The sequence below is a fragment of the Pseudomonas sp. Lz4W genome, assembly GCF_000346225.2.
Classification (GTDB): Bacteria; Pseudomonadota; Gammaproteobacteria; order Pseudomonadales; family Pseudomonadaceae; genus Aquipseudomonas; species Aquipseudomonas paraversuta.
In genome coordinates, this window is record NZ_CP017432.1 from 3,507,672 (window position 1) to 3,623,014 (window position 115,343).

The window sequence follows — 115,343 nt, forward strand, 5'->3', positions numbered from 1 at the left end:
TTTATGGATACCCTCGCTAAATTGCGCGCCGGCCAACTGGCGGGCTGCAAACGCCTTGATCTGTCCTGTGGACTGACCGAGTTCCCGGCCGAGATTTTTCAGCTGGCGGACTCACTGGAAATTCTCAATCTGAGCGGTAACGCCCTGAGCAGCCTGCCCGAGGATTTACATCGCCTGACTCATTTGCGGATTCTGTTTTGCTCGGACAACAGGTTCACCGAACTGCCCGAATGCCTGGGGCAGTGCGCGCAGTTAAGCATGGTTGGCTTCAAAGCCAACCGCATCACCTCAGTGCCCGGCACTTCGCTGCCGCCCCTGCTGCGCTGGTTGATACTGACCGACAACAGCATCGAGCACATACCCGAAGAACTGGGTCAGCGACCGTTACTGCAAAAATTGATGCTGGCAGGTAACCGCCTGCAACAACTGCCCACCAGCCTGGTTAACTGCAAGCGTCTGGAGCTGATCCGCCTAGCGGCCAACCAATTGCACGAAGTGCCCGACTGGCTGCTGACATTGCCGGGACTGAGCTGGCTGGCCTATGCCGGTAATCCGCTGCACGAAGACGCCAGCGCGCAGCTTACAGCCGACAACACGCCGGACATTCACTGGTCACAGCTCGAGCTTGAACAAAAGCTGGGCGAAGGCGCGTCGGGCATCATCTCCAGAGCCCTTTGGAGCGCACCCGGCCAGGCAAGCAGATCCGTTGCCGTCAAACTCTACAAAGGCAGCATCACCAGCGACGGCTCACCGCTCAATGAAATGAACGCCTGCATTGCCGCCGGCCAGCATCCGAACCTGATCAAAGTCCTGGGCCGTGTCGCGGGTCACCCTGACAACACCGCGGGGCTGGTCATGGAATTGATCGATCCGTCCTTCGCCAATCTCGCCGCCCTGCCAAGCTTCGATACCTGCAGCCGTGACGTCTATCAAACACACACCCGCTTCAGCGCCGACTGCGCGCTACGCATTGCCCGCGGCGTGGCCTCGGCAGCCGGTCATCTGCACGCGCAGGGCATCTGTCATGGTGATCTGTACGGGCACAACATCATGTTCAATGCCCAGGGCGATTGCCTGCTCGGCGACTTTGGCGCAGCGTGCTTTCACGCCATTGACGACAGCCCGCACACCCGCGCCTTGCAGCGCATTGAAGTGCGTGCATTCGGGATTTTACTGGGGGAATTGCTGGAGCGGATCGACACGGGGTTGAGCGATCAACAGCAAGAACGGCTGCACGACCTGCAGCAGCGCTGCATACAACCCGATGTACTGGCACGCCCGGGTTTTGCCGAAATCACCCGGGCATTGGGCTAAAAGCCTGATGCAGTAGTCGCTGGCGCAGGCTGCGACAAGGAGCGCAGGGCTGCTGCCACAGGCAGCCTGTGGCAGCGACCGGGGTTATGCCAACGCCACAAACATCTCTTGTACGTCGTCCTGCTCTTCCAGCTTGGCCAGAAACTCTTGAACTTCAGCCATTTGCTCATCGGTCAAAGCGCTGACCGGGTTTTTCGGCTGATAGCCCAGCTTGGCCGACAATACGGTGAAGCCTTGCTCCGGCAGGGCTTTTTGCACGGCATCGAGGTCCGTCGGCTCGGTGATGAACAGCGTAGTGCCTTCTTCTTCACCTTCCTCAAAGTCCTGGGCGCCAGCTTCAATCGCGGCCATCTCAGGATCTGCATCCGGGGCGTCCGGCTTGGCTTCGATCATGCCGACATGGTTGAAGTCCCACGCTACCGAACCCGAAGCGCCCAATTGACCCTTGCGGAATGCCACGCGGATTTCAGCCACGGTACGGTTAATGTTGTCAGTCAGGCACTCGATGATCAGTGGTACCTGATGCGGAGCAAAACCTTCGTACGTGACGCGGTGATATTGCACCGCCTCAGTACCGATACCGGCGCCTTTGTTGATCGCGCGCTTGATGGTGTCCGCCGGCATCGACGCCTTTTTGGCCTGTTCATATACCAAACGCAGATGCGAATTCATGTCCGGGTCTGCGCCATTACGAGCAGCGACCGTCAGCTCCTTGGCCAGCTTGCCAAAAATCTTGCCGCGGCTGTTGGCGGCGTCCGCTTTGTGTTTAACCTTCCACTGTGCGCCCATTACTCACTCTCTCAATCTGGTGTGTCGCGGCGGGTTGGCCGTCGAATGGGCGCAAGTTTATACGGCAAGAAGTCCTCAATCGACCAAAAAATCCAATCGATCGGTCCTCAACCTTTGTCAGCCTTGCCCGCAGCGGCGGCAAATTTGGCCAGACGCACGTCCAGATGCCTTGGCCGGCGCCCGTGGTCCTCCGCCCGTTCCTTGCGTCGAATGGCATTGCGCACCATCAACGAGCCCAGGTAGCGGATCGGTTCAGGCGGAAAATACCCCAGCGGACCATTGACCAGCGGCGAACGTGTCCAGTCGTTGGCCTGCCCCTGCACCAGCGAGGCCAGAATCTGCCCGCCCATGTGACAGGGCCCCACTCCGCTCCCTGAGTAGCCGAAACCATAAAACACATTGCCATGGCCGCTCATCTGGCCGAAGAACGGCAAGCCGGTCACTGAGCGGTCCGAGGGACCGTTCCAGGTGGCCTCGACACCCACCCCGGCAAATGCTGGAAAAAACTGCTGCAAACTTTTCTGCAACGACCCGGCGTAGGGCGAAGGCTGATCAAACACCGGCAACATGCGCCCGCCATAGGCAAAGGTATTGCCGCCCTTGCCGAGCATGATCCGGCCGTCCGGAGTGTTGTGGTAGTAGTGCACAAAAATTCGCGAATCGAGCACTGTCACGCCGCTGGTCAGGCCGATCTCTTGCAGTAAGTCCGGGCGCGGCTCGGTGATCAGCATGTCGCTGGAGACAATCGCCACACTGCGGGAAAACTGCGGGAATGCCCTGGCCATCCAGGCGTTCATCGCCAGCACCACGCGCTCGGCGCGAATGCTGCCGGTCGGGGTCCGGATCAGGGCCGTGGCACCTTCTTCCAGACCGACCATAGGGGTGTTTTCATGGATCCGTACCCCCAGCTGCAAAGCCACCCGGCGCAAACCGCGCACCAGTTTGCCCGGCTGTACACTGGCGGCGGCCGGAGAGAACCAGCCCTCCGCATGTTGAGCCGAACCCGCACGGCGCTGCACTTCGTCCACCGCCAGCTTGCTGAACGAGTTGATGGCCTGACGCTCCAGCGCTGCAATCACCCCGTCCGTCGAGCCGACCTGGGCCTGATTGGTCGCGGTGTACAGCGTGCCGTCCAGCCGGTAATCGGCATCTACCCCGTACTTTTCGCAGAACGCGCCAATGGCATAAATGCTTTGCTCGGAGGCCTTCACCAGGCGCACCGCCTCCTCTACCCCGAACAGACGCTCCAGGGTGAAATACTTGGCCGACCACGACAATGCGCAGCCGCCATTGCGCCCGCTGGCCCCTGCCCCGCAGATATCGGCCTCTATCAGCAGCACATCCAGCTGCGGGTTCTGCTCCTTGAGCATGATGGCCGTCCACAGCCCGGTATAACCGCCGCCCACAATGCAGACCTGGGCACGGGCCTCACCCGTCAATGCTTCACAAGGCTCGACATGTTCCAGGGCAAGCGCCTGCTCCAGCCAAAAAGGTCGCATGGATAGTTCTCCAACTCAGGTACGAAAAGGTTTGATCAACAACGGATGATTGGGCACGAAGGCACATTCGCGTTTGTACCCGTCAGGACGACTGTTCCAGTGCGGGATCAGTACCAGCGCGCTAAAGAGTGCGCAGACGGCAAAGACGATAAACACTGTGACCGTGTCGAAATAGCCCGGCAGCAGACCACCCAGCACCGCCCCGACCGAGCCGCAGCCGTTTACAAACCCCGCCGCCGTAGCACCGGCTTTGGCCGTACCAAAATCAATCGCCGCGGCGCCACAGATCATCGAATCCGGGCCGTACAGGGTCAGCCCCATCACAAACAGCAGGGCGACCACCAGCAGCACACTGCCGGACTGCAAGGCCCCCATAAAGAAAGCCAGGGAAACGGTTAGCGCCAGCAGGCTCAGAATGCAGGCGGGCATGCGCCGGGCACCGAAGATTTTGTCCGACGCCAGCCCAATCATGATCGGCCCCAGCAAACCGGCCAGCTCAAACGCCGTAGGAATAATCGCAGCGCCAACCTTGCCCACTTGTGGCATCTGTTCGAAGACAATTACCGGCCCCCACAACAGAATCGCGTAACGCGCCGGCTTGAGCATGAAGTACGCAAGCCCCAGGGTCAGCACCGTTCGATTGCGCATGATTTCGCGTAGTGGCGCCCAGATACTGAGGCGTTTTTCCGCAGCTTCTTCCTCGGCCGTCATCTGCGGCTCGGGTTCGACGGCTGGCAAACCGACATCTTCAGGCTTGTTGCGCTGAAAGATGAAAAACAGTACCGCGACCACCGCCACTACCGCCGCACTGGAAATAAATGCCGCGTGCCAGGTGCCCATCAGGGTGTATGCCCACCAACCGGCAAACGGCGAAGCCACCAGCCCGCCAAAGGCGTAACTCGAACTCCACAACCCCAGCACCCGACCACGCTGTTCTGCCGGAAAGAAGCTGCCAATGTTTTTGCACAACGCCGACCAGCCCGTGGATTGCGCCAGGCCCTGAATCAGCATGCATGTGGCGAAGATGGGCAAGGTGGCAAAAGTGCCCATCATCAGGGCAGCCAGGGCCGAGATGATCAGCCCGCCCATGACCACCACCCGCGGCCCATAGCGATCGGCGAGGATGCCCCAGGTAAATTGCCCGATGGCGTAAGCCGCAAGATAGACCGCATCGAGGTTGGCCATCGCCATCTTGTCCAGATGGAAGGTCGGATCTTCACCAATTCCCAGCTTTGCTACGGAAAATGCTTTGCGCGTGAAGTAAAAGGCCGCGTAGGCCAGCCAGGTGATGGCAAAAACCTGCATCCGCCAACGCTTGATGGTGCCAATGGACTTGTTCATGTCGGGTCTGACCTCTGATGTGGATGTGCCGGCAGAATCAGAAAAGATCGCCTGTTTTTTTATTGTGTTGAGCACTTCAATGCCGCTGTTCAGACCAGGGCGGCATCAATCAGACAAACCATGACGGTCCTGTTTTTATTGGATTTCAGGATCGCTCAGGGGCATGTCACAACCCGGCGCTATCGAGGACATAACGCCGGGCCGGAATCGATCAAAGCAATTACTGACTAATAGGTAAAATCGATTTATCGTATTTCACTAATAAGCTCAGCTTGTAAGAGGTTGTCCGATGCCGGTTTCCCATGCGCAGTTGAAAGCCTTTCATGCGGTTGCCGTCCACGGCAGTTTCACCCGCGCCGCCGAGCGGTTGTTTTTGAGTCAGCCGGCAATCTCCGATCAGGTACGAAAACTCGAAGAGCGCTTCGGTGTTTTGTTGTTCCATCGCAACAAACGTTCGGTGCGCCTGACCGATCTGGGGGATCGCTTGCTGAGCATCACCCAGCGCCTGTTTGTGGTGCAGGCCGAAGCCCAAGAGTTGTTACAGGACTCCCAGGCCCTGCAAACCGGCAGCCTGGTGCTGGCCGTAGATGCGCCTGTACACGTACTGCCGCAGATCGCCAGGTTCTGCGAACGCTACCCCGGCATCAGCGTCAAAATCGAAACCGGTAACACCGACGAATCTCTGGCCCGGCTGTTCAACTATCAGGCCGATCTAGCGTTGCTGGGGCGCGAGGTCAGTGATGACAGGCTGCTTAGTCTGCGATTGCGCAGTGATCCCATGGTGGCGTTTGTTGCCCGCACCCATCCGTGGGCCGGTCGCAGTTCGATATGCCTCTCCGACCTGGAGGACACCCCGCTGGTATTGCGTGAAATCGGCTCTGTAACCCGCCAGACCCTGGAAGAAGAAATGAGTCAGGCGGGTCTGCGGATGCGGGCCGCGATTCAGGTGGAAGGTCGCGAAGCCGCGCGGGAGGCAGTGGTGGTCGGGATTGGCGTAGGGGTGGTTTCAGCGGCAGAGTTCGGCTCGGACTCACGGGTGATCGCCTTGCCCATCACTGACTGTAAACGACGCCTGACCGAGACCCTGGTCTGCCTGCAGGAGCAGAGTTCCCGGCGGGTGGTGGCCACATTTCTGGATATTGTGCGCGAGAGTTTGTAAGCCCTTGCCAATCGCCCCCGGGAAAGAACCACCCCCTCTGTAGGAGCGAGCTTGTCTCGCGAGCTTTTCAACCACCGCAAAGAGCTCGCTCCTACGGGGTTTGTGCCGTGCAGAAATGCGGGAGACAAGGCAGATCGCAGCTCTCTCCGCCCAGGCCGGCAGGCACCCCATGCATGAGACTGCAATTGCACCTGTAGGAGCGAGCTTGTCTCGCGAGCTTTTCAACCAAACGCAAAGAGCTCGCGAGACAAGCTCGCTCCTACGGGATTTGTGCCGTGCAAAAATGCGGGAGATGAGGCAGATCGCAGACTTCACCGTCCAGGCCGGCAGGCACCCCATGCAGGAGGTTGCAATTGCATCTGTAGGAGCGAGCTTGTCTCGCGAGCTTTTCAGCAAAACCGCAAAGAGCTCGCGAGCAAGCTCGCTCCTACAAGGGATCTCCCACGAGGTGTCAGACCGTTTCAAATGCCGGGGGCCAGTTCCATAAACGCCTTGATCAGCCGCAATCCGGCGCGCCGCTCCATGCAGCCGAGCATGTGCCGGTTGAGCAATCCGGTCCCGTTGATCGGCACCGCTCGTACGCGAGGGTCATGGCTGACCTCCAGCGACGACACGATCCCTATACCCAACTGTGCCGCCACGGCTTCGGTCACCGCCTCGCGACTGTCCAGTTCCAGCAGTACCCGCGGTGTCACGCCGACGCCCTCGCATGCCTCATCAAAGGTGCGCCGGGTGATTGAGGTGGGCTCACGCAACACCATGATCACCTGGTCCAGCAGGGAAATGTCGATGCCATCCGCCAGCGCCAGCCATGGATGACTGGCCGGCACCAGGGCACAAATCCGGGACTCCCCGAGTGCCCGCAAAGTCAGCCCTTTACGCGGTTCAACCTCCGTCAGCACCGCCACATCGGCGTGTTCTGAAAGCAGGGCAGCCAGGGTTTCCTGAGCATTTCCCAGACGCAAGTTGACGGTGATCCCGGGGTAACGCGCCCGCAGGCTTGCCAGCATCGGCATGACCATGTGCGGACCGTCCGCCGCCACTTCAAGCCGCCCTGTGAGCAACTGGCGATTAGCCTCAAGCATAACCTGCGCTTCATCCACCAAACCGAACATGGCACGGGTGATGGCCGCCAGCTTTATCCCCTCCTCCGTCAGTTCCACACGCCGGGCAGTACGCCGCAGCAAGGTAATTTGATAGTGCTCCTCAAGGGTCTTGATATGCCCGGTCACCGCCGGCTGGCTGATAAACAATCGGGCCGCGGCGCGGGTAAAACTGCCCTCACGGGCCACAGCATCAAACGCACGGAGCTGGAACAAATTCATCGCATAAGTCTCGCTGATGACTGGCATAACAATAAACAATTTGATTGATATCAACTCAAACTGCAACTTATGCCGTGTATCCAGTAGCCATCCCAAAGTTTGTGAGGAAACCAGAATGAGTACTGTCGCGCCGATCCTGCTGACCCCTGGCCCACTGACCACTTCGGCGCGTACCCGCCAGGCGATGATGGTCGACTGGGGTTCATGGGATGACAGCTTCAACCAGCTGACCGCCAGCCTCTGTGAGCAACTGCTGGCCATTATCAATGGCGCCGGGAGTCATCACTGCGTGCCCTTGCAGGGCAGCGGCACCTTCGCCGTCGAAGCCGCAATCGGCACACTGGTGCCACGCAATGGCAACGTTCTGGTCCTGATCAACGGCGCCTACGGCAAACGCCTGGCAAAAATCTGTGAAGTCCTGGGCCGGCGTTTCAGCACCTTTGAAACAGCCGAAGACCAGCCCACTACTGCCGCTGACGTTGAACGCCTGCTGCAGGCCGATCCGGGCATCACCCATGTGGCATTGATTCATTGCGAAACCAGCACCGGGATTCTTAACCCGCTGCCGGAAATTGCTGCAGTTATTGCCCGACATGGCAAACGTCTGATTATCGATGCCATGAGTTCTTTCGGTGCCCTGCCCGTCGATGCACAAAAAGTACCCTTTGATGCGCTGATCGCGGCCTCGGGCAAATGCCTGGAAGGCGTACCGGGGATGGGCTTCGTATTCGCCCGCAAAGAATCACTGGCTGGCGCCACGGGTAACTCCCACTCACTGGCAATGGACCTGCAAGACCAGCATGCCTACATGGCCAGGACCGGACAATGGCGGTTCACCCCGCCGACCCACGTGGTCGCTGCCTTACATGAAGCCCTGCTGCAATACAACGAAGAAGGCGGCTTGCCGGCGCGTCACCGGCGCTACACCGACAACTGCCAGGTGCTGCTCGACGGCATGGCCGCACTGGGCATTCGCAGCTTCCTGCCAGAGTCAATCCAGGCTCCGATCATCGTTACGTTCCACGCGCCGAAAGACCCGCGGTATCAGTTCAAGGAGTTCTACGAGCGCGTCAAGGCCAAGGGTTTCATCCTGTACCCGGGTAAATTGACCCAGGTCGAAACCTTCCGTGTGGGCTGCATCGGCCATGTCAATCAGGCCGAAATGCAAGCCGCGGTGAACGCTGTGGCCCAGGTGCTGCAGGAAATGGAAGTGCAGGAAATCTGAAGTTCGCAACGCTCAAAACCAACCTAATTATTGCGTGCGGCCACGGCTGCTCATACAGGACTTACTGACATGAACTACACCAATCCAGGCAAACTTCAGGCCGCCATTCTCGACTGGGCTGGCACCGTGGTCGACTTCGGCTCGTTCGCTCCGACGCAGATCTTTGTCGAAGCCTTCGGCGAGTTCGACGTCCAGGTCTCCATCGAAGAAGCCCGCGGGCCGATGGGCATGGGCAAGTGGGATCACATCCGCACCCTGTGCGATCAGCCTCAGGTCGCCGAGCGTTACAAAAAAGTATTTGGCCGCACACCCACCGACGAAGATGTGACCGCGATTTATGAGCGTTTCATGCCACTGCAAATCGAAAAGATCGCTGACCACTCGGCACTGATTCCCGGCGCTCTGGAAACCATTGCCGAGCTGCGCCAGCAAGGGATCAAAATCGGTTCGTGCTCGGGCTATCCGGCGCAAGTGATGGCCAAGGTGGTCGAGCTGGCCGCAACCAACGGCTACATCGCCGACCACGTCGTTGCCACCGACGAAGTTCCCAACGGTCGCCCATGGCCGGCCCAGGCACTGGCCAACGTGATTGCCCTGGGTATCGACGATGTGGGTGCCTGCGTGAAGATCGATGACACCGTTCCGGGTATCCTCGAAGGTCGTCGGGCCGGGATGTGGACGGTGGCACTGGTGTGCTCCGGCAACGCCCTGGGCCTGACCTACGAGCAGTACAAGGCGCTCGACGCGCAAACCCTGGCCAGCGAACGCAAACGCATCCACACCTTGTTCGAAGGCTCACGCCCGCACTACATGATCGATACCATCAGTGATCTGCCGGACGTGATTGCCGATATCAACAAGCGCCTGGCCAATGGCGAGATGCCACAAAGCAGCTGAGTCTGCAGAAACAAAAACGCGGCAGCCTGTGACCAGGTCTGCCGCGTTTTTTATTTGCAGGTCGGCGCTTCTAAAGCTTCAGACCTTGTGCTGCTGTTCGACCCACTTGGCAAATTCGTCGATGAACTTCTGCAAAAATGGCCGGGTTTTCTCGGACAATTTGCCCGCCGCATCAAACGCATCACCTGCTCCGCTCAGATAGGCTTCTGGCTGTTGCATGCACGGCACATTGAGAAATACCAGCGACTGGCGCAAATGATGGTTGGCCCCGAAGCCACCGATCGCCCCCGGCGAGACGCTGATCACGGCTCCCGGCTTGGCGTTGAATACGCTTTGACCATAAGGCCGGGACCCGACGTCAATGGCGTTTTTTAATACCCCGGGGACCGAGCGGTTGTACTCAGGAGTGACAAACAGTACGGCATCGGCCGGACGGATCAGATCGCGAAAGGTCGTGTAAGACGCAGGTGGCGGCGTCACATCAATGTCTTCGCTGTACAGCGCCAGTTCGCCAATCTCTACAATCTTCAGTTTCAGCTGGGCCGGTGCCAGTTCTGCGAGCGCCAGGGCCACCTTTCGGTTAAGGGAATCCTTCCTCAAACTGCCGACCAACACTGCAACGTTGTAGACCTTGCTCATAAAAAACCTCGAGAGTCTGGCGATAGGAAGACTAGTTATAGATGATCGGAAGCCTTTCTTGCACCCCGGTTCACCTTATCGGCTTGCAAGCCTGTAAAGTAGACGGACTATTTTTTCCAAATCGTTAAACTTCCCCTACTGATCAACGGTCTACAGAACCGCAAATTGGGTGTTTATCTCCAGAGGTTCTCTACAAATGGCTGCAGTTCTCGTTGGGCAATTTCATGCAAGGGACGCGGAAGGTCGTGTCTATTCCGTGCATGAGTTTGAAAATTTAGAAGCAACAGGCGACCAGCCCGTAACAACGTACAAACTGGCTATTGGCGATCGCGTCAAAAAGACTGATGACGACAACTTCGAACTGGTGCAGTCGGGCGTCATTCTGATTCGCGAAACCGAGTATGTCGCACCTGTAGTCCCTGTAATCCCTGCATAACCTGCTGCACTCGGCATACCGCTGAAGTCACAGGATGAGACTTGGGTCAGGCTTCACAACGCTGAAACCTCATCCGCTGAACATGGACTTCACGCATGCGCTTACGCCATATCGAAGTGATTCAGGCCATCTTGCAGACCGGTAGCCTCGACCATGCTGGCGAGCTGCTGCAAATGCCAGTGGCCACCCTCAGTGCCACGCTGCATGAGGCCGAGCAACAGCTCGGCTTCATGTTGTTTGCCAGCGTACGCGGACGGCTGCAGGCCAGCCGCGAAACCCTTCTGCTGCAACCCCTCGCCAATCAGCTGTACCTGGACTTCGAGCCACTACGCCGGCTTGCCGACGCCTTGCGCCAGCATCAGGAGCCCGTATTGCGCGTGACCTGTAGCGAAACACTGGCCCAGACCCTGCTGCCCTACAGCATTGCACTGCTGCGACGGCGCATTGCCGATACGCCCAGCACCTTGAGCAGCGCGCCCTGCGGCGAAATCGCGCGCCGCTTGTTGATGGACGAATGCGATGTGGGCTTCAGCCTGCACCCGGCTGAACAACCGGGCATTGATTGCCTCAAGCTGACCCAGGGCAAGGTGCAGTTGTTGGCCCCCCACGGCTGGTTATCCCCCAAGCAAAAATACATAGGTCTGCAAGATCTGGCAGGCCAGGCAATGATTGGCCTGCAACACCAGGACCCGCTGAGCCGCGTGCTGGACAGCAAGCTGCAAGCCTTGCGCCCGGCACCCGTGGTGCAGATTCAGGTTCAGAATTATCAGATGTTGCGCAGCATGGTGGAGGCTGGCGAAGGGTTGGCCCTGGTCGACCCGTTTACCGCTGCGGGTGCCAAAGCCGGCGGGCTGGACGTGTGCCCGCTCTCGCCTGCGATCCCGGTGACCCTGTATGCACTGACTCCCAAGGGCTCGGAGCCAGCCCCGGCGTTGCAGGCATTGTTCGATATCGTGCGGCAGAAGGCCGAAGCCTTGCTGGCTGATCAGGGGTTGATGGCGCTGTAATCGAATCGTGCATATTGCTGGCGATCCCGTCGCCGGCAAATCAGTTCCTGCAACGTCAGCAGTGGTTTTCGAACAACAGATACCAAAAAATCGCGACCTCGCGGGTCAGCGGGTCAATGCCTCGATAACGCAGATGATCGATACCCCCCACCTGATACCCGCAGCGCTCATACAGCCGACAGGCGCCAATGTTGTTGTTCTGGGTTTCAAGCATGATGCCTGGCAGTTTTTTCTTCAGGCTCCAGAACCTGACCACGTCCAGTAATGACTTGGCCACACCATGGCGCCGGGCACAGGCGGCGACAGCCAGTTCATCGACATGGGCAAAACCGTTCCAGTTGGTGCTGACCACAACATGGCCGACCGGCTGGTTGTCCAGATAGGCCATGAAGATCGCACTGTCTGGCGCCCCGCGGTAGCTGGCGAATTCGTCAGGGTCAATCCCGTAGCATTTGCGGTAAGGCGTGATCGTATCCAATGGCCAGTGCTCGACCTTTTTATGTTGGTCGACACGGGCATAGGCACAGACGTCAAAACTGAAATCATTGCCCCACACGTAGGGAGCAAAGCCTTCATCGGCCAAACGCACAGAGACTTCCGGGTCCTTTGGATTCATAACCAGGTACATGAAAAATCCTTCTTCGTGCGCAATAGCCCCGGCGTCAAACGGGGTTATTGCAGTGTCTGTTCTTTGGCTTCGAGAAGCTGGGCCCACAGCGATGGCCCACCCGCAGACTTGGCAATAGCCTCAAGACGAGCCGCGTGCTCGGCCAGATCGCTTTCACTTGCACGGATAATCCGGCCAGGCTGGCGATCGGCTGACAAGCGGATGATTTCGCTGGCCTGGTTGCCTGAACCTTCGCCGGAACCATTGCCGTCAGATGCGTTACCGGCCAGCGACAGGCTGGTCTGGCCACCGGTCATGGTCAGGTAAACGTCCGCCAGAATCTCGGAGTCGAGCAGTGCGCCGTGCAGTTCACGCCCCGAGTTGTCGACGCCATAGCGTTTGCACAAGGCATCCAGGCTGTTGCGCTGACCCGGATGACGCGCTCGCGCCATCGCCAGGGTGTCGAGAATAGTGCAATGGCGGGTGATGTCGGCGCGGTCGGTCTGCCCGATCAGGGCAAATTCGTTATTCAGAAAGCCCACGTCGAACGCGGCGTTATGAATGATCAGTTGCGCGCCTTTGATGAAGTCAAAAAACTCGTCGGCGACTTCTGCGAAACGGGGCTTGCCCACCAGAAATTCGTTAGTAATGCCGTGAACGCCAATTGCGCCCTCGTCACTTTCACGATCGGGTTGCAGATACACGTGAAAATGCCGGCCGGTCAGACGGCGGCCCATCAACTCGACGCAACCGATCTCGATCACCCGGTGGCCATCGGTAACCGGCATACCGGTGGTTTCAGTATCGAGAACAACACTACGCATGCTTGATGCCCCTCATTTCGTCCACCCCGCGATTGGCCAACTGGTCGGCGCGCTCGTTGCCATAATGGCCGATATGCCCGCGTACCCACTGCCACTTCACGGTGTGACGATTGACTTGCTCATCGAGCAACTTCCACAGGTCGGCATTTTTAACCGGTTCTTTGGCCGCAGTTTTCCAGCCGCGTTTTTTCCAGTTGACCATCCACTCGGTAATGCCTTTCATCACGTACTGCGAGTCGGTCACCAGCAACACTTCACAGGGGCGCTTGAGCTCTTCAAGGCCACGAATGGCCGCCATCAGCTCCATGCGGTTGTTGGTGGTAGCGGGTTCGCCACCCCAGAGTTCTTTTTCGACACCCTGGCAGACCAGTAAAGCACCCCAGCCGCCCGGGCCAGGATTGCCCTTGCAGGCACCATCGGTGAACATCTCAACGCTATCGCTCATTACAAACTATCCAGAAAAGGCTGCCTTGGCCTGCCAATCGAGGATCAGCAGCACCTGAGGCCGGGCAAACCCGACCTGACATTAATTAAGGTTCAGTGTGACGCCGATTGACCTTGGCCATCTGCAAGGGGATCAGCTTGCCCATCGGCTCTCTGCGCATCGGATTGACGGGACGCAAGCCCACCACCATTTTACGCGCGACCAATACATAGAAGCCGCCACCGGCCAATTGCCAGCTACCGGCCTTGCGCTCCCAGCCTGAAAATCGGCTTTGCCACGCTTTCGATGCGAGCGGCGGACGATAGCACCCAAAGCGGCGTTTCTCCAGCGCAAAGCCCAGCAGGTTCAGCCAGTCGGCCACTCGCGAAGGTGAGATGCAACGAGCCTTGCCGAGGGCATCCTTGGCGAATACATGGCGCAATCCCCAGCCGCTCCAGGGGTTGATACCGACAATCAACAAATGGCCGCCGGGACGCACGCTACTGGCCGCTTCACGCAACAGGCCGTGGGGCGACAGACAGAAATCCAGGCCATGCTGCAACACCACGACATCGGCGGCGTGCTCACATAAAGGCCAGGCCTGTTCTTCACAAATGATTTCGACACCGGGCAGGGGTGCCCCCAGGCGTACATTGCGTTGCACTTGCGGCGCCTTGGGCGGGGTGTCGGCGCCAGGGCCGTAATGCACCAGATAACCGCCGAAATAGCGCCCGAGCTCCTCCTCGAGAACCCGCTGCTCATCGTTGAGCAGCACTTGTCCAAGGGGGCTGGACAACCACTCTCGGGCTGAACTGATCAGCTCCAGCCACTCAGGATCTGCCTGAGCCAATGCTTTATCGGTCATTGCTCCTCCAACTCGCCATATGCCTATTACCAAACCCGGGGCTGCTGTACATCGTGGCTCGCCATGAACCGGCAACAACCCCTAAGATGCGCCATTGTTTCGCACTTGGGAATTGCACCATGTTACAGATCGACGCCCTGCCCGCCTTCAGCGACAACTACATCTGGTTGTTACAGGACATGACCCGCAAATGTTGCGCCGTGGTCGATCCGGGTGACGCCGCGCCTGTTCTGGCCTGGCTGGCCCGACACCCGGACTGGGTGCTAAGCGACATTCTGGTGACCCATCACCACTTCGACCATGTGGGGGGTGTTGCCCAGCTTCACGAGCACACTAACGCGAAGGTCTGGGGACCTGCACTCGAGACCATCCCGTCCCGACAAGTGGCACTCAACGACAGCGATCAAATCGAAATCCTGGGCCTGACGTTCAAGGTTCTGCTCGTGCCCGGCCATACCCTGGGACACATTGCCTATTATCACGCTGACCAGGCGGCGCCGATATTGCTGTGTGGCGATACCCTGTTCGCCGCCGGTTGCGGCCGGCTGTTCGAGGGCACCCCCGAACAGATGCACCAGTCCCTGAGCCGGCTGGCCGCACTGCCCGCCAACACGGCGGTGTACTGCACCCACGAATATACTTTGAGCAATCTGCGCTTCGCCCAGGCGGTAGAGCCTGGCAACCCGGATATTGCCGCGCGAATCGCTCAAGTCACCGAATGGCGGGCAACAGGTCACATCAGTCTGCCATCAAGTATTGCCCTCGAATTGCTCACCAATCCGTTTCTGCGGGTCAATGAAACATCCGTTAAAGAAAAAGCTGACGAGTGGAATTCCCGTGACAATGACTCGCCCAGTGCGGTCTTTGCCAGCTTGCGCAGCTGGAAAGATAAGTTCTAAACAGGGTCGCGGTTGGCACAAAAATTCTGAACAGTTGACCGCGTCTCCCCTGCTTTCTAGAATCCCCCGACATTTTTGCCTGAACTATCTTCTAGCCAATGTCGTCATCTATAGGTAACTCCATCAATTCAGACGCATTGACGCGCTTGGTCAAAGCTATCGCGGTGGCTGTCTCTGCCATTCTCGCGGGCTGCCAATCCATGGACCATTCGGCTCAGCCAACCGAACGCGCCAGCCTGAAAATCACCAAACGTATTCCTCAGGAGCCTCTCTGGCTCAGTGAAAAACCTAGCCCCGTGGCCCCGCAAGATGTATGGGAACGGATGCGCCAGGGCTTCAAGTTGCAAGACGGTCAGAACGTTAACCCGCGCATTGAACAGCAGCGTTTGTGGTTTGCCAGCAACCCGTCCTTTCTCGAAAACGCCGGAGAGCGCGGCAGCCTCTATATCCACTACATCGTTGAACGCCTCGAAGAGCGCAACATGCCGCTGGAACTGGCGCTGCTGCCAGCCATCGAAAGCGCCTACAACCCGATGGCGTATTCCCACGCCAATGCAGTCGGGCTCTGGCAGTTCATTCCTTCGACAGGCCGTTACTTCAATTTGCGTCAAACCCGTGCCTACGACGGTCGCCGCGACATTACGGCCTCCACCATCGCAGCCCTGGACTACCTTAACCGCCTTCACGACATGTTCAACGGTGACTGGCTGCTGGCACTGGCCGCTTACAACTCCGGTGAAGGCACCGTAAGCCGGGCCATCGAGCGCAACCAGAAACTGGGGTTGCCTACTGACTACTGGAACCTGCCCCTGCCGCAGGAAACCAAAGACTATGTGCCCAAATTACTGGCACTGTCTCAGGTGGTCATGGCCCCTGAGGCCTATGGCATCAACCTGAACCCCATCGCCAACGAACCCTACTTCGAAATGGTCGAAATCAAACAGTCCATGGACTTGTCACGCGTGGCAGCGCTGGCCGAGATCGACGAAGACGAGATGTTCCAGCTGAACCCGGCCTATAAACAGCGCGCCACCATCGACGGCCCGCAGCACTTGTTGGTACCCACTTCCAAAGCGCAACTGCTGACCGCCAGCCTGTCCAACCTCAACCCTGAAGAGTTGATCAGCCTGCGCCCTAAAAAGCCGGTATTTGACAACGTTGCAAGCGTTTCACCAACCCGGCTTAACCGTAAGTACCGGGTCAAGAGTGGCGACAACCTGACGCTGATTGCCAAGGCCAACAAGGTCAATGCCAAAGACCTGCAGCACTGGAACAAATTGAGCGGCAACAACCTCAAGGTCGGCCAGATTCTGGTCATGCAAGACACACGCAAACCGGCAGGCAAAAAACCGACGCAATACAAGGTTAAAAAAGGCGACTCGCTGTACATCGTTGCCAAGCGTTTCAACGTTGAAATGCAGCACCTCAAGCACTGGAACCCGAGCAGCGCCAAAGCCCTGAAACCAGGGCAAATGCTGACGGTTTCCAAACCTCGCTAAGCTCCTGACTGGCAATATTGCGGGCAAGCTGTTTCCTACAGATATGTAAGAAGCAGCTTGCCCGCAGTGCTTTCCAGAGTGGCCTTTTTCCCACAGATACAAGCTGTTACTGTACGGAAACCCTAAGCCCAACGCCTGGATCGGATCTCTTGCCTTGATGCGACCCCTCCTCCCGTTATTAATCGGCCTGGCCTTGAGCTTCCCCGCAAGCGCAACCCTGAGTGAAAGCCACGGTTATGCGCAGTTCGGCACCCTCAGGTACCCGGCCACGTTTACCCATTTCGACTGGGTCAACCCTGACGCGCCTAAAGGCGGGACGCTGAAGGTCATGGCGTTTGGAACCTTCGACACGCTCAACCCCTACACTTTCAAGGGCACCAGCCCGGTATCGACCGCAAATTTCCTGCAGTACGGGGTCAACGAGCTCAACGAAACCCTGATGGCCGGGACTGGCCAATACGCCCCCTCCGGCGATGAGCCCACTTCCAGCTACGGGCTGATCGCGCAATCGGTGGAGTACAACGAAGGCCGCAGCTGGGTGGTGTTTAACCTGCGCCCGGAAGCCCGCTTTCACGATGGAACGCCCATCACCGCCTACGACGTAGCGTTTTCCTACAACCTGCTGCTCAAAGAAGGCCATCCGCAGTACCGGACCAACCTTCAGGAAGTCCAGCGCGTAGATATTCTGGGGCCCAAGCGCATTCGCTTCGTGTTCAAGCGCGCGGGCAACCCCTTGCTGATACTGCGCCTTGGTGAATTACCCGTCCTGCCACAGCACTACTGGGTAAACCGCAACTTTAAAGCCACCACCTTCGAACCGCCGCTGGGCAGTGGCCCCTATCGCATCACCAAGGTCACACCCGGCCGGCAACTGGTGTTTGAGCACGTCAAAAACTGGTGGGGGGCCAACCTGCCGGTCAATCGCGGCAAATACAATTTCGACCGGGTTGTAGTGGAGTTCTATCGCGACAGCGATGTGGCCTTCGAAGCATTCAAGGCGGGCGAGTTCGACATTTATATCGAACACCAGGCCAAGAACTGGGCCAATGGCTATAACTTCCCGGCCGTCCGCCGCGGCGAGGTGATCAAAGCCGAAATCCCCCACCAGATCCCGACGCAAACCCAGGGCTTGTTCATGAACAGCCGGCGTCCTGCCTTTGCCCAGGCAAAAGTCCGTGAGGCCCTGGGCCTCATGTTCGACTTTGAATGGACCAACCGCACGCTGTTCAACGGTGCCTACAAGCGCGCCACCAGTTACTACCCCAACAGCGAGTTCTCGGCCAGCGGCATTCCACAAGGGCATGAGTGGCTGATGCTCTCACCCTGGCGGAGTCAGCTGCCCCCAGAACTGTTCAGCCAGGCCTTTGGCCTGCCGCAGACCGGAGGCCGGGGCATTCCCCGGGACACCATGCGCCAGGCACTGGGTTTACTGGCCGAGGGTGGCTGGAAACTTTCCGGACAGCGCCTGCTCGATATAGATGGCAAACCGCTGCGCTTCGAAATACTGCTGGTAAACCCCAACCTTGAGCGCATCCTGCAACCCTACGTGGAGAACCTGGCCAGTATCGGGGTCGATGCCCGGCTGCGCACCGTGGACCGCGCTCAATACAAACAGCGCCTGGATCAATTCGACTTCGACATGATCCTGATGACCCTGGATCAGACCCTGAGCCCCGGACTTGAGCAGTGGCAGTACTTCCATTCCAGCCAGGCCAATGTCAAAGGCAGCAAGAACTATGCAGGCGTGGCGAACCCGGTGGTCGATCAATTGCTCGAGCGCCTGCTGGCAGCCCAGACCCGCGAAGAACAACTGGCCGCAGGCCGGGCGCTGGATCGCGTCCTGCTCTGGCAGCACTACAGCATTCCTAACTGGTATTTGAATTATCACCGCCTGGCGTACCGCAACCGGTTCGCCTTCGTGACTACGCCGCCCTACGCCCTGGGCCTTAGCGCGTGGTGGCTCAAGCCTACGGAGAAAACCCGATGATGCCTTTGCGTACGTTGCTCAAACCTCTCTGCGCCATGCTGCTGGCGAGTCTTGCCTGCGCGGCACTGGCGGCCCCGCAGCATGCTTTGACGCTCTACGATGAGCCGCCGAAATATCCGGCCAACTTCAAGCATGTGGATTACGTCAATCCGGATGCCCCCAAGGGCGGCATCTTCCGAAAATCGGCACTGGGTACTTTTGACAGCCTTAACCCCTTTATCAACAAAGGTGTGCCGGCCGATGACATTGACCTGACCTTTGACACGCTGGCCCGGCAAAGCCTGGACGAACCTTTCACCGCCTATGGCGTGATCGCCGAAAAGATCGAGAAAGCGCCGGACAACAGCTGGGTGCGCTTTTACCTGCGCCCCGAAGCCAAATTCAACGACGGTCATCCGATTCGCGCCGAAGACGTGGTGTTCAGCTTCGATACCCTGATGAAAAATGGCTCGCCGCTGTACAAGGGCTACTACAGCGATGTTGACCAGGCCATCGCGGAAAACCCGCTGCAGGTGAAGTTCACGTTCAAGCACAACAAGAACCGCGAGTTGCCACTGATCCTTGGTCAACTTCCCGTCCTTCCCAAACACTGGTGGGAAAACCGGGACTTCGGCAAGGGTAATCTTGAAATCCCGGTAGGCAGCGGCCCCTACACCATCAGCGAGATCAAGCCGGGGCGCTCAATTCGTTACGAAAGGAACAAAAACTACTGGGGCAAGGATCTGCCGATCAACAAAGGGCTGTACAACTTCGACACGATTACCGTCGATTACTTCCGTGACAACAGCGTGGCCTTTGAAGCGCTCAAGGCCGGGCAGTTCGATTACTGGTTCGAGATCAGCGCCAAGAACTGGGCCAGCGCCTACAACGCCCCGGCGTTCACTCAGGGACGCTTGAAAAAAGAAGAAATACGCAACCACAACCCCACAGGCATGCAGGGTTTTATCTTCAACCTGCGCAAGCCCATGTTTCAGGACGTTCGGGTACGCGAGGCGCTGAGCCTGCTGTTCGACTTTGAATGGGCCAACAAACAGTTGTTCAGTGGCGCTTACGCACGGACCAACAGTTTTTTTGAAAACTCGGACATGGCCGCAAAAGCACTGCCCACGGCCGAAGAACTGGCCATTCTGGAGCCCTTGCGCGGCCAGATCCCCGACCAGGTGTTTACCGACGTGTTCAACCCTGGGGTCACCGATGGCAGCGGCATGATTCGCGACCAGCAGCGCCGTGCCTATCAATTGCTGCAGGACGCCGGATGGCGGATTGTCGACGACAAGATGGTCGACGCCCAGGGCAAGCCGGTAAAAATCGAATTTTTGCTGGCGCAAACCGAGTTCGAACGAATTCTGCTGCCTTACAAACGTAACCTCAGCGACCTGGGCATCGATTTGCAAATTCGTCGGGTTGACACCTCCCAGTACCTCAACCGCCTGCGCTCCAGGGATTTCGACATGATCGTCGGCGGGTTCCCGCAGTCCAGCTCCCCTGGCAGCGAGCAGCGCGAGTACTGGGAATCGCAGAGCGCCGATAAACCCGGCAGCCGCAATTTCATAGGTCTCAAAGATCCGGCCATTGACCAACTGACCGAGGGGCTGATCAACGCTGAATCGCGTCAAAGCCTGATCAATCACGCCCGCGCTCTGGACCGCGTCTTGCAGTGGGGCTTCTACGTGATTCCCAACTGGCACATCAAAACCTGGCGCGTGGCCTATTCAAATCATATCGGCCATCCCGCGGTCACCCCCTTGTACGACATTGGAACCACTACGTGGTGGGCAAAGCCTGACACCAAACCCGCGACTCCAACCGAAACCAAAAGTGCAAACCTGGAGCCTTAAATGCTGGCGTATATATTCAGGCGACTGCTGCTGATCATTCCGACATTGCTCGGTATTTTGCTGATTAACTTCATCATCATCCAGGCCGCACCCGGGGGGCCGGTTGAACAGATGATCGCCAAACTTGAAGGCTTCGATGGCGCAACCAGCCGCATTGCGGGCGGTGGCTCCGAAGTCTCGGTGGCGGGCTCCAACTATCGCGGCGCCCAGGGGCTGGACCCGGCCCTGATCCAGGAAATCGAAAAGATGTACGGCTTCGACAAGCCCGCCCCCGAGCGCTTGTGGATCATGATCAAGAACTACGCGCGACTGGACTTCGGCGAGAGCTTTTTCCGGGATGCCAAGGTCATCGACCTGATCAAGGAAAAGATGCCTGTCTCCATCTCGCTGGGTCTATGGAGCACGCTGATCATGTACCTGGTGTCTATCCCGCTGGGCATTGCCAAGGCCACGCGACACGGCAGCCAGTTCGACGTCTGGACCAGTTCGGCCATCATTGTGGGCTACGCCATTCCGGCCTTTCTGTTTGCCATCCTGCTGATCGTGGTGTTTGCCGGCGGCAGCTATCTGGACTGGTTTCCGTTACGGGGCCTGACCTCCAACAACTTCGACGAGCTGAGTCTGGGGGGCAAGATTCTCGATTATTTCTGGCACCTGGCCTTGCCCGTCACAGCCCTGGTGATCGGCAACTTCGCCACCATGACCCTGCTGACCAAAAACAGCTTTCTGGATGAAATCAACAAACAGTACGTAGTCACCGCCAAGGCAAAAGGCCTGACCAACCACCGGGTGCTCTACGGTCACGTGTTTCGCAATGCCATGTTGCTGGTAATTGCCGGCTTCCCGTCGGCCTTTATCGGGATTTTCTTTACCGGCTCATTGCTGGTCGAAGTGATTTTCTCGCTGGACGGACTGGGACTCATGAGTTTCGAAGCGGCGATCAATCGCGATTACCCGGTGGTCTTCGGCACCCTGTTCATCTTCACCCTGGTCGGACTGCTGGTGAAACTGATCGGAGACCTCTCTTACACCCTGGTTGATCCGCGCATCGACTTCGAAAGCAGGGAGCATTGAGATGAAACTGTCCCCTCTCAATCGGCGACGTTTTGAACGTTTCAAGGCCAACAAGCGTGGTTGGTGGTCGCTGTGGATCTTTGTACTGCTGTTCGGACTCAGCCTGGGTGCGGAGCTGATTGCCAACGATAAACCGCTGGTAATCAATTACGACGGTGAATGGTATTTCCCGGCACTCAAGCGTTACCCGGAGACGGACTTTGGCGGCGAGTTCCCCCTCGAAGCCAACTACAAGAGCCCCTATATCCGTGAACTGCTGGCCAAGAAAGACGCCTGGGTCTTGTGGCCGCCCATCCCGTACAGCTATCAGAGTATTAACTACGACCTGAAAGTCCCGGCACCGGCCCCGCCTTCCGCCGAGAACTGGCTGGGCACCGATGACCAGGGCCGCGATGTATTGGCGCGGGTGATTTATGGTTTCCGGATCTCGGTGCTGTTCGCCCTGACACTGACCATTTTGAGTTCGATCATTGGCGTGATCGCGGGAGCCCTGCAGGGTTTTTATGGTGGCTGGATCGACCTCGCCGGTCAGCGCTTTCTTGAGATCTGGTCAGGTTTGCCGGTGCTGTATCTGCTGATCATTCTCGCCAGTTTCGTCCAGCCGAACTTCTGGTGGCTGCTGGGGATCATGCTGCTGTTCTCATGGATGAGCCTGGTAGATGTGGTACGCGCCGAATTCCTGCGCGGACGCAATCTGGAATATGTGCGCGCCGCACGGGCACTGGGCATGCAGGACATTGCGATCATGTACCGACATATCCTGCCCAATGCGATGGTTTCGACCATGACTTTCATGCCGTTTATTTTGACCGGCGCCATCGGTACCCTCACCGCGCTGGACTTTCTGGGCTTCGGCCTGCCCCCCGGCGCGCCGTCGCTGGGCGAACTGGTGGCGCAAGGCAAGTCCAACCTGCAAGCGCCATGGCTGGGCATCAGTGCTTTCGCCGTGCTGGCCATCATGCTCAGCCTGCTGGTGTTTATCGGCGAGTCCGCTCGCGATGCTTTCGACCCGAGGAAATGAGATGACGCAGGAAAATCTGATCGAAGTGCGTGATCTCTCCGTCGAGTTTGTCAGCGCTGAACAACCCCATCGCGTAGTGCAAGGCATCAGTTTCGATATCAGGCGCGGCGAAACCCTGGCGCTGGTTGGCGAAAGCGGCTCGGGCAAATCGGTGACCGCGCATTCGATTCTGCGCCTGTTGCCATACCCCCTAGCACGCCATCCCACGGGCAGCATCGTCTATGCCGGCGAGGATCTGCTGACGCTGCCGGAGAAAAAGCTCAGGCATATTCGTGGCAATCGCATTGCCATGATTTTCCAGGAGCCCATGACCTCGCTGAACCCGTTGCATTGCATTGAAAAACAAATCAATGAAGTGCTGGGCATTCACAAGGGATTAACCGGCAAGGCAGCCACCCTGCGCACCCTGGAGCTGCTGGAGCTGGTTGGCATACCCGAGCCCCACAAACGCCTCAAAGCGCTGCCACACGAGCTCTCAGGCGGCCAGCGCCAGCGCGTGATGATCGCCATGGCCCTGGCGAACGAACCCGAACTCCTGATCGCAGACGAACCCACCACGGCACTGGACGTTACAGTGCAGTTGAAAATTCTGGAATTGCTGAAGCAATTGCAGGCCCGCCTGGGGATGGCGCTGTTACTGATCAGTCACGATTTGAACCTGGTTCGACGAATTGCGCATCGGGTATGTGTCATGCAGCGCGGTTTAATCGTCGAACAGGCATCGTGCGAACAGTTGTTCCGTTCGCCACAGCATCCGTACACCCGGGAACTGCTTAGCGCAGAGCCCAGCGGAGGCCCGGCCGATACGGTTGCGGGGCCGCCATTGCTGGAAATCGAGGACCTGAAAGTCTGGTTCCCGATCAAAAAGGGACTCCTGCGCAAGACGGTGGATTACGTCAAAGCGGTCGACGGCATAAACTTCAGCCTGCCACAGGGACAGACCCTGGGCATTGTGGGAGAAAGCGGATCGGGCAAGTCGACCCTGGGCCTGGCGATTTTGCGTTTGATTGCCAGCAAGGGTTTGATCCGTTTCGAGAACAAACGGCTAGACTGTCTTTCCCGCCAGGAGGTCAGACCGCTGAGGCGGGAAATGCAGGTGGTGTTCCAGGATCCGTTTGGCAGCCTCAGCCCACGCATGAGCGTCAGCGAGATTGTCGGTGAAGGTTTGCGTATTCACCGCATGGGCACCGCTGAAGAACAGGAAGTGGCAATTATTGAAGCCTTGCGCGAAGTAGGTCTGGATCCGGAAACCCGGCACCGCTACCCTCACGAGTTTTCAGGCGGGCAGCGGCAACGAATCGCCATTGCCCGGGCACTGGTTTTAAAACCGGCGTTGATTCTGCTGGACGAGCCAACCTCCGCGTTGGACCGGACCGTACAACGCCAGGTGGTTGAGCTGTTGCGCTCGCTGCAAGCCAAGTACAACCTGACGTATTTGTTTATCAGCCATGACCTGGCTGTCGTCAAAGCGCTTAGCCACCAACTGATGGTGGTCAAGCATGGCCAAGTGGTCGAACAGGGTGATGCGCAAAATATCTTTGCCTCACCGCAACATCCATATACACAGCAGCTGCTGGAAGCCGCCTTTTTGGCGCCAGTGGCTGTCGATTAACCTGATAGAGGAACAACACATGGGTTTTCTCGCCGGTAAGCGCGTCCTGATCGTCGGTGTCGCTAGCAAATTGTCCATCGCTTCTGGCATTGCTGCCGCCATGCACCGTGAAGGCGCTGAACTTGCTTTCACTTATCAGAACGAAAAGCTTAAAGGCCGCGTTGAAGAGTTCGCTGCAGGCTGGGGTTCCAACCCTGAACTGTGCTTCCCTTGCGACGTAGCCAGCGATGAAGAAATCGCCAAGGTCTTCGAAGACCTGAGCAAGAAATGGGACGGCCTGGACTGCATCGTGCACTCCGTTGGCTTCGCACCTGGCGATCAGCTGGACGGCGACTTCACGGACGCAACTACCCGTGAAGGCTTCCGCATCGCTCACGACATCAGCGCCTACAGCTTCGTGGCCCTGGCCAAAGCCGGCCGTCCGATGATGAAAGGCCGTAATGGCAGCCTGCTGACCCTGTCCTACCTGGGCGCCGAGCGCACCATGCCTAACTACAACGTGATGGGCATGGCCAAGGCCAGCCTGGAAGCGGGTGTACGTTACCTGGCAGGCAGCCTGGGCCCGGAAGGTACGCGCGTTAACTGCGTATCGGCTGGCCCGATCCGCACCCTGGCAGCATCGGGGATCAAGAACTTCCGTAAAATGCTGGCGGCCAACGAAGCGCAGACCCCTCTGCGTCGTAACGTCACCATCGACGAAGTCGGCAATGCCGGCGCGTTCCTGTGCTCGGATCTGGCATCCGGCATCAGCGGTGAAATCATGTACGTAGACGGCGGCTTCAACACCACCGCAATGGGCAGCCTCGAAGAGTAACTCTTTGCTTGCAGCCTGTACCCGAAACGCCCGGTGCATTGACTGCATCGGGCGTTTTGCGTTGCGGCCTTTTATAAACTCATTGCCCGTGGGCAGCCACACTTGCCCCCCGCAGGTGCGGGAAGCAACATCCATACTTCGCTCCTGAGCGAATTATCGGTCAAAGGGATGGGAGAAAGTCACGGTTCTTCATGAAAAGGACGCTCTGAATGACACCCTTCGAGGCTGCAACCCACCCCGACCCCTATACCTTTTATGCGCAACTGAGACACAGGGCCGACCTGTACTTTGACTCCCGACTGGGATGTTGGGTCGCAAGCGGTGCAAGGGTCATACAGGCCATTGTGCAGCATCCTGATTTGCTGGTACGCCCCCCGCATGAGCCCGTTCCACCGGCCATAGCACAAAGGCCTTCAGGCCAGGTGTTCGGCAACTTGATGCGCATGAATGAAGGGCCGCGCCATCAGTGCCCCAGACACGGGATAGAACCGGCACTGGCGTCAGTGTCGGCAGCAGACATCGCAACACTGGTTGCACACCTCTTCCCCATCACAGACAGCTCTGCCGATAGCCTGAACTCACTCATGTTCAAATTGCCGGTTTCAGTGCTATGCCGCTTGCTAGGCTTCGATGACCACCAGCTTGATACCCTGAGCGCTTTGACCGGTAATCTCGTGGCCTGCCTTTCTCCTTTGGCCAGCGAGTTACAACTGCGCAGCGCTGACATTGCAGCAACCCGGCTGAGTCAGATGTTTGAGGTTCTGTTGAACGACGAAGCTGGACACAGCGCTTTTCTCAACGCTATTTGTCCAGCTTACCGATCTGGCACCCAGGCCGATCGTCCCGCGCTTATCGCCAATTTGATCGGTCTGCTATCTCAGACCTGCGAAGCCACTGCCGGCCTGATCGGCAATGCACTGGTGGCCCTGCAGCAACAGCCTGAGCTGCTTGAAGCGGTCAGCCGAACCCCGGCGCTTGTCCCCGAACTGGTTGCCGAGGCAGCACGTCACGACCCATCGGTACAGAACACCCGGCGCTTTGTCGCGAAACGCTGCGTCATCGGCAATTGCACTCTGCAAGCCGCAGATACGGTTCTGGTGTTGCTGGCATCTGCAAACAGAGATCCGGCCATCAATCATGACCCGGACTGTTTTCTGCTCAACCGGCCCCGGCGTCAAAATTTCAGCTTCGGCCATGGCCGGCATCAATGCCCGGGTCAACAAATAGCACTGGCGATCGCCGCACAAACCATCGCAGTACTACTACAACGCCATGGCACATCCTTTATCCGGACCTGCCACTGGAGCTATGTCCCATCACTCAATGGCCGAATTCCACGATTTCGCCAGCAGCCGGAGATTGCGCAATGATTGCCGTTATTTTCGAGGCGTGGCCACGCACCGACCAATACCAGCGTTACCTGGACCTTGCAGCCGAACTCAGGCCATTGCTCGCTGACCTTGAGGGCTTCATTTCCATCGAGCGCTTCCAGAGCCTCAGTGAACCCGGGAAGCTGCTGTCGCTGTCATTCTGGCGCGACGAAGACTCCATCCAGCGCTGGCGCCAACTGGAACAACACCGCATGGCCCAGGCCGCAGGACGTACTCAAGTCTTCGAGGACTATCGTTTGCGCATCGCCCATGTTTTGCGCGACTACTCCCTCACTGAGCGATCCGAGGCGCCGGCTGACAGCCGTAAAGTTCACTCGTGAGCGCAGGCTTGCTTGAATCCGCCCCATAAAAAAGGCCGCTCAATGAGCGGCCTTTTTCGTCGTGCGGATGATCCAGCGCTTAGTAGCGCTCGACCTTCGCCTCATTTTGCAACTGCTTGCGGTAGGCTTCGAAGTCTTGCTGGCCCACACGCGAAGCGAGGAAGCGACGGTACGACGCCTTCTCTTCTTCAGTCGGCTTCGCAGCATCGTTCACGCCATCCAGACGCAGTACAACAACGGTGCCATCGGCCAGGGTGACGCTACCAAAGGTCGGTTTGTCCTTGGATACTGGCTTGGCCAGGCGGAACACAGCTTGCAGCACGGCAGGGTCAATACCTTCCTGACCGCGGGCAACTGCCTCGTGAGCCTTCCACGACAGGCCATCAACCGGCTTATCCAACGGCAACTTGCCATCGCGTAGACCTTTGATGATTTCTTCAGCTTTGGTTTTAGCCGCTGCACTGGCGTGCTCTTTAACCAATTGCCCACGAATGCTTGCGGCAACGGCTTCCAGAGGCAACTGCTCAGGCTTGAGGTGTTCCTTGACGCGCAACACCACTACCGTCTCGGGATCGAGTTCGATGGCAGTACTGTTTGCCCCCTCATCCATCACTTCAGTGCTGAATGCTGCCTGGATCACGTCACGGTTGGCAGCAATCCCCTCCCCGCCCTGACGACCGAACGGTGCAGAGGTATGCACGGTCAGCTTCAGTTCCTGAGCAGGTTGAACCAGATCGGACGCCTCAAATGCGGAGTCTTCCAGCTGCTTGGTTGCATCAACAAAGCGACGCTCAACCTGTTGGGTTTTCAGGTCACGGGTCAGCTTGTCTTTCAGGCTGGCAAAGCTCGGCACTTCAGGTGCCTCGACGCCCATCAACTTGATCAGGTGGTAGCCAAAGCTGGTGCGAACCGGCTCAGAAACCTGATCTTTTTTCAGAGCGTAAAGCGCTGTTTCAAACACAGGATCGTAAACACCCGGACCTGCGAAACCCAGATCACCGCCATTGGCAGCCGAGCCTGGATCCTGAGAGAACTCTTTGGCCAAAGCCTCGAAGCTTTCACCCTTGGCCAGACGCTGCTCAATATCAGCAATCTTGGCTTTGGCCTGCTCGTCGCTGACCTTGTCGTTCACTTCAATCAGGATGTGTGCAGCACGGCGCTGCTCAGCAAGGTTGGCGGTTTCTTTCTGATAAAGGGCTTGCAGCTCTTCATCCTTCACAGCCACCTGATCAAAGAACGAAGACTTCTTCAACTCGATGTAGTCGATCACGACCTGATCGGGCGTCATGAATTCTTTGGCGTGCTCGTCGTAGTAAGCCTTGATTTCGTCGTCGCTGACTTTCACCGCAGCCGGGTCGGCCTTGATGTTCAGAGAAGAGAAATCACGGGTCTGTTTTTCGAGACGGGCAAAAGCGTTCACTTGCTCATCGGTCACGAAACCACTGCCCGCCAAACCGGCGCGCAGCTGACCAATCAGCATTTCCTGGCCCAGCATGTCGCGGAACTGCAGGCGACCGTAACCCAGCTGACGAATCACCTGGTCGAAACGTTCAGCGCTGAACTGGCCGTTTTCCTGAAACTCAGGTGTCTGCAGAATGACCTGATCCAGGGCCGCTTCAGAGAAGGAGAACTTCGCCTGATTAGCACCCTGCAGCAGCAACTTACGATCGATCAACCCTTTAAGGGCTGCTTCACGCAGCATTTTCTCGTCCAGCAAAGAAGCGTCGAAATCTTTGCCCAGCTGTTGCATCAGCTGACGACGTTGCATGTCGACAGCCTGGCTGAGCTCAACTTGAGTGATTTCGTCACCGTTGACCTTGGCCGCATCCTGGCTGGTCGAGGTGGCTTGAAAAATAGCATCGAAACCGGTCAACGCCATTAACGCGACGATGACACCGATGATGGTCTTGGCAATCCAGCCTTGTGAATTGTCCCTGATATTTTGCAGCATGCTTCCCCCAGAAACGGTCTTGCATAATGAGCAACCGTGGAGCGTGGGTAGAGTCCGGATAGAAGAAAGGCGCATCCGAGGATGCGCCTTCTCGTAACTGGCGGAGCGGACCGGGCTCGAACCCGCGACCCCCGGCGTACCACGTCGATATAACCATCGACTGCACTACCGCTCCGCTGCCAAGCCTGGCGTGCGCCTGACCCGGTTGGGTAAAAAGTGTTACAAAAACTTAGTTAACCGCTTCTTTCAGTGCTTTACCGGCTTTGAAGCCTGGTTTTTTAGCAGCAGCAATTTCCAGTGCTTGACCAGTCTGTGGGTTACGACCAGTGCGAGCAGGACGATCAGTCACAGAGAAAGTACCAAAACCAACCAGTACCACAGAGTCGCCAGCCTTAAGAGCGCCAGTGACGGATTCGATTACTGCGTCCAGCGCACGGCCAGCTGCAGCTTTCGGGATATCAGCAGATGCAGCGATAGCATCAATCAGTTCCGACTTGTTCACTCTAAGTCCCCTTATATCTATCTGAGTATGTTTCTAAAGTTTTTTGGTAAAAGCAAACGATTGCTGAAGCACTTACGGACACTTATAGAGCCGCTTTATAACAAGGGCTCTAAAAAGCGTCAAGAAAGCCCGTCAGGCAAATCCGTATTAATGCGTGCTAATTCTTTCCTTAGAGTCAGACTCTCGCTTGTCATCCTTGGCAACGATCTCGGGAGCCACATCCGGCAAGGGCTCCGGCGCGTATTGCAGCGCAATTTGCAGGACCTCGTCAATCCATTTAACCGGTTTAATCTGAAGATCCTGTTTGATGTTGTCAGGAATTTCCTTCAGATCGCGGACATTCTCTTCAGGAATAATTACAGTCTTGATCCCACCTCGGTGAGCAGCCAGTAACTTTTCCTTCAAGCCCCCAATCGCCAGCACCTGGCCACGCAGGGTAATTTCGCCGGTCATCGCAACATCCGCACGTACTGGAATCAAAGTCAGCGCAGAAACCAGAGCTGTACACATTCCTACACCAGCACTAGGACCATCTTTGGGCGTAGCCCCTTCCGGCATGTGAATGTGAACGTCACGTTTCTCGTGGAAATCCAACGGGATACCCAGGCTCTTGGCGCGACTGCGAACCACTGTCAACGCAGCAGTAATCGACTCCACCATCACGTCACCGAGAGAACCGGTCTTGATCAGCTGACCCTTGCCCGGCACTACCGCAGCTTCAATTGTCAGCAATTCGCCACCGACCTGAGTCCAGGCCAGACCGGTCACCTGACCAATCTGGTCCTGCACCTCGGCCAGTCCGTAGCTGTATTTTCGAACACCCAAAAAGTGCTCGAGAAGCTCGGGCGTCACAGTCACTGCAAAACGTTTTTCCATCGCGTGTTCTTTGACCGCCTTGCGGCAAATTTTCGCAATTTGGCGCTCAAGGCCCCGCACACCGGCTTCGCGGGTGTAATAGCGAATGATGTCGCGGATGGCTTCGTTGTCGAACGCTATCTCGCCTTTTTTCAAGCCATTGGCTTCAATTTGCTTGGGGGCGAGGTATTTGACGGCAATGTTGATTTTTTCGTCTTCGGTGTAACCCGGCAGACGAATGACTTCCATCCGGTCCAGCAACGCTGGAGGAATATTCATCGAGTTGGAGGTACACAGGAACATTACGTCAGACAGGTCGTAGTCGACCTCGAGGTAATGGTCATTGAAATTGTGGTTTTGCTCGGGATCGAGCACCTCAAGCAATGCAGAGGCCGGGTCACCGCGCATGTCGCTGCCCATCTTGTCGATTTCATCGAGCAGGAACAGAGGGTTGCGCACCCCCACTTTTGTCATCTTCTGAATCAATCGACCTGGCATCGAGCCAATGTAGGTACGACGATGACCGCGAATTTCCGCTTCGTCACGCACGCCACCCAAGGCCATACGTACGAATTTGCGGTTTGTTGCATGGGCTATGGACTCTGCAAGGGAGGTTTTACCTACACCAGGAGGTCCTACCAGGCACAAAACCGGACCACGGATTTTCTTCACCCGTTTTTGCACGGCGAGGTATTCGAGAATCCGCTCTTTGACTTCATCCAGACCGTAGTGGTCTGCATCCAGAATGTCTTCAGCGCGCTTGAGATCCAGGCGGACCTTGCTCTGTGCTTTCCATGGCACCTGAACCAGCCAGTCAATGTAGGAGCGCACGACAGTGGCTTCAGCGGACATGGGGGACATTTGCTTGAGCTTGTTCAGCTCAGCCTGAGCCTTGGCCATTGCATCCTTGGGCAAACCAGCGGACTCGATGCGCTTTTTCAGCTCTTCGATTTCGTTATGCCCATCATCACCATCGCCGAGCTCCTTCTGAATGGCCTTCATCTGCTCATTCAGGTAGTACTCGCGCTGGCTGCGCTCCATCTGCTTTTTGACACGGCCACGGATACGCTTTTCAACTTGCAGCAGGTCGATCTCGGCATCAAGCAATGCCAATACGTGCTCAACCCGGGTTTGCAGGTCGATAATTTCAAGAATCTCCTGCTTCTGCTCGATCTTGAGTGCCATATGGGCAGCCATGGTATCGACCAGACGGCTTGGTTCGTCGATGCTGTTAAGCGAGGACAGAACCTCAGCCGGGACCTTTTTGCCCAGCTGTACATATTGCTCGAACTGCGAGATCAGGCTGCGGACAAAGACTTCGGATTCACGCTCCGGGGCAGCCACCTCATCAATCAGGGAGACTTCGGCACTCAGATAGCCTTCAGCCTGGCCAAAGCGCTCGACAGCGCCACGCTGCTCGCCTTCGACCAAAACCTTGACGGTGCCATCCGGCAGCTTGAGCAACTGCAGAACGGTCGCAATGGTACCTACACGATAGAGCGCGTCTTCGCCCGGATCATCGTCAGCAGGATTTTTTTGGGCCAACAGCAAGATCTGCTTGTCGCCCGTCATCGCAGCCTCGAGGGCCTCGATTGATTTCTCGCGTCCCACGAACAGTGGGATCACCATGTGCGGATAGACCACAACATCGCGCAATGGCAGGAGAGGCAATTCAATGGTTGTCTTCATGATTTCGCCTCTACGGCGGCCATAAGGCCGTAATCAGATGGAAGTAAGCTTGAAGCCAAGATGGGGGCAGTTCCGAAAAAAAACAAGCGTTGGACGACAGGAAAAAAAAAGGGGCCCGAAGGCCCCTTCTTTAACACGCAATGTGTAATACGCAGCAATACACTTACGCGTCAGGTGCAACCTTGGCAGTCGCTTCGTTGTTTTCATAAATCAACAACGGCTTGGACTTACCTTCTATAACGCTTTCGTCGATCACCACTTTACTCACCTCGGACTGCGAGGGGATTTCAAACATGGTGTCGAGCAGAACGCTCTCCAGAATCGAACGCAAACCACGCGCACCAGTCTTGCGCTCAAGCGCACGCTTGGCCACGGCTTTCAAGGCATCAGCACGGAATTCGAGATCAACACCCTCCATCTCGAACAACTTTCCATACTGCTTGGTCAGCGCATTCTTCGGCTCGGTCAGAATCTGCATCAATGCAGCTTCATCCAGCTCATCCAGTGTCGCCAGAACAGGTAGACGGCCAACAAACTCCGGGATCAGACCGAACTTGACCAAATCATCAGGTTCTACTTCACGCAGGGACTCGCCAACCTTCTTGCCCTCTTCCTTGCTGCGTACTTCGGCACTGAAGCCGATGCCGCCGCGAGTAGAGCGTGCCTGAACAACCTTCTCCAGGCCCGAGAACGCACCGCCACAGATAAACAGGATGTTACGGGTATCAACCTGCAAGAATTCCTGCTGCGGATGCTTGCGACCACCCTGAGGCGGTACGGAAGCCACAGTGCCTTCGATCAGTTTGAGCAAAGCCTGCTGCACGCCTTCACCGGAAACATCACGGGTGATGGACGGGTTGTCAGATTTGCGCGAAATCTTGTCGATTTCATCGATATAGACGATACCCATCTGGGCTTTTTCTACGTCGTAGTCGCACTTCTGCAGCAGCTTCTGAATGATGTTTTCCACATCTTCGCCTACGTAACCCGCCTCAGTCAGCGTGGTTGCATCAGCAATAGTGAAAGGTACATTCAGCAGACGAGCCAGGGTTTCGGCCAGCAAGGTTTTACCCGAGCCAGTAGGTCCGATCAGCAGAATGTTGCTCTTGCCGAGTTCGACGTCGTCATTTTTCTTGTCACGCTGGTTAAGGCGCTTGTAGTGGTTGTATACCGCTACGGCCAAAACCTTTTTGGCACGTTCCTGACCAATGACGTATTGATCAAGGATGCCGCTGATTTCTTTTGGCGAAGGTAATTTATGCGCACTGCTCTCGGCCTGGGCTTCCTGCACCTCCTCGCGGATGATGTCATTGCACAGGTCGACGCATTCGTCGCAGATAAAGACCGAGGGGCCGGCAATCAATTTGCGCACTTCATGCTGGCTTTTGCCACAGAAGGAGCAATAGAGCAATTTGCCGTTGTCCTCGCCGTTGCGGGTGTCAGTCATTCGATCGATCCAAATCCGATAGGCTTGCAACACAAGATGAAGGCAACTGCGGGCTTTTTCAAGCCCGCAGGAGGTCAGTTAATCCAACCGCCTTCATTTGTACTACTTAAGCGGGCATTTGACGCTTGCTGAACACAGAGTCGATCAAACCGTATTCGGTTGCACGCTCAGCGCTCATGAAGTTGTCACGTTCGGTGTCACGCTCGATGGTTTCGAGCGACTGACCGGTATGGTGGGCCAACAGCGAGTTCAAACGATGACGAATGTTGAGGATTTCCTTGGCATGGATGTCGATATCCGACGCCTGCCCCTGGAAACCGCCCAACGGCTGGTGAATCATCATCCGCGAGTTAGGCAGGCAATGACGCTTGCCCGGAGCACCGCCGGCCAACAGGAAAGCACCCATGCTGCACGCCTGACCGATACAGATGGTCGACACGTCTGGCTTGATGAACTGCATGGTGTCGTAGATCGACATCCCTGCTGTTACCGAGCCGCCCGGGGAGTTGATGTAGAGATGAATGTCCTTGTCCGGGTTTTCGGCTTCAAGGAAAAGCAGCTGCGCAGCAACCAGGTTCGCCATGTAGTCTTCGACAGGGCCTACCAGGAAGATGATCCGCTCCTTGAGGAGGCGCGAATAGATGTCGTAGGAGCGCTCGCCACGGGCAGACTGCTCAACAACCATCGGGACCAGGCCGCCAGCGGCCTGAATGTCAGAGTTCTGCTGAATATAAGAATTGCGGGACATGTCCGGCAGTCACTCCCAAATAGTCTTGTCTGGAATACGCATAAGCCAGCTCGAGGCTGGCTTATGGTTGTGTTTTCTAACGAGTCAGAATTCAGTCGGCTTGTGGAGCTTCCACCGGCTTAACTGCTTCTTCGTAAGAGACCGCTTTATCGGTCACCTTAGCCTTCTGCAGAACAGTATCCACAACTTGCTCTTCCAGCACAACCGAACGAACCTCGTTCAATTGCGCGTCATTTTTGTAGTACCAAGCAACAACCTGCTCAGGCTCCTGGTAAGCGGAAGCCATTTCCTGAATCATTTCGCGAACACGATCTTCGTCAGGCTTGAGGTCGAATTGCTTGACCACTTCAGCCACGATCAGACCCAGAACCACACGGCGATTGGCTTGTTCTTCGAACAGCTCGGCCGGCAGTTGGTCAGGCTTGATGTTGCCACCGAATTGCTGAACAGCCTGAACGCGCAGACGATCAACTTCGTTGGACAGCAGCGATTTTGGCACTTCGATCGGGTTGGCAGCCAACAGACCGTCCATTACCTGATTCTTGACCTTGGATTTGATCGCCTGACGCAGCTCACGCTCCATGTTCTTGCGAACTTCGGCGCGGAAACCTTCCAGACCTGTTTCCTTGATACCGAACTGGGCGAAGAACTCTTCGTTCAGCTCTGGCAGCTTAGGCTCGGAAACAGTGTTGACAGTAACGGTGAACTCGGCGGCTTTGCCAGCCAGGTCCAGGTTCTGATAGTCAGCAGGGAAAGTCAGGTTCAGAACGCGTTCTTCGCCAGCTTTAGCGCCTACCAGGCCTTCTTCGAAGCCAGGAATCATACGGCCCGAACCCAGAACCAGCTGAGTACCCTTGGCGGAACCGCCAGCGAACTCTTCACCATCTACCTTGCCAACGAAATCAATGTTCAACTGATCTTCGTTCTGAGCAGCACGCTCAGTCAGCTCAAAACGGGTGTTCTGCTTGCGCAGCACGTCCAGCATTTTGTCCAGGTCGGCATCAGCCACTTCGGCGCTCAGGCGCTCGATAGCGATGGTGTCCAGACCGGTAACTTCGAATTCAGGGAATACTTCGAAGGTCGCAACGTATTCCAGATCCTTGCCTTTTTCGAAGACTTTAGGCTCTACCGAAGGTGCGCCAGCCGGGTTCAGCTTTTGCTCAACCACTGCTTCATAGAACGAAGCCTGGATCACGTTGCCCAGTGCTTCTTGACGCGCATCAGCTTCGTAACGCTGACGAATCACGCTCATTGGCACCTTGCCTGGACGGAAGCCCGGGATTTTGGCCTTTTGGGCGGTCTGCTGCAGACGCTTGTTGACTTCAGCCTCAATACGCTCAGATGGCACGCCAATGGTCATGCGACGCTCAAGAGCGGAAGTATTTTCAACAGAAACTTGCATGGATATTCCTCGTTGCACAGACATTAGCCGGCCGTTTCCGACCCCATAATCAAGGGCATGCATTCTAGTGGGTCAAACTCAAGAAGTCACCCTACCGCAATCGCGCACAGAAACAGCAGGCACATTATTAAGCGCAAGCAGTGATCTGCTTAAACACCCGAATACACAAAAATGCTTACATAGCCCCAACTCAGAGCCTCCTTCCTTATATATAGAAGAAGGCATCAAGCAAGAGCATGGCAACACCCGCACCGACACACGGACGCAAGACAGGCATCATTCAGCAACACAATGCCGCCCGCCTGCCCCCTTCAAAAAAGCCGGAACGAAAAAAAACGCCAGATTATTAATCTGGCGTTTTCTAAATATGGGGTGGACGAAGGGGATCGAACCCTCGACAACGGGAGTCACAATCCCGTGCTCTACCAACTGAGCTACGCCCACCATATTGCATTTACAGCTCTATTTGCATCGCTACGAATGCGCATCAAAGCGCAGCTTCGTAAAAGAATAAAGCCGCTCTAGGCGGCTTTATTCATCAGCCTGGCGAACCCGATTCAGGCATCGCCAAACCTTATTTGGTGCGGACGGAGAGACTCGAACTCTCACACCTTGCGGCGCTGGAACCTAAATCCAGTGTGTCTACCAATTCCACCACATCCGCATTCAAACTTTTGAAGCAAAGACGCCAGACTATTAATCTGGCGCCTTTCTAAATATGGGGTGGACGAAGGGGATCGAACCCTCGACAACGGGAGTCACAATCCCGTGCTCTACCAACTGAGCTACGCCCACCATATTGCCTTTGTAACCCTACTTGTGCCAAAGCTGCCTAATGGCGCACCCGGCAGGACTCGAACCTGCGACCATCCGCTTAGAAGGCGGATGCTCTATCCAGCTGAGCTACGGGCGCCTTGTTAATCTGTATTCTGTGACGACTACAAACTAAGTGCTTTCAGTATCACCAAGCCAGACATCAACTTCGCTCTACCTTCTTAACCAGTGCTAGGCTGTGCCCGACAAGTGCGACGAATATTATAGGCGACCCCGAAAGCCGTCAACTCTTTTTTGAAAAAAATTTAGAAATATAAAGGAGTTAGGGGAATAAGCAGACCAAGCGCCTTTGCCCTTACGTCACGGCATGCGAGAATGCACGTCCTTTTTCCACCCTTTACGATGGTTAATCACGCGTAATGACTGCACAACTAATCGACGGCAAAGCGATCGCCGCCAGCCTGCGCAAGCAGATTGCAAAACGTGTCGCCGAGCGTCACGAGCAAGGCCTGCGCACTCCCGGCCTGGCAGTGATTCTGGTCGGCAGCGATCCTGCCTCCCAGGTTTATGTTTCGCACAAGCGTAAAGACTGCGAAGAGGTAGGCTTTCTTTCACAAGCCTATGACCTGCCTTCGGACACCAGCCAGCAAGCACTGACCGACCTGATTGACCGTCTTAATGAAGACACGGATATCGACGGCATTCTGCTTCAGCTGCCACTGCCCGAGCATCTGGACGCCTCCAAGTTGCTGGAGCGCATTCGTCCGGACAAGGACGTAGACGGCTTCCACCCCTACAACGTCGGCCGTCTGGCCCAGCGCATCCCGCTACTGCGCCCCTGCACCCCTAAAGGCATCATGACCCTGCTGGAAAGCACCGGCCAGGACCTTTACGGAATGGACGCAGTAATCGTTGGCGCCTCCAACATCGTTGGTCGCCCGATGGCCATGGAACTGTTGCTGGCCGGCTGCACCGTAACGGTTACCCATCGTTTCACCAAGGACCTGGCCGGCCACGTAGGCCGTGCAGATCTGGTGGTCGTGGCTGCCGGCAAGCCGGGCCTGGTCAAAGGCGAATGGATCAAGGAAGGCGCGATCGTGATCGACGTCGGCATCAACCGTCAGGCTGATGGCAAGCTGGTAGGCGATGTGATTTACGAAACCGCCCTGCCCCGCGCCGGCTGGATTACACCGGTTCCTGGCGGCGTTGGCCCGATGACTCGCGCCTGCTTGCTGGAAAATACTTTGTACGCCGCCGAAACGCTGCACGCATAAGCCCCGGCATCGATACCAGCAACGGCACCTTCGGGTGCCGTTGTTATTGGTGCAGCCAAAACCCGGACAAACAAAAGCCCGCACTTGGCGGGCTTTCGTTCAAACAGCGATAAACCTAGTCAGCCAGGCGCCAGGTCGTACCGCCTTTACCGTCTTCAAGCACAACACCCATGGCGGTGAGCTGATCACGAATCCGGTCCGATTCAGCCCAGTCCTTACCGGCACGAGCCGCCAGACGAGCCGCGATCAAGGCATCAACCTGGACCGCATCCACCCGCCCTTCTGCGCCAGCCTGCAAGAAATCATCCGCCTCAAGCTGCAATACACCCAGCACATCAGCCAATTCTTTCAAGCGCGCAGCCAGGCCAGCCGCAGCCTGCAAATCGGTATCGCGCAAACGGTTGATCTCGCGAACCATCTCGAACAGCACCGCGCAGGCTTCCGGAGTACCGAAGTCATCGTTCATCACCTGGGTAAAACGCTCAACGAACGCTTCACCACCGGCCGGCGCCACTTTTGGCAGCCCCTTGAGGGCGTGATAAAAGCGCTCAAGAGCCGCTTTCGCGTCCTTGAGGTTATCTTCGGAGTAATTGATCGAGCTGCGGTAGTGGCTGGACACCAACAAGTAACGCACCACTTCCGGGTGATATTTCTCCAGAACGTCGCGAATGGTGAAGAAGTTGTTCAAGGATTTGGACATCTTCTCGCCATTGATGCGAATCATCCCGCAATGCATCCAGGCATTGGCGTAGGTTTTACCCGTCGCCGCCTCACTTTGGGCGATTTCGTTCTCATGGTGCGGAAACTCAAGGTCGCTGCCGCCACCATGAATATCAAAGGTCTCGCCCAGGCAGCAGGTCGACATCACCGAGCACTCGATGTGCCAGCCCGGACGACCTGCACCCCACGGCGACTCCCAGCTCGGCTCGCCCGGCTTGACGCCCTTCCACAGCACGAAATCCAGCGGATCGTCCTTGGCTTCGTCGACTTCAATACGTGCACCGATACGCAGATCTTCGATCTTCTTGCGCGACAGCTTGCCGTAGCCCATGAACTTGGCGACACGGTAATACACGTCGCCGTTGCCCGGGGCGTAGGCATAACCCTTGTCGATCAGGGTCTGGATCATCGCGTGCATGCCGGGGATATAATCCGTGGCACGCGGCTCCATGTCCGGCTTGCGGATATTGAGTCGCGCTTCGTCTTCATGCATTGCAGCGATCATGCGCGCGGTGAGCACCTCAAACGCTTCGCCGTTTTCACGGGCACGGTTGATGATCTTGTCTTCGATGTCGGTGATGTTGCGCACATAGGTCAAATCGTAACCGCTAAAACGCAACCAGCGTGTTACCAGGTCAAAAGCCACCATGCTGCGGCCGTGACCCAGATGGCAATAGTCGTACACGGTCATGCCGCACACGTACATGCGCACATTGTTGCCGTCCAGCGGCTTGAAAACTTCTTTGCTCTTGGTGAGCGTGTTGTAAATCGTTAGCACGATGGCTCCCTCAAAACTTGATCACTGACCCCAGGAATCACGCAAGGTCACAGTACGGTTGAATACCGGCTGGCCAGGTTTCGAGTCCTTGATATCTGCGCAGAAGTAACCTTCGCGCTCGAACTGGAAACGGTCTTCCGGCTGTGCGTTGCCCAGCGACGGCTCAGCACGACAACCCGTAAGAACCTGCAGCGAATCCGGGTTGATGTTTTCCAGGAAGCCCGCACCATCCTCAGCCTTTTCAGGGTTCGGCGAGCGGAACAGACGATCGTACAGACGCACTTCGCATTCGACGCTGGCAGCAGCCGGCACCCAATGCACAACACCTTTGACCTTGCGGCCTTCAGGGTTCTTGCCCAGCGTTTCGGGATCGTACGAGCAATGCAGTTCAACGATGTTGCCATCGGCGTCTTTAATCGCTTCGTCAGCTCGAATCACATAGCTGCCGCGCAGGCGCACTTCACCGGCAGGCTCAAGGCGCTTGTAACCTTTTGGCGGCTCTTCCATAAAGTCGTCACGATCGATGTAGATCTCACGGGCGAATGGCAACACTCGTACACCCATGTCTTCTTTAGGGTGGCGAGGCAGCTCCAGGTTTTCGACCTGGCCTTGCGGGTAGTTGGTGATGATGACTTTCAATGGACGCAGCACACACATCGCGCGCGGAGCGCTGTGGTCCAGATCGTCACGAATGCTGAACTCCAGCATGCCGAAGTCAACCACGCCATCGGAGCGGTTGGTGCCAACCATGTCGCAGAAGTTGCGGATTGATTTGGGCGTGTAACCACGACGACGGAAACCCGAGAGGGTCGACATGCGCGGGTCATCCCAGCCATGAACGTGCTTTTCATCAACCAATTGCTTGAGCTTGCGCTTGCTGGTGATGGTGTAGTTCAGGTTCAGGCGCGAGAACTCGTACTGACGCGGCTTGCTCGGCACCGGCAGGTTGTCGAGGAACCATTCGTACAGAGGGCGATGACCTTCGAACTCCAGGGTGCAGATCGAATGGGTAATGCCTTCGATCGCATCCGACTGACCATGGGTGAAGTCATAGTTCGGATAAATGCACCACTTGTCACCGGTCTGATGGTGATGGGCATGACGAATGCGATACAGGATCGGATCGCGCAGGTTCATGTTCGGTGAAGCCATGTCGATCTTGGCCCGCAACACACGCTTGCCGTCTTCGAACTCGCCAGCCTTCATGCGGGCGAACAGGTCGATGTTTTCTTCGACGCTACGCTCACGAAACGGGCTGTTTTTGCCAGGCTCGGTCAAGCTGCCACGGTATTCCTTGGCCTGTTCAGGTGTCAGGTCGCAGACATAGGCCTTACCTTCCTTGATCAGGTAAACCGCCCACTCATGCAACTGATCGAAATATTGCGAGGCAAAGCGCACTTCACCCGACCACTCAAAGCCCAGCCACTTGACGTCACTTTCGATCGCATCAATGTATTCCTGGTCTTCTTTGGCCGGGTTGGTGTCGTCAAAACGCAAATGGGTGACGCCGCCAAATTCCTGAGCCAGCCCAAAGTTCACGCAAATGGACTTGGCGTGACCGATGTGCAGGTAGCCGTTGGGCTCAGGCGGGAAGCGGGTCACGATCTGTTTGCATTTACCCGAGTCAAGGTCCGCCTGCACGATGGGACGCAGGAAATTAGCCGGTACAGCAGGGCCAGCCTTAGGATTCAAAGTAGGGTCGACAGTGGGCTTGCTCATAGGATCCTTGAACGTAACAGGTGCGCGGCCTGGGTCGGCCGACTAAATCAAAGCGCCTATCATAGCCGATGCTGTCAAGTCCCTGACAGAGCAGGCGCTCAATCAACGCATTTGAAATAGCGCCTTTTAGCCCCCATATCGCAAAAACAGCATCGAAATGCCGTGCGGGCACGCTAAACTGCGCCGCGCGGCTGTATCTACCCAGCCAGCTTTTAGTCTCCGAGCCAATTGGCCGGACCAAAAAGCTCACCGAATTCATCTGATAGAGCGATAGAGATCATGTCCAAAGTAAAACTGACTACCAACCACGGCGACATCGTGATTGAGCTGAACGCTGAAAAGGCGCCGATCACCGTCGCCAACTTCATCGAGTACGTAAAAGCCGGTCACTACGAAAACACTGTGTTTCACCGTGTAATCGGTAACTTCATGGTTCAGGGCGGCGGTTTCGAACCTGGCATGAAAGAAAAGAAAGACAAGCGTCCAAGCATCAAGAACGAAGCGGACAACGGTCTGCCGAACGAGAAGTACACCGTGGCCATGGCTCGCACCATGGAGCCGCATTCGGCTTCCGCCCAGTTCTTCATCAACGTGGCTGACAACAGCTTCCTCAACCACACCGCACCTACCGCTCAAGGCTGGGGCTATGCAGTGTTCGGTAAAGTGGTTGAAGGTCAGGACGTGGTCGACAAGATCAAAGGTGTCAAAACCACTTCCAAAGCGGGCCATCAAGACGTGCCGGCTGAAGACGTGATTGTCGAGAAAGCAGAGATCATTGAGTGATACTGCTGATTTCAGATTTGCATCTGGAAGAGGAGCGCCCGGACATAACCCGGGCGTTTCTGGATTTCCTGACCGGGCGTGCGCGCTCGGCTCAGGCGCTGTACATCCTGGGTGATTTTTTCGAAGCCTGGATAGGCGACGATGCAATGACGCCCTACCAGCGCTCTATCTGTGAAGCGCTGCGAACACTGAGCGATAGCGGCACGCAGATTTTTCTGATGCACGGCAATCGCGACTTTTTGCTTGGCCAGGCCTTTTGTAAAGCGGCTGGCTGCACCCTGATCAAAGACCCCAGCGTTGTAGATTTCTACGGCGAACCGGTCTTGCTGATGCACGGCGACAGCCTGTGCACCCGCGACGAATCCTACATGCGCCTGCGGCGCTACCTGCGCAACCCCGTAATCATGTGGATTTTACGCCACCTGCCACTGGGCACCCGGCAAAAACTGGCGCGCAAGTTACGCAGCGAAAGCCGCGCCCAGACCCGCATGAAAGCCAACGACATCGTTGATGTGACCCCCGAAGAAGTACCGCTGATCATGGCCCGGCATGGCGTACGCACGCTGATTCATGGCCACACTCACCGCCCGGCCATTCACAAGCTGCAGATCGGCGAACATGCCGCCAAACGCATTGTGCTCGGCGACTGGGACAAACAGGGCTGGGCACTGCAGGTGGATGAGCAAGGCATGCAACTGGCGCCGTTTGATTTCGCCACCCCGCCCTTACTGCAACACAGCCAACAGTAGGATGGTGGGAGCCGGCTTGCCAGCGATGGCATCACCCGGCATCAGCCAGACCCCGGCGATATTATCGCCGGCAAGCCGGCTCCCACAGCCCTGCGGCTTTTACCGCATTAATGTCCGCTCGCCTCCGGCCCCGCCTTCGCGGCAAACGGCGGTTTGGCCAGCCACACCAGCAAGATCAGCCCCATGAACATCCAGCCCATCAACGTGAAGTAGTCCACAGTCGAGAGCATATAGGCCTGACTGGTCAGGACTTGATCCAGCTGGGCGTAAGCCCTGGTGCTCGCCCCGCCGAGATTCTCCAGCGCGTGCCGGGTGATGGGGTCATAGGTACTCATGCTTTCACTCATGTAGGCATGGTGCTGATCCGCACGACGAATCCAGATCCAGGTGGTCAGGGATGCCGCAAAACTCCCCCCCAGCGTTCGCAGGAACGTCGCCAGCCCGGCGCCATCGGCGATCTGATGTGGCGGTAAATCCGACATCAAAATGCTCAAGGTCGGCATAAAGAACAGCGCCACACCTATCCCCATAAACAGCTGCACCAGTGCCACATGCTGGAAGTCCACCTGGCTGGTGAAATCGGCCCGCATAAAGCAGCTCAGGCCAATGGCCAAAAAGGCCAGCCCCGCCAACAGGCGCAAATCGAATTTATGCGCGTACTTGCCCACAAACGGCGACATCAGTACCGGCAAGATACCGATCGGCGCCACGGCCAGACCGGCCCAGGTCGCGGTATAGCCCATCTGCGTCTGCAGCCATTGCGGCAAAATCAGGTTGATGCCGAAGAAGCCTGCATAGCCCAATACCAGCACGATGGTACCGATACGAAAGTTGCGATAAGCAAATAAACGCAAATTTACGATGGGGTGCTTGTCGGTCATTTCCCAAATGATAAAAGCCGCCAGCGCCACCACTGACAATGCAGTGCCCATAAGAATGAAATTGGATTCGAACCAGTCCAGATCATTGCCCTTGTCGAGCACTATCTGCAGCGCACCAACGCCAATGATCAGAGTTATAAGACCCACATAGTCCATCGGCTGACGGGTAATCACCACCGGACGCGCCTTGAGTTGCTGGCGAACCACCATCACGGCAAAGAAGCCGATCGGGATATTAATGAAGAAGATCCACGGCCAACTGTAACTGTCCGTGATCCAGCCACCCAATATGGGGCCCGCAATGGGCGCAACCACCGTGACCATCGCCAGCAATGCCAATGCCATCCCCCGTTTCGCAGGCGGATACACCGCAATCAGCAGGGTCTGGGTCATGGGATACAAGGGGCCGGCGACCAGGCCTTGCAACACCCGAAAGCCCACCAGTTCAGGCATCGAGGTTGAAATACCGCACAGGAACGAAGCCAGCACGAACAGAACCGTGGCCCACAGAAACAGCTTCACCTCACCAAAGCGCCGGCTCAGCCAGCCAGTCAACGGCAAGGCAATAGCGTTACTTACGGCAAATGAAGTAATTACCCACGTACCCTGCTCCGAACTCACCCCCAGGTTGCCGGAGATAGTGGGCAACGCCACGTTGGCGATGGTGGTATCGAGCACCTGCATAAAGGTCGCCAGCGACAGGCCAATGGTGGCAAGCACCAAGCTGGGCGGGGAAAAAGACGCGTTTGTACTCATCGCAAATCCTTTAAAACTCGGGCTGCAGCCCTGCCCGTGCGGCAGAGCTTATGGATTGGCGAATCAGCGTTGAGCCGCAGTGTTGCCCGTCAAGGCGCTGTTGCTGTCAATCAAGCGCGTAATCATGGCTTCGGCGTCCGCCAGCTGCTGCTCGTACACATTGGTGGTGAACGACGCTTTTTGCGGCGGCTGCTGGGCCAGCACCGGGCCACTCTGGTCACGCAGGTTCACATCGACCGTGGTCGACAAGCCGACCCGCAGTGGATGCTTTTCCAGCTCCTGGGCATTGATATGAATACGCACCGGCACCCGCTGCACGATCTTGATCCAGTTGCCGGTGGCGTTTTGCGCCGGCAAGAGGGCGAATGCGCTGCCGGTACCGGCACCGATACTGTCGATGCTGCCGCTGTACTTGACGTCACTGCCATAGATGTCCGACTCGATGTCCACCGGCTGCCCGATGCGCATCTTGTGCAACTGGGTTTCCTTGAAGTTGGCATCGATCCACAACTGATTCAGCGGAATGACGGCCATCAAGGCAGTACCCGGCTGAACCCGCTGCCCCAGCTGAACCGTACGTTTGGCCACATAACCGGTCACTGGAGCAATCAACGTGGAGCGGGCATTCGCCAGGTAGGCCTGACGCAACTGCGCTGCTGCAGCCTTCACATCGGGATGATCGGCAATCGTGGTGTTATCCACCAGTGCACTGGTGGTATCGAGCTTCTGCTCGGCATTGCGCAAGGCACTTTGGGCAGAGGCCAGATCATCCCGGGCGTGGGACAGTTCTTCCTGGGAAATCGCCCCGCCTGCGGCCAGGCTTTTACGGCGGTTGTAATTGTCCTGAGCTTTTTGCACCTCGACTTTTTGCGCCGAGACCTGGGCCTTCATGCCGTTCACATCACTGAACAGGCCGCGGACCTGACGCACGGTGCGGGCCAGGTTGGCCTCGGCACTCTGCAGGCCAACCAGTGCATCGCTTGGGTCGAAGTTGAGCAGCACCTGCCCCTCATGAACCAGATCGCCATCATCGGCGCCAATACTCACCACCGTTCCGGTGACCAGCGGGGTGATCTCCACCACATTGCCGTTTACATAGGCGTCGTCCGTGCTCTCACTCCAGCGACCATAGAGCTCATGCCAGGCCCAGACGCCCAACGCGACCAGGATCACCAGAATCGCCAGCCCGCCGAGCCAGAGCTTGCGTTTGCGCTGATTGCCAGCGTCCTGGTTTTGTTGCGTTTCATTCGGTGTTTGCACAGTGGCCATGACGAGTACCTAAATTTATTCTGCCAGCGAGGCTTGAGTGGGAACGGCCGCAGCCGTGTTGCCGGGCTCAAAGCCACCGCCCAGGGCTTGCATCAGTTGAATCGAAAGATCGATCTGCTCAGCATTCAGGTCCGCCAGCTGGCGCTGGGCCTGAAGCAGTTGTTGCTCAATGCTGAGGACATCAAGGTAATTGCCCACGCCCGATTCATAGCGCTGCAACCCGGTGTTGTAGGACTCTTGAGCAATATCCGCCGCACGCTGCTGCGCGCCGATTTGCAGCCCCATGGCTTTTAGCTGCTCCAGGGTATCGCTGACATCACCGAGTGCCGCCACCAGGGTCTTGTTGTACTGCGCCACGGCCAGATCGTAGTTGGCGTCTTCAGCATCCAGACCGGCACGCAGGCGCCCGCCATCAAAGATCGGCAGCGAAACCGCAGGTGCAATATTGAAGAAGCGGCTGGCCGAGCCGAACAGCGCATCCCCCAGCAACGACTGGGTACCCGCCGCCGCAGTCAAATTGAGGTTGGGATAAAAACGCGTTTTGGCGGCGGCAATGTTCTTGCTGGCAGCCTCTACCCGCCAGCGGGCAGCGACCAGATCGGGACGACGACCCAGCAGCTCGGCGGGCAAAGTGCTAGGCAACGCCACGGCACCGGGTGCCAGAATCTTCGGCCGGGCAATCTCGATGCCCCGGTCAGGCCCCTTGCCCAACAACACCGCCAACGCAATACGGGCGCTTTTGAGTTGTTTTTCGGCATTGATTACCTGCTCCTGGGAGCTGGCTTCAAGGCTTTCGGTTTGCTGGTATTGATAGTGACTGTCAATCCCGGCTTGCAGGCGCCGCTTGCTCAAGTCGAGCATTTGGCGAGTACGCGCCAGATCGTCATTGGCCAGATCACGCACGCTGTAGGCATGCCCCAGGCTGCTGTAAGCCCGCGCCACATCAGCAGCCAGAGTCAGGCTCGCGGCCTGGCCGTCGACCTCGGCGGCACGGGCTTCGCCCAGAGCGGCCTCCCAGGCATCACGCTGACCGCCCCACAGATCGAAGGTGTAATTGAACGTCAGATTGACGTCGCGAACCGTGTCATAAACACCGCCGCGACCGCTCGGATCCTGGGAACGCGCCAGGCGCGAACGCGTAACGTCCGCCTCGGCATCCAGGGTCGGCATGCGTGCGGCATTGGCTGCACCGGCCGCTGCGCTCGCCTGGTGAGCCCGGGCACTGGCAATCTGCATATCAGGGCTGTCGCGCAATGCTTCCTGAATCAGGCCGTCGAGCTGCCCGTCGCCCAGGCGTTTCCACCAGTCCTTTTGCGGCCAGGCGGCAGGCGTGACGCTGACACCCTTGAGCGTCTGCGCTGCCTTGAGGCTTTTGGCTTCAAGGCTGGCACCCTCGGTGCCCAGGCCGCTATAGCTGGCGCAACCGGCCAACGCCATGCAGACAAATACCAGGTTCAGGCCTGTACGTAGCGTTTTGTTGCTCATTTTTCACCCAAGCGCATGACAGTGATCGGATCACCGGCCGCCAGCAGTATTTTTTTGAGGATCTGTTCCAGGCTCTGCAACTCTTGCGGGCTGATAGCAGCCGCCAACTGGTTCATGGCATCGGCGCCAACCTGCGGTAGCAAGGCCGCCAGTGCTTGCCCGTCATCGGTGAGTACCAGTCGCACCTGACGTCGGTCAGCCTCGGAGCGCTGGCGTATAAGCAGGTTTTTTTGCTCCAGCCGATCAAGCATGCGAGTCATCGAGCCGCTGTCCAGTGACAGGTGGCGGCAGAGTTCGGCCGGGGTATCGACGTCGAACTGGGCCATGATGATCAGCACTTTGAACTGCGCCGCAGTGATGCCGAAAGGCTCCATGTGACGGTCAATGATGCGGTCTTTGAGCATGGCAGTACGCCCCAGGAGCAAACCCAGGGTGCAATTTTGAAAAGTATCGGGATGGAAATGCTTCATCAGGAAGCTGCCCAGGCAGTAATGTTTCTAAATATTACTGCCTAGGCAGCTAATGTCAAGCCGACTATTAGCCGGCTATCTATTTGCCTGTCTGAATGTGCGTAGCCGCTGACGCAGGGAGGAGGCTTATGCCTGGGCTGGCACGCCGCTATGGAAACGGAACTCAACATCCGGCGACTCGATCAGTTCCTGCTCGGCCGCCCGCACCCGTTCGATGACCTGGGCAATATCCTTGGCATCGCCGTATTGATAGGCGAGCTTCAAGTAGCCCTGGAAGTGTCGCGCTTCGCTTTTGAGCAGACCGAAGTAGAACTTGCCGAGCTCTTCATCCAGATGCGGCACCAGGGCTTCGAATCGCTCACAGCTGCGCGCTTCGATAAAGGCCCCCACCACCAGGGTATCCACCAGCTTCACCGGTTCGTGATTGCGCACTACCTTGCGCAGCCCTGAGGCATAGCGCCCGGCCGACAGCTGACGCAGTTCGATCTTGCGCTTTTTCATCAGGCGCATGACTTGCTCGTGGTGAACCAGTTCTTCACGGGCCAGACGCGACATCATGTTGATCAGATCGACGTGGGAATGGTACTTGGCGATCAGGCTCAACGCGGTGCTGGCTGCCTTGAACTCGCAATTCTTGTGGTCGATCAGCAAGGTTTCCTGATCCGCCAGGGCAGCCGCAATCCAGCCGTCAGGGGTACGACAGCCCAAAAACTCATGAATTTCTGGAAGAATCACGGGCGCGCTCCCGAACATGGGGGGGTGCACAGCAGACCGGCAGTGTTTTGAAAAATCGCTGACATGTGGCTCACAAAGACTGGATTGAGGCGAGGGCCGCTGATTATACGGGCCCCGCGTCGCAGCACCAGCCGCACGACTTGATATGTATCAACACGGCTACAACTGACGAGCAACTATAGTGACTTCAAATCGCCTGAAAACATTTGGAGCTACCGGTCATGCAAACCATACGCAGCCTTTTGGTCGTCATCGAACCCCAATTGATGGAAAGCCTCTCCCTCAAGCGTGCCAAGGAGATCGCCAACAGCACCAAGGCGCACTTGCACCTGTTGATTTGCGATAAGGAAAATGACCATTCAGCCTTGCTCAGCGTGCTGCAAAGCAGCCTGGCGAGCGAGGCTTACAGCGTAACGAGCAACCAGACCTGGTACGAAAACCAGCACACCACCATCATCAAGGAGCAGCAAGCCAGGGGCTGTGCGCTGGTGATCAAGCAGCACGCTCCCGATTCCATGCTGAAAAAACTGCTGCTCACGCCGGAAGACTGGAAATTACTGCGCGATTGCCCGTGCCCGGTATTGATGGTCAAACACGCCAGAAGCTGGAGCGGCGGCGTGGTGCTGGCGGCAGTGGATGTGGGCTGCAGCGATGACGAACACATGGTTTTGCACAAAACCATTATCGACCAGGGTTTTCGTGTCGCCAGCCTCGCCCACGGCCAGCTGCACGTGGTCAGCGCCCATCCAGCACCCATGCTGGCAGCAGTCGATGCGGTCTACCCCGTGGACACCCAGTACGAAGCCAGCTACAGAGCGGCCTGCAAAGAGTTCCAGAACCAGTACGAAATCGACGACAGTCGCCTGCACATCAATGAAGGGCCGGCGGACATCATCATTCAACAGGTCGCCAAAAAGCTGGATGCCGTGGTAACAGTCATCGGCACCGTAGCCCGTACCGGACTGTCCGGGGCGCTGATCGGCAATACCGCAGAAGTGGTGATCGACAAGCTTGAATGCGACATTCTGGTGCTCAAGCCCGATGACATCATCCAGCACCTGGAGCAAAAAGCGGCCAAGGCCTGATCCTCATGGCTACAACCTCACCACTGCAGGAGCCTGCCGGCGATGGCTGCATCGCTGGCAGGCCAGCACCTACAAGATCGCATCCTTGAGAAAGCCGGGCGCGATATAGCGCTCGTAGTGCGCTTCGGAAAGCAGGAAGAATTCCCGATCAATGGCGTCGCGCAACTCGGGCAGACCCCAGTCGCGAAACTCCGGCAACAGCACCATGCCGTACATCTCCAGCTGATTGATCACCCGCGCCCCCCGGGCAATCAACTGGTAGGCCCAGCAATATTCCGACTGATGCGGCACAAAACGGATCTTGCGGGCCACCAGCTGAGCGCGCAACGCAGCCGGGTCGAAAACCTCCACCTTGCCCGTCATCACCTGCACCAACAGTTGCTCAAGGCGTAGCCAGACCGCACGTTTGGCCTGTTCGTCATAGCCGTTCCAGTTGATCACTTCGTGATGGAAACGCTTGCAACCGCGGCACACAAGGTCGCCGTAAACCGTAGAGCAAAGGCCGATGCAGGGAGTCTTGATGGTTTGATTGGACATGGCGAAATAGAGCACTGCAGAGCGAAACAGGTGCACATGTTAGCCCTTTGTCTAACGCAGATCACCCCTCAACCTTCAGGGGCTAACTTACCTTTAACAATTTTTTACCGTAGAATCGGCCTGCCTTTTAAGGCGCCAATGTCCGTTAGAAGCTGTTTTCAAAGCGTCACGAGCACAGTTGATCCCGAAGAACGGTGTTGGTGTGGGGTGTTTGCACTGCAAATGCCCGCATCAACATTCATCACCCTCCCCGTTCGGAAGGCGTAAAACTTTGAAAACAGCTTCTGTTGGGAATCCTTGAACTCTGGCTAAGCGGCTCAAAAAGCCCCGCAGCGCATGGGTGCTCGGCATTCCTGGATGAGCGTCCCGGACACCCATTTGGGACCAATGATGAGGGTAATAACTGTGCTTGAAGCCTACCGCAAACATATCGAAGAGCGTGCAGCCCTGGGTATCGTTCCCCAGCCGCTTAACGCCGAACAAACCGCAGGCCTGGTCGAGCTGCTGAAAAACCCGCCTGCAGGCGAAGAAGCATTCCTCGTCGACCTGATCACCAACCGTATTCCACCTGGTGTTGACGAAGCCGCCTACGTGAAGGCCGGCTTCCTGTCCGCCATCGCCAAAGGTGAAGCGACTTCCCCGCTGATCGACAAAAAACGCGCTGTTGAACTGCTCGGCACCATGCAAGGCGGCTACAACATCGTGACTCTGGTCGAGATGCTGGACGATGCAGAGCTGGCACCGGTTGCCGCCGAGCAACTCAAGCACACCCTGCTGATGTTTGACGCCTTCCACGACGTCGCTGAAAAAGCCAAAAACGGCAATGTCCACGCCAAAGCCGTGGTGCAGTCCTGGGCTGACGGCGAGTGGTTCAAGAACCGCCCTACCCTGGCTGACAAAATCAGCCTGCGCGTATTCAAGGTCACCGGCGAAACCAACACCGACGACCTGTCGCCGGCACCGGACGCCTGGTCACGCCCTGATATCCCGCTGCACGCCCTGGCCATGCTGAAAATGGCTCGCGACGGCATCGTGCCGGACGTGCAGGGCTCCATCGGTCCGATGAAGCAAATTGAAGAAATGCGTAACGCCGGCTTCCCTATCGCTTACGTCGGCGACGTAGTCGGTACCGGTTCTTCGCGTAAATCGGCAACCAACTCCGTACTCTGGTTCTTCGGCGACGACGTCCCTTACGTGCCGAACAAGCGTGCCGGTGGTTTCTGCTTCGGCAGCAAAATCGCTCCGATCTTCTACAACACCATGGAAGATGCTGGCGCACTGCCAATCGAATTCGATGTCAGCAACATCAACATGGGCGACGTGATCGACCTGTACCCGCACGCCGGCAAGGTTTGCAAACACGGTACCGACGAAGTCATCACCACCTTCGAAATGAAGACCCCGGTTCTGCTGGACGAAGTTCGCGCTGGCGGCCGTATCCCGTTGATCATCGGCCGTGGCCTGACCGAGAAGGCCCGCGCCGAACTGGGTCTGGGTCCATCCGACCTGTTCAAAAAGCCGGAAGCGCCTGTTGAAAGCACCAAGGGTTTCACCCTGGCGCAAAAAATGGTCGGCAAGGCTTGCGGCGTGACCGGCGTTCGCCCGGGCACTTACTGCGAACCGAAGATGACCACCGTAGGTTCTCAGGACACCACCGGTCCAATGACCCGTGACGAACTGAAAGACCTGGCGTGCCTGGGCTTCTCGGCCGATCTGGTCATGCAGTCGTTCTGCCACACCGCGGCCTATCCAAAGCCGATCGACGTGACCACGCACCACACCCTGCCAGACTTCATGATGACCCGCGGCGGTGTTTCCCTGCGTCCGGGCGACGGCATCATCCACAGCTGGCTGAACCGTATGCTGCTGCCGGATACCGTCGGCACTGGCGGCGACTCCCACACCCGTTTCCCGATGGGCATTTCGTTCCCGGCCGGTTCCGGCCTGGTGGCCTTTGCCGCAGCCACTGGCGTAATGCCACTGGATATGCCGGAATCGATTCTGGTTCGCTTCAAAGGCGAAATGCAGCCAGGCATCACCCTGCGCGACCTGGTTCATGCCATTCCTTACGTCGCTATCCAGAAGGGTCTGCTGACGGTAGAGAAAAAAGGCAAGGTCAACGAATTCTCCGGTCGCATCCTGGAAATCGAAGGCCTGGACAACCTGAGCATCGAGCAAGCGTTCGAACTGTCCGACGCCTCGGCAGAACGTTCGGCTGCTGGCTGCACCATCAAGCTGTCCAAAGAATCCATCACCGAATACCTGAACTCCAACATCACCCTGCTGCGCTGGATGATCGGTGAAGGTTACGGCGACGCCCGTACCCTTGAGCGTCGTGCTCAAGCGATGGAAGCCTGGGTTGCCAACCCTGAGCTGATGGAAGCCGATGCTGACGCCGAATACGCTGAAGTCATCGAAATCGATCTGGCTGATATCAAGGAGCCTGTGCTCTGCGCGCCAAACGACCCGGATGATGCACGCCTGTTGTCCAGCGTTGCCGGCGAGAAAATCGACGAAGTGTTCATCGGTTCGTGCATGACCAACATCGGCCACTTCCGCGCTGCGGGCAAGTTGCTGGACAAGGTCAAGGGTCAGCTGCCAACCCGTCTGTGGCTGTCGCCGCCGACCAAGATGGACGCTCACCAGCTGACCGAAGAAGGCTACTACGGCATCTTCGGCAAAGCCGGCGCGCGCATGGAAATGCCAGGTTGCTCGCTGTGCATGGGTAACCAGGCACGGGTTGAACCGAACTCCACCGTGGTATCGACTTCGACCCGTAACTTCCCGAACCGTCTGGGCGACGGCGCGAACGTTTACCTGGCTTCGGCCGAGTTGGCGTCGGTAGCCTCGATCCTGGGTCGCCTGCCTACCGTAGAGGAATACATGGTCTACGCGGCAGAGATCAACACCATGGCGGCGGACGTGTACCGCTACCTGAGCTTTGATCAGATCGCCGAATTCCGTGAAGCGGCAGCCACTGCCAATATCCCGGTTATTCAAGCGTAAGCTGATGCAGTAACGAAAAAGCCCCGGCTCTTGTGAGCCGGGGCTTTTTTATGTGCGGGATAAAAGCTCTAAAGCAGTGGCGCGACGATTTGCTGCTCCCGCGGCCAGGCATCCAGTACGGCCTTGAACAGGGTCGCCAGCGGTATCGCGAAGAACACCCCCCAGAACCCCCACAACCCGCCAAACAACAGCACCGCGCAAATGATTGCCACCGGGTGCAAGCTCACTGCCTCGGAGAACAGCAAGGGCACCAGCACATTGCCATCCAGGGTCTGAATGATGCCGTAGACCGCCATCAGATAGATGAACTGGTCACTCCAGCCCCACTGAAACAGCGCAATCAGCAGCACCGGAACCGTCACCACCACTGCCCCCACATACGGCACCACCACCGAAACGCCCACCAACAGCGCCAGCAGCGCCGCGTAGTTCAGGCCCATGGTGACAAATGCGATGTAGGTCACACCGCCGCAAATAATGATCTCGATGACTTTGCCGCGAATGTAATTGGCAATCTGGCGGTTCATTTCTTGTGCGACACGGGTAATCAACGCCCGCTCACGAGGCAAATAACCACGCACCCAACGGCCGATCAGCGCCCGGTCTTTAAGGAAGAAGAACACCAGAATCGGCACCAGCACCAGATAGATCATGATGTTGACCAACAACGGCAAACTGGACAGGGAAAAGGTCAGTGCCAGCTGCCCGAATTTGCCGATTTCACCGCGGGCGACTTCAATGGCCTGCAGCACTTGCTCATCCGACACCAGATGGGGATAGCGCTCCGGCAACAGCAACAACAGTGACTGCCACTTGGCCAGCATGCCCGGCAGCTCGTTGAACAGCGTGATCAACTGATGCCAGAGCAACGGCAGCACCACTACGATAAACACCAGCAGTAGCCCCATGAACAGCGCAAATACCAGGCCGACCGCTGCGGCAGCCGGCACCCGCAGCCGCTCCAGAGCCACCACCAGCCCCTGCATCAGGTACGCCAGCACCATGCCTGCCAGTACCGGCGCCAGCATGCCGCCCAAGGTCAGCACGGCGGTAAAGGCCAGCACCAGCAACACCGCCAGCACCACCGCCTCTTCATCAGAGAAATAGCGCTGAACCCAATCACGCAACACTTTGAACATCGATATTCCTTAGAAGAAGGCCCGCATCTCAGGCCTTGCGTAACCAGTAGCAATAGGTGCCGGCATCATTCTCTTCACGCAGCAGTTCATGGCCTGCCAAACGTGCAAAGGTCCGAAAATCTCGCTGCGAACCGGCGTCCGTGGCGATCACTTTGAGGGTCTGACCACTGACCAGGCGATTAAGCTCCAGCTTGGCCTTGAGCAGAGGCAACGGGCAGTTCAGGCCACTGGCATCCACCAGCGCATCATGCGCCAACGCATCAGTCATTACGTGCTCCTTCAGAGTCGGCATTTTGCGGCCGGTTAGAATACCCCAAGCGGACCCGCTACTGGTCGCCAGACACGTGTGCGGCTACAGTAAGCGCTTTACCGACCAGAGCTTTGTGCATGACTTTTCTGCGCCCGACCCTATTGACGCTCGCTTGCCTGCTCGCATCACCGAGTTTTGCCGACGATTTACCGTCTCTGGGTGACGCCAGTTCGTCCATCGTCTCCCCCCAACAAGAATACCAACTGGGTCGCGCCTGGCTGAGCATGCTGCGCGGCCAGGTGGCGCAACTCAACGATCCGCAGCTCAAGGACTACGTCGAAACCAGCGTCTACAAACTGGTCGAAACCAGCCAGGTACAAGACCGGCGTCTGGAATTCATTCTGATCGACAGCCCGCAGCTCAACGCCTTTGCCGCGCCCGGGGGGATCATCGGCGTCAATGGCGGCCTGTTCCTCAACGCGCAAACCGAAGGTGAATATGCCTCGGTGATGGCTCACGAACTGGCTCACTTGTCGCAACGCCACTTCGCCCGGGGCGTAGAAGCCCAGCAGCGCATGCAGCTGCCGATGATGGCGGCCTTGCTCGCAGGGATCATCGTCGCGGCCTCTGGTGCAGGCGATGCCGGGATCGCCGCCATTGCCGGCAGCCAGGCTGCCGCGTTACAGGAACAGCGCCGCTTCTCGCGACAAAATGAACAAGAGGCCGACCGCATCGGCATCCTCAATCTGGAAAAAGCCGGCTACGACCCGCGCTCGATGCCGACCATGTTTGAACGCCTGATGCGCCAGTACCGCTTTGACGCCAAACCGCCGGAATTCCTGCTGACTCACCCGGTGACCGAGTCGCGTATCGCCGACACCCGTAACCGCGCCGAACAGGCAAGGGTCGGTGGCACCGAAGACAGTTTGCGCTACCAGCTGATTCGCGCCCGCGTGCAGCTCAACTACGAAGAAACACCGGGTATTGCCGCCAAGCGCTTTCGCCAGCAACTGGATGAAAACCCGAAAAACGATGTGGCGCGTTATGGCCTGGCAATAGCCCAGATCAAGGGCAGCCAGTTCAACGAAGCGCGAGAAAACCTCAAGCCGCTGCTGGACAAGGCACCAAACGACATCACATACAACCTGGCGCAGATTGAGCTGGACACCGACAGCAACCGCCTGGCGGAAGCCCAGCAACGGGTCGATCGAATGCGCACCCTGTATCCGGGCAACTACCCGCTCAATCAGGCCAGGGTCGATCTGTTGCTCAAGCAAAACCGCCCGGCCGATGCCGACAAGGCGCTGGAAGCATTGCTCAAGAGCCGTCCGGATGACCCGGATGTGTGGTACTCGGTCGCCGAAACCCGGGGGTTATCGGGCAACATCATTGGCCTGCATCAGGCCCGCGCCGAGTATTTCGCTCTGGTCGGTGATTTCCGCCAGGCCATACAACAGCTGGATTTCGCACAAAAGCTCACCAACAACTTCCAGCTGTCATCGCGCCTGGATGCCCGCAAGCGCGAGCTGATGGATCAGGAACGTGCGCTCAAGGACATGATGAACTAACCCGCCCCACCCCTGTAGCAGCGAGCTTGCTCGCGAGCTCTATTCTCGCGAGCACCTCGTTGGTACATAGGGAAAAGCTCGCGAGCAAGCTCGCTCCTACGGTTTGTTTAGTCGTTATCAGGCATTGCCCGCCAGTTTCAAACGCGCGGCCTGGGTGAAATCCAGCATGCGTTTAAGCGGACGAATGGCCTGAGGCACCAGCGCCGGATCGACAAAGATCTCATTGCTCCCCTGCTGCAGGCACTCAAGGGTGCGCTCCAGGGTGTTCATCGCCATCCACGGGCAGTGAGCGCAACTGCGGCACGCGGCACCGTTACCTGCGGTAGGGGCTTCAATAAACACCTTGTCCGGGCACAGCTGCTGCATTTTGTAAAAAATGCCGCGATCGGTGGCCACGATAAAGGTTTTGTTCGGCAGGTTTTGCGCCGCCGCGATCAGTTGGCTGGTAGAACCTACCGCGTCAGCCAGATCAATCACCGACTCCGGTGACTCCGGATGCACCAGAATGGCCGCATCGGGATACAGCGCCTTCATGTCTTCCAGCTGCTTGGACTTGAACTCTTCGTGGACGATGCAAGCGCCGTCCCACAGCAACATGTCGGCTCCGGTCTGGCGCTGAATGTAACGCCCGAGATGCTTGTCCGGCCCCCAAATGATCGTCTCGCCGTTGTCCATCAGGCTTTCGACGATTTCCAGTGCGCAGCTGGAGGTCACCACCCAGTCAGCCCGGGCCTTGACTGCCGCCGACGTGTTGGCATAAACCACCACGGTGCGCTCGGGATGCTTGTCGCAAAAGGCCGAAAACTCTTCAACCGGGCACCCCAGATCCAGCGAACAGGTCGCCTCCAGCGTGGGCATCAGCACGCGTTTTTCCGGGGTTAGGATTTTGGCTGTCTCGCCCATAAAGCGCACGCCGGCCACCAGAATGGTTTTGGCAGGATGGGCAGCACCAAAACGGGCCATCTCAAGGGAGTCGGACACACAACCACCGGTTTCTTCGGCCAGGGCCTGAATGACCGGATCACAATAAAAATGCGCCACCAACACCGCGTCGCGGGCTTTAAGCTCAGCCGCGATCTGTGCCCGCAGGCCCTGTGCTTGAGCCTCGGTCAAAGGCTTGGGCTGCCTGGCATCGAGGTGGGCTTGAACCAGAAGTCGTTCAGAAATTTGCGTCATGTTCGCAAGACCTGCAAGCGCTAGTGCGCGAAAGTCGAGTGTACCACCAGCTCTGGACCCTTCGAGTCCCGCTGGGAGAATGTGTGTGTCATCAGGCACGGACAAGCAATGAAGCGCGACAAGGCTACAGAATATCCTTGGGATTCAAAAGTTTATTGTTGCCATGAGCGGCGGATAAGCGATGCCGGACGGACGGCCCGGCATCGGTCTGAAACGGCTGCTATCTCAACCGCAAGGTTTGGCAGCGGCCGGGGTTACTTGATGGCGGCCAGCACCAGATCTGCCACCGGACCGCCGGACGCAGGATTTTGCCCGGTAATCAGCCGCCCGTCGGCAATGGCAAAGGGTGCCCAGGGCGTGCCGGCCTTCAGATACTGAGCGCCACGCTTCATCAACTCACTCTCGGTCAGATACGGCACAACGTCAGCCAGGCCTGCCAGTTTCTCTTCTTCATTGGAAAAACCGGTGAGCTTTTTGCCCTTGATCAGCAACTCGCCGTCAGACAGTCGGATATTGAGCAGCCCCACTGCACCGTGACAAACCGACGAAACCACCCCGCCCCGCTCATAGATATGGCGACTCAACGCCTGCAACTGCGGGTTGTCCGGATAGTCCCAGATCACCCCGTGGCCGCCGGTGTAATAAATGGCGACGTAATCATCCGGGTTGACCTGGTCCGGCTTGAGCGTTGCCCCGAGGCGATTCATGAAGCCCTTGTCGTGATACCACTCCCAGTCAATCTGCGACGCCATGTCCTTGGCCAGACTGTGGGGATCGATCGGCGTGTAACCGCCCTGCGGACTGACATAGTCAACGGCATACCCCGCGGCCTCGACCTTGTGCACAAAATGCACTGCCTCGCCCAGCCACAACCCTGTGGCGCGATCGAGGTCGGGGTATTTTTCGACACTGGTCAGTACCACCAGAATTTTCTTGCTCATCGTTAACCTCCTGCTGAGAGAGACAACCCATAGGTGCTGCAGGGTAGACCATGCTGATCAGGCAACCGTTCAGCCGCTGCCGCCCCGTTGGTCCCTCAACAGGCCCGCAGTGCTTTGACCGAAGTGCCCGCTTTTGAGCCAGGGACCAGAACAGGCCATAAAGACAGGAGCGAATACAAATTCACTGCATATGGTAATAATTACTATTTACATATGCGAATAAATCTCTACCATTCCGCCCTGCGTAGTCTTTGCCATACGTCTGGCGCCCCGCTGCAAGGTGTCCGCAAAGGCGACACGTCTCCCTCCCCTCTACAGGATCTCTGAGATGCTTCGTCCCTTTATGCCCGTGATGACCGGTTCTTTGCTGTTGGCTTTTTCGGCGGCGGCCCTGGCGGCTGACGAATCCGCCGACCGGCAAGCACCAGCCGCAGGCCCGTTGACCCTCGACAGCGTCAATGTGAATGCCGAAGCCGGTATTTCAGGCACCGCCACCACCGAAGGCAGCGGCTCGTACACCACCGGGGCCATGAGCACTGCCGTCGGCCTGCCGTTGTCGATCCGCGAAACACCGCAGTCGGTGAGCGTCATGACCCGCCAGCGCATGGATGATCAGGGCATCAAAGACCTCAACGATGTGGTCAAGTACGCACCGGGCATCACCCTGCGCAAGTTCGGCGGTGACCGCCAACAGTTTCTGGCCCGCGGCTTTACCATCGATAACCTGATGTACGACGGGCTGCCCACCAGCCTCAGTACTTTCACCCTGGACACCATCGCCGGGGCTGACCTGGCGATGTATGACCGGGTGGAAGTGGTACGCGGCGCCACCGGCCTGATGACCGGTGCCGGCAGCCCCTCGGCCACCCTGAACCTGGTGCGCAAGCGCCCCACTGCTACGCCGCAAGTGAGCATCACCACCAGCGCCGGCAGCTGGGATCGCTACCGCACCGAGGTCGACGCCTCGAACAGGCTCAATGACACGGGGACCATTCGCGGGCGGGTAGTGGCCGCTTATGAAGACAACAAGAGCTATATCGACGTACGCGACAATCAGCGCCAGACCTTCTACGGGGTTATGGAAGCCGACCTGAGCGACGCTACCACCTGGACCCTCGGGGCCTCGAAACAGCGTGACGATGCAACCTCGGACTGGGGCAGCCTGCCGGCCGGACCCAATGGTGAAAACCTGCACTTGCCACGCTCGACCTTCCTGAGCAACGACTGGGCCTACTGGGATCGGGACAACGTCTCGCTGTTCACCGACCTCACCACCCGCTTCGACAACGGCTGGACCTCAAAACTGGCATTCGCCAAAATCTGGGCCGAGTCCAACACCTTCTCCAGCTACCTGAGCGCTGCCAAGGGCGGCGGATTCAACCAGTCGTCAGGGCAATATGACACCACCGACGTGCAGACCAATCTGGATGGCTCGCTCTCGGGCCCGTTCAGGTTGTTTGGCCGTGAACATGAACTGACCCTGGGCGCGAGCCGGCGTCAGGAAAAGTTCGACCAAAAAGGCGGCTTCTGGTCCAAGGCGACTCCGATCGATATCTACAACTTCGATCCGGGGGTCATTCCCAAGCCGGACATTGCCGATCGCACCCCGTACCAGAGCCAGAATACGGCCACCGAAGAAGGCGTTTACGCCGCCGCCCGCTTCAACCCCATCGACCCTTTGCACCTAATAGTCGGCAGCCGGCTGAGCTGGTACGACTACGACAATCGCTCGGGCACCGGCGATTACAAAGTCACCCAGCAAGTCACGCCCTATGCAGGCGTCATCTACGACCTCAACGACACCTACTCGGTTTACGCCAGCTACACCGAAATTTTCAAACCGCAAACCCAGCAGGACGTCAGCGGCGCGGTACTCAAACCGATGACCGGTGAAAGTTATGAAGTGGGGATCAAGGGTGAGTACTTCGACGGCGAGCTGAATGCCTCCCTGGCGCTGTTCGACATGACCCAGGAAAACCGTGCCTATGCGCTGGACACCCAGCCCGCCAGTTGCCTGGCCACCAACCGCACCTGCTATGAAGCCGCCGGCGAAGTCCGCAGCCGCGGGCTGGACGCTGAAATCAGCGGTGCCCTCACCCCGTACTGGCAAGCCTCGGCTGCCTACACCCTGGTGCTGAGCCAGTACGTCAAGGACAAGTCCTTTGACAAAGGCAACCTGTTCGCACCCAACCAGCCCAAGCACCTGTTCAAGGCCGCCACCACCTATCACTTGCGCGGCGACCTGGAAAAACTGCGCATCGGCGCCGACGTACTGGCCCAAAGCGAAACCTACGGCCGGGTCGGTAATGGCCATGCGGTACAGGATGCCTATGCAGTTGTCGGCTTGATGGCAGGCTATCGCCTGGACGAGCACTGGGACGCCCGGGTCAACCTGAACAACCTGTTCGACGAAAAATACTGGCAGGGCATCCCCACCGCCAGCGGCAGCGGGACCTACGGCGACCCGCGCAACCTGATGGTCTCGCTGAAGTGGACGTTGTAAGACAGCACCTCAGACACCGCGCGGGCCTCAGGCGGTCAGCGCGGCAATGACCTGAACTTCAATGCGATAATGCTTTTTCGCCATGGGCGATTGCACACACACCCGCACCGGCGCCCCCACGCCTGTCAGCCAGGCATCCCAGGCCTGATTCATGGCCTCATAGTCCGCCATGTCAGCCAACCAGATCTGCGCCGACAGTAGATGGTTCTTGTCTGAACCTGCGGTGGCCAGCAAGGCATCGATTTTACCGAATACGTCCTGCGCCTGGTCGCTGATATCACCCTCAATCAATTGCGAGACCTGACCTGCCAGATACGCGGTGTGCTGATGGATGACGATTTGGCTGAAACGCGGGGTGGTGCCGAGACGTTGAATAGCAGAGGTCATGATGCAGATCCGTTTGGGTTAAAAGATGGGTATTTAGTTGTTGTCGCTCAGTCCGGCACCGGCGCCCAGTAGCCGCGATGCTTCGGTAGCGGGCACGTAGGTACGGGCGGCCAGTGATTGCAGATAGGCAAGGTCAGATTCGGCGACCGGGCGAACGCTGCCGGCAAGCGCACTGGCCGGATCCAGAGCATCCGTGCCTTGCTTGCAGCACACACTGACTGCGCGCTGCTGGCCGAGCCCCCCTGCGTCATTCAGAAAAACCCCGCCCAGACTGTCGAAGCCCAGGCTGCAACCCGGCCACGAGAGCTCGACGGGCGCCTTGAGGCGTCTGGCCATGGCGCTGACAAAGGGGATCAGTAACTGCGGGCTGGCCACATCGTTCAACAGAATCTGTCCGTGGCTACCCAGCAGATAAGCGTGGTCACTGAGGGCCGCGCCTGTGATCAAGGGGCACAGCGCAGCGCTGGCCCCGTGCCAGGCGCCAGCGCCGATCACTGGCGCCAGCTCGCTATAAACAACCCCGTCGTCACGCCGCAACTGCCCGGCAATCACCTGCGGGCCATCGAGACCATGGGCCGACAACCATTTCGCCGCCTTGCCGGCCTCCTCCGCCAGCCCCCAAGACATGCCCGCACCACGGGCGGCCTTTTTGCACAGACTTTCGATCTCATTCAACGATGCATGCATGGCGCTGCTCCTGACTGCCAAGACCGGGATAAGACCAGTCATCGGCCAACACCTGACTCAACTCATGGGGAAAGGGGGCGTTCTGATACATGTTGATGCGCACCCAACGATCGGAACGCGGGTCGAACCGGGTGGCGCCGAAGAACGAAAGTTTGCAGCGCAGCAAGTCGATCGGCAGCAGAGCCCGGTCAATCAGGTTGTCCTGTATATCGGCGTACGGGCAGCCCGGCGCCAGCTGCACACGCCTGACCACATGCCGGTGCTCGGGATGCTCCAGCAGGAAGGTGGCCACCGTCTGCCCGTCGTCGCAACCATTGAGGGCCTGCTGCAGCCGGGAAATATCCCGCGCCACTGCCAAAGGCTGCTCCAGTGCTTCGCCCGGCTCGCTGAAGCGCTGCCCGATCCGCGGCTCGAGCTTTTCCTCGGACACATACCAGAACAGCGAGTGACTCTGTTCGGTGGAAAAATCGATGGCCGCGACCCAGGCGTAATCAGTGGCAAGAATCTGTTTAAGGGCACCCACCCCCATGCTGCCGTCCACCGCGAAACCCAGCTGTTCATCGGCCTGCATGGTTTGCCCCAGATCGTCGATCAAATGCCCGTAGGGCTCGAGCAACAAAGACACCAACTGCTCTTGTGCCTCCAGCGACAGCCGGTTTTCGGCCCAGCGATAAAGCGCATCCCATGGATACTCGCGCTGCAGAATGCCTTCGCCCATACACAGTTGCAGGGCCTTGAAGTCCTGTTGCAACTCGAGGATGCGCTGCCCTTGCAACGGGTGGTCCGAGTGCCAGCTGCGGGCGTCGGCTTGTGCGCGGCGCACAAAATCCACAAACATTCCCTGCTCCGCAGGCGTTGGCCGGCGCACTGCACGCACTCGCTGCAGCGCTGTTTCCCGGGCTTGCACCCAGTTGTTTAAAAGCATCGGGTGATTCAACAGAAAAGGTGCCATGCCCAGGCCCGTGGAGTTGCCCAGGCCGAAACGGCGGCGAATTCCGGGCTCCAGCACTACCGCCGTGCCCGGGGCCTGAACCTGTGCCAGATGCTCCACCAGATCGACGCTAAAGGCCCGAATCAGGAACACCGTGAGCATTTCCGCCTGAAAAGGTGCCGACAGCTCGGGGCGCGCGGCCACCGACTCACGATCGGCCGCGCCAAACTTGCCGCTGCCATAGACCGCCGTGGTGCGCATCAGGTAACCCACCTGCTCGACAAAAGCGCAGTCCGGCTGGCGGCCTGCGGCCAGTTCCTGCAGCACATGGTCAAACAGGCGCACCGAGCGGTTGGCTCGCGCCATGCACAGCTCACGGGACGACACGCGGCCCGCTTCCTGTTTCGGCACATTGGCTTGCAGGCGCTGCAGCTCGACTTCATCAGGAACCCCGTCGAACAAAGCGAAAGTGGCATCCCAGGCCGTGGCAATCACCCGGTCAGAGCGCAGCGCAGGGTCCAGATCATGGGCAAAGGCCACCAGGCTATATGCGCGCTCCGGCCCCCGGGCCACATACACGGCCCGGCCGACGCCCTGCCCGTCGATGCTCCAGACCGTGCGCTGGAACTGCCACTGCTCGCGCTTCAAGCGGCGCAGCAGTTGGCGCATGAACGACAGCCGGGACTGATGAAAGGCACCCAGGCGCGCGGCCTTCATGACACGGGAAGGTGGTCGCATTTGCATATCAGATCACTCCCTGGTCACGCGCCATCTGCCGGGCAATGCGCACGGCATCCCACACAGAGGGCAAAATCAGGATCGACACAGGTACTGCCGTGATCACGATAAACGACTGCAAAGCTGTGATTCCGCCTTCACCCAGGGTGATCAGAATGGCGCCGACCACTCCCATGCCGACCGCCCAGAACACCCTCAGCCAGGTTGGCGACTCGCCATGATCGGTACTGATGGCCATGGCCACGGTGTAGGACATCGACCCGGCACTGGTCACCACCGAGAAAAAACTCAGGAACAGAAACAGTGCTGAAATCAAAGTAGGCATCGGCATCGCTTGGGCAACCCCCAGCAACAGTGCTTCAGGTTGCACCCCGTGGCTGACCACACTGCCCGGCGAACTCAGTTCCAGGCCAATGCCGGTACCACCCACCAGGGTGAACCAGACCATGGTGATCAGGGGCGCCGCCACCGACAGCAAGCCCACCACTTCGCGGATGCTGCGGCCGCGGGAGACCCTGGCGACGTAGATCCCCATCATCGGTGCATAACCGATAAACCAGCCCCAGTAGAACAGCGTCCAGCTGTTGAGCCACTGGCTGTCGTCACGGTACAGGGCAGTCTGGAAAAAACTGGTCACATGCAAGGCCAGGCCTTGCACGAAGGTCTCACTGAGAAACAGAGTCGGGCCAAAGATAAACAGAAACGCGGCCAGCCCCAGCATCAGCCACACATGGACCTTGCTGACCAGACGCAGACCGCCCAGGCCCACCACGCACGACAGGGTGTAGATGGTCGTGACCGCCAGAATCACCATGGCCTGGGTAGTAATGGTATCGGGCACGCCCCACACCGAGTGCAGGACAAAAGCGATTTGCAACCCCAGAAAACCCACTGGCCCGATGGTGCCGGCAACCACGGCAATAATCGCCGAGGCATCCGCAATCACGGCGATGGGCCCTTTAAGCGCTCGCTCTCCCAGCAATGGATAAAGCAGGGTTCGCGGCATCAGCGGCAGTTTTTTCTCGTAGTGCAGGTACATGTACACCACGGTCAACAGGCTGCCGAGAACGGCCCAGGCCATGAACCCCCAGTGCAGGAATGACTGCGAGAGTGCCGCCACCGCGGCCGGCGCACTCTGCGCCGCCACGCCGAAGTAAGGCGCAGGTTTCATAAAGTGCGACAAGGGTTCGGCAGCCGCCCAGAAAGCGCCGCCACCGGCCAGCAGTGCACACATGATCATCGACACCCAATTGAAGGTGCTCATGCCCGGTGTGCTGTTCACCCCGCCAAGGCGGACCCGGCCGACCCGGCTGAAACCGATATACAGGCTGGAGGCAAATGTCAGCAGCATCAGCACTTGCCAGTACAGGCCAAAGTAATGGGTGCCCCAGGAAAACGCTCCGCCGATCAGGCCGGACAGGGTTTTCAAATCAATCAGGGCAATGATCAGGAACAGCAGGAAGAAGCCGCCACTGATCCAGAACGTTGACCAGTCGAGTTTGCCGATAGCACTTTTACGAAGCGTGCAGGGTTCACTCCCCACCAAAACTTCAGTTGGAATTTCCATTGAGCCTCCCCTCCGAAGAGAGTTGTCGATCGCCAGTATTGTTATTGTTGGAAGTACTTTTGTTGTTATTGCGCGATGTCCTTGTCGGCCTTGCAGTTGCGAATCCGGGTGGCTGAAATACTTTAAATCGCGATATCTACGGTGCGAGCCGTGGTGCTATTGCGGGCATCTTCGGGTACAAAGCCCGCTTCGAAAAACCGCAGCCAGTTGCCGCCCATCAGGGCCGCTATATCGGCAGGCCCGAAGCCTGTGGCAGCGAGGCCTGCTTCAATGTTTACGAAGTCGCGGTTGTCACGGAACCATTCGGGCTGGTCTGGAAACCCCGGATTTGCCGCAGAACCTTCGCCGTAGTCGACTTCCTTGGTCCAGCGCCCCACCCGCATCCACTCAACCACGCTGTAAGGCTGGTCCTGGCACAGGTCGGAACCCAGCCCGAGGTGTTCGACCCCCACCAGATCGGCCGTGCGGGCGACCATCTCGCAAAAGCTTTGCAAGGTGCAGGCGCTCTTGCCGTGCAGGTGATGGGGGTACAGGGAAAAACCGAACATGCCGCCGCTTTGGCCCAGCGCCTTGAGCACCTGGTCGGACTTGTTGCGCAAGGCCGGATGCCAGAACGCCGGGTTGGCATGGGTGATCGCAATCGGTCGCTGCGAGTGCTCAATAGCCTCCAGGGTGGAGCGGTCGGACGAGTGCGACATGTCCACCACCAGCCCCACACGGTTCATCTCGCGCACCACCTGCTTGCCCATGCGGGTCAGCCCGGTGTCATGTTGTTCATAACAGCCGGTGGCCAGCAGCGACTGGTTGTTATAAGTCAGCTGCATAAAGCGCGCACCCAGGGCATGGACCACTTCCACCAGGCCGATGTCGTCTTCGATCGGCGACGGGTTCTGAAAGCCGAAGAAGATCGCCGTGCGCCCGGTCTGGCGCGCCAACGCGATGTCGCCGGCCCATTTGCCGTGCAGGATCAAATCGCTGAAGCGCTCGAACAACAGGTTCCAGGCTTCGATATTGGCCACCATTTCACGAAAGTTTTCGTGATAGGCGATGGTGACGTGCACCGCATCAACCCCGCCGTCGCGCATCTGCCGGAAGATTTTCTCTGACCAGTTGCCGTATTGCATGCAGTCAACCCGGGGCCCGCGCACAGCGAATGGTCGGGCCGGATTCATAGCGGCTCTCCTGCGGCGATGTAGCCGGTTTTTACATGGGTATAAAACTCGACGGCCGACCGGCCTTGTTCCCGCGGGCCATAACTGGAATCACCGCGCCCACCGAAGGGCACGTGGTAGTCAGTACCGGCGGTTGGCAGGTTGACCATGACGCAGCCGGCCCGGGCATTGCGCCGGAAATGGCTGGCACGGGCTAGCGAGCGGGTCATGATCCCGGCAGTCAGGCCAAAACGCGTGTCATTGACCAGCGTCAGGGCTTCATCATAACTGCCGATCTTGAGTACACAGGCAATAGGCGCAAACAGTTCCTGGCGATTGATCAACATGCTGTTGCGGGTTTCAACGAACAACGCGGGGGCCATGAAGTGACCGGGTGTGGCCAGTTCCAGAGGATTGCCACCGGTGATCAATTCAGCGCCTTCCTGGCGCCCCAGCTCGACACTGGCCAGGTTGCTGGCCAATTGCGCAGCGCTGGCAACGGGGCCGATCTGGGTTCCCGCTTCCAGGGCGTGCCCCACTTTCAACGCCCGGGTAGCGGCGACCAGCTTTTCGACAAAGGCATCGTGCACGCGCTCGTGCACGATCAGCCGCGAGGACGCAGTGCACTTTTGCCCGCTACCGCCGAACGCACCGTTAACCGCGCAGGTCACGGCAAGGTCCAGGTCGGCATCATCCATGACTGCGAGGGCGTTCTTGGAGCCCATCTCCAGCTGCACCCTGGTCATATTGGCCACGGCAGCGGCGGCAATCCCCTTGCCAACTTCAACCGAGCCGGTAAAGGAGATGGCACTGATGCCCGGATGTTCGATAAGGGCCTGACCAATTTGCGCCCCGGCGCCCATCACCAGATTGAACAGGCCTTTGGGAATGTCCTGGCGGGAAATGATTTCGCTGAGGATGACAGCACAGGCCGGGGTCAGATTGGCCGGTTTCCAGACCACGGCATTGCCGAAGGCCAGTGCCGGAGCAATCTTCCAGCAGGCCGTGGCCATCGGGAAATTCCATGGCGAGATAATGGCCACCACACCCACCGCCTCGCGACGTACATCGATTTCAATGCCATCACGTACCGAGTCTGCGCTATCCCCCATCTGGCGCAGGGTTTCGGCTGCGTAATAGGTGAAGAACTGGCCAGCCCGATACACTTCGCCAGCACCTTCAGCCAGTGGCTTGCCCTCTTCACGGGACAGCATCTGACCGATTTCGGCGCTGCGATTGATCAACTCCTGACCAATGGCCATCAACACTTTGTAGCGCTGTTCGATACCGCAACGGGCCCAGAGTTTTTGCGCATGGGTGGCGGCTTCGATGGCTGTTTCCAGTTGCTGCGAAGAAGCCTGTGCGTAGAGGCCAATCAGATCCCGGGTATCGGAAGGGTTGCGGTTTTCGACTTCAGCCTGGCCCTTGAGCCACTCACCGGCGATGTAATTCAAATTGCTGTACGTCATGAATTCCTCCTGACTGGCATGCCATGAATCGGCATCGCCTGTAACTGTTATGGAGGAGATTATGAGCGGCCAGACTATTAAGTAAATCTAGTAAATTTTAACGATAGTTAAGTATTATTTAAACAAAGCCTTAATCTGCGAACTGACCGCCATGAGCATCAAAATCACCAATTTGCAGTTTTTCGTCGCTGTCGCCACCAGTCAGAGCCTGACCCAGGCCGCCCAACGGGTGCATCGCACACCGGCGGCCGTCTCGCTCTCGCTCAAGCAACTGGAAGAGGAGTTGGGCGGCGCGCTATTTGAAGGCGAGCGCAAAAACCTGCTCAGCCCCCTGGGCAGGTTTGTCTTGCAGGAGGCGCAACGCGAGCTGACCCACTTCGAGCGCACCATCACCACCATCAAGACCTATGCCAAGGCCGAAACCGGGCTGGTGCGGGTGGCAGCGGTGCCGTCATTCGCTATCACGCTATTGCCACCGCTGCTCAAGCACTTCCATGAGCAATACCCGCAATTCCACCTTGATATCCGCGACATGGACTCCGAAAAAGTCGTCCAGGCGGTACTGGCCGGCGAAGTGGATATTGGCATCGCCACCGTGCCGGCCAGTATTCCGAACATCAATCAGGACTTTCTGTTCTCGGACGCCTTTTGCGTGGTCTGCGCGGCCAATAACCCGCTGTGCTCACTCGCCCGCCCGGTACGCTGGAGCGATCTGGAAGGTCATAACTTCATCAACAGCGGCCTGGGAGCAGACATCAATGCCGCGGAGTTTCGTCACATCAGAGACCAGTCGACCCTCAGCGTCAGAAACACCACTTCATTGCTGGCTCTGGTTGCCCAGGGCATGGGCGTGACGCTGCTTCCCGAATTGCTCAGGCGCTCGGCCAGTAGCACCGACCTGCGCTTTCTACCCCTGGAAGACGAGCGGATCATGCGCTCGGTCAGTGTCATCACCCCGCCCAGGGACTCGCTCAACCACGCCTCGTACACCTTTGTGAAAGCCCTGAAGGCCAGTCGTTTTCCGTAGGGACGCCGCTGGCTGTACGACTTACTGCACCAGCAACAGTGATCCCGAAACGAAAGCGAAGATCAGCACGAACCGGCGCAGGCGTTTCTCGTTGATCATGTGCCGGGCCCGGTAACTGGCAAGCACGCCGAGCGCCAGGGGCAAGCACAGGATCAGCACCGGTTCGACTTGTCCGGCCTGTAGATGACCGCCTGCCGCCAGTACCGCCAGCGAGATCAATTCGCCCACCAGAAAGCACAGGGCAACCGAGCCTCTCAAAGTGGCAACCGGAGAATGCTGGTACACCAGAGCCAGAGGCGGACCGCCCACCCCGGTGGCCGTTTCGGTGATGCCGGTAATGACTCCCGTCGAAATAAGCGCCCGCCGGCCGGGGACGAATGAGGGGGCCACCCAGGTGGCGATGCAGGCCGCAATCGTAGACAGGCCGATCAATATGTTGAGTTGCGAGAGCGGCAGCCAGAACAGAATCCAGACCCCGCCAAAGGTTCCTGCAAAGCGCCCCAGAGTGATCCACGAACTGCCTCTGAAATCGATTGCCGCCCGTTCGCGCCAGGCGATGGCGGCATTCAGGGGCAACATCAGGATCAATAAACTGATGGGCAATGACTCTGGAGCCAGCAAGCCCATGACCGGCGCCACGATAAGGGCGAAGCCCATTCCGGTGGTGCCCTGGATCAGGGCACCACATGCGACGGCTATAGCGATGATGTAAATCGGATCGAAAGGTAAGCTCATGTTTTACTCATCTACTCGCCGTGCAAAAGCACAGACGGTAACGGATGGACTTTATGAATGGGTGCCCGACTCACAGCATCCCGGGCCAGAGCATCCACTTGACGCATGAGGGCCCGGGCATCCCAGTCGGTGGGCCAGCCCTGCCATAACCGCACCTTGCCCTGCACCACAACGGCCTGGATCTGATCGCGGTTGGCCAGCCGGACCAGGTCCCAGGTCAGGTTCCAGGACGGCAGCAGTTCCGGTACCGCCAGGTCCACCAGCAGAAAATCGGCCGCCAGACCGTGGGCAATTTGCCCCGTGACCTTGCCTAACCCCAGCACCTGGGCTGCGTCCCGGGTGCCCATGTCGAGCCACAGTTTGCCGCTGCCGCACACCGAGTCCCCTACTGGCAAGCCGTGGGCGAAACGCTGGGCGGCTTCGGCATAATCCAGAAGGCGGAACCCGTCACCGCGGGTACCGTCTGTGCCCAGCCCCACTGGAATACCCAGGCAGTGCATCAGATGCGCCTGTGCCACCGCATTGCCTTTCCAGGCACTGGCAACCGGGTTGTAGCTCACGGCGGCGCCACTATCGCGCAACAGGCAGATTTCATTCGGTGTGAGCAATGTGGCGTGTGCAAGCAGAGCCCCGGGGCCCAGCGCTCCGGCCCGGTGCAGGTGCTCCAGGGGGCGCACGCCATAGAGTTCCAGCGAACGTTCGACGGCCACCAGGTGTTCATTGACATGGCTCTGGAATATGCGTCCCGCCTCGTGGCACAGACCGTAGACCGCCTTGAGGGTCGAGTCGGTGGCTATTTCCGGAATGGGGATTGCCAGTGAAGGTGTGACCAGTGTGTCGTTGTCCCACTCTGACAGGTGCTGCTCTGCCCTGGCGAGAATCGCACCTGCCTCCAGTACCTGCCCGCCCTGAAGGTCATTGCAGGTCTTGGCCAATACACAGCGGATGCCCACTTCATGGACGGCCCGGGCAATTGTCTCGACCCCCTCTCTGGATCGGGTACCCGCATCACATACGGTGGTGAAACCACCTCGCAGGGATTCAAATGCCGCCAGCTTGCTGGTCAGGTACAGCAGGTCGGTATCGAGGGAGCCTTCCAGTGGTATCCAGATACGTTTGAATATTTCTGAAGGCTCACCGAACACCAGCCCCTTGCCGAAACTCTGGCTCAGATGGTGATGGGTATCGATAAACCCCGGCATCAATAATTGATCATCAAGGCGCAGCACTTGATGATCGGGATAACGGCCCTGCAAAAGTGCCAAAGGCCCCACATCGGCGAAGCAGCCATTTTCAATCAGCACGGCATGTTCGCGGCGCGGCCCCTCAGGGAGCATTAGCCATTGGGGAGCCAATAATTGACCAGAGGCAACAAGCTGTTGCGGTGAAGACAGTAAGTGAGTCGCAGAGCTGGAATCCATGGAGATGCCTTTTTGTTTGAATCAGTTAATCAGCTTGGTCTTGGCGGCAACTGAGGCTGGCTGGCGACCAACGCAATGGAATACAAAGTTCATCAGTGCCGCAGTCAAGGCCCCCATGGCGACGCCGTTGCCCAGCAGGCCGGCAAGGCCGTCCGGGAAGTGGCTGTAGACCCCCGGGACCAGAATCGGCAGCAGCCCCACGGCCAGGGCCACAGACACCACGTACATGTTGCCGTGGTCGCGCAGGTCCACTTTGCGCAGCATGTCGATGCCCATGGTGCCGACAATGGCAAACACGATAAGGCTGGTGCCGCCGACCACGGCTTGGGGCACGCCCTCGATCAAACGCGCCAGTGGCGCAAGCAGTGCAAAAAGCAGTAACAGCAGCCCTGAAACGGCAGTGACATAACGGGAGCGGACCCCGGTGGCACGAATGACACCTATGTTTTCTCCGCTGGTAATAATCAGTGAGGTGCCCATAAACCCGCCCAGAATCGAGGCCAGCGCATCCCCGCGGATGGTTCGCACCACATCGCGGTTTATATCCAGGGGCTTGTCGACGGCTTCACTGATGGCGACGGTCTGGCCCGTTGCTTCGACCATGGACACCAGACAGAACAGCATCAGCGGAATGGAGGCGAACAGATCGAATTGCGGGACCCCGAACGGCATCAACGTGGGCAGGTTCAGCAGGGGCAACAGGCTCAACCGCGAGCTGTCGAATGCCCCCAGAGCCACGGCCAGCAAGCTGCCACCAATCAAGCCAAGCAAAATAGACAGCTGACCGAAGGTTCCACGCAGCAGGCGTGAACACAGCACCGTGATAAAGATGGTTGAGAAGGCCAGCAGGAGTTGCTGTGGCGCGGCGAAACCGGCAGTGCCCGGCTCCCCCACAATGAGCTGGCCCGAGAGTTTGACCAGATTGACCGACACCAGCAGCAACATGGTACCGACCACCACAGAGGGAAAAAAACGCAGCAGCCGGCGAAAAACCGGGAGTACCAGAAAGTAGAAAAAACCCGTCAGGATCACTGCGCCCGAAGCAGTGGCGACCCCGTTTTGCTGGGCAATCAATATGAACAGCATGATCGGGGCTCCGCCGGGGAGCATGATGAAAGGCAAGCGCGAGCCACATCCGCGCAAGCCCAGTGACTGCAAGAGCGTCCCCAGGCCGCAGACCAGAAAGGTGGCACTCAACAGCTGAAGGGTTAAGTCGCTGGAAAATCCAAGGGCGGTCGCCATCAGAAAAACCGACGCTATGGGTGACGCCGCCATCACCAGCACATGCTGGCCGCCAAACAGCAGCAGTTGGCGCCATGGCAGAAACTCATCAACAGGGGAAACGGGTTTCTTATTGTTATCCGACATATCCCACCTCTACGTTAAGCCAGCATCAACGGCTCATTGAGTGATTGTTCCAGACGCAGCCTTAACGATGAACATGCAGATAAATCCGCGCCAAAATCGATTTACACATGCCGCCCAAATCGATTTGGGTGGAATGTAGTCCTGTTCAATTAACCTGTCAACGGCAGACACCGGGCAACCCGGCTTGAGTAGCTGATCCGGGTCAGGAGGCGTATAACTCGGCCCATCGTTTATTGAGTTTCCCTACCTATGCCCAGCAGCAGCTCTCGTCGCCCCACCATTGCTGATGTAGCCAGTGCCGCTGGTGTGTCGCGTACCACCGTCTCCCATGCGCTCAATGACCGCGGCCAGGTCGACCCCCAGACCCGGACCCTGGTAAAGGAAGTCGCCGCCCGCCTGGGCTATAGCCCGAACCTGCGGGCGCAGCGCCTGCGCACCGGGCGCGCCAACTCAATAGCCCTGCTGTCATCCATGCCCTTTGCCGTTGCCGGCGGATCTTCACGCCTGGGGTTTTTGATGGAAATCGCTGCCACCGCGATGGAGGCTGCATTACGTCAGGGCGTGGCTCTGGTTCTGGTGCCACCGATGGAGGGAGCGCAGGATTTGCTGGATACCCTGGATATTGACGGGGCAATCATCATCGAGCCGGTGGCAAACGACCCGCACATTGCCCGCTTGCGCAAGAGAGGAGTGAAGCTGATTTCAATTGGACGCCAGCCCGAGACCGACGATCCGGTGCCGTACATTGATATGCATGCAGACGTTGCAGGTGCCCTGTTGCTGGAGCACTTGCACGCACAGGGCGCCCGCCGGACCGGTCTGATAATCGGCGCTCAAAGCAGGCACTCCTATGTCGATATGGAGCATGCCTATCGCGCTTACTGCGCCTCCACTGACCAGCCCGTCGCCATCGTGCGGGCGGATGAAGCCGGAGGCGAATCAGCCGGCGCTGAGGCCTGCCTGCAATTATTGGAGGAGTACCCGCAACTGGACAGTTTGTGCGTCCCGGTGGATGCCTTCGCCACTGGCGCCGTACAGGCGTTGACGGCAAGAGGCTTGAAGGTGCCGCAGGATGTAAAAGTGGTGACGCGCTATAACGGCTTGCGGGCGCGGGAATGCAACCCGCCCTTGACGGCCGTGAACATGCATCTCGAACAAATCGCGGCCCAGGCCATCGAGTTACTGTTCGAGCAAATCAACAATACCGGGCAACGTCAGCGCATGGATGCGCCCCTGGTGACCCTGGTGGTGCGAGACTCAAGCGCACAGTCAGACGGCCCCGCCCGGCACTGACCCCTACAGCGGCACCACAGCGGATGGACCGCCCTGGCCGACAGCGCCGGTCACAAACTTCGCCACCTGGGCATGGGACAATGCCCGGGCATCCGCCAGCTTCTGCAGCCACATTGCCAGGCGCGTCACGCAACCGGGCTCCTGTCGGGCGACCGGGTCCAGATGGGCAAACAGATCCTGCACCAGCACCTCGGCCGACTGGCTCAGATACTCCGACTTTATTGCCCCGGCAATTTGCCCGGCCAGTTGCGCGACATCCGGGTTACTGGCTTCCAGCTCGAGCATTCGCTGCGCATAGGAGGACGTGACGGGTAACGGCATAAAGGGTTTTCCTGGGTGATGGAGGGTTAATAGAATTCTTCCCGGGATTTAACCACGCTCACCGGCTTGCGCTCCCCCGTGCCCGTAATCTCGTAAACCGTCATGACGTAGTTATCTGCTATGACTGTTTCGATGAGGTAAGCGGTCTTGGGTTTTGGGGTAAAGACTTGAGTCTCAGGCTGAGCCGCTATGGCGTAACCGAACATCGAGTGCATGGGAATGCCGTTGAGGGTCGCAACCTGTTGCTTGACCAGCGCATTGACCTTCAGCGGTTTATTGGCCTCTACCAGCGTGTCGATACTCGACGTCCCACCGGCCATTTTTTTCAGGTACCCGGGTATGCGCTTGAAATAAGCCGTGTCATACACCTGTTCGCCAGCAGACTGCATGCCGAATCGACCGGCGTCACTCGGCCCGGTGGAGTAGCTGACGGGATGGTCACCTGCGCCGCCGACAGTGCGGAACGCAAGGCTTGCATGCTGCTCATCCGCGGGTATCGTCACCAGCGGCTCTGGCGTGGATTGAACGGCAGACTGGCGGCTGGCGCAGCCGGTAATTGACAGGGCCAGGGTTATTGCGAGGGTAAAAACCAGAGTTGTTTTCATTCGATCCTTGAATTTTCATGTGTCGGGAGCAGCTATGGACTTCAATTTCTCCGGAAGGTGCCACAACCGGCGGATCAGTCAGCGCCGAGTTGCAGTTCCATTGCCTGGGACATCAGGCCGCAGCCATCACGCAGGGGTTCCAGAGGGCCGACCGGACGAAAGCCAGATGCCGTGTACAGGCCCATTGCCGGCGTGTCTGCGGCCGTTACGCCCAGGCAAACACGGCGTACACCAACACTCTTTGCCCACTCCAGCGCTTCATGCAGCAGTGCACCGCCAGCGCCCAGGCCACGGCGCGCAGGATCAACCCACATCTGAAAAATTTCGGCCACGCCGGCTTCCGGCAACTTGCACCAGACCAGCCCGCACATTTGCTGGTGATCAAGCGCAACAAATATTCGCGCCTGCCCCGAGGATACGGCACCTGCAAGCCGTGAAGCCCAGACCTCATCGGTCCTGCCCGCCTCTGACTCATAGGTGCTGGCGAAAGCATCGGGAGAGTCTTGCAACGACTGCAGACGAAGGTCCCGGTAACTGCGCCACTCACCGGCCTCAACCGGACGTACTGAAATCATGCTGCGGCCCCTCCCTGTACCAGTGTCAATACGAAGTGGCGCAGACTAGCGTGCGCCCGGGTGAGGGACAACCTTGCGCTACACCGCGTTCACAATGGCGCTTGCCAATCCGCAATGGGGTGGCTACCTTCCAGTCCATGAGCACGTACCGTATCGCCTCGACCACCACCACTACCACGACCGCACAAGGCGGGCCGTGAGAAGTGTCGTGAGCTGAACCCAAACGAACTTCAAAGGCCCGCCAGCAATGCGCAGGGCCTTTTTTGTGCCTTGCTGTCGCTGGCTCACTCGCAAGGAAATGCACCATGTATGCACTACTGATTCTCGATATGCAGGTCGGTCTGGTTCAGGGCCCGGACCAGCCCTGGCAGGTGCCAGCGCTGATAAACACATTGAACAGGCTGATGAGCGATGCACGGCAATCCCGCGCCCCGATCTTCCTGGCCCGACACACTGGCCCGTCGGGGTCGCCCATCGAACCAGGCAGCCCGCTGACGCAAATCGTTAAAGAACTGGAGCTGCAGGGTGACGAAGTTATCTTCAACAAAAGCCGGCCAAACGCATTTTGCATGACTGAGCTGGAGCAACAGCTGCAAGTGCATGGATGCACGGGCATAGTCGTCACCGGAATGAAGACTCAATATTGCGTAGACAGCACCTGCCGGGCAGCCAGGGATCTGGGCTTTGATGCGGTGCTGATTGCCGACGGTCATACCTGCTCCGACACACCCTTGCTCAAGGCCCGGCAGATAGTGGCACATCACAATGCGACCCTGGACGGACCTTTCTGCCGTGTTGTCCAGGCACAGGACTGGAGCTTTCAGGACCCCTGCGCTGACTGAATTGCCAGCAAAAAAACGCCGAAGCCGAGGACACAGATCATGCAAAGAACGGTAAGAATCGCCAATGAGACGGATATCGAGGTGATATTCGACATCCGCACCAGCGTGACAGAGAACCACCTGTCCCGTGATCAGTTAACGCAAATGGGCATTACCCCCGAAGCCATACGCCAGGCGATGTCCCGGGCGCCGTGCCTCTGGATCGCGGAGGCCGATGGCACCCCGGTGGGGTTTTCCATGGTTGATCTCGAAGAAGGCTGCGTGTTTGCGGCATTCGTGCGGGCTGAATTCGAGGGTCACGGCTTCGGCCGACGCCTGATGGAAATAGCCGAAGCCTGCCTGTTCCGGCAGCACCCGACGATCTGGCTCGAAACCGACGGGGCTAGCCGCGCCAGTGGCTTCTACCGCAAGCTCGGCTGGCAAGCGGTGGAGAACCTGGAGCAAGGTGATGTGCGCTTTGAGAAGCAGCGCCCATAAACCCTGCACGGCGGTCGCCTGGTGTTCATTGCCGGACAGCAGGCGCCCGCCCGGCACTTCGCGCTAGCATTGCGCCCCTTCCCCCCGGCAATCGGACATCACATGCAAAGGCTCGAAGACAACGCAGCACTGGTGATCATCGACATGCAGAAAGGCATTGATCATCCCAAGCTGGGCAGACGCAACAACCCCCAGGCCGAGTTGCGGATCGAGGCGTTACTGAGTGCATGGCGACGGTCCGCAAGGCCGGTGGTTCACGTGCGGCACATATCGCGATCAGCCGACTCGGTATTTCACCCGGGACAACCCGGCTGCGAGTTTCAGGAGGCGTTTGTGCCTCTGGCCCATGAACACGTTGTGGAAAAGAACGTCCCGGATGCCTTTACCGCCACCAGCCTTGAGCGCTGGCTGACCACCCGTTCAATTCGGCAACTGGTGATCTGCGGTGTTGTTACCAATAACTCGGTGGAGTCGACGGTGCGCTCGGGAGGCAACCTGGGCTTTGAGGTGATAGTGCCTGCGGACGCTGCTTACACGTTCGATCAAAATGATCTGACAGGCCGCCACTGGAGTGCAGAGGATATACATGCAATCTCTCTCAGCAATCTGGCAATGGACTACGCGACCATTGTCGAGACCGGGCAGATTTTAAACCTTATCTGAAGCCCCCGCTGGTGTTGACGCCACTTGAAGTGCAATCCGGCCAACAGCGAGCCGGCAAGATCGCCCCCCCCCTGGGCAGGTGCTTTTGGCTGGCTCGGGAGCAGGTGATTACCCTGCGCGAAACCTTGCACAGCATCGACCGCCGATGCCGGCTGAAATAGTTTAGCGATGGAAAAACGATTTCCGTTCATACAGCCCATCATGGCCACTACAATGCCACCCCACAATGGACGTGATATTGGGCAGGACGATGGAATTTCGAAATAACATCAATGCGTTACGGGCACTCGCCGTTATTTCGGTGGTGCTTTTCCACTTCAAGGTTCAAGGGTTTGGTGGAGGATTTGCAGGGGTCGACGTGTTTTTCGTCATCTCGGGCTTCCTGATGACCGGAATCATTTTCACCGGTCTACAAACGCAGCGCTTCTCCCTCCTGGGGTTTTACGCATCAAGAGCGCGCCGCATCATCCCGGCCCTTTTGGCCCTGTGCATTGCACTGTTGATATTCGGCTTCGTATTTCTGCCCCTGGATGATTATCGGGATGCCATAAGGACGCTCAAAAGCAGTCTGCTTTTCAGCTCGAACTTCACATTCGCCAAAGGCGGCAGTTACTTCGACGCTCCGCTGCACGAAAACTGGCTACTGCATACCTGGTCACTTTCGGTTGAGTGGCAGTTCTATATGCTTTATCCGTTACTGCTGATGGCGCTCTACAAGTTTGTGGGTGCCAAAAACACAAGAAGTACCTTGGTACTGCTGGCTTTGATCTCGTTCGCGGCCTCTGTCGTTCTGACCAGGACCAGTCCCGTATTTGCCTTTTATATGCTGCCTACCCGAGCCTGGGAGATGATCGCAGGCGGGCTGGTATTTTTGTACCCGCTGCAACTTGGCAAGCGCAGCAGTTCGATTTGCGAAGGCCTGGGCCTTGTGGCCATCCTGGCCAGTGTGATGTGTTTTTCCGAGCAGGATCAGTGGCCCGGTTATTTAGCGTTGCTGCCGGTTCTCGGAACAGCGCTGGTGATTTACGGAAATACCCAGTCGGCTTTCAGTACCAACAGAGCCCTGCAATACACCGGCAAGATCTCTTACTCGGTTTACCTTTGGCATTGGCCGCTGGTGGTATTGCTCTATACCTGTGGCCTGCTGACGAGCTGGCCGTACGTGACCGGCGCAATTATTCTTTCGTTCGTGCTGGGTGCCCTGTCGTTCTATCTGGTGGAGTCACGGGCGAACAGCGCTACCTCCGCTACGAAAACCATCATCAAGTACGCCTCATATGCGCTTGGCGCAGTCGCCTTGTCAGCCGTCACGTCCTCGGTAGTAAAAGACTACCCTGGCGTCAGGTTTGCCTTTGTGGACCTGGGCCAACCTGCGTATTCCGGCACACTGTACTCGCAGGAATGCTTCCCCAACGACTATGCCGCCGCCGATTGCAAACTCGGTACGGGCGAAGTGTCGGTCATTCTGTTTGGTGACAGTCACGCTCAATCAACGGCAGCAGCGGTCCAGCTCGAGAACAAGCAAGCCGCTTTATCCTGGGCGCGCGGTGGTTGTCCGACCCTGCAAAACTTTGAAATGCGTGACAAAGAACTGCAGCGCCAATGCCAGGCGTTCAACCAGGAAAAACTGGAAGTCCTGAAGAACTCCTATAAGGGAATCCCCGTGGTGCTGTTCAGTCGGGCAGCGCTGTACTGGGACCAGAGCCGAAACAACAAGCACCGAATTTTCTTCCCTGAGGCCAAAGACCCGGATGGCTCATCTTTTGTCGAAACCTACACCGCGAAATACATCGACGTCGTCTGCTCGATCGCACAAAACCATCCGGTTTATATCGTAAAGCCGATTCCGGAAATGCCCTTCAGTGTCTATAAAGGCCTGAATCTGCACAGGCGAATATTCCAGCACACCACGGATATTTCGATCCCGCTGCATGAATATGAAAAGCGCAACAGGATTGCCATTACCGCGATCGAAACTGCAGCAAAGCGTTGCAACGCAACCGTAGTGGATCCAACCCCATATCTATGCCCTGACGGCAAATGCATGGGGTCCAGGGACGGGGTTCCGCTGTATTACGATGACAACCATCTCGTAGACGCAGGCAACGAACAGTTGAAGGGATTGTTTAAAGACGTGTTCAAAGGAATTTAGCCGCGTACAGGCTCGTGGAGGCTCGACAGGGGGGCCGAAGCAGCTGAGGCTGGTACTCACCCCGGAAACGACGCCAACTTGCGTTGTCGTCCTGTGCGGGCCTTGGCCCGCCATGGTGGCTCTTCTCTGCGTGCCACCCTGCACCCACAAATCCCGGGCACAAAAAAGCCGGTTAATCCTGAGGATTAGACCGGCTGTTTTGGTGTTGCATATGGTGGGTCGTGTGGGATTCGAACCTACGACCAATTGGTTAAAAGCCAACTGCTCTACCAACTGAGCTAACGACCCGCTTCGTTGTGGGACGTATAATACTGATTTTTAACGAGAATTCAACACCCAGTTAAAAATAAATGCGAAATAATTCAAAAATAGCGGGTTGGGTCAGTAATTCCGGCCGCTGCAAAGCCTTCAGCACGCAGTCGGCAGCTGTCGCATTTACCGCACGCACGGCCCTGAGCGTCTGCCTGATAGCAGGAAACCGTCAGGGAGTAATCAACACCGAGCTTTACACCGGTCTGGACGATTTGCGCCTTGCTCAGGTTTTGCAGCGGAGCCTGGATGCGGAACCCGTTCCCCTCCACGCCGGCCTTGGTCGCAAGATTTGCCATGACTTCGAATGCCTGAACAAATTCAGGACGGCAATCCGGGTAGCCCGAATAGTCCACCGCATTGACGCCGATGAAGATGTCCCGCGCTTGCAGCACTTCTGCCCAGCCCAGCGCCAACGACAGGAACACGGTGTTACGTGCAGGCACGTAGGTGACCGGGATGCCTTCGCCAAGGGTCTCTGGCACGTCAATGGAACTGTCGGTCAGAGCCGAGCCGCCAATGCCGTCCAGGTTCAGGCCGATGACTTTGTGCTCGATCGCGCCCAGGTCACGGGCTACGCGCGCAGCGGCGTCGAGTTCGGAACGGTGACGCTGACCATAATCAAAGCTCATGGTGTAGCAGCTGTAGCCTTCGGCGCGCGCCATGGCCACCACAGTCGCGGAGTCAAGACCGCCAGACAGCAGGATTACGGCTCTTTTTTCGGTGACAACAGTTTGTACGGTCATTTCAGCGCCCCGGCTCGTCGTTCCAAAGATATTTGTGCAGCTGCATTTGCAAGCGTACTGGCAGGTTATCCGCCACGATCCAGTCCGCCAGATCGCGGGCCTTCAGGTCGTGGTGACTTGGCGAGAACAAGACTTCGCCAGCCCGTCGCTCCAGGCCGTACTCGATCAGCTTGGAGACCGCCCAGTCATAGTCTTCCCGCGAGCAGATCACAAACTTGACCTGGTCATTGGGTGTCAGCAGCGCAATGTTTTCATAGAGGTTGCGATGGGACTCCTTGGAGCCCGGCGTCTTCAGGTCGAGCACCCGACTGACACGCGGGTCGACCGCAGAGATATCCAGCGCTCCGCTGGTCTCGATCGAGACCTCATAACCCGCATCACACAGTTGCTTGAGCAGAGGGATGGCATTGGGCTGCGCCAGAGGCTCCCCTCCCGTCACACAAACATAACGCGGACGAAACCCGGCCACTTGCTCAAGGATACTGTCGAGGGGACGTACGGTGCCGCCACTGAACGCGTAGGCACTGTCGCAATATTGACAGCGCAAAGGACAGCCGGTCAGGCGTACAAAAACGGTGGGCAGGCCAGCCGTTCGCGTTTCACCCTGTAAAGAGTAAAAAACTTCGGTAATTCTCAATGTGTCTTGCATATCCGCCACGGGCGTAACAGCTAAACAGGCTGTCCGCCTCCGTCAGGCACTCCAAAGAATCTGCCTGCGCAGGACTCAGAAGAGCGTATTTCATAAAAGGGCGTGGATTCTAACGAAAAAACCCGCGACAGGCGCGGGTTTCTCGATGAAAGCATTGTGTTGCTTACATGCGCTGCAGATCTCGCTGCGCCAGCTGTGCCGCCGAAGTACCAGGGTACTGGGCGATCACTTGCTGCAGAATGCCTTTAACCTTGTCGGTATGACCGAGGCGGCGCTCTACATCAGCGAGCTTGTAAAGCGAATCCGGCACTTTGGCATGCTTGGGATACAGCTGACTGACCTTGGCAAATGCCTGGCCAGCGGCCTGCAAATCACCTTTGGCCAGATTCACTTCACCCAACCAGTACTGGGCATTGCCCGCATACTGACTGTTCGGGTATTTGCGCAGAAAGGCAGTGAACGCCAGACTGGCCTTGTCGAAGTCCTTGGCTTTGATCAGGTCGAAAGCAGCATCGTAATAGAGCTTTTCTTTCGCCGGATCGCCAGGTTCCGAACTGGCAGCGGCCTGAGAAGCAGGTGCTGCGCTATTACCGGCGGCATTAGCACCACCGGCAGAAGAATTATCAGGAGCGGCAGCAGGAGCAACGCCGGTTCCTATTCGCCGATCAAGTTCCTGGTATCGCTCCAGGCTTTCTTGCTTCATCCGCGAAACATCATTTTGCAGAACTTCGATCACACCTTGTTGGCGGGCAATCTGCTCCTGCATTTGTTGCAACTGGTTGAACAGCTCGCCCTGTGCCGAGATAGGGGTCGAAACCCCTCCCCCGGCATAGGCGCCGCTCGCACCGTAACCCGTAGCCGGATTACTCCCCCCGCTATTGTTATAGCCAGAGTTGTCATCGACCACAGGAACCGCAGCCCATGCCGCTAGCGGCATGAGGCTGAGAGTCAGAATAGTTACAGCACGGCGGCACGTTCGCATGACGAATTACTTACGCAGTTCGACGCGACGGTTTTGAGCCCACGACTGTTCGTCGTTGCCAGTAGCGATTGGACGCTCTTTACCGTAGGACACCAGCTCCAGCTGTGCTGGAGAAACACCTTGCAGTACCAGGTAGCGTTGAACGGCTTTCGCACGACGCTCGCCCAGTGCCATGTTGTACTCACGAGTACCACGGGCGTCAGTGTTACCTTCCAGAACAACGCGAGCGCCGTTAGCTTTCAGGTCTTTAGCGTGTACGTCCAGAGCGCGCATTGCTTCTGGTTTCAGGTCCGAACTGTCGTATTCGAAGTAGAAAACAGTGATCGCGCGCAGAGCAGCTTCTTCACTCAGGGAGCCATCAACAGCGCCTGTGTTTGCGCCGTAACCAGCGTTTGGATCAACAGCAGCGCCTTCACCGGCATTGTCGCCGCCTTTGGACGAGCAACCTACAGCTACAGCCATGGCCAGTGCCAGCGCAGCGAATTTACCAAACTTCAGCATTTCCATCGTAAAACTCCTAATGAACCCCAAGTGTTATATGCAACGTAAAGCTATCACCACGTCAGTTCAGGTAAGGGGACCAGGAAGGTTCTCTGACTTCGCCTTGAGCGGTAGGAAGAGGGAGCCTTACGCGTCCGTTAATGGACACGAGCATCAAGACTCCCCGGCCCTGCTGGCGGGTGGCGTAGATTACCATGGTGCCGTTGGGTGCAACAGTAGCTGACTCATCAAGGTTGGTATCTGTGAGGATTTTCACGGTTCCACGCTGCAAATCTTGCGCTGCAACACGGAAATTAGTGAAACCGTCCTGACGATGGATCATTACCAGGGTCTTTTCGTCAGCCGAAAGCTTCGGACTGGCGTTGTAGTTCCCGATAAAAGTTACGCGCTCTGCATTACCGCTACCAACTGTGGTCTTGTAGATTTGCGGTTTACCGCCCCGGTCAGAGGTGAAATAGATGGTATTGCCATCTTTACCCCAGAACGGTTCGGTATCAATTGCCGGATTGTTCGTCACGCGAGTCAGCTGACGCGAAGCCAGTTCCATCACGTAGATCTCGGCATTACCGTCTTTGGACAATACAAACGCCAGCTTGGAACCATCCGGCGACCAGGCAGGCGCACCGTTCAGGCCTTCAAAGTTGGTGATCTGCTCACGACGGCCAGTATCAATGTTCTGCATGAAGATACGCGGACGCTTCTGCTCGAACGATACATAAGCGATACGCTTGCCGTCCGGAGCAAAACGCGGCGACAGAATAGGCTCGCGCGACTGCAGCAGGGTAACGGCACGGGCACCATCGTAGTCCGAACGCTGCAAGGTGTAGCGGGTGTTGGTCGCACTGGCACGTTCAGCCGTTACATAAAGCAGACGTGTAGAGAATGCACCTTTAATACCGGTCAGTTTTTCAAATGACTGGTCAGAGATGTAATGCGCCATGTCCCGCAGCTGATCAGTGGTACCCGACACGCTGCCGGTCAACACTGGCTGCTCGGTCGCCACGTTGAACAAGGCATATTGAACCTGCAGGCGACCGCCCGCCGGGACAATATTACCAACCATGACGTACTGGGCGCCCAGGGCTTTCCAGTCACGGAAAATGACTTCGCTGGCCTGGGTCGGCAAGCCAATCATGTTCTGCTTTGGAATCGGCGCGTAATAACCCGAATTGCGCAGGTCATTGCCAATGATTTCAGCCATGTCGTCGGGCAGGACGGTACCGCCCTGCCAGCCGAAAGGAACAACTGCAATTGGCGTTGCCCGGTCGCTACCACTGGTAACCAGAATGTTCTTTTCATCTGCTACCGCCATCCCTGCCACGCAGCAGACGATGACTAGCAGTCCTCGAAAAAATTTAATCACAAGGCTAGATCCTCAGGTGTGAATGTCATCTTGAATGATCGGTAAGGATTAAAATCGCTGGGCTTCATGCCCTGCATTTCCGTTAAACGGCCAATATTCTTGACCGCTGCCACAGCCGAGCTATCAAACGGGCCATCACCACTGGACTTGGCAACCGTCACCGACGTTACCGTGCCATCTGGCAACATGCCAATTTGCAGTACCACTGTCATATTCTTGCGGGCCGAAGGTGGACGAGCCCAGCCTTCTGCTGCTCGAGCACGAATCAAGTCATCGAAACTGCCGGCGACCTCATCGCCCTGCTCATCAGCCAAGGCTTGCTGGCGTTGTGGCGTATCGGAAAGCAAATCAGCCAGTGCTTGCGCCTTTTTGTCTTCGGTCGATTTACGCGCTGCTTCTACGGCCTTTTTCTTGGCAGCATCGGCAGCCGCCTTTTTCTTCGCATCTTCGGCGGTTTTCTTCTTCGCCTCGTCTGCTACGGCCTTTTTCTTGGCATCTTCAGCAGCTTTCTTCTTCGCATCTTCGGCCGCTTTTTTCTTCGCGTCTTCAGCGGCCTGTTTCTTGGCCTCTTCTTGCGCAGCCTTCTTGGCCTCTTCCTCAGATTTCTTCTTGGCTATATCAGCCAGTTTCTTCTCTTCGGCTTTTTTGGTTTCTGTAGCCTTTTTGGCATCGTCGGCTTTCTTGGCGTCATCTGCCTTCTTCGCCTCGTCTGCCTTTTTGGCTTCGCTCGCCTTGGCTTCATCAGCCTTCTTGGCATCAGCAGCTTTTTCGGCAGCCTCTTCTTTCTTTTGTTCCGCGGCTTTTACAGCCTCTTGCTCAACCTTCTTTTGTTCCATCTGTTCGACTTCGGTCTGGCGTGCGGCGGATTTCTTCGCCTCACCCGCAATCTTTTGATTGGTCTGGGTGGTCGCCTGACTTTTGGACTTCAGTTGATACAAGGTTGCCTGAACAATCGGCTTGGACGGCGGCAGTTCCGGAGTCATGGCAAAGCTGGCGAACAGCATGCCAAAAATCAGGATGTGCAGCCCTACCGCCCAGACTGTAGGCCAAAAATAGTTTTCAGAGGCGGACGGCTCCCGCTGTTCGCGCATCAGGGAGCCTCGGTTATCAGGCCAACGTTACCGACCCCGGCCTTCTGCAGGCCACCCATGGCGCCCATCACCGCGCCGTAATCCACAGTTTTGTCACCGCGGATAAAGACTTGGGTGTGCTTGCCGCCTTCGTTGCCCGCGCGAATGATTTTAGTCACTGCGTCAGTCATCTGCGGCAAGGTCATGGCCTTGTCCATCTGCTTTTCGGTGTCGACTTCACTGCCAAGGTTCCAGAAATAGGTCTTGTCAGCCTTGATCGAAATGGTCAGAACCTGAGTGTTGTTGTCCTGCGGCAAAGCCTCGCTGGAGACCTTGGGCAAATCAACCTTCACACCCTGGTTGAGCATCGGTGCGGTCACCATGAAGATGACCAGCAGTACCAGCATCACGTCGATGTATGGCACTACGTTCATCTCGGCAACCGGCTTGCGCTTTTTGCGCGCTCGAGCGATTAAAGCCATTGGAAATTACCTGCTTATTCTTCGCTGGTGTGCACTTTGCGGTGCAGGATCGCCTGGAACTCATCGGCGAAGGTGTAGTAGCGGCTAATCAAGGTTTCGCTACGTGCAGCAAAACGGTTGTAAGCGATAACTGCCGGGATCGCAGCGAACAGACCAATCGCCGTGGCAACCAGTGCTTCGGCAATGCCCGGGGCAACAGTCGCCAGAGTCGCTTGCTGGGCAGTGGCCAGACCCCGGAAGGAGTTCATGATGCCCCAGACCGTACCGAACAAACCGATGTACGGGCTGACAGAACCCACGGTTGCCAGGAACGGCAGGCTTTGCTCAAGCTTCTCTTCTTCACGGGAGATGGCTACACGCATGGCACGTGCAACACCTTCCATAACGGCTTCCGGATCAACACCCGACTGCTGGCGCAGACGAGAGAACTCTTTGAAGCCGGCACGGAAAATCTGCTCGACTCCGGAGTCCGGGTCCGGGTTGCTACCCGCCTGACGATACAGCTTCGACAAGTCGATACCGGACCAGAAACGCTCTTCAAAGCTTTCCAGGGCACGTCGACCGGCGCGCAGCATGGTGCTGCGCTGAAAAATCATGACCCATGAGGTAACCGATGCGGCCAGCAGGATCAACATTACCAACTGCACAACAATGCTGGCATTGCTGACCAAGCTCCACATGGAGGAATGGTCGACGACGTTAGCTTCCACGCTTTATCTCCTGCTCTAAATGTTTACCCGCGCCGCTCACGTCGGCAAAGGCCGTACGTAAAGCTTCGGGAATGGCCCGGGGTTTAAAACTATCGGCGCGCACACAGGCCACCAAAAACTGCCCCTCACAGAGCAGTGTTGCATCTGTCGCCCGCCAGACCTGCTGCTTGAAACGCAGGCTTGCACGGTTGAGCTCTGTCACTTGCGCACTTACCAACAGTTCATCGTCCAGTCGCGCCGGAGCGTGGTAACGCGCCTCGCTGGAATGCACGACAAATAACAGGTTCTCCCCCACCAGCTCGGACTGGGAAAAACCCAGCTCCCGCAGCCTTTCGGTTCGAGCCCGCTCCATAAACTTTAGATAATTTACGTAATACACGACGCCACCCGCATCGGTGTCTTCGTAATAAACGCGACAGCGATGTGCGAACGGCTCCAGCCTGTTTTGCGCGCGCATACTCTAGTGCTTACTCCTCAGGTTGCCAATCCGCCAATCGACTGTTTTTTCATTCTTCCCGGACTTTAAGACCCGGGATTTTCAGCGCCAGCCCTTGAGACAGCAAAAACGCCGAAAAAATCGACTGCCGACCGCTTATTAATCATCTAAAGCATTCAAAAACTCGTCTACGACCGGCATTTCGCCCAGGCGCGACGGAATGTTCAGTCCGAAGTGCAAATACGCGTGCCGGGTCACAACGCGACCACGGGGCGTGCGCATGATATAGCCCTGCTGGATCAAATACGGCTCCAGCACATCTTCGATCGTATGGCGTTCTTCACTGATTGCAGCGGCCAGACTGTCGACTCCGACCGGACCGCCGTCGAACTTCTCGATCATGGTCAACAACAGGCGCCGGTCCTGATGATCGAAACCATGCTCGTCGACATCCAGCAGATTCAACGCCAGGTCGGCCACCGGCTTGGTGATATGACCCTTGGCCCGCACCTCGGCAAAGTCCCGTACACGACGCAACAAACGGTTGGCGATGCGCGGTGTGCCACGTGCGCGCCGGGCAATTTCGTAGGCGCCTTCCGGATCGAGGGGCAGACCGAAGATTTTGGCCGAACGGCTGACAATCGTTGCCAGGTCATCCGTGCTGTAAAACTCCAGCCGCTGCACGATGCCGAACCGGTCACGCAACGGATTGGTGAGCATCCCCGCGCGGGTAGTCGCTCCCACCAGGGTGAACGGTGGCAAGTCGAGCTTGATCGAGCGTGCGGCCGGCCCTTCACCAATCATGATGTCGAGCTGGAAATCCTCCATTGCCGGGTACAGCACTTCCTCAACGATGGGCGACAAGCGATGGATCTCATCGATAAACAACACATCGTGCGGCTCAAGGTTGGTCAGCAACGCGGCCAGATCACCCGGTCGCTCCAGCACCGGACCCGAGGTGCTTTTGATCGACACCCCCATTTCCTGGGCAATGATATTGGCCAGCGTAGTTTTACCCAGGCCGGGCGGACCGAAAATCAGGGTGTGATCCAGCGATTCCGAGCGCCCGCGGGCAGCCTGGATAAACAGCTCCATCTGCTCGCGCACCGTCGGCTGACCAATATAGTCGGCCAGGCTCAAAGGACGAATCGCCCGATCCTGAACCTCTTCGCGGTCCCGCCCGCCTGAGGCGGTTATCAAACGGTCAGCTTCAATCACTTAAATCATTCCCTTGAGGGCACGACGAATCATATCTTCACTGCTCAACGTTTTATCCTTGATCGCGGCTACCGCCTTGCTTGCTTCCTGAGGTTTATACCCCAGAGAAATCAAGGCGCTGACCGCATCGCTTTCTGCACTGGCCACCTGCAACGGCGCGTCCGGCTGGTTTGGCACCAGCGCAAACATGCTCGGCACCTGCTCCCAGGCCTTGAAACGATCCTTGAGCTCAACCAATAGTCGCTCGGCGGTTTTCTTGCCCACCCCCGGAACCTTGGTCAAGGCAGATGTGTCCTGCGCCTGCACGCAGCGCACCAACTCGTCTACCTCAAGGCTGGACATCAACGCCAAAGCCAGTTTGGGGCCGACACCGTTGAGCCGGATCAGCTCACGAAAGAAGTCACGCTCACGCTTGCCGATAAAACCATAGAGCAACTGGGCGTCTTCGCGAACCACCAGGTGGGTGTGCAAGGTCAGCGGCTCGCCTATGGATGGCAGCCGATACAGCGTGGTCATCGGCACTTCAAGCTCATAGCCCAGGCCATTTACATCAAGAATCAGGTGCGGCGGCTGTTTTTCAGCCAGAGTACCGCGCAAGCGTCCAATCACGTTTTAGATCCTTTTCTCTGGCCAGATCAATGGCTCACAACTGCAACGAGCAGGCTGCATCATTGCAGATAGAGCCCTGCCAGCAAGCTTAATTACATTAATAAACGTGTTTCAGAGCCGCAAACGCCCACCCCGGCTACGCGCCGCACCCAGGCCGTGGGGCAACAGGCTGGAACGAGTATGTGCATGGCACAAGGCAATCGCCAGCGCATCCGACGCATCGATTTGCGGCTTGGTCGTGAGCTTGAGCAAATGCATGACCATCATCATCACCTGCTCCTTGTTGGCTCCCCCGGTACCCGCCACGGCCTGCTTGACCTGAGTGGCCGAGTACTCGGCAATCTCCAGGCTTTCTTCTGCACCCGCCACAATGGCGGCGCCCCTTGCCTGGCCCAGCTTGAGCGCCGAGTCGGCATTGCGGGCCATGAACACTTTTTCGATGCCCATGGTTACCGGCCCGTAAGTCTGAATCACCTCGCGCACTCCGCGATAGACGATCTGCAACCGCTCATGCAACTCGCCACTGCCCGTACGAATGCATCCCGACGCCACGTACACGCAACCACGCCCGGTGTCTCGCACCACGCCATAACCGGTGATTCGCGAACCAGGATCAATACCAAGAATAAGAGTCATAACGCCTACAGCTTATGAAGTGACGCCCACGGGAACATGCCCGAACAGCTTAAAGGCAGAAGCCGGAGGTGCACAGCGTAGCGATCATCGCAACGTTGCACCTCCGGCCTCAGGTTTGTAGCACGTTATCAGGCTAGCTGTTCCAGCACCGCATCAGGAATTTCGGCATTGGAATACACGTTCTGTACGTCATCCAGGTCTTCAAGCATATCGATCAGCTTGAGCACCTTCTGCGCACCGTCCAGGTCCAGCTCGGCGCTGGTGGTCGGCAACATCACAATCTCAGCATCTGCCGGGGTGAAACCCGCGGCCTCCAGTGCGTTGCGAACCGCGTAGAAGCTTGAGAACGAAGTGAATACATCCATGGAGCCGTCTTCGTTGGTCACCACGTCGTCGGCATCCGCCTCCATCGCAGCTTCCATCAACGCATCTTCATCAACGCCCGCGGCATAGGATATCTGCCCTTTGCGCTCGAACAGATAAGCCACCGAGCCGTCAGTACCAAGATTGCCGCCACACTTGCTGAACGCATGACGCACGGCGGCTGCGGTGCGATTACGGTTATCCGTCATGCACTCAACCATCACTGCAACGCCACCCGGACCGTAGCCCTCGTAGCTCAACTCGACCATGTCGTCGGTATCGGCGGCACCGGCACCGCGAGCGACGGCACGGTCAATGATGTCACGGCTCATGTTTGCACCAAGGGCCTTGTCCAGCGCCAGACGCAGGCGCGGGTTCGAACCCGGATCAGCCCCGCCCTGACGGGCAGCGACGGTCAGTTCACGAATCCACTTGGTGAAAATCTTGCCTTTTTTGGCATCCTGACGCTCTTTGCGGTGCTTGATGTTCGCCCACTTAGAATGACCTGCCATAACGCACTCCGAATCCTTTATGAAACCTTGCCGGTCCTGACACGTGCCACGAACCGGCAATAAAAATTCTCGACCCGAATAGCAAAGGCGCATCCGGAGATGCGCCTTTGCAGGTCAGCTTTACTCAGCCTTAGGCTGTTCGCGCAAACGAATGTGCAACTCGCTCAGTGCCTTGGCATCAACTACACCAGGAGCCTGAGTCATGACGCAGGCAGCGCTCTGGGTTTTCGGGAAGGCAATGACTTCACGAATCGACTGGGCACCGGTCATCAGCATCACCAGACGATCCAGACCGAACGCCAGACCACCATGGGGTGGCGCGCCGTATTTCAGGGCGTCCAGCAGGAAGCCAAATTTCTCTTCCTGCTCGGCTTCACCGATACCCAACAGACGGAAGACCGCCTGTTGCATTTCCTTGCGGTGAATACGGATCGAACCGCCACCCAATTCGGTACCGTTGAGCACCATGTCGTAGGCACGGGACAGCGCGGTGGCCGGGTTGGCCTCCAGCTCTTCAGGCGAGCACTTGGGTGCGGTGAACGGGTGATGCAAGGCGCTGAAGCTGCCGTCGGTGTTCTCTTCGAACATCGGGAAATCGACAACCCACATCGGAGCCCACTCACAGGTCAGCAGGTTCAGATCGTTACCGACCTTGATACGCAGTGCACCCAGCGCTTCGCTAACGATCTTGGCCTTGTCGGCACCGAAGAACACGATGTCACCATCAACCGCACCGACGCGATCGAGGATCACATTGAGGTTGGCCTCAGGGATGTTCTTGACGATCGGCGATTGCAGACCTTCAACACCTTTGGCGCGCTCGTTGACCTTGATGTACGCCAGGCCACGGGCACCGTAGATGCCGACAAACTTGGTGTAGTCGTCGATCTGTTTACGCGGCATGCTCGCGCCGCCAGGAACGCGCAAGGCGGCAATACGGCATTTAGGGTCGTTGGCCGGGCCGCTGAACACCTTGAATTCCACATCTTTAAGCTGATCGGCAACGTCAACCAGTTCCAGCGGGTTACGCAGGTCAGGCTTGTCGGAGCCGAAGCGGCGCATGGCCTCTTCCCAGGTCATGTGCGGGAATTCACCGAATTCCAGACCCAGCACTTCCTTGAACAGGTTGCGGATCATTTCTTCGGTCAGACCCATGATCTCGGCTTCGTTCATGAAGCTGGTTTCGATGTCGATCTGAGTGAACTCAGGCTGACGGTCGGCACGCAGGTCTTCGTCACGGAAGCACTTGGCGATCTGGTAGTAGCGGTCGAAGCCGGCAACCATCAACAACTGCTTGAACAGCTGCGGCGATTGCGGCAGAGCAAAGAAGGAGCCGGCGTGGGTACGGCTTGGCACCAGATAGTCACGCGCGCCTTCCGGTGTGGCACGGGTCAGGATCGGTGTTTCGACGTCCAGGAAGCCGTTCTCGTCCAGGAAGCGACGGATGCTGGTGGTCATGCGCGAGCGCAGACGCAACTTCTCGAGCATTTCCGGGCGACGCAGATCGATAAAGCGATAGCGCAGACGGGTTTCTTCACCGACGTCGGAGAATTCGTTGAGCGGGAACGGCGGGGTTTCCGCTTCGTTCAAGACTTCCAGCTCGTAGCCCAGTACTTCGATCATGCCCGAAGCCATGTTGGCGTTGCCGGCACCGGCCGGACGCAAGCGCACCTTGCCGGTGACCTTGACCACGTACTCGCTGCGCACACGGTCTGCGGCGGCGAAGGTCTCGGCGCGATCCGGGTCAAACACCACCTGGGCCAGACCATCACGATCACGGATATCGAGGAAAATCACCCCACCGTGGTCACGGCGACGATGGACCCATCCGCAAAGGGTAATTTCCTGGCCTTCCAGGCTTTCGTTCAGTTGGCCGCAATAATGGCTGCGCATCATGGTAGTGGTTTCACTTCTCGTAATTCGAAATTCGGTGGAGGTCTTGCGCACCGTCAGTGCTGGTAACAATGCAAGAGCCCGCTTGTGTTCAGACTGCTTTGGTTCAGCCTCAGTCGGATTTGTCGCCGCCTGCCAGATTCTTTTTCGAGCCTGTCTTGAAGTCTGTTTCATACCAGCCGGTGCCGCTAAGGCGGAAGCCTGGCATGGACAGCATTTTCTTCAGCTCAGGGGCCTGACAGGCAGGACAATCAACCAGTGGCGAGTCACTGATCTTTTGAATGGCTTCCAGTTGATGACCACAGGAAGCGCACTGGTAATCGTACATGGGCATTGGCGTGTCTCGACAATCCGTTAGCGGCAACCCATAAGGAGGGTTACGCAGCAAAGCGCGAGATTATATCTGGTAAATCGAGCCATTGCAGCCGCATGAACAGCCATAAGACCTTAAAGGCACCATGATTCGCAAAAGATTACAAGCCACCGAACAAACTGCTCCGGCCCCACACCCCGAATCGCCCGGCAAACCGGTATTTTTCAGCAGCTTCGGGAGAAGCTCTCCGAGCCTGGGTACATGCCAACCCAATGAGGCTGTCAACGTCTTGCACCCTCCATGCCCCACTATCAACTTCCCGATCAATGCAAGAACGCCAGGCATTTATCAAGCAACGGTTCTTACCCTCAATATAAAACCCCACCTGCTGATATATATCGGCAAACCGGCGACAGTCCTCCAGCCAGACCAAACTGGAAAGGGGCCAGGGCAAGTTCTTTTCGAAATCAAAAAATACAAACATCCATCCCGCCCTGCGCCCTGCACTTCTGCGCCAATATCAATCAACATCCAGCACAATCAAAGGTGGTTTTTTTTGAAACAACCCCTTATGAAACACAGACCGCAAGCCTCTCAAGGCGGCATGCGCGCCCGGGCCCGACCAAAGAACATGAACCCCTGAGCAAACTAACCGGGAACGACCAGGCTAAAGCCCTCGCGCCCATCCAGAACAGTTAAGGGAAATACAATACCCCCACTCAACGTCTGGTACTTCAGCGTTAAAAAATACCCGCCCGCAGCGACAACTGACACTTTATGCATGATCAAAAAAACACAAAACCGTACTCATCCAGATCATGCTCGGCACTCAAGCACCGCCTTTTAAATCACATACTACAAGCCCCCTATCACTCATAGTTTAAATACGAGCCAGCACGACACTTTCAGTACTTGAGCAACCCATTATTTTTGTCAATTCATAGCAGATTATAAATACAACTCCTTCCAGGGCTCTGCCCCCTGGAAATATGACCAACGGTCATGCCTGCACCAACATCGGCATAGGATGCTGTAACCAGCCACAATCACCCGACGCCATCAGATGCCGCCTGAAATGGGCTGCACACCTCTAGAACAAGGCTCTACCACTAAAAAACGCGGGGGATCATCATGTGCTGTGCAATCACATCAACATCCCATCAATACGCTTAATTTGAGAAGGCCCAAGCTTTGCTGTTAAATAGGCGGCGTGTCGCCTTCGTCAAGCCTCTGGCGACGGCGCATAGGCTGATGCCCGTACGTGTCTAGCGCCTCCATCATTTTCAGAAGCGAACCGTACGCAATCAGCTCTTCCTTGCGATCCGTCTTAAATGTGAGTTTATTGAAATGTTGAAAATCGTCCACCTGCTAACGGGCGCAGCTGCATTGCTGCTGTCCTTCATTCCTAGCCTGCAACCTGAAGCTATACCTTACCTGCAACACGCCGATGCTCTGTATCTGGCTTTTTTTGGTCTCCTTAACCTGACACTGGCTCCAGTCATTCCGTTCTGGAATAAAGGCCCCCGTCATCAACTGCAAAATCTGGTCAGCGCTCTATTGGTGCTGGCTGTTGTCCTGCAAACCCTGACCCTGTTCGGCCTGTTGTTGCCGATCGGCGATCAGCCAGCAATTTTGATCAGTCTCGTTCCTGCTGTAATTGCCGTGTTGCTGCATCTTGTAGTCAGCTTCTACAAATCATCACCTTCGTCGACTTCGCAAAGCTATGACATGACCAACCGCGATACAGGCACTGTAAAGTGGTTCAACACCTCCAAGGGGTTCGGCTTTATTTCCCGCGACTCCGGGGATGACATTTTTGTCCACTTTCGCGCCATTCGCGGCGAAGGTCACCGGGTACTGGTGGAAGGACAACGTGTCGAGTTCTCGGTGATGAACCGCGATAAAGGCCTACAAGCTGAAGATGTGATTGCAGCGTTGCCACGCCGCTAATTTCAGCAAAAAAAACCGCGATCCAGCCCTGGCTGATCGCGGTTTTTTATTGCCTGCTCAAAAATCAATAATGCGGCGGCGGAGCTTCTTCCTCAAATGATTCGAACTGTCCGCCCATTTCTTCCTGGCGCTTGAGCAGCGCAGCCATCTGCATTTGCAAACGGTCGACGGCGTTCTGCTGCATCACCAGTACATCATTCAATGCCTGAATGGTGTCATCCTGAAAAGCCAGACGGCTCTCAAGGTCCATTACCCGCGCCTCAAGGGTCATCATTGCACCTCTGAAAAAGTGAACTCGACACCAAGGGCCGACTTCAACTTGTCCTGGATCGCGCCCACCTCTGCCTGGGTATACGGCTTTGCCGGGTACTTGCCCCAGACCGGACCGGGCCATGCAACATCGGCCTGGTACCGAACAATGACATGCATGTGCAGCTGGCTGACAACATTGCCCAGCGTCGCGACATTCATTTTGTCCGCGCCGAATGCATCCTTCAGCGTCCGAGCCAGGGCTGTTGTCTCAGCCCACATCAACTGCTGATCATGTTCATCCAATTGAAACAATTCACTTATACCCTCGCGCCGTGGCACCAAAATAAACCAGGGATAATTCGAATCATTGGAGAGCAACAGACGGCACAAGGGGAAGTCCCCTATCAGCCAGGTATCCTCGTGAAGGCGTGTATCCAAAACGAACACTGGGTGTTCTCCTGTTCAACGGGCAGTTTCAGTTCAACCGGCGCCTGACGACACGTATCAACCGCCAGGCGAAAGAGCTGCAGGATACCCTTGATTGCTCCATACATCACGGCAGCAAGCATTGATTTCCACCAGCAGCGCAGCAACAAAGGCTCAATCAACAGTCATCAAACACTTGTGCACCAAAAACGCACAATATGAATGTTTTTAGTGCACCAAAACGTCACCGACCACCCCAACAGGTGTTTACCGGTAACGTTTGAGGTGTTTCCCTGCGCCAGAACCTGGCCTTTACAACGGAAAAACTGGCAGCCAGCCCTGCAATATTCCCGTTTAACCCAAGCAGCGTCTGGATTTTCAGACTGGAAATGCCCAAAAAAATATTTTTCGAGCTATTGGGTAATTTGAGCATGCTTGTTGCATAAGCCACTGAGACAGTCGTCCAAGTGTCTGCCGGAGTGCGGTCACCGGGCGATAAATAACAATAGCTGCGCCGCTAGAATCCGGGATTTAAATGTGTAGGCGCAACGTAGTTTCCATGTAGCCACAGCTGTAAACAGCACTTTAAACATGCTGAAAAACGGCATACAGCTATGCGCCTGCGACATGCGGGGTAGCAATTTGCGACACGGCTGTAAAGAAACTGAATGCTTATGAGAGCAAGTATCGCCAACATGGCCGGCGTGATATAAGTTTGCGCCGACACAAAAAGAAAGAGCCGCCCCAGATAATAATTCAGGTGGGACGGCAGTACTCTTCCTAAAAACCAAAGGAGCAAATCACGATGCGCGTGATGAAGTGGAGCATGATCGCCCTGGCTGTTTCAGCCGGTACTACCCAGTTCGCAATGGCCTCATCGCAGGACGATGCTAAAGGTTTCATTGAAGACAGCACGCTGACTTCCAAAACTCGCATGCTGTACATGAACCGTGATTTCCGTAACGGCGCTGGCAACATCGCCAAGCCAGGTGGCGGCTTCAAAAGCGGCTACCGCGAAGACTGGGGCCTGAGCGAACTGCTCAACTACCAGTCCGGCTTCACCCAGGGCACCGTCGGTGTCGGTGTTGACGCTTTCGCCATGGGCACAGTACGCCTGGACGGCGGCGCTGGTCGCCAGGGCAACGGCCTGTTCGCTACCAAGGGCGACGGTTCTCCGGAAGATACCCAATCGAAAATCGGCGGTGCTGTAAAATTCCGTCTTTCCGATACCGTTCTGAAATACGGCAACCAGTTTGTTGCCAGCCCGGTATTCTCTACCGATGACAGCCGTTTGCTGCCAGAAGTAGCTACCGGCACCTTGCTCACCAGCAAGGAAATCAAGGGTCTGGAACTGAGCGCCGGCCGCTTCACAGCGCTGAGCTCGCAAACTGGCATGGCTCGTGACAGCATCAACGGCCCAGGCCAGCCTGGCCTGACCTCTGCCAACATTGCTGGCGCAACCTACCAGTTCACCGACAACCTTGTCGGTGGTGTGGCGGCATCCGATGTTGATGACTACTTCAAGAAGCAGTACATCAACCTGAACTACACCCTGCCGATCGCAGACTCTCAAGCCCTGAACTTCGACCTCAATGGCTACAGAACTTCGAGCCAGGGCCAGGAACTGGCTGGCAACGTAGACAACAAAATCTGGAGCTTGGCAGCTGCCTATAGCCTCGGCGCCCACAAGTTCACCATTGCTCACCAGCGCTCCACCGGTGACAGCGGTTACTACTACGGCGTAGACGGCGGCGGCACCATTTTCCTCGCCAACTCCGTGCAGTACTCCGACTTTAACGCCAAAGACGAGCAGTCCTGGCAGGGTCGTTATGACCTGAACATGGCCAGCTACGGCGTTCCAGGCCTGAGCTTCATGGCTCGCTACGTTCGAGGCACCAACATCTCCACCAATGACGGTGAAGGTAAAGAGCACGAGTTCGACTTCGAAACCAAGTACGTGTTGCAGGAAGGCCCGGCCAAAGACCTGTCTTTCCGTCTGCGTAGCGCTATTTACCGCACCACCAGCAACTACGGCAATGACGTCAACGACGTTCGCCTGATCGCTGAGTACCCACTGAACATCCTGTAATCGATGCCTTCGGGCTTTAGTTACAAGTACTGTGTTTAGTAAAAACCACGCCCCTGACTCAGGGGCGTGGTTTTTTATTGCCCGGGGCAAAGTATATATAGCAAGCTAACTAACAACCCGGCAACCAACAACTTCTTGGCCCCTGCCCCCATCGACCCGTATGAAGGTACTAAAACAAATAAAGGGGCATATTCGCCCCTTTAATTGTTCCTGCACCTGATGATCAAGTGTGGTGCGCAGTATTAGTTCGCAGCCACTTCCTGAACCATACGGATGACTCGCTGAGGAAACGGAATGTCCACACCCTCGGCCCGCAGGCGATCACGTGCGTGCTCGTTGAACATGAACAGAACATCCCAGTAATTCGGCGTATCCACCCAAACCCGCAGCGACATCGTGATAGCACTCTCACCCAGGGCGGATACCACCACCACAGGGGCCGGATCTTTAAGTACCCGCGGATCATCTGCCAGCATCAGCAGCACCTCACGCACCTTCTGCAGATCCGCGTCGTAATCAACACCGACGTCAAACACCACCTTGCGTGTCGGTTGACGGTTGTAGTTGGTGATGATGCCGTTGGACAGATTACCGTTTGGCACGATCACGGTTTTGTTGTCACCGGTACGCAACACCGTGTGGAAGATCTGAATGCTATCGACGGTTCCGCTCACGCTTTGCGCTTCAATCCAGTCACCGATCTTGAACGGACGGAACAACAGAATAAGCACTCCGCCGGCAAAGTTCGCCAGGCTGCCCTGCAACGCCAGGCCAATAGCCAGGCCTGCCGCACCAATGGCCGCCACGAACGACGTGGTCTGGATGCCAATCATTGAGGCAACGCTAACAACCAGCAACACCTTGAGAATGATATTGACCAGGCTGCTGATGAAACCCTGCAACGCCAGATCAGCCTTCCTCAACGCCAGCAAGTGCGCCAGTTTTGCCGTCAACCGGTTGATCAACCACCAGCCTACCGCCAGGGTGATCACTGCCAGCAGCACACGGCTGCCGTATTCCATAATCATCGGGATCCAGGCCTGTGAGGCCTTGATCAACTGATCAACTTCAGCATTCAAATCCACTTGTATCTCCTTGCACCCATATCCGGCGACTTCATTCGTTCAGCGAGACGATAGAACAGCTCAATCGTTTTTGCAGGTCCAGGGAAAATCGGACGTAGATAATCGCCATAGGTTCCCCCGTATTCAGTCACGGAAGTTATTGAACTGCAGCGGCATATCGAAGGTTTTGGCCCGCAGTGCAGCGATCGCTTCTTGCAAGTCGTCACGCTTCTTGCCAGTGATACGCACTTGCTCGCCCTGAATGGAAGCTTGAACCTTGAGCTTGGCGTCCTTGACGTGAGCAACGATTTTCTTCGCCAGCTCCTTGTCGATGCCTTCCTTCAATACGGCTTCCTGCTTCATCAATTTGCCAGAAGCGTAGGCATCCTTGATCTCAAGGCATTGCGCATCAATCTTGCGCTTGATCAGGGCCAGCTTGAGAATCTCGATCATCGCTTCCAGCTGAAAGTCAGCCTCGGCGGTCAAGTTCACGGTCAGGTCCTTCTCCTTGAACTCAAAAGTACCCTTACCCTTGAGGTCATAACGACGATCCAGCTCCTTGACCGCGTTTTCAACGGCGTTGGTGACTTCGTGCTTGTCCAGTTCGGATACCACGTCGAACGACGGCATGTAGTTTTCTCCAATAATAAAGGGCGCGCTCAACACAGATGGAGCACGCCTGACCTGACAGTTAAAATGCGCGGGCATTATAGCGGTTCTTCGACTTCATTCACTTGCGAGTACACATGCCAAATTCGGCCTTGCCTCAAACCTCCTCCAATATGCCGACGCCGTGGCACATTCTCGGCGCCGGGAGCATGGGCATGCTGTGGGCCGCGCGACTGGCGCGTGCCGGCCTGCCTGTCACGCTGATCCTGCGCAACGGCGCGCGCCTGCAAGCCTATCAAGCGGCACAGGGGGTAACTTTAGTTGAAGGTGAGCACTCGCAACTGATACCCATCCGCGCCCAAACACCCGAGGCCGACGAGCCAGTTCAGCGCCTGCTGGTGACCTGCAAGGCCTATGACGCAGAGCACGCCGTCAGGCAGATTGCCGGACGGCTCAGCCCCGATGCCGAACTGATCCTGTTGCAGAATGGCCTTGGCAGTCAGCAAATCGTCGCCGACCTTGTCCCACACAACCGCTGCATCTTTGCCTCAAGCACTGAAGGCGCATTTCGCCAGAGCGACTGGCGCGTAGTATTTGCCGGCCAAGGCCAGACATGGCTGGGAGATACCAGCGGCGGCGAAGCACCGCAATGGCTTGAAGAACTGCAGCGCAGCGGCATAGCCCACCAGTGGAGCCCGAATATTCTGAGCCGTTTATGGCGAAAACTGGCCCTTAACTGTGCGATCAATCCGCTGACCGTACTGCACGACTGTCGTAACGGCGGTTTGCAAGCACACAGTGGCGAAGTCGGCACGCTGTGCACCGAACTCAGTCGCTTGCTTGAAGATTGCGGACACCCTGAGGCTGCGATCGATTTGACTGCCGAAGTCAACCGCGTCATCCAGGCCACTGCCAACAACTTTTCTTCCATGCACCAGGATGTCACCCAAGGCCGGCGCACCGAAATCAGCTACCTGCTGGGCTATGCCTGCGCAGCCGCTGCCAATCACCAACTCGCGGCCCCGCACTTGCAGGCGTTGCAACAGCGGCTCAGCAATCACTTGAAGCAGCGTGGATTGCCCTGCAACTGAGGCCCGCGCTACTCTGCGGCCTTGTTCTTCTTGAATGCGACGACCCATGCCCTTGCGCCAGCGCCTTGAAAACCTCCCGGTAGGCCAGAAGTTGCTGGCCGCCCTCCTCGTATTGCTGGCTACCGTGTTGCTGGTGGCCAACCTGACGTTTATCAGTGCTGCGTACTGGATCTCCCACGAGAGCACTGCACCACAGGCCTTGCAGACACTGGGGCAGCTGGCGTCGAAACCCGCACTTATCGCTCATGCACTGGACTCCGAACACAACGCCGAAGCCCTGCTTGAGGAAATTGGCAGCTACGCCCCTCTGCGGGCCGCTGCGATTTATGACAGTGCGGGTAATCTTCTGGCGCAATTGCAGCACGGAGAACACCTGCCGCTGCCCGAGCACTACCGCCAGATCGAAGCCTGGCGCCTGACCGAACTGCGCAGCAATCAACTCGCGAAACTCCCCCGGGACCAGGGCCCTCCAGGGCATTTACTGCTGGTCGCCAGCAGCGAACTGCCCATGGCGTTTTACACCGGCACACTCACCGCCAGCCTGGGGATTTTGATCTTCAGCACCTTGCTCTGGTTCGTGATTGCCCGGCAGATCAAACGCCTGATTACCCAACCCATTTACCGACTTGAAGAGCTGTCGCGCCAGGTCACCCGGGAAGAGAACTACGCCTTACGCGCAGCGCCGGGCAACAACGACGAAATCGGCAGCCTCGCCGAGGCATTCAACACCATGCTGTCGCGCATTGAAGCGCGTGAACAGGAACTCAAGCGTGCGCGGGATGAAGCACAAGCAGCGTACGATCAAGCGCAGGCACTCGCAGAAGAAACCCGCAACACCAATCGCAAGCTGGAGCTGGAAGTCCAGGTACGCAGCAAAATCGAGAAAAAACTGACCGGGTTTCAGAAATACCTGAACAGTATTATCGACTCCATGCCTTCAGCCCTGATCGCTCTGGACGAACAACTCTATGTCACCCAGTGGAATCAGGAGGCCAGCGTACTCTCGGGAACGCAACTGGATGAGGCCTTGAATCAGCCGATTGACCTTGCCTTCGAACCCCTCCAGCCCTTCCTGCCACAGCTCAAGGACACCATCGAAAACCACCGGGTCGCTAAAATTGAACGCGTGACCTGGGGCCAGGGCGAAGATGCACGGCACTATGCTCTGACGTTCTACCCGCTGATGGGCGGTGGCGGCCGCGGTGTGGTTATCCGGATTGACGACATTACCCAGCGCCTGTCATTGGAAGACATGATGGTGCAATCCGAGAAGATGCTCTCCGTGGGCGGCCTGGCCGCCGGCATGGCACACGAAATCAATAATCCGCTGGGCGCCATCCTGCATAACGTGCAGAACATTCGCCGGCGCTTGTCCAGCGACCTACCAAAGAATGTGGAACAGGCGCAGCAGGCCGGTATAGAACTGGAGGCTATCAATCGCTACCTGCAAGCCCGTGAAGTACCCAAACTGCTGGATGGCATCCAGCAGGCAGGGGCCAGAGCCGCAAAAATTGTCACCCACATGCTCAGTTTCAGCCGGCGCAGCAATCGACAAATGAGCCCCTGCGATTTGTCTGCGCTCATCGATCAGGCCATAGATATCGCCAGCAATGACTTTGACCTGAGCATTGGCTTTGACTTCAAGGGACACGCCGTTACGCGCCAGTTCGATCCGCAGCTAGGCCCCGTGCCCGTTATTCCCAACGAGCTTGAACAGGTGTTGCTGAACCTGCTGAAAAACGCCGCCCAGGCGATTCACCAGCGCACCGACAAGCGCGAACCGGGACGCATCATCCTGCGTACCAAGCTCAACCCGCCGTGGGCGCAAATACAGGTTGAAGATAACGGCGTCGGCATGCCGGAGCACGTGCGCAAACGGATTTTCGAACCCTTCTTTACCACCAAGGAAGTTGGCCAGGGCACAGGGCTCGGCCTGTCAGTGTCGTACTTCATCATTACCAACAACCACAAGGGCCAAATGGAAGTGCATTCAACCCTGGGTCAGGGCACCTGCTTTACCCTGCGCCTGCCGTTGGCTGGTAACCTGATAGCCGCACAGGAATCAACCAAGGTGGAACTCTAGACATGGGCTTTCGTTTATCGAAGATTTATACCCGCACGGGCGACAAGGGCGAAACCGGCCTGGGTGACGGGCGCCGTGTCCCCAAGGACCATCCGCGAATAGAAGCCATTGGTGAGGTCGACAGCCTTAACAGCCAGGTCGGCCTGTTGCTGGCCGGACTCACCGAGCACAGCGCGCAATGCCCGGGGCTCAATGAGCTGATTGAAGTACTTGAGCCGTGTCAGCATCGGCTGTTTGATCTGGGCGGCGAGTTGGCCATGCCGGCCTACCAGGCGCTCGACAACCTTGAAATCGAAAGACTTGAAGCGGCGATTGACCGCTGGAACGAAGAACTGGGCCCGCTGGAAAACTTCATTCTGCCCGGCGGCTCGAGCCTGATCGCGCAAGCTCATGTTTGTCGCAGCCTGGCACGCAGTGCCGAACGTCGCTGCCAACAACTCAATGCAGTTGAGCCCATGACCGGGGCAGGCCTGGCGTATATCAACCGTCTGTCAGATTTACTGTTCGTCGCAGCCCGCCTGATCGCCAAGCGGCAGGGGATCGCTGAAATTCTATGGCAGGCAGCAGCAAAGCCCGGGGCTTGATGGCAGCTCAAAAAGTGCCACCCGCGCGAAGTCACGCACAAGGTTGCGGTCAAAAAGCAGAAAGAGAGTAAAGCGCTGCCCGAAGCGGGCCAGATGCAGGCGGGGGTAAAACATGAAGGCAGCCACTGGGGCTGCCTTCATTTGACATCAGGCTACCGGATTGATTGGCTTTTCCGGGTACCACACGTCCAACAGCGGGCTAACTTCAACGCTGGTCAGCTCTGGGCGAGCTTTCAACCAGGCTTCAACAGCGGCACGCTGCTCTTCGCTGACCGAGCCGCGCTTCTGCAGGCAAACCAGACCGTAGTCGTCGCCGCCAACATAGCCCAGACCGTTAGCTTCCATGGCTTCTTTCAAAAACGCTGCGAGGAATGCATCGATAGCCTCTTCCGACAGGTCTTCTTTGAAATCCAGGTTCAGCTCAAAACCCAGCTCCTGAAATTCATCAACGCACAGTTTTTTGCGCAGACGCTGGGAACGATTAGTAGCCATTGAACAATCCTCATAAGTAATTACGGGCGGCACTTTAGCAGCTTAAGGCCGCAGTTGCCCGGTTCCATGTGAACGGTTCATCGTTTTCTGTATTTAATCAGCCAATACCTGCATCACAGCGATGCACAAGCCCGCTGACCTTGGGGCATAATGCCGATACTTTTATGACTATCGAGGGCTTATTTATCATGCCCTCTTATTTTCTCCCCTCGCCTGCAGGGTTTTACTTCATATGATCAAATCTTTACGACCATTGCTTCTGGCCAGCCTGTTTTTGCCGCTCGCCTTCGGCGCCAACGCCGCCCCCGTCAACACCACTCTTTCGCCAAAAGTCCAGCAAGCCCTCAAGACCAACAAGCTGCAAAACGATGCACTGTCATTGGTCATGATCCCCCTGGATGGCCCCGGCACTCCAACAGTCTTCAATGCCGACGTATCGATGAACCCCGCCTCCACCATGAAGCTGGTGACCACCTACGCGGCCCTGGAAATGCTCGGCCCGACCCATCAGTGGAAAACCGAGTTCTATACCGACGGCACCCTGAGCAACGGCATCCTGCAGGGCAACCTGTACCTCAAGGGTGGTGGCGATCCCAAGCTGAACATGGAAAAACTCTGGCTGCTGATGCGCGACCTGCGAGCCAACGGCGTGCAGCAAATCACCGGCGACCTGGTGCTTGACCGCAGTTTCTTCGAGCAACCACAGCTGCCGGTGTTTGATGACGACGGTAACGACAAGAACAAACCGTTCCTGGTCAAACCCGACTCACTGATGGTCAACCTTAAAGCCCTGCGCTTTGTTGCACGCAATGATGCCGGCAAGGTGCTGATCTCGGTCGAACCACCGATTGCCAGCATCCGGATCGACAATCAGGTAAAGGCCGTCAACACCAAGCAATGCACGGGTGATGTTCGCTACAACCCCGTTACCCAGGCCGACGGGTCGGTCCTGGTCACCGTCAGCGGCCAGCTGGCCGATGGCTGCAACTCCCAGACCTACCTGTCCTTGCTCGACCATGCGACTTATACCGCCGGTGCGGTACGCGCCATCTGGAAAGAACTGGGCGGCAGCATTCAGGGGCAGAACCGTCAGGCCGCCGTGCCCAAAAATGCCAAATTGCTGGCCCGGGCCTACTCACCGGATCTGGCAGAGATCATTCGCGACATCAACAAGTACAGTAACAACACCATGGCCCAGCAACTGTTCCTGAGCCTGGGCGCGCAGTTCCGTAGCGATGCCGATGGTGACGACGCCAAGGCTGCACAGCGTGTCATACGCCAGTGGCTGGCCAAGAAAGGCATTACCGCGCCCCATCTGGTCATGGAGAACGGCTCCGGACTGTCACGGGCCGAACGAGTCAGCGCGCGGGAAATGGCGCAAATGCTCCAGGCCGCCTGGAAAAGTCCGTATGCGGCCGAGTTCATCAGCTCTATGCCCATTGCCGGTAAAGACGGCACCATGCGTAAACGTCTGAAAACCACAGCCATGAACGGCCAGGCCCATATCAAAACCGGCACCCTCAATACCGTGCGCGCGATTTCAGGCTTTAGCCGCGACAGCAACGGTCATACATGGGCAGTCGTGGCCATCCTCAACGACCCTCGCCCATGGGGCGCTTCATCGATTCTCGACCAGGTACTGCTCGACCTGTATCGCCAGCCTGCCCTGGCCAACAGCTCGGTATCTATCGCGCAATAAATTTGCAGGCCATAGCCACTATGATTCTGTAGCGCCGCGGGCATTTAGCCCACAATAAAAAACGCCCCCGATCACAAGATCGGGGGCGTTTTTATTTATGCCGGTGTCACTGCTCTTAACGAGCCGTGATTTTCCAGGCACGGTGGATTTTGCTGTTGCGGGCAAAGTCCGGATCGATGGTGCTGGCGGTAATTTCTTCTACCGCATAACGCGCTTCCAGATTTTCATCGAGGATAAATTTGCGGAAGTTGTTCGAGAAGTACAACACGCCACCCGGCGCCAGACGCGCCATGGCCAGGTCCAGCAACTGCACATGATCACGCTGGACATCGAAGATGCCTTCCATGCGCTTGGAGTTGGAGAAGGTCGGCGGATCGATAAAGATCAGGTCGTACTCTTCACGGCAGGCATCCAGCCACGCCATCACATCGCCCTGCTCCAGACGGTTCTTGTCCGAGAAACCGTTAAGGGACAAGTTGCGTCGCGCCCAGTCCAGGTATGTTTTCGACAGGTCGACGCTGGTAGTGCTGCGTGCGCCGCCCTTGGCCGCGTGAACGCTGGCTGTTGCGGTGTAGCAGTACAGATTGAGGAAGCGCTTGCCGGCCGCTTCCTTCTGAATGCGCATCCGCATCGGGCGGTGGTCAAGGAACAACCCGGTGTCCAGATAGTCCGTGAGGTTCACCAGCAGCTTCACGCCACCCTCATTGACCTCAGTGAACTTGCCCTGGGCGCTTTGACGCTCGTACTGCTTGGTGCCGCTCTGGCGCTCGCGACGTTTGACGATGACGCGGCTTTTATCGATGTTCAGCGCCTGCGGAATTGCCGCCAGGGCATCGAACATACGGGCCGAGGCTTTTTCCGGATCGATGGATTTTGGCGCCACGTATTCCTGGACGTGAACCCAGTCGTGATACAGGTCGATAGCCATCGAGTACTCAGGCATATCGGCGTCGTATACACGGTAGCAATCAATACCTTCGCGCTTGACCCACTTGCCCAGCGCTTTGAGGTTCTTTTGCAGACGGTTGGCAAACATCTGCCCGCCTTCGCTCAAGCGCGGCTGCTCGATTACCACAGGAGCCGGCTTGATCGGGTTGCCGTTCTTGTTGAACTTCTCGTACTTGCCCGGAGCTTCGATGTTGGACGGCAGATCAGATTCGACCTGCTCACGCTCAGCCTGACGCTGCTCAGGCGTGCGGCGCTCGCCAGTGACGAACTGATCCGGGACGACCTTGATCAGCAACAACTTGCACGGCAAGGCGCCGTTCCAGAACGAATACTGTTTGTGACTGCGAATACCCATGCGCTTGCCCAGATCCGGGGCGCCGGTAAACACTGCCGCTTCCCAGTTCAGACAGGCCTGACGCAGGCGCTCGCCAAGGTTCTGGTAGAGATAGAGCAAGCTAGCCTCATCCCCCAGACGCTCGCCGTACGGAGGGTTACAGATAACCAGACCTTTCTGGTTCTGATCAGGGCGCGGCTCAAAGGTCGCGACTTCACCCTGGTAGATCTTGATCCAGTGACTCAAGCCCGCACGTTCAATGTTGTTGCGGGCAGGCTGGATCAGACGCGGATCAGCTTCATAGCCACGAATCCACAACGGCGGTTTGGCCATGCCGGCCTCTGCACGCGCTGTGGCTTCTTCATGCAGCTTCTTCCAGATCGCCGGCACATGGCCCAGCCAGGCGTCAAAACCCCAGTGAATACGGTTGAGGTTTGGCGCCATATCGGCAGCAATCATCGCGCCTTCGACCAGGAAGGTACCCACACCGCACATCGGGTCAGCCAGGGCTGCGCCTTCGGCGGCCATACGCGGCCATCCGGCACGGATCAAAATGGCTGCTGCCAGGTTTTCTTTCAGCGGTGCAGCACCTTGCTGCAGACGGTAGCCGCGCTGGTGCAAGCTGCTGCCCGACAAGTCCAGGGACAAAATCGCTTCGCCGCGATCAAGGCGCAAGTGAATGCGAATATCGGGACTGATCTTGTCGATGGAAGGACGCTCGCCGGACGGTGTGCGCAGCTTGTCGACGATGGCGTCTTTAACTTTCAGGGCGCCAAAGTGGGTGTTATCGATGCCTGAGCCATGGCCACTGAATTCAACGGCGAGGGTGCCGTCCGGAACCATATGGTCTTGCCATTCGATATCCAGCACACCGTGGTACAGGTCTTCCGCATCTTTCATCGGGAAGCGCTTGAGCACCAGCAACACTCGGTTGGCAAGACGCGACCAGAGGCACAGGCGGTAGGCAGTTTCCATAGTTGCCATGCCACGAATGGCCGAGGTGTGCTCGCGGGCTTCCTCAAGACCAAGGCCGGTAGCCTCCTCAAGGAGAAGGCCTTCAAGGCCTTTGGGACAAGTAAGGAAGAATTCGTAACGATCCGACATGGGATTCCTGAGCTTTTAGCTATCAGTGAGCAGACAACGCATTGCCTGCTCCGTTTTCAATCAAGCGCTTTTCTTGAAGAGCGCTCGTGTGGCACGAAACTGTGCCGTTCCACCCCCGCGATCAGTCATGCCCTGAGGCACGAAGAGTTTAGACGCAGAGGCAGGTCATTCATCGAGAAACAAATGGTCATGATCAGACCCTTCGTCGAATAGTCTCCCAGCGCTATGGATAGGTATTCGCAGCAGAGAATGAAACACATCATCTTTGTAAACACTCGCCCTATCAGGCTTTGGGCGAAACCGGCCATGCAAAAGCAGCCGTTCTTATGGCCTTAACACCATTATCGTTACGTCCTTATGACAAAACGATCATTCACACGCCTTGGCGCATTGGTTAGAACTGAACCTAGGTTGTCGCCGCACAGGCGCCAACAAAATGCTCGCCACGCCGGCAGCGAGCACACCAACGGCAGAACACTCTGCCCCGACCCTTGGTAGGTCGACGCTATATAAAACAGTCAACAAGTGAGGGCAACACCCTATGAGAAGACTTAAGCGTGATCCGTTGGAAAAAGCTTTTATACGCGGATATCAATACGGCGTTCATGGAAAGTCCCGTGAGCTTTGCCCTTTTACTCTACCGTCGGTACGCCAAGCCTGGATTAACGGCTGGCGCGAAGGACGCGGCGACAACTGGGACGGTATGACTGGCACTGCGGGCATCCACAAACTCAACGAACTCCACGCCGTCGGCTAACACCGGGCATAATCCGACATCACCTCGAAGATGTAACGACTTAACCATGCCGTCCTATCCGGGCGGCGGGCTTCGGCCCAAGGGCTCCTTTTGGGAGCCCTTTTTTATGCCTGCCTGTCGACGCAATTACCCTTTTGCAAACTGTTATTTTCGAACCAGAGCAGAAATGGCGTCGACCGACTCACGAATCAAGGCTGGCCCCTTGTAGATAAAGCCCGAGTAGAGCTGGACCAGGCTAGCACCAGCAGCGATTTTCTCGGCTGCGTACTTGCCTTCAGTGATCCCGCCGGCGGCAATGATCGGCATGCGCCCTGCCAGCTCTGCCGCCAGTACCTTGACCGTATGGGTGCTCTTGTCGCGAACCGGCGCGCCAGACAGACCACCGGCCTCGTCACCATGCTCCATACCCTCAACCCCGACACGACTCAGGGTGGTGTTGGTCGCAATCACTGCATCCATCCCCGTCTCAAGCAGTGCCTGGGCTACCAGGACGGTTTCTTCGTCAGTCATGTCCGGGGCAATCTTGATCGCCAGCGGTACTCGTTTGCCGTGGCGTTGCGTCAGTTCGTTCTGACGCAGTTGTAGGGCTTCAAGCAATTGCTTGAGCGAATCACCGAATTGCAGGCTGCGCAATCCAGGTGTATTCGGCGAACTGACGTTGACCGTTACATAGCTGGCGTGGGTATACACCTTGTCCAGGCAGATCAGGTAGTCGTCGACTGCGCGCTCAACCGGTGTATCGAAGTTCTTGCCAATATTGATGCCCAGAATACCGCTGTACCTGGCAGCCTGAACCCGCGTCAGCAGGTGATCAACCCCAAGGTTGTTAAACCCCATACGATTGATGATTGCCTGTGCTTCAGGCAATCGAAAGATTCTCGGTTTCGGGTTGCCTGGCTGAGGGCGCGGCGTAACCGTACCAATCTCGACGAAGCCAAAACCCAGCTGTGCAAAGCCATCAATGGCCGCACCATTTTTATCGAGACCTGCCGCCAACCCCACCGGGTTCGGAAAATCGAGTCCCATGACGGTCACTGGCAGTTTTGCCGGTGTCTTGCACAACAAACTGTTGAGCCCCAGACGGCCACCCGCACCGATCAAATCCAGGGACAGATCGTGAGAGGTTTCTGGGGATAGTTTGAAGAGCAACTGGCGGGCCAGGTTATACATGGGCTCAATGGTCTCGAAGATGACTTGAATAAGGGCGCGATTATAGCCGCGCATCCCCTGCGCAAGCGAGGGGCAGACGCATCACAATGCCCCTGCCGGGCTAAATCGCAGGCAAAGAAAAACCCGGCCTAAGCCGGGTTTTTCTGAACAGCCTAGCTAAAAATTACTTAGCTTCTGCTTGAACGGTAGCTTCTACGCGACGGTTCAGAGCACGGCCTTCTTCAGTTGCGTTGCTTGCAACTGGGTTAGCTTCACCGTGACCAACAGCGTCTACACGGTTAGCTGCAACACCTTGGTTAACCAGAGCTGCACGAACAGCGTCAGCACGACGTTGCGACAGTTTTTGGTTGTAGGCGTCTGGACCGATGCTGTCAGTGTAACCAGCAACAGTAGTGTTGGTCGCAGGGTACTGCTTCATGAAATCAGCAACGTTGTTGATGTCAGGCATGTACTGCGATTTAACAACCGACTTGTCGAAGTCGAATTTCACGTCAAGTTCAACGCGAACCACTTCAGCGATCGGAGCTTCTGGCTCTGGCTCAGCAACTGGTGCTGGCGCTGGAACTGGAGCAGGAGCTACTTTACCGCCGTTGCCGCCGAAGTTCACACCCAGGCCAACGGTAGGAGCGTAGTCCCACTTGCCGTTGTCCAGTTTGTAGTCAGCTTCAACGCCTGCACGGGCGAACAGGTTGTCAGTGATGTACCACTTAACACCAGCGCCTGCAGTCAGGAAAGTCGACTTGTCGCGACCGCTGTGGCCATTGGCCTCAACGCCGGTCATGCTCTTGTGAGCAACACCGCCGGAAACGTATGGACGCAGAGCGTCACCTACGGTGCCGAAGTGGTACTGAGCGTTCAGACCAAAGTTGTCGCCTTTGATTTTCTGATGGTCACCCTTGGTGGAACGGGTGTGGTTAGTCGTGTCGTAGGTCAGGTTCAACGAAACGTCGTCGGTCAGGAAGTAACCGATCGATGCGCCTGGGTTGTAACCGTCTTCTACGGACTTGACGCTGTCGTTGTACTGTTTTTTGTAGAACAGTTCACCCTCGACCGCGCCTTGGCCTTGTGCCAGGGCACCGAACGAAGTTGCGGCTACAAAGGAACCAATGGCAATGCCCAAGGTGTTTTTCAGTTTCATCCGTTAAATCCCCATCTGGTGATTGTAAAGCAGTCCCACATATCCGGGGGACAACTCGGCGACAAGTCTATCAGACCTTGCCTACACGTAGAGCAATTTGCGCTGAACTAAGTTTCAGCAATACCTGCAAATTTCTCACGTAATTTATCAAGAGCACGCTTGTAACGCATCTTTGTCGCACTCAAACCCATATGCATTATGTCTGCGATTTCCTGAAATTCCAGTTCTGCGACAAAACGCAGCACTAAAATTTCACGATCTATCGGGTTCACATGCACCAGCCAGCGATCAAGTCCGCCCTTTTCCTCAGGTTTCGGCGCCTTTTCTTCGGACGCTTCCTCGAGGGGGTCAATACTTAATGCGTCCATCAAGCGACGCTTTCGCCGTTCCTTTCGATACTGCGTAATACATTCGTTGTAAGTAATACTATATAGCCATGTTTTGAATTTCGATTTGCCCTCGAAATTCTTCAGACCATACAGCACCTTTAGCATCACTTCCTGACAGACATCATCAGCGTCCCTATCGTTCCCTAAATATCTTGAACAAACGTTGAACAAGGTGCGCTGATAGCGTCGCATCAGTTCTTCATAGGCGCGCGTGACGTGAAACAACTCATCATGCGCGCGCGCCACCAACTCCTCATCAGAGAGCTCGCGGGGGTCGTAGCGCATGGATAGCGATTGGGCTTTATTCAAAACGAGTCGTGCCGACAGTCAGGTCAATGTCCGCCGCAGCCTTGGAAACAGGCTTTTTTGCGGTGGCATACATTAGCAGGGTTTGCCGCATCAGCGGCTGGTCACGTGCTGCTCCAGCAAGATCCGATTAGAGATGGAGACTAGCTCACCCTCATCAGTCAGCAACGTGGTTTTAACCGTGCCTATTTCTTCAATCTGACCTGCAACCTCACCCACTCGAACGTCCTGCCCAACCTGATACAGCTCACGCACATAGATCCCGGCGAGGATCTGCCCTGCAATCTCCCGACTTCCCAGACCCATGGCCAGGGCCACAGCCAGGCCAACGGTAATCAGTACAATCACAATTACATGGTTAAGCAGGTCAGTCTTGACCTCCAGCTGGCTGATTGCCACGGAAATACTGATGATGATCACCAGACCCTGTGCCACACGCCCCAGACCGCCTGCGTAATCAAACCCGACACTCTCGGCAGCGCCACGTACAAGACCGTTGAGCAACTGTGCAACCAGCACACCTACCAACAACACTAGCAGCGCACCAAAGACCTTGGGCAAATACAGCGTAAAGATGTCAAGCGTAGCAGAGACACGTTCCAGCCCCAGCGACTGCGCGGCGGAGACCAGAAAGATCAGCAGAATAAACCAATAGACGATTTTGCCAATCAGGGTCGAAATCGGGACCTGAATGCCTGCGCGCCCCAGAATCTTGGTGAGACCGGTGCCACCCATCAAACGGTCAAGACCCAACTTGGCGAGCAGCTTCGACAGCAGGGTATCCAGCAGCTTGGCTACAACGAAGCCCAGCAGCACCACCACCAACGCCCCGAAAAGGTTAGGGATGAAGTTGGCAATTTTAGTCCACAAGGCAGTCATTGCCGTGACCAGGCTCTGGGTCCAGAGATCAAGTTCCATGTTCAATCAGCCTTATCAGCAGGGCGAGCAACAGGTTTGCGTCGCGAAACGGGCGCAATATGAGCCGAACCGCTGTTCAAAGCAATCATCAGTGCTTGCACCCAGCGCCCCAGCAAGCTGAAAAGATCGCCCGCGCCTACCTGGCGGTTAGCGGTTTTCAGTACTCGGCCCAGGCAGGCGTCATCGTCCCGCGTGGACGGCGGCGCCTTGAGCATTTCACGTAATGACTGTTCAAACGGATCGTGCATAAGCACCTCTCGGTATGTCTGTAAAAGACGCGAACAACTTTATCGGCGTCACATGCGCCCCGTTCAAAGCCACTGCAAACGACGATAAAACCACCACTGACCGACACCAATGATCAGCATCAAAATGCAAATCACGGCAAAACCATAGGGGTCGTTGGAGAGCGGTACACCGCCCACGTTGATCCCGAGCAAACCGGTAAGAAAGGTGATGGGCAGGAATATCCCGGTAAGCACGCCGAAGCGATACATGATGCGACTCATGCGCACGTTCAAACGACGATCTTCAGCCTCAAGTACCAGCCCCACGCGCTCGCGGGTCAACTCGAGTTCTTCCAGATAGCGGGTCAGGCTGTTGTTCAGCTCGTTCCAGTAATCAGCATCATCAGAGCTGAACCACGGTAATTTTGTCCGTGTGAGCTGTCCGAAAATATCCCTTTGCGGTGCCAGAAAACGACGCAAAGCGGCAGCCCTCCGACGAATCTGCAGAATAGATCCATGCTCCGGCGTATACCGTTCGTCGGCATCTATTTTATCTTCTTCGTCATCGACGATTTCTGACAGCTCGCTTATCAAATCCTGCACCTTCAATGTCAGGTGCTGAGCCAGATAAAGGATCAGTTCAGCCGGATTTTTGGGGCCTTCACCCACGGCAAACTCACCGAGCAGCTCGTCAGTGGCCCGCAACGGACGCATCCGCAAAGAAATAACCCGCTGGGCACTGCCAAAGATCCGCAGCGAGACCATGTCTTCGGGCTCTGCCCCGGGGTTCAGATTGACCCCGCGCAAAAACAGCAGCAGCTCACTGTCGGGCAGTGACAGCAAACGAGGACGGGTGTTTTCTTCAAGCAGCAAATCACAGCTGAAGTCACTTAAACCACTGGAGTCCCGCAACCAGCTCTGGGTTTGCGGGTGACTGCGATCCCAATGCAACCAAATGCTTTCATGCGCCTGCAACTGCAGACCGTTCAGCTCGGTGCGAGCGATCGAGCGCGCACCGCCTTCACCGTCCAGCACCAGCGCATGCACCAGCCCCCATTGAGCGTTTTCGTCCTCGAACATCCATGATCCTTAGTGTTAAAGCGTTTAGTCCGGCATTTTCAGAGCAACTGGAGAAATGATAACGCCATTGTTATCGGCGTAAATGAATTCTCCGGGACGAAATGTGACACCTGCAAACGTCACTGGCACATTCACATCACCAAGACCACGCCTGACGGACTTGAGCGGGTGGCTGGCCAAGGCCTGCACCCCCAGGTCAGTTTGAGCGAGAACATCGACATCACGGATACAACCGTAAATCACCAGCCCTTCCCAACCGTTCTTCGATGCTTTTTCGGCAATCATGTCGCCCAGCAGGGCATGACGCAGAGAGCCCCCGCCATCAACAACCAGGACTTTGCCCTTGCCATTGAGCTCGGCTTGCTCCTTGACCCGGGAATTGTCCTCGAAGCACTTGATGGTCACGATCTCACCACCAAAGGAGTCCCGTCCGCCAAAATTGCTGAACATCGGCTCAAGCACCTGAACAGACTCAGGGTAGGCATCACACAGATCGGGAGTGATGTAGTGATTCATGGAATAACTCCTGTTTCGGATGGCGCAGCAGGGAGAAATACGACAACACTACTTTATAGACGCTCTGGTACAGGCTGACTGTATATGTTTACGCATCCATCAGCGAGATCACAGCACAAGCCAGGACGCCAAATGTGACCATAATCACAAGCGGCGTCACCGACCTGCCAGCACCTGCAGCACTCAGCGCCCCGGATTAAAAACCGCTGACCCGGGCATGCCCTTCTTCGGCCGCCGGCACGGAGTGCTGCATCAACCAGTTACGCACCAACGGCCAGACTTCCTGCCGAGCCGCCTGGCTAACCAGCATTTCTACGTGACTGAAGTCAGAAGTGAAACCCTGCTGGCGCCCCAGCGTGACAAAAGTACGCTGCTGCGAGCCCAACTGATCGTAGAGTTTTCGGCACGCCCACTCCGGCGTTTGCTGATCGCCCGCGGCAGCAACGGCCAGTACCGGCACCTGAACCTCGGCCAGCCCTGCCCACCAATCTCTTTGTGCATCTTTGAAGCCACCCATGAAACCATTCCAGCGCAAGGTTTCCAGGGCCATGCTGATGGGCTCGTCTTCCGGACCACGCTTAAGCCGCGAACCCGAGAGCTGCGCAAAGCGCTTCAACAGCAGATAAGCGCACCACTGCACCGGCGGAATTTTCAGTGACCAGTAACGGCGGTTGATCTGGCACCCAAAAAATGCCGCCGAGGCCACGTCCTCATCCCCCAGATACTGTCCACCAAGGGCCGCTGCCAGGCTGATGCCGCCTTGAGAGTGACCGATCCAGTGCGGGATATCCCCGCTTTGCTCGCGCACGAATGCGCCGATGGCCGGCAAATCATAACGGGCGTAATCCGCCACCCGATTCTTGCCCCAATGGATATTGCGTGACGAAAGACCATGACCGCGCATTTCGGGCAACCACACATCAAAGCCGGCCCGGGCCAGAAATGCCCCCAGCCCCACACCTTTGGGCGAGTACCAGAACCGACGATTGGAAAAGCTGCCGTGCAACAGGATAACCGGCACACCGCGCACTTCGCTGGCGTCAGCCATGCCCAGGCGCGTCACCACCAGCTCCACGGAAATGTCCGGGCTATTGGCGGGTTTCAAGCGATAAACGTCTTCGCTTAGATCACCCCGACGCTCAGCGCTAATCAGGGCAACGGGAAAAAGATGACTGCTGCTTTGCATAATGCTCTTGCACAAAAAAGGGCGACTCCATAGAGGAACTCGCCCTACCACTGCTTATAAAGAGCAGAGCAGCCCATTGGCTGCCCCGCCCTTCTCTCAACGACTCAAGCCTGGGCTTGACCTTCCGCCAGGAAGAACCAGGTTTCCAGCACGGTGTCAGGGTTCAGGGACACACTTTCAATGCCCTGCTCCATCAACCACAGCGCCAGATCCGGATGATCGGACGGGCCCTGACCGCAAATACCGATGTACTTGCCAACCTTGTTGCAGGCCTGGATAGCATTGGACAGCAACTTTTTAACTGCCGGGTTACGCTCGTCAAACAAGTGCGCGATGACACCGGAGTCGCGGTCCAGCCCCAGGGTCAACTGGGTCAGGTCGTTGGAACCGATGGAGAAACCGTCGAAGAACTCAAGGAACTCTTCAGCCAGAATCGCGTTGGACGGCAACTCGCACATCATGATGATGCGCAGGCCGTTTTCACCACGCTTGAGGCCGTTTTCAGCCAGCAGGTCGATGACCTGGCTCGCCTCACCCAGGGTGCGCACGAACGGCACCATGATTTCGACGTTGGTGAAGCCCATCTCGTTGCGCACACGCTTGAGGGCGCGGCACTCGAGCTCGAAACAATCACGGAAGTTTTCGCTGATGTAACGCGAAGCACCGCGGAAGCCCAGCATCGGGTTCTCTTCTTCCGGCTCGTACAGCTTGCCGCCGATCAGGTTCGCGTATTCGTTGGACTTGAAGTCCGACAGACGCACTATCACTTTCTTCGGAGTGAAGGCACCGGCCAGGGTGCTGATGCCTTCAACCAGTTTCTCGACATAGAAACCGACCGGGTCGTCATAGCCAGCGATACGTTTGTCGACGCTGTCCTTGATTTCCTGAGGCAGACCGTCGTAGTTCAGCAGTGCCTTGGGGTGCACACCGATCATACGGTTGATGATGAACTCCAGACGGGCCAGACCCACACCGGCGTTCGGCAACTGTGCGAAGTCAAACGCGCGATCCGGGTTACCGACGTTCATCATGATTTTGAACGGCAGTTCCGGCATGGCATCAACCGAGTTTTTCTTGATGTCGAAGCCCAGCTCGCCTTCGAAGATGAAACCGGTGTCACCTTCGGCACAGGAAACAGTCACGCCCTGGCCGTCTTTCAACAACTGGGTTGCGTTGCCGCAACCGACCACGGCCGGAATCCCCAGCTCGCGCGCGATGATCGCCGCGTGACAGGTACGCCCGCCACGGTTGGTGACGATGGCGCTGGCGCGCTTCATGACCGGTTCCCAGTCCGGGTCAGTCATGTCAGAGACCAGAACGTCGCCCGGCTGGACTTTGTCCATCTCGGACACGTCCTTGATGATGCGCACCTTGCCTGCGCCGATACGCTGACCGATTGCCCGACCTTCCACCAGCACCGTGCCGGTTTCTTTCAACAGATAGCGTTCCATGACATTGCCGGCACTGCGGCTTTTCACGGTTTCAGGACGCGCCTGAACGATGTACAGCTTGCCGTCGTCACCGTCTTTGGCCCATTCGATGTCCATCGGGCACTTGTAGTGCTTCTCGATGATCATCGCCTGCTTGGCCAGCTCGCTGACTTCAGCGTCGGTCAGGCAGAAGCGGGCACGGTCGGCCTTGTCAACGTCGATCACCTTGACCGACTTGCCGGCGCTGGCTTCTTCGCCGTAAATCATCTTGATTGCCTTGCTGCCCAGGTTGCGGCGCAAAA

Annotated in this window: 106 protein-coding genes and 5 tRNA genes (1 of these 111 only partly in view); 37 read left to right on the plus strand and 74 right to left on the minus strand. The window is 57.2% G+C overall.

What is annotated here, in order from left to right:
* Positions 1 to 3 precede the first annotated feature (3 nt).
* Positions 4 to 1,314, plus strand: a complete 1,311-nt coding sequence (locus B195_RS15990) for a leucine-rich repeat-containing protein kinase family protein (RefSeq protein WP_003441408.1) — start codon at positions 4 to 6, stop codon at positions 1,312 to 1,314.
* An 84-nt stretch (positions 1,315 to 1,398) separates the two neighbouring features.
* On the opposite strand, the gene B195_RS15995 is transcribed toward B195_RS15990, so the two are convergent.
* From B195_RS15995 to B195_RS16005, 3 genes are all read right to left on the minus strand, one after another.
* Positions 1,399 to 2,103: a YebC/PmpR family DNA-binding transcriptional regulator gene (locus tag B195_RS15995; protein WP_003441407.1), complete on the minus strand. Its 705-nt coding sequence runs from the start codon at positions 2,101 to 2,103 to the stop codon at positions 1,399 to 1,401.
* Between the two features lie 107 nt (positions 2,104 to 2,210).
* Positions 2,211 to 3,602 (minus strand): FAD-dependent oxidoreductase, encoded by a 1,392-nt coding sequence (locus B195_RS16000; RefSeq protein ID WP_003441406.1) that lies wholly within the window; start codon positions 3,600 to 3,602, stop codon positions 2,211 to 2,213.
* 15 nt (positions 3,603 to 3,617) lie between these two features.
* Entirely contained in the window at positions 3,618 to 4,943 is a 1,326-nt protein-coding gene (locus B195_RS16005; RefSeq protein WP_003441405.1) for an MFS transporter, read from the minus strand.
* Here B195_RS16005 and B195_RS23180 point away from each other — a divergent pair.
* Together B195_RS23180 and B195_RS16010 are read left to right on the plus strand one after the other, a co-directional pair.
* Complete coding sequence (locus tag B195_RS23180; RefSeq protein ID WP_255401988.1) at positions 4,942 to 5,067, plus strand: hypothetical protein; 126 nt, start codon at positions 4,942 to 4,944, stop codon at positions 5,065 to 5,067. The two genes, B195_RS16005 and B195_RS23180, sit on opposite strands and share 2 nt — an antisense overlap.
* A gap of 165 nt (positions 5,068 to 5,232) precedes the next feature.
* A complete protein-coding gene (locus B195_RS16010; RefSeq protein ID WP_003441402.1) occupies positions 5,233 to 6,102 on the plus strand; it encodes a LysR substrate-binding domain-containing protein in 870 nt (289 codons plus the stop codon).
* 461 nt (positions 6,103 to 6,563) lie between these two features.
* Here the strand turns inward: B195_RS16010 and B195_RS16020 are convergent, their stop codons facing one another.
* A complete protein-coding gene (locus B195_RS16020) occupies positions 6,564 to 7,427 on the minus strand; it encodes a LysR substrate-binding domain-containing protein (RefSeq protein WP_003441401.1) in 864 nt (287 codons plus the stop codon).
* A 115-nt stretch (positions 7,428 to 7,542) separates the two neighbouring features.
* Here B195_RS16020 and B195_RS16025 point away from each other — a divergent pair, with 115 nt between their 5' ends.
* Positions 7,543 to 8,652 carry a 2-aminoethylphosphonate--pyruvate transaminase gene (locus B195_RS16025; protein WP_003441399.1) on the plus strand — a complete coding sequence of 370 codons (1,110 nt, stop codon included), beginning with the start codon at positions 7,543 to 7,545 and terminating at the stop codon, positions 8,650 to 8,652.
* Positions 8,653 to 8,721: 69 nt separating this feature from the next.
* Complete coding sequence (phnX, locus tag B195_RS16030) at positions 8,722 to 9,549, plus strand: phosphonoacetaldehyde hydrolase (RefSeq protein WP_003441397.1); 828 nt, start codon at positions 8,722 to 8,724, stop codon at positions 9,547 to 9,549.
* Between the two features lie 78 nt (positions 9,550 to 9,627).
* On the opposite strand, the gene B195_RS16035 is transcribed toward phnX, so the two are convergent.
* Positions 9,628 to 10,188: an NADPH-dependent FMN reductase gene (locus B195_RS16035; RefSeq protein ID WP_003441395.1), complete on the minus strand. Its 561-nt coding sequence runs from the start codon at positions 10,186 to 10,188 to the stop codon at positions 9,628 to 9,630.
* A gap of 196 nt (positions 10,189 to 10,384) precedes the next feature.
* On the opposite strand from B195_RS16035, the gene B195_RS16040 reads away from it, so the two are divergent.
* Positions 10,385 to 10,624, plus strand: coding sequence for a hypothetical protein (locus B195_RS16040; protein WP_003441392.1), 240 nt, complete (start codon positions 10,385 to 10,387; stop codon positions 10,622 to 10,624).
* Positions 10,625 to 10,719: 95 nt separating this feature from the next.
* Complete coding sequence (locus B195_RS16045; RefSeq protein WP_003441390.1) at positions 10,720 to 11,631, plus strand: LysR substrate-binding domain-containing protein; 912 nt, start codon at positions 10,720 to 10,722, stop codon at positions 11,629 to 11,631.
* 55 nt (positions 11,632 to 11,686) lie between these two features.
* On the opposite strand, the gene B195_RS16050 is transcribed toward B195_RS16045, so the two are convergent.
* The 4 genes from B195_RS16050 to B195_RS16065 form a co-directional block, all read right to left on the minus strand.
* Positions 11,687 to 12,259 carry a GNAT family N-acetyltransferase gene (locus B195_RS16050; RefSeq protein ID WP_003441389.1) on the minus strand — a complete coding sequence of 191 codons (573 nt, stop codon included), beginning with the start codon at positions 12,257 to 12,259 and terminating at the stop codon, positions 11,687 to 11,689.
* Positions 12,260 to 12,303: 44 nt separating this feature from the next.
* Positions 12,304 to 13,062, minus strand: coding sequence for a DNA polymerase III subunit epsilon (gene dnaQ / locus B195_RS16055; protein ID WP_003441388.1), 759 nt, complete (start codon positions 13,060 to 13,062; stop codon positions 12,304 to 12,306).
* On the minus strand, positions 13,055 to 13,507 hold the full coding sequence (gene rnhA, locus B195_RS16060) for a ribonuclease HI (protein WP_003441387.1): 453 nt from the start codon (positions 13,505 to 13,507) through the stop codon (positions 13,055 to 13,057). The genes dnaQ and rnhA overlap by 8 nt, the downstream gene beginning before the upstream one ends.
* Positions 13,508 to 13,592: 85 nt before the next feature.
* Positions 13,593 to 14,351 carry a class I SAM-dependent methyltransferase gene (locus B195_RS16065; protein WP_003441386.1) on the minus strand — a complete coding sequence of 253 codons (759 nt, stop codon included), beginning with the start codon at positions 14,349 to 14,351 and terminating at the stop codon, positions 13,593 to 13,595.
* Positions 14,352 to 14,470: 119 nt separating this feature from the next.
* Here B195_RS16065 and gloB point away from each other — a divergent pair, with 119 nt between their 5' ends.
* The 10 genes from gloB (at position 14,471) to B195_RS16115 (ending at position 26,806) form a co-directional block, all read left to right on the plus strand.
* Positions 14,471 to 15,250 carry a hydroxyacylglutathione hydrolase gene (gene gloB / locus B195_RS16070; protein WP_003441385.1) on the plus strand — a complete coding sequence of 260 codons (780 nt, stop codon included), beginning with the start codon at positions 14,471 to 14,473 and terminating at the stop codon, positions 15,248 to 15,250.
* Positions 15,251 to 15,348: 98 nt separating this feature from the next.
* Positions 15,349 to 16,749 carry a transglycosylase SLT domain-containing protein gene (locus tag B195_RS16075; protein ID WP_037001417.1) on the plus strand — a complete coding sequence of 467 codons (1,401 nt, stop codon included), beginning with the start codon at positions 15,349 to 15,351 and terminating at the stop codon, positions 16,747 to 16,749.
* A gap of 157 nt (positions 16,750 to 16,906) precedes the next feature.
* Complete coding sequence (locus B195_RS16080; RefSeq protein WP_003441383.1) at positions 16,907 to 18,736, plus strand: extracellular solute-binding protein; 1,830 nt, start codon at positions 16,907 to 16,909, stop codon at positions 18,734 to 18,736.
* Positions 18,733 to 20,574, plus strand: a complete 1,842-nt coding sequence (locus tag B195_RS16085) for an extracellular solute-binding protein (protein WP_003441382.1) — start codon at positions 18,733 to 18,735, stop codon at positions 20,572 to 20,574. The genes B195_RS16080 and B195_RS16085 overlap by 4 nt, the downstream gene beginning before the upstream one ends.
* On the plus strand, positions 20,575 to 21,648 hold the full coding sequence (locus B195_RS16090; RefSeq protein WP_003441381.1) for a microcin C ABC transporter permease YejB: 1,074 nt from the start codon (positions 20,575 to 20,577) through the stop codon (positions 21,646 to 21,648).
* A gap of 1 nt (position 21,649) precedes the next feature.
* Complete coding sequence (locus tag B195_RS16095; protein ID WP_003441380.1) at positions 21,650 to 22,669, plus strand: ABC transporter permease; 1,020 nt, start codon at positions 21,650 to 21,652, stop codon at positions 22,667 to 22,669.
* Position 22,670: 1 nt separating this feature from the next.
* Positions 22,671 to 24,281, plus strand: coding sequence for an ABC transporter ATP-binding protein (locus tag B195_RS16100; protein ID WP_003441379.1), 1,611 nt, complete (start codon positions 22,671 to 22,673; stop codon positions 24,279 to 24,281).
* A gap of 19 nt (positions 24,282 to 24,300) precedes the next feature.
* Positions 24,301 to 25,095 carry an enoyl-ACP reductase FabI gene (fabI, locus tag B195_RS16105; protein WP_003441378.1) on the plus strand — a complete coding sequence of 265 codons (795 nt, stop codon included), beginning with the start codon at positions 24,301 to 24,303 and terminating at the stop codon, positions 25,093 to 25,095.
* A gap of 503 nt (positions 25,096 to 25,598) precedes the next feature.
* Entirely contained in the window at positions 25,599 to 26,465 is an 867-nt protein-coding gene (locus B195_RS16110) for a cytochrome P450 (protein WP_369826249.1), read from the plus strand.
* Positions 26,462 to 26,806, plus strand: coding sequence for an antibiotic biosynthesis monooxygenase (locus B195_RS16115; protein ID WP_003441374.1), 345 nt, complete (start codon positions 26,462 to 26,464; stop codon positions 26,804 to 26,806). The genes B195_RS16110 and B195_RS16115 overlap by 4 nt, the downstream gene beginning before the upstream one ends.
* Positions 26,807 to 26,885: 79 nt before the next feature.
* Here B195_RS16115 and B195_RS16120 read toward each other — a convergent pair whose 3' ends face one another.
* The 10 genes from B195_RS16120 to B195_RS16165 all read right to left on the minus strand — a co-directional run bounded on the left by B195_RS16120 (position 26,886) and on the right by B195_RS16165 (position 36,313).
* Positions 26,886 to 28,757 carry a SurA N-terminal domain-containing protein gene (locus B195_RS16120; RefSeq protein WP_003441372.1) on the minus strand — a complete coding sequence of 624 codons (1,872 nt, stop codon included), beginning with the start codon at positions 28,755 to 28,757 and terminating at the stop codon, positions 26,886 to 26,888.
* Positions 28,758 to 28,986: 229 nt separating this feature from the next.
* Positions 28,987 to 29,259 (minus strand): HU family DNA-binding protein, encoded by a 273-nt coding sequence (locus B195_RS16125; protein ID WP_003441370.1) that lies wholly within the window; start codon positions 29,257 to 29,259, stop codon positions 28,987 to 28,989.
* A gap of 147 nt (positions 29,260 to 29,406) precedes the next feature.
* Entirely contained in the window at positions 29,407 to 31,803 is a 2,397-nt protein-coding gene (gene lon / locus B195_RS16130) for an endopeptidase La (protein ID WP_003441367.1), read from the minus strand.
* A gap of 163 nt (positions 31,804 to 31,966) precedes the next feature.
* Complete coding sequence (clpX, locus tag B195_RS16135; RefSeq protein ID WP_003441365.1) at positions 31,967 to 33,250, minus strand: ATP-dependent Clp protease ATP-binding subunit ClpX; 1,284 nt, start codon at positions 33,248 to 33,250, stop codon at positions 31,967 to 31,969.
* A 106-nt stretch (positions 33,251 to 33,356) separates the two neighbouring features.
* Positions 33,357 to 33,998 (minus strand): ATP-dependent Clp endopeptidase proteolytic subunit ClpP, encoded by a 642-nt coding sequence (clpP, locus tag B195_RS16140; RefSeq protein WP_003441363.1) that lies wholly within the window; start codon positions 33,996 to 33,998, stop codon positions 33,357 to 33,359.
* 91 nt (positions 33,999 to 34,089) lie between these two features.
* Positions 34,090 to 35,400, minus strand: a complete 1,311-nt coding sequence (gene tig, locus B195_RS16145) for a trigger factor (protein WP_003441361.1) — start codon at positions 35,398 to 35,400, stop codon at positions 34,090 to 34,092.
* Between the two features lie 368 nt (positions 35,401 to 35,768).
* A tRNA-His gene (locus B195_RS16150) sits at positions 35,769 to 35,844 on the minus strand.
* A 135-nt stretch (positions 35,845 to 35,979) separates the two neighbouring features.
* Positions 35,980 to 36,064, minus strand: a tRNA-Leu gene (locus tag B195_RS16155).
* Between the two features lie 55 nt (positions 36,065 to 36,119).
* Positions 36,120 to 36,195, minus strand: a tRNA-His gene (locus B195_RS16160).
* Between the two features lie 41 nt (positions 36,196 to 36,236).
* Positions 36,237 to 36,313 (minus strand) — tRNA-Arg (locus B195_RS16165).
* Between the two features lie 280 nt (positions 36,314 to 36,593).
* Here B195_RS16165 and folD point away from each other — a divergent pair.
* Positions 36,594 to 37,448, plus strand: a complete 855-nt coding sequence (folD, locus tag B195_RS16170) for a bifunctional methylenetetrahydrofolate dehydrogenase/methenyltetrahydrofolate cyclohydrolase FolD (protein ID WP_003441360.1) — start codon at positions 36,594 to 36,596, stop codon at positions 37,446 to 37,448.
* A 115-nt stretch (positions 37,449 to 37,563) separates the two neighbouring features.
* Here folD and cysS read toward each other — a convergent pair whose 3' ends face one another.
* A complete protein-coding gene (gene cysS, locus B195_RS16175; RefSeq protein ID WP_003441358.1) occupies positions 37,564 to 38,946 on the minus strand; it encodes a cysteine--tRNA ligase in 1,383 nt (460 codons plus the stop codon).
* Positions 38,947 to 38,967: 21 nt separating this feature from the next.
* Complete coding sequence (locus tag B195_RS16180; RefSeq protein WP_003441356.1) at positions 38,968 to 40,665, minus strand: glutamine--tRNA ligase/YqeY domain fusion protein; 1,698 nt, start codon at positions 40,663 to 40,665, stop codon at positions 38,968 to 38,970.
* Between the two features lie 279 nt (positions 40,666 to 40,944).
* Here B195_RS16180 and B195_RS16185 point away from each other — a divergent pair, with 279 nt between their 5' ends.
* Together B195_RS16185 and lpxH are read left to right on the plus strand one after the other, a co-directional pair.
* Positions 40,945 to 41,448, plus strand: a complete 504-nt coding sequence (locus tag B195_RS16185; RefSeq protein ID WP_003441354.1) for a peptidylprolyl isomerase — start codon at positions 40,945 to 40,947, stop codon at positions 41,446 to 41,448.
* The gene (lpxH, locus tag B195_RS16190) at positions 41,445 to 42,197 is read left to right on the plus strand and encodes a UDP-2,3-diacylglucosamine diphosphatase (RefSeq protein ID WP_003441352.1); all 753 of its coding nucleotides are present in this window, start codon (positions 41,445 to 41,447) and stop codon (positions 42,195 to 42,197) included. The genes B195_RS16185 and lpxH overlap by 4 nt, the downstream gene beginning before the upstream one ends.
* Before the next feature lie 107 nt (positions 42,198 to 42,304).
* Here lpxH and B195_RS16195 read toward each other — a convergent pair whose 3' ends face one another.
* The 5 genes from B195_RS16195 to B195_RS16215 form a co-directional block, all read right to left on the minus strand.
* Positions 42,305 to 43,834 (minus strand): DHA2 family efflux MFS transporter permease subunit, encoded by a 1,530-nt coding sequence (locus tag B195_RS16195; protein ID WP_003441350.1) that lies wholly within the window; start codon positions 43,832 to 43,834, stop codon positions 42,305 to 42,307.
* A 63-nt stretch (positions 43,835 to 43,897) separates the two neighbouring features.
* Positions 43,898 to 45,103: an HlyD family efflux transporter periplasmic adaptor subunit gene (locus tag B195_RS16200; protein ID WP_003441348.1), complete on the minus strand. Its 1,206-nt coding sequence runs from the start codon at positions 45,101 to 45,103 to the stop codon at positions 43,898 to 43,900.
* 15 nt (positions 45,104 to 45,118) lie between these two features.
* The gene (locus B195_RS16205; RefSeq protein WP_003441346.1) at positions 45,119 to 46,588 is read right to left on the minus strand and encodes an efflux transporter outer membrane subunit; all 1,470 of its coding nucleotides are present in this window, start codon (positions 46,586 to 46,588) and stop codon (positions 45,119 to 45,121) included.
* Positions 46,585 to 47,058 (minus strand): MarR family winged helix-turn-helix transcriptional regulator, encoded by a 474-nt coding sequence (locus B195_RS16210; protein ID WP_003441345.1) that lies wholly within the window; start codon positions 47,056 to 47,058, stop codon positions 46,585 to 46,587. The genes B195_RS16205 and B195_RS16210 overlap by 4 nt, the downstream gene beginning before the upstream one ends.
* Before the next feature lie 126 nt (positions 47,059 to 47,184).
* Complete coding sequence (locus tag B195_RS16215; RefSeq protein WP_003441343.1) at positions 47,185 to 47,793, minus strand: tRNA-(ms[2]io[6]A)-hydroxylase; 609 nt, start codon at positions 47,791 to 47,793, stop codon at positions 47,185 to 47,187.
* Between the two features lie 221 nt (positions 47,794 to 48,014).
* Between B195_RS16215 and B195_RS16220 the strand changes: the two genes are divergently transcribed.
* Positions 48,015 to 48,878 carry a universal stress protein gene (locus tag B195_RS16220; protein WP_003441340.1) on the plus strand — a complete coding sequence of 288 codons (864 nt, stop codon included), beginning with the start codon at positions 48,015 to 48,017 and terminating at the stop codon, positions 48,876 to 48,878.
* 69 nt (positions 48,879 to 48,947) lie between these two features.
* On the opposite strand, the gene B195_RS16225 is transcribed toward B195_RS16220, so the two are convergent.
* Positions 48,948 to 49,415 (minus strand): DUF1289 domain-containing protein, encoded by a 468-nt coding sequence (locus B195_RS16225; RefSeq protein WP_003441338.1) that lies wholly within the window; start codon positions 49,413 to 49,415, stop codon positions 48,948 to 48,950.
* A gap of 405 nt (positions 49,416 to 49,820) precedes the next feature.
* Here B195_RS16225 and acnB point away from each other — a divergent pair, with 405 nt between their 5' ends.
* Positions 49,821 to 52,421: a bifunctional aconitate hydratase 2/2-methylisocitrate dehydratase gene (acnB, locus tag B195_RS16230; protein ID WP_003441336.1), complete on the plus strand. Its 2,601-nt coding sequence runs from the start codon at positions 49,821 to 49,823 to the stop codon at positions 52,419 to 52,421.
* 68 nt (positions 52,422 to 52,489) lie between these two features.
* Here acnB and B195_RS16235 read toward each other — a convergent pair whose 3' ends face one another.
* Positions 52,490 to 53,560, minus strand: a complete 1,071-nt coding sequence (locus B195_RS16235; RefSeq protein ID WP_003441333.1) for an AI-2E family transporter — start codon at positions 53,558 to 53,560, stop codon at positions 52,490 to 52,492.
* A 28-nt stretch (positions 53,561 to 53,588) separates the two neighbouring features.
* Complete coding sequence (locus B195_RS16240) at positions 53,589 to 53,828, minus strand: sulfurtransferase TusA family protein (RefSeq protein WP_003441329.1); 240 nt, start codon at positions 53,826 to 53,828, stop codon at positions 53,589 to 53,591.
* A 119-nt stretch (positions 53,829 to 53,947) separates the two neighbouring features.
* Between B195_RS16240 and B195_RS16245 the strand changes: the two genes are divergently transcribed.
* The gene (locus B195_RS16245; protein ID WP_003441326.1) at positions 53,948 to 55,378 is read left to right on the plus strand and encodes a M48 family metalloprotease; all 1,431 of its coding nucleotides are present in this window, start codon (positions 53,948 to 53,950) and stop codon (positions 55,376 to 55,378) included.
* 117 nt (positions 55,379 to 55,495) lie between these two features.
* Here the strand turns inward: B195_RS16245 and nadA are convergent, their stop codons facing one another.
* Positions 55,496 to 56,554, minus strand: coding sequence for a quinolinate synthase NadA (gene nadA, locus B195_RS16250; protein WP_003441323.1), 1,059 nt, complete (start codon positions 56,552 to 56,554; stop codon positions 55,496 to 55,498).
* A 254-nt stretch (positions 56,555 to 56,808) separates the two neighbouring features.
* Entirely contained in the window at positions 56,809 to 57,495 is a 687-nt protein-coding gene (locus tag B195_RS16255) for a type 1 glutamine amidotransferase domain-containing protein (RefSeq protein WP_003441320.1), read from the minus strand.
* A gap of 328 nt (positions 57,496 to 57,823) precedes the next feature.
* Here B195_RS16255 and B195_RS16260 point away from each other — a divergent pair, with 328 nt between their 5' ends.
* On the plus strand, positions 57,824 to 59,998 hold the full coding sequence (locus tag B195_RS16260) for a TonB-dependent siderophore receptor (protein ID WP_003441317.1): 2,175 nt from the start codon (positions 57,824 to 57,826) through the stop codon (positions 59,996 to 59,998).
* A 27-nt stretch (positions 59,999 to 60,025) separates the two neighbouring features.
* On the opposite strand, the gene B195_RS16265 is transcribed toward B195_RS16260, so the two are convergent.
* The 6 genes from B195_RS16265 to B195_RS16290 form a co-directional block, all read right to left on the minus strand.
* Entirely contained in the window at positions 60,026 to 60,385 is a 360-nt protein-coding gene (locus B195_RS16265; protein WP_003441314.1) for a RidA family protein, read from the minus strand.
* Between the two features lie 33 nt (positions 60,386 to 60,418).
* Positions 60,419 to 61,072: a DUF3726 domain-containing protein gene (locus B195_RS16270; protein ID WP_003441312.1), complete on the minus strand. Its 654-nt coding sequence runs from the start codon at positions 61,070 to 61,072 to the stop codon at positions 60,419 to 60,421.
* Positions 61,053 to 62,747, minus strand: coding sequence for a hypothetical protein (locus tag B195_RS16275; protein WP_003441309.1), 1,695 nt, complete (start codon positions 62,745 to 62,747; stop codon positions 61,053 to 61,055). The genes B195_RS16270 and B195_RS16275 overlap by 20 nt, the downstream gene beginning before the upstream one ends.
* Before the next feature lies 1 nt (position 62,748).
* Positions 62,749 to 64,308, minus strand: coding sequence for a BCCT family transporter (locus tag B195_RS16280; protein ID WP_003441305.1), 1,560 nt, complete (start codon positions 64,306 to 64,308; stop codon positions 62,749 to 62,751).
* 122 nt (positions 64,309 to 64,430) lie between these two features.
* Positions 64,431 to 65,480, minus strand: coding sequence for a membrane dipeptidase (locus tag B195_RS16285; protein WP_003441301.1), 1,050 nt, complete (start codon positions 65,478 to 65,480; stop codon positions 64,431 to 64,433).
* On the minus strand, positions 65,477 to 66,928 hold the full coding sequence (locus tag B195_RS16290; protein WP_003441299.1) for an aldehyde dehydrogenase family protein: 1,452 nt from the start codon (positions 66,926 to 66,928) through the stop codon (positions 65,477 to 65,479). The genes B195_RS16285 and B195_RS16290 overlap by 4 nt, the downstream gene beginning before the upstream one ends.
* Positions 66,929 to 67,079: 151 nt before the next feature.
* On the opposite strand from B195_RS16290, the gene B195_RS16295 reads away from it, so the two are divergent.
* On the plus strand, positions 67,080 to 67,955 hold the full coding sequence (locus B195_RS16295; RefSeq protein ID WP_003441296.1) for a LysR family transcriptional regulator: 876 nt from the start codon (positions 67,080 to 67,082) through the stop codon (positions 67,953 to 67,955).
* Between the two features lie 21 nt (positions 67,956 to 67,976).
* Here the strand turns inward: B195_RS16295 and B195_RS16300 are convergent, their stop codons facing one another.
* The 3 genes from B195_RS16300 to B195_RS16310 form a co-directional block, all read right to left on the minus strand.
* Positions 67,977 to 68,690, minus strand: coding sequence for a sulfite exporter TauE/SafE family protein (locus B195_RS16300; RefSeq protein ID WP_003441293.1), 714 nt, complete (start codon positions 68,688 to 68,690; stop codon positions 67,977 to 67,979).
* An 11-nt stretch (positions 68,691 to 68,701) separates the two neighbouring features.
* On the minus strand, positions 68,702 to 69,994 hold the full coding sequence (locus tag B195_RS16305; protein WP_238143939.1) for an amidohydrolase family protein: 1,293 nt from the start codon (positions 69,992 to 69,994) through the stop codon (positions 68,702 to 68,704).
* 138 nt (positions 69,995 to 70,132) lie between these two features.
* Positions 70,133 to 71,479: a uracil-xanthine permease family protein gene (locus B195_RS16310; RefSeq protein ID WP_003441288.1), complete on the minus strand. Its 1,347-nt coding sequence runs from the start codon at positions 71,477 to 71,479 to the stop codon at positions 70,133 to 70,135.
* A 249-nt stretch (positions 71,480 to 71,728) separates the two neighbouring features.
* Between B195_RS16310 and B195_RS16315 the strand changes: the two genes are divergently transcribed.
* Positions 71,729 to 72,772 carry a substrate-binding domain-containing protein gene (locus B195_RS16315; RefSeq protein WP_003441285.1) on the plus strand — a complete coding sequence of 348 codons (1,044 nt, stop codon included), beginning with the start codon at positions 71,729 to 71,731 and terminating at the stop codon, positions 72,770 to 72,772.
* Between the two features lie 3 nt (positions 72,773 to 72,775).
* Here the strand turns inward: B195_RS16315 and B195_RS16320 are convergent, their stop codons facing one another.
* The 3 genes from B195_RS16320 to B195_RS16330 form a co-directional block, all read right to left on the minus strand.
* A complete protein-coding gene (locus B195_RS16320) occupies positions 72,776 to 73,093 on the minus strand; it encodes a hypothetical protein (RefSeq protein ID WP_003441282.1) in 318 nt (105 codons plus the stop codon).
* 26 nt (positions 73,094 to 73,119) lie between these two features.
* Positions 73,120 to 73,698, minus strand: coding sequence for a hypothetical protein (locus tag B195_RS16325; protein WP_003441279.1), 579 nt, complete (start codon positions 73,696 to 73,698; stop codon positions 73,120 to 73,122).
* Positions 73,699 to 73,772: 74 nt separating this feature from the next.
* A complete protein-coding gene (locus B195_RS16330) occupies positions 73,773 to 74,273 on the minus strand; it encodes a GNAT family N-acetyltransferase (RefSeq protein WP_003441276.1) in 501 nt (166 codons plus the stop codon).
* A gap of 305 nt (positions 74,274 to 74,578) precedes the next feature.
* Here B195_RS16330 and B195_RS16335 point away from each other — a divergent pair, with 305 nt between their 5' ends.
* The 4 genes from B195_RS16335 (at position 74,579) to B195_RS16350 (ending at position 78,407) form a co-directional block, all read left to right on the plus strand.
* A complete protein-coding gene (locus tag B195_RS16335; protein ID WP_003441273.1) occupies positions 74,579 to 75,115 on the plus strand; it encodes a cysteine hydrolase family protein in 537 nt (178 codons plus the stop codon).
* A 39-nt stretch (positions 75,116 to 75,154) separates the two neighbouring features.
* The gene (locus B195_RS16340; protein ID WP_003441271.1) at positions 75,155 to 75,592 is read left to right on the plus strand and encodes a GNAT family N-acetyltransferase; all 438 of its coding nucleotides are present in this window, start codon (positions 75,155 to 75,157) and stop codon (positions 75,590 to 75,592) included.
* 102 nt (positions 75,593 to 75,694) lie between these two features.
* Positions 75,695 to 76,255 (plus strand): cysteine hydrolase family protein, encoded by a 561-nt coding sequence (locus B195_RS16345; RefSeq protein ID WP_003441268.1) that lies wholly within the window; start codon positions 75,695 to 75,697, stop codon positions 76,253 to 76,255.
* 250 nt (positions 76,256 to 76,505) lie between these two features.
* Positions 76,506 to 78,407 (plus strand): acyltransferase family protein, encoded by a 1,902-nt coding sequence (locus tag B195_RS16350; RefSeq protein ID WP_003441265.1) that lies wholly within the window; start codon positions 76,506 to 76,508, stop codon positions 78,405 to 78,407.
* A gap of 212 nt (positions 78,408 to 78,619) precedes the next feature.
* Here the strand turns inward: B195_RS16350 and B195_RS16355 are convergent.
* The 16 genes from B195_RS16355 to B195_RS16430 all read right to left on the minus strand — a co-directional run bounded on the left by B195_RS16355 (position 78,620) and on the right by B195_RS16430 (position 91,220).
* Positions 78,620 to 78,695: transfer RNA gene (locus tag B195_RS16355), tRNA-Lys, on the minus strand.
* A 74-nt stretch (positions 78,696 to 78,769) separates the two neighbouring features.
* Positions 78,770 to 79,462, minus strand: a complete 693-nt coding sequence (gene queC, locus B195_RS16360; protein WP_003441263.1) for a 7-cyano-7-deazaguanine synthase QueC — start codon at positions 79,460 to 79,462, stop codon at positions 78,770 to 78,772.
* Position 79,463: 1 nt separating this feature from the next.
* Positions 79,464 to 80,111, minus strand: coding sequence for a 7-carboxy-7-deazaguanine synthase QueE (gene queE / locus B195_RS16365; RefSeq protein WP_003441261.1), 648 nt, complete (start codon positions 80,109 to 80,111; stop codon positions 79,464 to 79,466).
* A gap of 163 nt (positions 80,112 to 80,274) precedes the next feature.
* On the minus strand, positions 80,275 to 81,093 hold the full coding sequence (gene ybgF / locus B195_RS16370; RefSeq protein ID WP_029612352.1) for a tol-pal system protein YbgF: 819 nt from the start codon (positions 81,091 to 81,093) through the stop codon (positions 80,275 to 80,277).
* Between the two features lie 6 nt (positions 81,094 to 81,099).
* Positions 81,100 to 81,600: a peptidoglycan-associated lipoprotein Pal gene (gene pal, locus B195_RS16375; protein WP_003441254.1), complete on the minus strand. Its 501-nt coding sequence runs from the start codon at positions 81,598 to 81,600 to the stop codon at positions 81,100 to 81,102.
* Positions 81,601 to 81,655: 55 nt separating this feature from the next.
* Positions 81,656 to 82,906 (minus strand): Tol-Pal system beta propeller repeat protein TolB, encoded by a 1,251-nt coding sequence (gene tolB / locus B195_RS16380; RefSeq protein WP_050949469.1) that lies wholly within the window; start codon positions 82,904 to 82,906, stop codon positions 81,656 to 81,658.
* Between the two features lie 47 nt (positions 82,907 to 82,953).
* A complete protein-coding gene (gene tolA, locus B195_RS16385; RefSeq protein WP_003441249.1) occupies positions 82,954 to 84,048 on the minus strand; it encodes a cell envelope integrity protein TolA in 1,095 nt (364 codons plus the stop codon).
* Positions 84,048 to 84,500: a protein TolR gene (tolR, locus tag B195_RS16390; RefSeq protein WP_162207799.1), complete on the minus strand. Its 453-nt coding sequence runs from the start codon at positions 84,498 to 84,500 to the stop codon at positions 84,048 to 84,050. Before tolR ends, tolA begins: the two co-directional genes overlap by 1 nt.
* A gap of 23 nt (positions 84,501 to 84,523) precedes the next feature.
* Positions 84,524 to 85,219 carry a protein TolQ gene (gene tolQ / locus B195_RS16395; RefSeq protein WP_003441243.1) on the minus strand — a complete coding sequence of 232 codons (696 nt, stop codon included), beginning with the start codon at positions 85,217 to 85,219 and terminating at the stop codon, positions 84,524 to 84,526.
* Positions 85,209 to 85,676, minus strand: a complete 468-nt coding sequence (gene ybgC / locus B195_RS16400) for a tol-pal system-associated acyl-CoA thioesterase (RefSeq protein ID WP_003441239.1) — start codon at positions 85,674 to 85,676, stop codon at positions 85,209 to 85,211. Before ybgC ends, tolQ begins: the two co-directional genes overlap by 11 nt.
* A gap of 138 nt (positions 85,677 to 85,814) precedes the next feature.
* Entirely contained in the window at positions 85,815 to 86,873 is a 1,059-nt protein-coding gene (gene ruvB, locus B195_RS16405) for a Holliday junction branch migration DNA helicase RuvB (protein WP_003441236.1), read from the minus strand.
* On the minus strand, positions 86,874 to 87,482 hold the full coding sequence (gene ruvA, locus B195_RS16410; RefSeq protein WP_003441233.1) for a Holliday junction branch migration protein RuvA: 609 nt from the start codon (positions 87,480 to 87,482) through the stop codon (positions 86,874 to 86,876).
* A gap of 111 nt (positions 87,483 to 87,593) precedes the next feature.
* Positions 87,594 to 88,118, minus strand: coding sequence for a crossover junction endodeoxyribonuclease RuvC (gene ruvC, locus B195_RS16415; protein WP_003441230.1), 525 nt, complete (start codon positions 88,116 to 88,118; stop codon positions 87,594 to 87,596).
* 128 nt (positions 88,119 to 88,246) lie between these two features.
* On the minus strand, positions 88,247 to 88,993 hold the full coding sequence (locus B195_RS16420) for a YebC/PmpR family DNA-binding transcriptional regulator (protein ID WP_003441226.1): 747 nt from the start codon (positions 88,991 to 88,993) through the stop codon (positions 88,247 to 88,249).
* 120 nt (positions 88,994 to 89,113) lie between these two features.
* The gene (gene aspS / locus B195_RS16425) at positions 89,114 to 90,889 is read right to left on the minus strand and encodes an aspartate--tRNA ligase (protein WP_029612355.1); all 1,776 of its coding nucleotides are present in this window, start codon (positions 90,887 to 90,889) and stop codon (positions 89,114 to 89,116) included.
* Between the two features lie 109 nt (positions 90,890 to 90,998).
* Entirely contained in the window at positions 90,999 to 91,220 is a 222-nt protein-coding gene (locus B195_RS16430; protein WP_003441220.1) for an FmdB family zinc ribbon protein, read from the minus strand.
* 1,326 nt (positions 91,221 to 92,546) lie between these two features.
* Here B195_RS16430 and B195_RS23195 point away from each other — a divergent pair.
* Positions 92,547 to 93,149, plus strand: coding sequence for a cold-shock protein (locus B195_RS23195; RefSeq protein WP_003441215.1), 603 nt, complete (start codon positions 92,547 to 92,549; stop codon positions 93,147 to 93,149).
* A gap of 64 nt (positions 93,150 to 93,213) precedes the next feature.
* Here the strand turns inward: B195_RS23195 and B195_RS16445 are convergent, their stop codons facing one another.
* On the minus strand, positions 93,214 to 93,420 hold the full coding sequence (locus tag B195_RS16445; protein WP_003441212.1) for a SlyX family protein: 207 nt from the start codon (positions 93,418 to 93,420) through the stop codon (positions 93,214 to 93,216).
* A complete protein-coding gene (locus tag B195_RS16450; protein ID WP_003441210.1) occupies positions 93,420 to 93,848 on the minus strand; it encodes an HIT domain-containing protein in 429 nt (142 codons plus the stop codon). Before B195_RS16450 ends, B195_RS16445 begins: the two co-directional genes overlap by 1 nt.
* A gap of 784 nt (positions 93,849 to 94,632) precedes the next feature.
* Between B195_RS16450 and B195_RS16455 the strand changes: the two genes are divergently transcribed.
* Positions 94,633 to 95,916, plus strand: a complete 1,284-nt coding sequence (locus B195_RS16455; protein ID WP_003441206.1) for an OprD family porin — start codon at positions 94,633 to 94,635, stop codon at positions 95,914 to 95,916.
* A 242-nt stretch (positions 95,917 to 96,158) separates the two neighbouring features.
* Here the strand turns inward: B195_RS16455 and B195_RS16460 are convergent, their stop codons facing one another.
* Positions 96,159 to 97,001 (minus strand): mechanosensitive ion channel family protein, encoded by an 843-nt coding sequence (locus B195_RS16460; protein WP_003441197.1) that lies wholly within the window; start codon positions 96,999 to 97,001, stop codon positions 96,159 to 96,161.
* Between the two features lie 123 nt (positions 97,002 to 97,124).
* Entirely contained in the window at positions 97,125 to 97,610 is a 486-nt protein-coding gene (locus B195_RS16465; protein WP_003441196.1) for a YajQ family cyclic di-GMP-binding protein, read from the minus strand.
* Positions 97,611 to 97,762: 152 nt separating this feature from the next.
* On the opposite strand from B195_RS16465, the gene B195_RS16470 reads away from it, so the two are divergent.
* Genes B195_RS16470 through B195_RS16480 form a run of 3 tightly spaced genes read left to right on the plus strand, consistent with a single transcriptional unit; the run spans position 97,763 to position 101,347 of the window.
* Complete coding sequence (locus B195_RS16470; protein WP_029612357.1) at positions 97,763 to 98,680, plus strand: putative 2-dehydropantoate 2-reductase; 918 nt, start codon at positions 97,763 to 97,765, stop codon at positions 98,678 to 98,680.
* Between the two features lie 46 nt (positions 98,681 to 98,726).
* Positions 98,727 to 100,763: a HAMP domain-containing sensor histidine kinase gene (locus B195_RS16475; RefSeq protein WP_003441194.1), complete on the plus strand. Its 2,037-nt coding sequence runs from the start codon at positions 98,727 to 98,729 to the stop codon at positions 100,761 to 100,763.
* 2 nt (positions 100,764 to 100,765) lie between these two features.
* Positions 100,766 to 101,347 carry a cob(I)yrinic acid a,c-diamide adenosyltransferase gene (locus B195_RS16480; RefSeq protein WP_003441193.1) on the plus strand — a complete coding sequence of 194 codons (582 nt, stop codon included), beginning with the start codon at positions 100,766 to 100,768 and terminating at the stop codon, positions 101,345 to 101,347.
* A gap of 147 nt (positions 101,348 to 101,494) precedes the next feature.
* Here the strand turns inward: B195_RS16480 and B195_RS16485 are convergent, their stop codons facing one another.
* A complete protein-coding gene (locus B195_RS16485; RefSeq protein WP_003441192.1) occupies positions 101,495 to 101,839 on the minus strand; it encodes a YggL family protein in 345 nt (114 codons plus the stop codon).
* Between the two features lie 232 nt (positions 101,840 to 102,071).
* Between B195_RS16485 and dacB the strand changes: the two genes are divergently transcribed.
* Complete coding sequence (gene dacB / locus B195_RS16490; protein ID WP_003441186.1) at positions 102,072 to 103,538, plus strand: D-alanyl-D-alanine carboxypeptidase/D-alanyl-D-alanine-endopeptidase; 1,467 nt, start codon at positions 102,072 to 102,074, stop codon at positions 103,536 to 103,538.
* Between the two features lie 115 nt (positions 103,539 to 103,653).
* Here the strand turns inward: dacB and rlmKL are convergent, their stop codons facing one another.
* The gene (gene rlmKL / locus B195_RS16495) at positions 103,654 to 105,924 is read right to left on the minus strand and encodes a bifunctional 23S rRNA (guanine(2069)-N(7))-methyltransferase RlmK/23S rRNA (guanine(2445)-N(2))-methyltransferase RlmL (protein ID WP_003441183.1); all 2,271 of its coding nucleotides are present in this window, start codon (positions 105,922 to 105,924) and stop codon (positions 103,654 to 103,656) included.
* Between the two features lie 541 nt (positions 105,925 to 106,465).
* Between rlmKL and rmf the strand changes: the two genes are divergently transcribed.
* Positions 106,466 to 106,681: a ribosome modulation factor gene (gene rmf / locus B195_RS16505; RefSeq protein WP_003441178.1), complete on the plus strand. Its 216-nt coding sequence runs from the start codon at positions 106,466 to 106,468 to the stop codon at positions 106,679 to 106,681.
* Positions 106,682 to 106,825: 144 nt separating this feature from the next.
* Here rmf and B195_RS16510 read toward each other — a convergent pair whose 3' ends face one another.
* From B195_RS16510 to ppsA, 9 genes are all read right to left on the minus strand, one after another.
* Entirely contained in the window at positions 106,826 to 107,851 is a 1,026-nt protein-coding gene (locus tag B195_RS16510) for a quinone-dependent dihydroorotate dehydrogenase (RefSeq protein ID WP_003441176.1), read from the minus strand.
* Positions 107,852 to 108,014: 163 nt separating this feature from the next.
* Positions 108,015 to 108,989 (minus strand): OmpA family protein, encoded by a 975-nt coding sequence (locus B195_RS16515; protein WP_003441173.1) that lies wholly within the window; start codon positions 108,987 to 108,989, stop codon positions 108,015 to 108,017.
* Positions 108,990 to 109,096: 107 nt separating this feature from the next.
* Complete coding sequence (gene sigX / locus B195_RS16520) at positions 109,097 to 109,687, minus strand: RNA polymerase sigma factor SigX (RefSeq protein WP_029612359.1); 591 nt, start codon at positions 109,685 to 109,687, stop codon at positions 109,097 to 109,099.
* A 90-nt stretch (positions 109,688 to 109,777) separates the two neighbouring features.
* Positions 109,778 to 110,602: a mechanosensitive ion channel domain-containing protein gene (locus B195_RS16525; RefSeq protein ID WP_003441169.1), complete on the minus strand. Its 825-nt coding sequence runs from the start codon at positions 110,600 to 110,602 to the stop codon at positions 109,778 to 109,780.
* 2 nt (positions 110,603 to 110,604) lie between these two features.
* The gene (locus B195_RS16530) at positions 110,605 to 110,850 is read right to left on the minus strand and encodes a hypothetical protein (RefSeq protein WP_003441167.1); all 246 of its coding nucleotides are present in this window, start codon (positions 110,848 to 110,850) and stop codon (positions 110,605 to 110,607) included.
* Between the two features lie 63 nt (positions 110,851 to 110,913).
* Positions 110,914 to 111,909 (minus strand): CorA family divalent cation transporter, encoded by a 996-nt coding sequence (locus B195_RS16535; RefSeq protein ID WP_003441165.1) that lies wholly within the window; start codon positions 111,907 to 111,909, stop codon positions 110,914 to 110,916.
* A 24-nt stretch (positions 111,910 to 111,933) separates the two neighbouring features.
* Entirely contained in the window at positions 111,934 to 112,425 is a 492-nt protein-coding gene (gene rraA / locus B195_RS16540) for a ribonuclease E activity regulator RraA (RefSeq protein WP_003441164.1), read from the minus strand.
* A gap of 196 nt (positions 112,426 to 112,621) precedes the next feature.
* Positions 112,622 to 113,611, minus strand: coding sequence for an alpha/beta fold hydrolase (locus B195_RS16545; RefSeq protein ID WP_003441162.1), 990 nt, complete (start codon positions 113,609 to 113,611; stop codon positions 112,622 to 112,624).
* Between the two features lie 104 nt (positions 113,612 to 113,715).
* On the minus strand, positions 113,716 to 115,343 hold the 3' portion of the coding sequence (gene ppsA / locus B195_RS16550) for a phosphoenolpyruvate synthase (RefSeq protein ID WP_003441160.1). It continues 748 nt past the right edge of the window; the window shows 1,628 of its 2,376 coding nt (coding positions 749–2,376); the start codon falls outside the window, past its right edge; it ends in the stop codon at positions 113,716 to 113,718.

Coding starts and splice junctions, on each gene's coding strand:
- B195_RS15990 (WP_003441408.1), top strand. CDS start 4: ATGGATACCCTCGCTAAATTGCGCGCCGGCCAACTGGCGGGCTGCAAA.
- B195_RS15995 (WP_003441407.1), bottom strand. CDS start 2,103: ATGGGCGCACAGTGGAAGGTTAAACACAAAGCGGACGCCGCCAACAGC.
- B195_RS16000 (WP_003441406.1), bottom strand. CDS start 3,602: ATGCGACCTTTTTGGCTGGAGCAGGCGCTTGCCCTGGAACATGTCGAG.
- B195_RS23180 (WP_255401988.1), top strand. CDS start 4,942: ATGTCGGGTCTGACCTCTGATGTGGATGTGCCGGCAGAATCAGAAAAG.
- B195_RS16005 (WP_003441405.1), bottom strand. CDS start 4,943: ATGAACAAGTCCATTGGCACCATCAAGCGTTGGCGGATGCAGGTTTTT.
- B195_RS16010 (WP_003441402.1), top strand. CDS start 5,233: ATGCCGGTTTCCCATGCGCAGTTGAAAGCCTTTCATGCGGTTGCCGTC.
- B195_RS16020 (WP_003441401.1), bottom strand. CDS start 7,427: ATGAATTTGTTCCAGCTCCGTGCGTTTGATGCTGTGGCCCGTGAGGGC.
- B195_RS16025 (WP_003441399.1), top strand. CDS start 7,543: ATGAGTACTGTCGCGCCGATCCTGCTGACCCCTGGCCCACTGACCACT.
- phnX (WP_003441397.1), top strand. CDS start 8,722: ATGAACTACACCAATCCAGGCAAACTTCAGGCCGCCATTCTCGACTGG.
- B195_RS16035 (WP_003441395.1), bottom strand. CDS start 10,188: ATGAGCAAGGTCTACAACGTTGCAGTGTTGGTCGGCAGTTTGAGGAAG.
- B195_RS16040 (WP_003441392.1), top strand. CDS start 10,385: ATGGCTGCAGTTCTCGTTGGGCAATTTCATGCAAGGGACGCGGAAGGT.
- B195_RS16045 (WP_003441390.1), top strand. CDS start 10,720: ATGCGCTTACGCCATATCGAAGTGATTCAGGCCATCTTGCAGACCGGT.
- B195_RS16050 (WP_003441389.1), bottom strand. CDS start 12,259: ATGTACCTGGTTATGAATCCAAAGGACCCGGAAGTCTCTGTGCGTTTG.
- dnaQ (WP_003441388.1), bottom strand. CDS start 13,062: ATGCGTAGTGTTGTTCTCGATACTGAAACCACCGGTATGCCGGTTACC.
- rnhA (WP_003441387.1), bottom strand. CDS start 13,507: ATGAGCGATAGCGTTGAGATGTTCACCGATGGTGCCTGCAAGGGCAAT.
- B195_RS16065 (WP_003441386.1), bottom strand. CDS start 14,351: ATGACCGATAAAGCATTGGCTCAGGCAGATCCTGAGTGGCTGGAGCTG.
- gloB (WP_003441385.1), top strand. CDS start 14,471: ATGTTACAGATCGACGCCCTGCCCGCCTTCAGCGACAACTACATCTGG.
- B195_RS16075 (WP_037001417.1), top strand. CDS start 15,349: ATGTCGTCATCTATAGGTAACTCCATCAATTCAGACGCATTGACGCGC.
- B195_RS16080 (WP_003441383.1), top strand. CDS start 16,907: ATGCGACCCCTCCTCCCGTTATTAATCGGCCTGGCCTTGAGCTTCCCC.
- B195_RS16085 (WP_003441382.1), top strand. CDS start 18,733: ATGATGCCTTTGCGTACGTTGCTCAAACCTCTCTGCGCCATGCTGCTG.
- B195_RS16090 (WP_003441381.1), top strand. CDS start 20,575: ATGCTGGCGTATATATTCAGGCGACTGCTGCTGATCATTCCGACATTG.
- B195_RS16095 (WP_003441380.1), top strand. CDS start 21,650: ATGAAACTGTCCCCTCTCAATCGGCGACGTTTTGAACGTTTCAAGGCC.
- B195_RS16100 (WP_003441379.1), top strand. CDS start 22,671: ATGACGCAGGAAAATCTGATCGAAGTGCGTGATCTCTCCGTCGAGTTT.
- fabI (WP_003441378.1), top strand. CDS start 24,301: ATGGGTTTTCTCGCCGGTAAGCGCGTCCTGATCGTCGGTGTCGCTAGC.
- B195_RS16115 (WP_003441374.1), top strand. CDS start 26,462: ATGATTGCCGTTATTTTCGAGGCGTGGCCACGCACCGACCAATACCAG.
- B195_RS16120 (WP_003441372.1), bottom strand. CDS start 28,757: ATGCTGCAAAATATCAGGGACAATTCACAAGGCTGGATTGCCAAGACC.
- lon (WP_003441367.1), bottom strand. CDS start 31,803: ATGAAGACAACCATTGAATTGCCTCTCCTGCCATTGCGCGATGTTGTG.
- clpX (WP_003441365.1), bottom strand. CDS start 33,250: ATGACTGACACCCGCAACGGCGAGGACAACGGCAAATTGCTCTATTGC.
- clpP (WP_003441363.1), bottom strand. CDS start 33,998: ATGTCCCGCAATTCTTATATTCAGCAGAACTCTGACATTCAGGCCGCT.
- tig (WP_003441361.1), bottom strand. CDS start 35,400: ATGCAAGTTTCTGTTGAAAATACTTCCGCTCTTGAGCGTCGCATGACC.
- folD (WP_003441360.1), top strand. CDS start 36,594: ATGACTGCACAACTAATCGACGGCAAAGCGATCGCCGCCAGCCTGCGC.
- B195_RS16180 (WP_003441356.1), bottom strand. CDS start 40,665: ATGAGCAAGCCCACTGTCGACCCTACTTTGAATCCTAAGGCTGGCCCT.
- B195_RS16185 (WP_003441354.1), top strand. CDS start 40,945: ATGTCCAAAGTAAAACTGACTACCAACCACGGCGACATCGTGATTGAG.
- B195_RS16195 (WP_003441350.1), bottom strand. CDS start 43,834: ATGAGTACAAACGCGTCTTTTTCCCCGCCCAGCTTGGTGCTTGCCACC.
- B195_RS16200 (WP_003441348.1), bottom strand. CDS start 45,103: ATGGCCACTGTGCAAACACCGAATGAAACGCAACAAAACCAGGACGCT.
- B195_RS16205 (WP_003441346.1), bottom strand. CDS start 46,588: ATGAGCAACAAAACGCTACGTACAGGCCTGAACCTGGTATTTGTCTGC.
- B195_RS16210 (WP_003441345.1), bottom strand. CDS start 47,058: ATGAAGCATTTCCATCCCGATACTTTTCAAAATTGCACCCTGGGTTTG.
- B195_RS16220 (WP_003441340.1), top strand. CDS start 48,015: ATGCAAACCATACGCAGCCTTTTGGTCGTCATCGAACCCCAATTGATG.
- B195_RS16225 (WP_003441338.1), bottom strand. CDS start 49,415: ATGTCCAATCAAACCATCAAGACTCCCTGCATCGGCCTTTGCTCTACG.
- B195_RS16235 (WP_003441333.1), bottom strand. CDS start 53,560: ATGTTCAAAGTGTTGCGTGATTGGGTTCAGCGCTATTTCTCTGATGAA.
- B195_RS16240 (WP_003441329.1), bottom strand. CDS start 53,828: ATGACTGATGCGTTGGCGCATGATGCGCTGGTGGATGCCAGTGGCCTG.
- B195_RS16245 (WP_003441326.1), top strand. CDS start 53,948: ATGACTTTTCTGCGCCCGACCCTATTGACGCTCGCTTGCCTGCTCGCA.
- nadA (WP_003441323.1), bottom strand. CDS start 56,554: ATGACGCAAATTTCTGAACGACTTCTGGTTCAAGCCCACCTCGATGCC.
- B195_RS16255 (WP_003441320.1), bottom strand. CDS start 57,495: ATGAGCAAGAAAATTCTGGTGGTACTGACCAGTGTCGAAAAATACCCC.
- B195_RS16260 (WP_003441317.1), top strand. CDS start 57,824: ATGCTTCGTCCCTTTATGCCCGTGATGACCGGTTCTTTGCTGTTGGCT.
- B195_RS16265 (WP_003441314.1), bottom strand. CDS start 60,385: ATGACCTCTGCTATTCAACGTCTCGGCACCACCCCGCGTTTCAGCCAA.
- B195_RS16270 (WP_003441312.1), bottom strand. CDS start 61,072: ATGCATGCATCGTTGAATGAGATCGAAAGTCTGTGCAAAAAGGCCGCC.
- B195_RS16275 (WP_003441309.1), bottom strand. CDS start 62,747: ATGCAAATGCGACCACCTTCCCGTGTCATGAAGGCCGCGCGCCTGGGT.
- B195_RS16280 (WP_003441305.1), bottom strand. CDS start 64,308: ATGGAAATTCCAACTGAAGTTTTGGTGGGGAGTGAACCCTGCACGCTT.
- B195_RS16285 (WP_003441301.1), bottom strand. CDS start 65,480: ATGAATCCGGCCCGACCATTCGCTGTGCGCGGGCCCCGGGTTGACTGC.
- B195_RS16290 (WP_003441299.1), bottom strand. CDS start 66,928: ATGACGTACAGCAATTTGAATTACATCGCCGGTGAGTGGCTCAAGGGC.
- B195_RS16295 (WP_003441296.1), top strand. CDS start 67,080: ATGAGCATCAAAATCACCAATTTGCAGTTTTTCGTCGCTGTCGCCACC.
- B195_RS16300 (WP_003441293.1), bottom strand. CDS start 68,690: ATGAGCTTACCTTTCGATCCGATTTACATCATCGCTATAGCCGTCGCA.
- B195_RS16310 (WP_003441288.1), bottom strand. CDS start 71,479: ATGTCGGATAACAATAAGAAACCCGTTTCCCCTGTTGATGAGTTTCTG.
- B195_RS16315 (WP_003441285.1), top strand. CDS start 71,729: ATGCCCAGCAGCAGCTCTCGTCGCCCCACCATTGCTGATGTAGCCAGT.
- B195_RS16320 (WP_003441282.1), bottom strand. CDS start 73,093: ATGCCGTTACCCGTCACGTCCTCCTATGCGCAGCGAATGCTCGAGCTG.
- B195_RS16325 (WP_003441279.1), bottom strand. CDS start 73,698: ATGAAAACAACTCTGGTTTTTACCCTCGCAATAACCCTGGCCCTGTCA.
- B195_RS16330 (WP_003441276.1), bottom strand. CDS start 74,273: ATGATTTCAGTACGTCCGGTTGAGGCCGGTGAGTGGCGCAGTTACCGG.
- B195_RS16335 (WP_003441273.1), top strand. CDS start 74,579: ATGTATGCACTACTGATTCTCGATATGCAGGTCGGTCTGGTTCAGGGC.
- B195_RS16340 (WP_003441271.1), top strand. CDS start 75,155: ATGCAAAGAACGGTAAGAATCGCCAATGAGACGGATATCGAGGTGATA.
- B195_RS16345 (WP_003441268.1), top strand. CDS start 75,695: ATGCAAAGGCTCGAAGACAACGCAGCACTGGTGATCATCGACATGCAG.
- B195_RS16350 (WP_003441265.1), top strand. CDS start 76,506: ATGGAATTTCGAAATAACATCAATGCGTTACGGGCACTCGCCGTTATT.
- queC (WP_003441263.1), bottom strand. CDS start 79,462: ATGACCGTACAAACTGTTGTCACCGAAAAAAGAGCCGTAATCCTGCTG.
- queE (WP_003441261.1), bottom strand. CDS start 80,111: ATGCAAGACACATTGAGAATTACCGAAGTTTTTTACTCTTTACAGGGT.
- ybgF (WP_029612352.1), bottom strand. CDS start 81,093: ATGCGAACGTGCCGCCGTGCTGTAACTATTCTGACTCTCAGCCTCATG.
- pal (WP_003441254.1), bottom strand. CDS start 81,600: ATGGAAATGCTGAAGTTTGGTAAATTCGCTGCGCTGGCACTGGCCATG.
- tolB (WP_050949469.1), bottom strand. CDS start 82,906: ATGGCGGTAGCAGATGAAAAGAACATTCTGGTTACCAGTGGTAGCGAC.
- tolA (WP_003441249.1), bottom strand. CDS start 84,048: ATGCGCGAACAGCGGGAGCCGTCCGCCTCTGAAAACTATTTTTGGCCT.
- ybgC (WP_003441239.1), bottom strand. CDS start 85,676: ATGCGCGCGCAAAACAGGCTGGAGCCGTTCGCACATCGCTGTCGCGTT.
- ruvC (WP_003441230.1), bottom strand. CDS start 88,118: ATGACTCTTATTCTTGGTATTGATCCTGGTTCGCGAATCACCGGTTAT.
- B195_RS16420 (WP_003441226.1), bottom strand. CDS start 88,993: ATGGCAGGTCATTCTAAGTGGGCGAACATCAAGCACCGCAAAGAGCGT.
- aspS (WP_029612355.1), bottom strand. CDS start 90,889: ATGATGCGCAGCCATTATTGCGGCCAACTGAACGAAAGCCTGGAAGGC.
- B195_RS16430 (WP_003441220.1), bottom strand. CDS start 91,220: ATGCCCATGTACGATTACCAGTGCGCTTCCTGTGGTCATCAACTGGAA.
- B195_RS23195 (WP_003441215.1), top strand. CDS start 92,547: ATGTTGAAAATCGTCCACCTGCTAACGGGCGCAGCTGCATTGCTGCTG.
- B195_RS16445 (WP_003441212.1), bottom strand. CDS start 93,420: ATGACCCTTGAGGCGCGGGTAATGGACCTTGAGAGCCGTCTGGCTTTT.
- B195_RS16455 (WP_003441206.1), top strand. CDS start 94,633: ATGCGCGTGATGAAGTGGAGCATGATCGCCCTGGCTGTTTCAGCCGGT.
- B195_RS16465 (WP_003441196.1), bottom strand. CDS start 97,610: ATGCCGTCGTTCGACGTGGTATCCGAACTGGACAAGCACGAAGTCACC.
- B195_RS16470 (WP_029612357.1), top strand. CDS start 97,763: ATGCCGACGCCGTGGCACATTCTCGGCGCCGGGAGCATGGGCATGCTG.
- B195_RS16475 (WP_003441194.1), top strand. CDS start 98,727: ATGCCCTTGCGCCAGCGCCTTGAAAACCTCCCGGTAGGCCAGAAGTTG.
- B195_RS16480 (WP_003441193.1), top strand. CDS start 100,766: ATGGGCTTTCGTTTATCGAAGATTTATACCCGCACGGGCGACAAGGGC.
- B195_RS16485 (WP_003441192.1), bottom strand. CDS start 101,839: ATGGCTACTAATCGTTCCCAGCGTCTGCGCAAAAAACTGTGCGTTGAT.
- dacB (WP_003441186.1), top strand. CDS start 102,072: ATGATCAAATCTTTACGACCATTGCTTCTGGCCAGCCTGTTTTTGCCG.
- rlmKL (WP_003441183.1), bottom strand. CDS start 105,924: ATGTCGGATCGTTACGAATTCTTCCTTACTTGTCCCAAAGGCCTTGAA.
- rmf (WP_003441178.1), top strand. CDS start 106,466: ATGAGAAGACTTAAGCGTGATCCGTTGGAAAAAGCTTTTATACGCGGA.
- B195_RS16510 (WP_003441176.1), bottom strand. CDS start 107,851: ATGTATAACCTGGCCCGCCAGTTGCTCTTCAAACTATCCCCAGAAACC.
- B195_RS16515 (WP_003441173.1), bottom strand. CDS start 108,989: ATGAAACTGAAAAACACCTTGGGCATTGCCATTGGTTCCTTTGTAGCC.
- B195_RS16525 (WP_003441169.1), bottom strand. CDS start 110,602: ATGGAACTTGATCTCTGGACCCAGAGCCTGGTCACGGCAATGACTGCC.
- B195_RS16530 (WP_003441167.1), bottom strand. CDS start 110,850: ATGCACGATCCGTTTGAACAGTCATTACGTGAAATGCTCAAGGCGCCG.
- B195_RS16535 (WP_003441165.1), bottom strand. CDS start 111,909: ATGTTCGAGGACGAAAACGCTCAATGGGGGCTGGTGCATGCGCTGGTG.
- rraA (WP_003441164.1), bottom strand. CDS start 112,425: ATGAATCACTACATCACTCCCGATCTGTGTGATGCCTACCCTGAGTCT.
- B195_RS16545 (WP_003441162.1), bottom strand. CDS start 113,611: ATGCAAAGCAGCAGTCATCTTTTTCCCGTTGCCCTGATTAGCGCTGAG.